This window comes from Rhizobium sp. FG96, from assembly GCF_057808655.1.
Window position 1 is genome coordinate 397,490 of sequence record NZ_JBMDIL010000002.1, and the last position, 107,370, is coordinate 504,859.

General features: G+C 63.0%; 119 protein-coding genes and 2 tRNA genes (2 of these 121 only partly in view). 62 read left to right on the forward strand and 59 right to left on the reverse strand.

The window, feature by feature from the left end; all coding sequences use genetic code 11:
• Nucleotides 1–734, reverse strand: the start of a protein-coding gene (locus ACODR6_RS05130) for a bifunctional diguanylate cyclase/phosphodiesterase (protein WP_489021535.1). Its footprint begins 2,425 nt before the window's first position; 734 of the gene's 3,159 nt are visible here — the first part of the coding sequence; it begins with the start codon at nucleotides 732–734; the stop codon falls past the left edge of the window.
• Between the two features lie 276 nt (nucleotides 735–1,010).
• On the opposite strand from ACODR6_RS05130, the gene ACODR6_RS05135 reads away from it, so the two are divergent.
• Nucleotides 1,011–1,271 carry a DUF1344 domain-containing protein gene (locus ACODR6_RS05135; protein WP_112386465.1) on the forward strand — a complete coding sequence of 87 codons (261 nt, stop codon included), beginning with the start codon at nucleotides 1,011–1,013 and terminating at the stop codon, nucleotides 1,269–1,271.
• Between the two features lie 6 nt (nucleotides 1,272–1,277).
• Here ACODR6_RS05135 and ACODR6_RS05140 read toward each other — a convergent pair whose 3' ends face one another.
• The 4 genes from ACODR6_RS05140 to ACODR6_RS05155 all read right to left on the reverse strand — a co-directional run bounded on the left by ACODR6_RS05140 (nucleotide 1,278) and on the right by ACODR6_RS05155 (nucleotide 4,738).
• Nucleotides 1,278–1,868 (reverse strand): histidine phosphatase family protein, encoded by a 591-nt coding sequence (locus tag ACODR6_RS05140; protein WP_112712935.1) that lies wholly within the window; start codon nucleotides 1,866–1,868, stop codon nucleotides 1,278–1,280.
• A 26-nt stretch (nucleotides 1,869–1,894) separates the two neighbouring features.
• Nucleotides 1,895–2,713, reverse strand: a complete 819-nt coding sequence (gene fabI / locus ACODR6_RS05145) for an enoyl-ACP reductase FabI (RefSeq protein ID WP_130278924.1) — start codon at nucleotides 2,711–2,713, stop codon at nucleotides 1,895–1,897.
• A 122-nt stretch (nucleotides 2,714–2,835) separates the two neighbouring features.
• Nucleotides 2,836–4,038, reverse strand: a complete 1,203-nt coding sequence (locus ACODR6_RS05150) for a DnaJ C-terminal domain-containing protein (RefSeq protein ID WP_489021252.1) — start codon at nucleotides 4,036–4,038, stop codon at nucleotides 2,836–2,838.
• Between the two features lie 241 nt (nucleotides 4,039–4,279).
• Nucleotides 4,280–4,738 carry an RT0821/Lpp0805 family surface protein gene (locus tag ACODR6_RS05155; RefSeq protein WP_130278922.1) on the reverse strand — a complete coding sequence of 153 codons (459 nt, stop codon included), beginning with the start codon at nucleotides 4,736–4,738 and terminating at the stop codon, nucleotides 4,280–4,282.
• Between the two features lie 66 nt (nucleotides 4,739–4,804).
• Here ACODR6_RS05155 and pdxH point away from each other — a divergent pair, with 66 nt between their 5' ends.
• Nucleotides 4,805–5,425, forward strand: a complete 621-nt coding sequence (pdxH, locus tag ACODR6_RS05160) for a pyridoxamine 5'-phosphate oxidase (protein ID WP_489021254.1) — start codon at nucleotides 4,805–4,807, stop codon at nucleotides 5,423–5,425.
• 4 nt (nucleotides 5,426–5,429) lie between these two features.
• Here the strand turns inward: pdxH and ACODR6_RS05165 are convergent, their stop codons facing one another.
• Nucleotides 5,430–6,476: a polysaccharide deacetylase family protein gene (locus tag ACODR6_RS05165; protein WP_489021256.1), complete on the reverse strand. Its 1,047-nt coding sequence runs from the start codon at nucleotides 6,474–6,476 to the stop codon at nucleotides 5,430–5,432.
• 220 nt (nucleotides 6,477–6,696) lie between these two features.
• Between ACODR6_RS05165 and ACODR6_RS05170 the strand changes: the two genes are divergently transcribed.
• On the forward strand, nucleotides 6,697–7,980 hold the full coding sequence (locus tag ACODR6_RS05170) for a D-alanyl-D-alanine carboxypeptidase family protein (protein WP_203429469.1): 1,284 nt from the start codon (nucleotides 6,697–6,699) through the stop codon (nucleotides 7,978–7,980).
• 23 nt (nucleotides 7,981–8,003) lie between these two features.
• Here ACODR6_RS05170 and ACODR6_RS05175 read toward each other — a convergent pair whose 3' ends face one another.
• A complete protein-coding gene (locus ACODR6_RS05175; protein ID WP_203429468.1) occupies nucleotides 8,004–8,984 on the reverse strand; it encodes an AraC family transcriptional regulator in 981 nt (326 codons plus the stop codon).
• Between the two features lie 126 nt (nucleotides 8,985–9,110).
• Here ACODR6_RS05175 and ACODR6_RS05180 point away from each other — a divergent pair, with 126 nt between their 5' ends.
• Entirely contained in the window at nucleotides 9,111–10,142 is a 1,032-nt protein-coding gene (locus ACODR6_RS05180) for an SDR family oxidoreductase (protein ID WP_449096373.1), read from the forward strand.
• Nucleotides 10,143–10,245: 103 nt separating this feature from the next.
• On the forward strand, nucleotides 10,246–10,545 hold the full coding sequence (locus ACODR6_RS05185) for a nucleoside triphosphate pyrophosphohydrolase family protein (protein ID WP_130278918.1): 300 nt from the start codon (nucleotides 10,246–10,248) through the stop codon (nucleotides 10,543–10,545).
• A 1-nt stretch (nucleotide 10,546) separates the two neighbouring features.
• On the opposite strand, the gene ACODR6_RS05190 is transcribed toward ACODR6_RS05185, so the two are convergent.
• The 4 genes from ACODR6_RS05190 to ACODR6_RS05205 form a co-directional block, all read right to left on the reverse strand.
• A complete protein-coding gene (locus ACODR6_RS05190) occupies nucleotides 10,547–10,936 on the reverse strand; it encodes a DUF2442 domain-containing protein (protein WP_489021258.1) in 390 nt (129 codons plus the stop codon).
• Nucleotides 10,937–10,978: 42 nt separating this feature from the next.
• The gene (locus ACODR6_RS05195) at nucleotides 10,979–11,479 is read right to left on the reverse strand and encodes a GNAT family N-acetyltransferase (RefSeq protein ID WP_489021260.1); all 501 of its coding nucleotides are present in this window, start codon (nucleotides 11,477–11,479) and stop codon (nucleotides 10,979–10,981) included.
• Between the two features lie 17 nt (nucleotides 11,480–11,496).
• Nucleotides 11,497–12,912: a metalloprotease TldD gene (gene tldD, locus ACODR6_RS05200; RefSeq protein WP_112712909.1), complete on the reverse strand. Its 1,416-nt coding sequence runs from the start codon at nucleotides 12,910–12,912 to the stop codon at nucleotides 11,497–11,499.
• 87 nt (nucleotides 12,913–12,999) lie between these two features.
• Nucleotides 13,000–13,599: an invasion associated locus B family protein gene (locus tag ACODR6_RS05205; protein ID WP_112712881.1), complete on the reverse strand. Its 600-nt coding sequence runs from the start codon at nucleotides 13,597–13,599 to the stop codon at nucleotides 13,000–13,002.
• A 340-nt stretch (nucleotides 13,600–13,939) separates the two neighbouring features.
• Between ACODR6_RS05205 and coxB the strand changes: the two genes are divergently transcribed.
• From coxB to ACODR6_RS05235, 6 genes are all read left to right on the forward strand, one after another.
• Entirely contained in the window at nucleotides 13,940–14,830 is an 891-nt protein-coding gene (gene coxB, locus ACODR6_RS05210) for a cytochrome c oxidase subunit II (protein WP_112712879.1), read from the forward strand.
• A 20-nt stretch (nucleotides 14,831–14,850) separates the two neighbouring features.
• Entirely contained in the window at nucleotides 14,851–16,548 is a 1,698-nt protein-coding gene (ctaD, locus tag ACODR6_RS05215; RefSeq protein ID WP_112712877.1) for a cytochrome c oxidase subunit I, read from the forward strand.
• Nucleotides 16,549–16,694: 146 nt separating this feature from the next.
• The gene (locus tag ACODR6_RS05220; protein WP_112712875.1) at nucleotides 16,695–17,651 is read left to right on the forward strand and encodes a heme o synthase; all 957 of its coding nucleotides are present in this window, start codon (nucleotides 16,695–16,697) and stop codon (nucleotides 17,649–17,651) included.
• The gene (locus ACODR6_RS05225) at nucleotides 17,651–17,788 is read left to right on the forward strand and encodes a hypothetical protein (protein WP_489021264.1); all 138 of its coding nucleotides are present in this window, start codon (nucleotides 17,651–17,653) and stop codon (nucleotides 17,786–17,788) included. Before ACODR6_RS05220 ends, ACODR6_RS05225 begins: the two co-directional genes overlap by 1 nt.
• A 4-nt stretch (nucleotides 17,789–17,792) precedes the next feature.
• On the forward strand, nucleotides 17,793–18,401 hold the full coding sequence (locus ACODR6_RS05230; RefSeq protein ID WP_112714332.1) for a cytochrome c oxidase assembly protein: 609 nt from the start codon (nucleotides 17,793–17,795) through the stop codon (nucleotides 18,399–18,401).
• 58 nt (nucleotides 18,402–18,459) lie between these two features.
• Nucleotides 18,460–19,338, forward strand: coding sequence for a cytochrome c oxidase subunit 3 (locus ACODR6_RS05235; protein WP_112712873.1), 879 nt, complete (start codon nucleotides 18,460–18,462; stop codon nucleotides 19,336–19,338).
• Nucleotides 19,339–19,399: 61 nt separating this feature from the next.
• Here the strand turns inward: ACODR6_RS05235 and ACODR6_RS05240 are convergent, their stop codons facing one another.
• A complete protein-coding gene (locus ACODR6_RS05240; RefSeq protein WP_112712871.1) occupies nucleotides 19,400–20,041 on the reverse strand; it encodes a chloramphenicol phosphotransferase CPT family protein in 642 nt (213 codons plus the stop codon).
• A 120-nt stretch (nucleotides 20,042–20,161) separates the two neighbouring features.
• On the opposite strand from ACODR6_RS05240, the gene ACODR6_RS05245 reads away from it, so the two are divergent.
• The 6 genes from ACODR6_RS05245 to ACODR6_RS05270 all read left to right on the forward strand — a co-directional run bounded on the left by ACODR6_RS05245 (nucleotide 20,162) and on the right by ACODR6_RS05270 (nucleotide 24,764).
• Nucleotides 20,162–20,542: a DUF983 domain-containing protein gene (locus ACODR6_RS05245; RefSeq protein ID WP_203429461.1), complete on the forward strand. Its 381-nt coding sequence runs from the start codon at nucleotides 20,162–20,164 to the stop codon at nucleotides 20,540–20,542.
• Nucleotides 20,535–21,290, forward strand: coding sequence for an SURF1 family protein (locus tag ACODR6_RS05250; RefSeq protein WP_489021268.1), 756 nt, complete (start codon nucleotides 20,535–20,537; stop codon nucleotides 21,288–21,290). Before ACODR6_RS05245 ends, ACODR6_RS05250 begins: the two co-directional genes overlap by 8 nt.
• A gap of 63 nt (nucleotides 21,291–21,353) precedes the next feature.
• Nucleotides 21,354–22,355 (forward strand): 4-hydroxy-3-methylbut-2-enyl diphosphate reductase, encoded by a 1,002-nt coding sequence (gene ispH, locus ACODR6_RS05255; RefSeq protein WP_489021270.1) that lies wholly within the window; start codon nucleotides 21,354–21,356, stop codon nucleotides 22,353–22,355.
• Between the two features lie 178 nt (nucleotides 22,356–22,533).
• Nucleotides 22,534–23,499, forward strand: coding sequence for a homoserine kinase (locus ACODR6_RS05260; protein WP_130278909.1), 966 nt, complete (start codon nucleotides 22,534–22,536; stop codon nucleotides 23,497–23,499).
• Complete coding sequence (rnhA, locus tag ACODR6_RS05265; RefSeq protein ID WP_449096380.1) at nucleotides 23,496–23,936, forward strand: ribonuclease HI; 441 nt, start codon at nucleotides 23,496–23,498, stop codon at nucleotides 23,934–23,936. Before ACODR6_RS05260 ends, rnhA begins: the two co-directional genes overlap by 4 nt.
• Before the next feature lie 24 nt (nucleotides 23,937–23,960).
• A complete protein-coding gene (locus ACODR6_RS05270; protein ID WP_489021537.1) occupies nucleotides 23,961–24,764 on the forward strand; it encodes an endonuclease/exonuclease/phosphatase family protein in 804 nt (267 codons plus the stop codon).
• Here ACODR6_RS05270 and ACODR6_RS05275 read toward each other — a convergent pair.
• Entirely contained in the window at nucleotides 24,761–26,656 is a 1,896-nt protein-coding gene (locus ACODR6_RS05275; RefSeq protein ID WP_489021273.1) for a diguanylate cyclase, read from the reverse strand. The two genes, ACODR6_RS05270 and ACODR6_RS05275, sit on opposite strands and share 4 nt — an antisense overlap.
• A 260-nt stretch (nucleotides 26,657–26,916) precedes the next feature.
• Between ACODR6_RS05275 and ACODR6_RS05280 the strand changes: the two genes are divergently transcribed.
• Nucleotides 26,917–27,288, forward strand: coding sequence for a DoxX family protein (locus ACODR6_RS05280; protein WP_489021275.1), 372 nt, complete (start codon nucleotides 26,917–26,919; stop codon nucleotides 27,286–27,288).
• A 60-nt stretch (nucleotides 27,289–27,348) separates the two neighbouring features.
• Here the strand turns inward: ACODR6_RS05280 and ACODR6_RS05285 are convergent, their stop codons facing one another.
• Complete coding sequence (locus tag ACODR6_RS05285) at nucleotides 27,349–28,791, reverse strand: FAD-binding oxidoreductase (protein ID WP_489021277.1); 1,443 nt, start codon at nucleotides 28,789–28,791, stop codon at nucleotides 27,349–27,351.
• A gap of 219 nt (nucleotides 28,792–29,010) precedes the next feature.
• On the opposite strand from ACODR6_RS05285, the gene ACODR6_RS05290 reads away from it, so the two are divergent.
• Nucleotides 29,011–29,319, forward strand: coding sequence for a Dabb family protein (locus ACODR6_RS05290; protein ID WP_203429457.1), 309 nt, complete (start codon nucleotides 29,011–29,013; stop codon nucleotides 29,317–29,319).
• Nucleotides 29,320–29,355: 36 nt separating this feature from the next.
• Here the strand turns inward: ACODR6_RS05290 and ACODR6_RS05295 are convergent, their stop codons facing one another.
• The 3 genes from ACODR6_RS05295 to ACODR6_RS05305 are packed head-to-tail and all read right to left on the reverse strand — an operon-like array spanning nucleotide 29,356 to nucleotide 31,882.
• The gene (locus tag ACODR6_RS05295) at nucleotides 29,356–30,255 is read right to left on the reverse strand and encodes a metal ABC transporter solute-binding protein, Zn/Mn family (protein ID WP_489021280.1); all 900 of its coding nucleotides are present in this window, start codon (nucleotides 30,253–30,255) and stop codon (nucleotides 29,356–29,358) included.
• A gap of 17 nt (nucleotides 30,256–30,272) precedes the next feature.
• The gene (locus ACODR6_RS05300; RefSeq protein ID WP_489021282.1) at nucleotides 30,273–31,145 is read right to left on the reverse strand and encodes a metal ABC transporter permease; all 873 of its coding nucleotides are present in this window, start codon (nucleotides 31,143–31,145) and stop codon (nucleotides 30,273–30,275) included.
• Entirely contained in the window at nucleotides 31,142–31,882 is a 741-nt protein-coding gene (locus tag ACODR6_RS05305; RefSeq protein ID WP_112714328.1) for a metal ABC transporter ATP-binding protein, read from the reverse strand. The genes ACODR6_RS05300 and ACODR6_RS05305 overlap by 4 nt, the downstream gene beginning before the upstream one ends.
• Nucleotides 31,883–32,125: 243 nt before the next feature.
• On the opposite strand from ACODR6_RS05305, the gene ACODR6_RS05310 reads away from it, so the two are divergent.
• Nucleotides 32,126–32,368 carry a type II toxin-antitoxin system ParD family antitoxin gene (locus ACODR6_RS05310; RefSeq protein WP_203429453.1) on the forward strand — a complete coding sequence of 81 codons (243 nt, stop codon included), beginning with the start codon at nucleotides 32,126–32,128 and terminating at the stop codon, nucleotides 32,366–32,368.
• A gap of 374 nt (nucleotides 32,369–32,742) precedes the next feature.
• Here ACODR6_RS05310 and ACODR6_RS05315 read toward each other — a convergent pair whose 3' ends face one another.
• Nucleotides 32,743–33,228: a peroxiredoxin gene (locus ACODR6_RS05315; protein ID WP_112712841.1), complete on the reverse strand. Its 486-nt coding sequence runs from the start codon at nucleotides 33,226–33,228 to the stop codon at nucleotides 32,743–32,745.
• 67 nt (nucleotides 33,229–33,295) lie between these two features.
• Complete coding sequence (locus tag ACODR6_RS05320; protein WP_489021285.1) at nucleotides 33,296–34,138, reverse strand: protein-disulfide reductase DsbD domain-containing protein; 843 nt, start codon at nucleotides 34,136–34,138, stop codon at nucleotides 33,296–33,298.
• A gap of 143 nt (nucleotides 34,139–34,281) precedes the next feature.
• Here ACODR6_RS05320 and ACODR6_RS05325 point away from each other — a divergent pair, with 143 nt between their 5' ends.
• The 3 genes from ACODR6_RS05325 to ACODR6_RS05335 all read left to right on the forward strand — a co-directional run bounded on the left by ACODR6_RS05325 (nucleotide 34,282) and on the right by ACODR6_RS05335 (nucleotide 36,334).
• Complete coding sequence (locus tag ACODR6_RS05325; protein ID WP_112712837.1) at nucleotides 34,282–34,887, forward strand: YqgE/AlgH family protein; 606 nt, start codon at nucleotides 34,282–34,284, stop codon at nucleotides 34,885–34,887.
• 87 nt (nucleotides 34,888–34,974) lie between these two features.
• A complete protein-coding gene (locus tag ACODR6_RS05330; protein ID WP_112712835.1) occupies nucleotides 34,975–35,166 on the forward strand; it encodes a CsbD family protein in 192 nt (63 codons plus the stop codon).
• Nucleotides 35,167–35,248: 82 nt separating this feature from the next.
• On the forward strand, nucleotides 35,249–36,334 hold the full coding sequence (locus ACODR6_RS05335; protein ID WP_203429451.1) for a zinc-binding metallopeptidase family protein: 1,086 nt from the start codon (nucleotides 35,249–35,251) through the stop codon (nucleotides 36,332–36,334).
• Here ACODR6_RS05335 and ACODR6_RS05340 read toward each other — a convergent pair whose 3' ends face one another.
• Nucleotides 36,335–36,907, reverse strand: coding sequence for a TetR/AcrR family transcriptional regulator (locus tag ACODR6_RS05340; protein WP_203430013.1), 573 nt, complete (start codon nucleotides 36,905–36,907; stop codon nucleotides 36,335–36,337).
• A 217-nt stretch (nucleotides 36,908–37,124) separates the two neighbouring features.
• Here ACODR6_RS05340 and ACODR6_RS05345 point away from each other — a divergent pair, with 217 nt between their 5' ends.
• The gene (locus ACODR6_RS05345) at nucleotides 37,125–37,520 is read left to right on the forward strand and encodes a RidA family protein (protein WP_203429450.1); all 396 of its coding nucleotides are present in this window, start codon (nucleotides 37,125–37,127) and stop codon (nucleotides 37,518–37,520) included.
• A gap of 63 nt (nucleotides 37,521–37,583) precedes the next feature.
• Here the strand turns inward: ACODR6_RS05345 and ACODR6_RS05350 are convergent, their stop codons facing one another.
• The 5 genes from ACODR6_RS05350 to thrC all read right to left on the reverse strand — a co-directional run bounded on the left by ACODR6_RS05350 (nucleotide 37,584) and on the right by thrC (nucleotide 45,229).
• Nucleotides 37,584–38,684 carry a porin gene (locus ACODR6_RS05350; protein WP_489021289.1) on the reverse strand — a complete coding sequence of 367 codons (1,101 nt, stop codon included), beginning with the start codon at nucleotides 38,682–38,684 and terminating at the stop codon, nucleotides 37,584–37,586.
• 277 nt (nucleotides 38,685–38,961) lie between these two features.
• The gene (locus ACODR6_RS05355; RefSeq protein ID WP_130278899.1) at nucleotides 38,962–41,874 is read right to left on the reverse strand and encodes a sensor domain-containing phosphodiesterase; all 2,913 of its coding nucleotides are present in this window, start codon (nucleotides 41,872–41,874) and stop codon (nucleotides 38,962–38,964) included.
• A complete protein-coding gene (locus tag ACODR6_RS05360) occupies nucleotides 41,871–42,485 on the reverse strand; it encodes a GNAT family N-acetyltransferase (RefSeq protein WP_449096387.1) in 615 nt (204 codons plus the stop codon). Before ACODR6_RS05360 ends, ACODR6_RS05355 begins: the two co-directional genes overlap by 4 nt.
• A 28-nt stretch (nucleotides 42,486–42,513) precedes the next feature.
• Nucleotides 42,514–43,812, reverse strand: a complete 1,299-nt coding sequence (locus ACODR6_RS05365) for a M16 family metallopeptidase (protein WP_489021292.1) — start codon at nucleotides 43,810–43,812, stop codon at nucleotides 42,514–42,516.
• A gap of 25 nt (nucleotides 43,813–43,837) precedes the next feature.
• On the reverse strand, nucleotides 43,838–45,229 hold the full coding sequence (gene thrC, locus ACODR6_RS05370; RefSeq protein ID WP_489021294.1) for a threonine synthase: 1,392 nt from the start codon (nucleotides 45,227–45,229) through the stop codon (nucleotides 43,838–43,840).
• 210 nt (nucleotides 45,230–45,439) lie between these two features.
• Here thrC and ACODR6_RS05375 point away from each other — a divergent pair, with 210 nt between their 5' ends.
• Nucleotides 45,440–46,135: a hypothetical protein gene (locus tag ACODR6_RS05375; protein WP_489021296.1), complete on the forward strand. Its 696-nt coding sequence runs from the start codon at nucleotides 45,440–45,442 to the stop codon at nucleotides 46,133–46,135.
• A 58-nt stretch (nucleotides 46,136–46,193) separates the two neighbouring features.
• The gene (locus ACODR6_RS05380) at nucleotides 46,194–47,111 is read left to right on the forward strand and encodes a diacylglycerol/lipid kinase family protein (RefSeq protein ID WP_130278895.1); all 918 of its coding nucleotides are present in this window, start codon (nucleotides 46,194–46,196) and stop codon (nucleotides 47,109–47,111) included.
• Here ACODR6_RS05380 and ACODR6_RS05385 read toward each other — a convergent pair whose 3' ends face one another.
• Nucleotides 47,112–47,801 carry an HAD family hydrolase gene (locus ACODR6_RS05385; RefSeq protein WP_112712813.1) on the reverse strand — a complete coding sequence of 230 codons (690 nt, stop codon included), beginning with the start codon at nucleotides 47,799–47,801 and terminating at the stop codon, nucleotides 47,112–47,114.
• Nucleotides 47,802–47,904: 103 nt separating this feature from the next.
• Nucleotides 47,905–48,588 carry an ArsR/SmtB family transcription factor gene (locus ACODR6_RS05390; RefSeq protein ID WP_489021299.1) on the reverse strand — a complete coding sequence of 228 codons (684 nt, stop codon included), beginning with the start codon at nucleotides 48,586–48,588 and terminating at the stop codon, nucleotides 47,905–47,907.
• Nucleotides 48,589–48,660: 72 nt separating this feature from the next.
• On the opposite strand from ACODR6_RS05390, the gene ACODR6_RS05395 reads away from it, so the two are divergent.
• The 4 genes from ACODR6_RS05395 to ACODR6_RS05410 all read left to right on the forward strand — a co-directional run bounded on the left by ACODR6_RS05395 (nucleotide 48,661) and on the right by ACODR6_RS05410 (nucleotide 52,198).
• Nucleotides 48,661–48,990, forward strand: coding sequence for an NIPSNAP family protein (locus tag ACODR6_RS05395; RefSeq protein WP_489021301.1), 330 nt, complete (start codon nucleotides 48,661–48,663; stop codon nucleotides 48,988–48,990).
• Complete coding sequence (locus ACODR6_RS05400; RefSeq protein ID WP_130278892.1) at nucleotides 48,987–49,343, forward strand: antibiotic biosynthesis monooxygenase family protein; 357 nt, start codon at nucleotides 48,987–48,989, stop codon at nucleotides 49,341–49,343. Before ACODR6_RS05395 ends, ACODR6_RS05400 begins: the two co-directional genes overlap by 4 nt.
• Before the next feature lie 200 nt (nucleotides 49,344–49,543).
• On the forward strand, nucleotides 49,544–50,917 hold the full coding sequence (locus ACODR6_RS05405) for a pilus assembly protein TadG-related protein (protein ID WP_489021304.1): 1,374 nt from the start codon (nucleotides 49,544–49,546) through the stop codon (nucleotides 50,915–50,917).
• Nucleotides 50,918–51,067: 150 nt separating this feature from the next.
• The gene (locus ACODR6_RS05410; RefSeq protein ID WP_112712803.1) at nucleotides 51,068–52,198 is read left to right on the forward strand and encodes a site-specific DNA-methyltransferase; all 1,131 of its coding nucleotides are present in this window, start codon (nucleotides 51,068–51,070) and stop codon (nucleotides 52,196–52,198) included.
• Nucleotides 52,199–52,308: 110 nt separating this feature from the next.
• On the opposite strand, the gene ACODR6_RS05415 is transcribed toward ACODR6_RS05410, so the two are convergent.
• The 4 genes from ACODR6_RS05415 to mutY form a co-directional block, all read right to left on the reverse strand.
• On the reverse strand, nucleotides 52,309–53,229 hold the full coding sequence (locus ACODR6_RS05415; RefSeq protein WP_489021306.1) for a hypothetical protein: 921 nt from the start codon (nucleotides 53,227–53,229) through the stop codon (nucleotides 52,309–52,311).
• A 255-nt stretch (nucleotides 53,230–53,484) separates the two neighbouring features.
• Entirely contained in the window at nucleotides 53,485–53,850 is a 366-nt protein-coding gene (locus tag ACODR6_RS05420) for a nuclear transport factor 2 family protein (protein ID WP_203429442.1), read from the reverse strand.
• A gap of 2 nt (nucleotides 53,851–53,852) precedes the next feature.
• A complete protein-coding gene (locus tag ACODR6_RS05425; RefSeq protein WP_489021309.1) occupies nucleotides 53,853–54,461 on the reverse strand; it encodes an HAD family hydrolase in 609 nt (202 codons plus the stop codon).
• A gap of 3 nt (nucleotides 54,462–54,464) precedes the next feature.
• A complete protein-coding gene (mutY, locus tag ACODR6_RS05430; RefSeq protein WP_489021540.1) occupies nucleotides 54,465–55,556 on the reverse strand; it encodes an A/G-specific adenine glycosylase in 1,092 nt (363 codons plus the stop codon).
• 96 nt (nucleotides 55,557–55,652) lie between these two features.
• Between mutY and ACODR6_RS05435 the strand changes: the two genes are divergently transcribed.
• Nucleotides 55,653–56,138, forward strand: coding sequence for a DUF721 domain-containing protein (locus ACODR6_RS05435; protein WP_112714324.1), 486 nt, complete (start codon nucleotides 55,653–55,655; stop codon nucleotides 56,136–56,138).
• Nucleotides 56,139–56,142: 4 nt separating this feature from the next.
• Here ACODR6_RS05435 and ACODR6_RS05440 read toward each other — a convergent pair whose 3' ends face one another.
• Both ACODR6_RS05440 and ACODR6_RS05445 read right to left on the reverse strand, forming a co-directional pair.
• The gene (locus ACODR6_RS05440) at nucleotides 56,143–56,562 is read right to left on the reverse strand and encodes a type II toxin-antitoxin system VapC family toxin (protein WP_489021311.1); all 420 of its coding nucleotides are present in this window, start codon (nucleotides 56,560–56,562) and stop codon (nucleotides 56,143–56,145) included.
• A complete protein-coding gene (locus tag ACODR6_RS05445) occupies nucleotides 56,559–56,810 on the reverse strand; it encodes a FitA-like ribbon-helix-helix domain-containing protein (protein WP_489021313.1) in 252 nt (83 codons plus the stop codon). The genes ACODR6_RS05440 and ACODR6_RS05445 overlap by 4 nt, the downstream gene beginning before the upstream one ends.
• Before the next feature lie 199 nt (nucleotides 56,811–57,009).
• Here ACODR6_RS05445 and ACODR6_RS05450 point away from each other — a divergent pair, with 199 nt between their 5' ends.
• The 3 genes from ACODR6_RS05450 (at nucleotide 57,010) to ppdK (ending at nucleotide 64,479) form a co-directional block, all read left to right on the forward strand.
• A complete protein-coding gene (locus tag ACODR6_RS05450; protein WP_199626362.1) occupies nucleotides 57,010–57,702 on the forward strand; it encodes a DsbA family protein in 693 nt (230 codons plus the stop codon).
• Between the two features lie 234 nt (nucleotides 57,703–57,936).
• Nucleotides 57,937–61,398 carry a chromosome segregation protein SMC gene (gene smc, locus ACODR6_RS05455; RefSeq protein ID WP_489021315.1) on the forward strand — a complete coding sequence of 1,154 codons (3,462 nt, stop codon included), beginning with the start codon at nucleotides 57,937–57,939 and terminating at the stop codon, nucleotides 61,396–61,398.
• A 414-nt stretch (nucleotides 61,399–61,812) separates the two neighbouring features.
• Entirely contained in the window at nucleotides 61,813–64,479 is a 2,667-nt protein-coding gene (gene ppdK / locus ACODR6_RS05460) for a pyruvate, phosphate dikinase (protein WP_489021317.1), read from the forward strand.
• 12 nt (nucleotides 64,480–64,491) lie between these two features.
• Here the strand turns inward: ppdK and ACODR6_RS05465 are convergent, their stop codons facing one another.
• Both ACODR6_RS05465 and ACODR6_RS05470 read right to left on the reverse strand, forming a co-directional pair.
• Nucleotides 64,492–64,767 carry a hypothetical protein gene (locus ACODR6_RS05465; RefSeq protein WP_112712789.1) on the reverse strand — a complete coding sequence of 92 codons (276 nt, stop codon included), beginning with the start codon at nucleotides 64,765–64,767 and terminating at the stop codon, nucleotides 64,492–64,494.
• A 98-nt stretch (nucleotides 64,768–64,865) separates the two neighbouring features.
• On the reverse strand, nucleotides 64,866–65,255 hold the full coding sequence (locus ACODR6_RS05470; protein ID WP_112712787.1) for a hypothetical protein: 390 nt from the start codon (nucleotides 65,253–65,255) through the stop codon (nucleotides 64,866–64,868).
• 254 nt (nucleotides 65,256–65,509) lie between these two features.
• Here ACODR6_RS05470 and ACODR6_RS05475 point away from each other — a divergent pair, with 254 nt between their 5' ends.
• Nucleotides 65,510–66,421 (forward strand): DUF1499 domain-containing protein, encoded by a 912-nt coding sequence (locus ACODR6_RS05475; RefSeq protein WP_489021320.1) that lies wholly within the window; start codon nucleotides 65,510–65,512, stop codon nucleotides 66,419–66,421.
• Here the strand turns inward: ACODR6_RS05475 and ACODR6_RS05480 are convergent.
• From ACODR6_RS05480 to ACODR6_RS05495, 4 genes are read right to left on the reverse strand one after another with little or no spacing between them, the layout of a single operon-like run.
• Nucleotides 66,418–68,103, reverse strand: a complete 1,686-nt coding sequence (locus ACODR6_RS05480; RefSeq protein WP_489021322.1) for a saccharopine dehydrogenase family protein — start codon at nucleotides 68,101–68,103, stop codon at nucleotides 66,418–66,420. The two genes, ACODR6_RS05475 and ACODR6_RS05480, sit on opposite strands and share 4 nt — an antisense overlap.
• Nucleotides 68,100–68,558, reverse strand: coding sequence for a thiol-disulfide oxidoreductase DCC family protein (locus ACODR6_RS05485; RefSeq protein ID WP_489021324.1), 459 nt, complete (start codon nucleotides 68,556–68,558; stop codon nucleotides 68,100–68,102). Before ACODR6_RS05485 ends, ACODR6_RS05480 begins: the two co-directional genes overlap by 4 nt.
• Nucleotides 68,555–69,469: an MBL fold metallo-hydrolase gene (locus ACODR6_RS05490; protein ID WP_489021327.1), complete on the reverse strand. Its 915-nt coding sequence runs from the start codon at nucleotides 69,467–69,469 to the stop codon at nucleotides 68,555–68,557. Before ACODR6_RS05490 ends, ACODR6_RS05485 begins: the two co-directional genes overlap by 4 nt.
• A 3-nt stretch (nucleotides 69,470–69,472) precedes the next feature.
• Nucleotides 69,473–69,769, reverse strand: a complete 297-nt coding sequence (locus ACODR6_RS05495; protein WP_112714318.1) for a cupin domain-containing protein — start codon at nucleotides 69,767–69,769, stop codon at nucleotides 69,473–69,475.
• Between the two features lie 147 nt (nucleotides 69,770–69,916).
• On the opposite strand from ACODR6_RS05495, the gene ACODR6_RS05500 reads away from it, so the two are divergent.
• Nucleotides 69,917–69,991, forward strand: a tRNA-Gln gene (locus ACODR6_RS05500).
• Here the strand turns inward: ACODR6_RS05500 and ACODR6_RS05505 are convergent.
• The 3 genes from ACODR6_RS05505 to ACODR6_RS05515 form a co-directional block, all read right to left on the reverse strand.
• Entirely contained in the window at nucleotides 69,992–70,249 is a 258-nt protein-coding gene (locus ACODR6_RS05505; RefSeq protein WP_199626379.1) for a BrnA antitoxin family protein, read from the reverse strand.
• The gene (locus ACODR6_RS05510) at nucleotides 70,215–70,502 is read right to left on the reverse strand and encodes a BrnT family toxin (protein ID WP_489021330.1); all 288 of its coding nucleotides are present in this window, start codon (nucleotides 70,500–70,502) and stop codon (nucleotides 70,215–70,217) included. Before ACODR6_RS05510 ends, ACODR6_RS05505 begins: the two co-directional genes overlap by 35 nt.
• A 105-nt stretch (nucleotides 70,503–70,607) precedes the next feature.
• A complete protein-coding gene (locus tag ACODR6_RS05515) occupies nucleotides 70,608–71,021 on the reverse strand; it encodes a hypothetical protein (protein WP_130278879.1) in 414 nt (137 codons plus the stop codon).
• Between the two features lie 271 nt (nucleotides 71,022–71,292).
• On the opposite strand from ACODR6_RS05515, the gene ACODR6_RS05520 reads away from it, so the two are divergent.
• From ACODR6_RS05520 to ACODR6_RS05545, 6 genes are all read left to right on the forward strand, one after another.
• Nucleotides 71,293–71,369, forward strand: a tRNA-Pro gene (locus ACODR6_RS05520).
• A gap of 57 nt (nucleotides 71,370–71,426) precedes the next feature.
• Nucleotides 71,427–71,669 carry a hypothetical protein gene (locus tag ACODR6_RS05525; protein ID WP_112712773.1) on the forward strand — a complete coding sequence of 81 codons (243 nt, stop codon included), beginning with the start codon at nucleotides 71,427–71,429 and terminating at the stop codon, nucleotides 71,667–71,669.
• A gap of 234 nt (nucleotides 71,670–71,903) precedes the next feature.
• Entirely contained in the window at nucleotides 71,904–72,938 is a 1,035-nt protein-coding gene (locus tag ACODR6_RS05530; protein WP_413711133.1) for a LacI family DNA-binding transcriptional regulator, read from the forward strand.
• Between the two features lie 78 nt (nucleotides 72,939–73,016).
• Complete coding sequence (locus ACODR6_RS05535) at nucleotides 73,017–73,331, forward strand: ArsR/SmtB family transcription factor (protein WP_130278842.1); 315 nt, start codon at nucleotides 73,017–73,019, stop codon at nucleotides 73,329–73,331.
• Nucleotides 73,328–73,687: an SRPBCC family protein gene (locus tag ACODR6_RS05540; protein WP_489021334.1), complete on the forward strand. Its 360-nt coding sequence runs from the start codon at nucleotides 73,328–73,330 to the stop codon at nucleotides 73,685–73,687. Before ACODR6_RS05535 ends, ACODR6_RS05540 begins: the two co-directional genes overlap by 4 nt.
• Nucleotides 73,688–73,732: 45 nt before the next feature.
• Nucleotides 73,733–74,344: an ATP-dependent Clp protease proteolytic subunit gene (locus ACODR6_RS05545; protein WP_489021336.1), complete on the forward strand. Its 612-nt coding sequence runs from the start codon at nucleotides 73,733–73,735 to the stop codon at nucleotides 74,342–74,344.
• Between the two features lie 96 nt (nucleotides 74,345–74,440).
• On the opposite strand, the gene cysN is transcribed toward ACODR6_RS05545, so the two are convergent.
• The 3 genes from cysN to ACODR6_RS05560 form a co-directional block, all read right to left on the reverse strand.
• Nucleotides 74,441–75,925 carry a sulfate adenylyltransferase subunit CysN gene (gene cysN / locus ACODR6_RS05550; protein ID WP_112712763.1) on the reverse strand — a complete coding sequence of 495 codons (1,485 nt, stop codon included), beginning with the start codon at nucleotides 75,923–75,925 and terminating at the stop codon, nucleotides 74,441–74,443.
• Nucleotide 75,926: 1 nt separating this feature from the next.
• Nucleotides 75,927–76,880, reverse strand: a complete 954-nt coding sequence (gene cysD / locus ACODR6_RS05555; protein ID WP_112712761.1) for a sulfate adenylyltransferase subunit CysD — start codon at nucleotides 76,878–76,880, stop codon at nucleotides 75,927–75,929.
• A gap of 127 nt (nucleotides 76,881–77,007) precedes the next feature.
• Nucleotides 77,008–77,751, reverse strand: coding sequence for a phosphoadenylyl-sulfate reductase (locus ACODR6_RS05560; protein WP_112714314.1), 744 nt, complete (start codon nucleotides 77,749–77,751; stop codon nucleotides 77,008–77,010).
• Between ACODR6_RS05560 and ACODR6_RS05565 the strand changes: the two genes are divergently transcribed.
• Both ACODR6_RS05565 and ACODR6_RS05570 read left to right on the forward strand, forming a co-directional pair.
• Nucleotides 77,750–77,965, forward strand: a complete 216-nt coding sequence (locus ACODR6_RS05565; RefSeq protein ID WP_449096405.1) for a hypothetical protein — start codon at nucleotides 77,750–77,752, stop codon at nucleotides 77,963–77,965. The two genes, ACODR6_RS05560 and ACODR6_RS05565, sit on opposite strands and share 2 nt — an antisense overlap.
• Before the next feature lie 207 nt (nucleotides 77,966–78,172).
• On the forward strand, nucleotides 78,173–78,619 hold the full coding sequence (locus ACODR6_RS05570; RefSeq protein WP_112712759.1) for an RrF2 family transcriptional regulator: 447 nt from the start codon (nucleotides 78,173–78,175) through the stop codon (nucleotides 78,617–78,619).
• Here ACODR6_RS05570 and ACODR6_RS05575 read toward each other — a convergent pair.
• Complete coding sequence (locus ACODR6_RS05575; RefSeq protein WP_489021340.1) at nucleotides 78,616–79,965, reverse strand: chloride channel protein; 1,350 nt, start codon at nucleotides 79,963–79,965, stop codon at nucleotides 78,616–78,618. The genes ACODR6_RS05570 and ACODR6_RS05575 overlap by 4 nt on opposite strands.
• A 149-nt stretch (nucleotides 79,966–80,114) precedes the next feature.
• Here ACODR6_RS05575 and ACODR6_RS05580 point away from each other — a divergent pair, with 149 nt between their 5' ends.
• The 4 genes from ACODR6_RS05580 to ACODR6_RS05595 are packed head-to-tail and all read left to right on the forward strand — an operon-like array spanning nucleotide 80,115 to nucleotide 81,615.
• Complete coding sequence (locus ACODR6_RS05580) at nucleotides 80,115–80,498, forward strand: DUF6152 family protein (RefSeq protein ID WP_112712753.1); 384 nt, start codon at nucleotides 80,115–80,117, stop codon at nucleotides 80,496–80,498.
• Between the two features lie 3 nt (nucleotides 80,499–80,501).
• Nucleotides 80,502–80,978 carry a DUF6644 family protein gene (locus ACODR6_RS05585; RefSeq protein ID WP_489021342.1) on the forward strand — a complete coding sequence of 159 codons (477 nt, stop codon included), beginning with the start codon at nucleotides 80,502–80,504 and terminating at the stop codon, nucleotides 80,976–80,978.
• Between the two features lie 59 nt (nucleotides 80,979–81,037).
• Nucleotides 81,038–81,319, forward strand: coding sequence for a YlcI/YnfO family protein (locus ACODR6_RS05590; RefSeq protein WP_112712745.1), 282 nt, complete (start codon nucleotides 81,038–81,040; stop codon nucleotides 81,317–81,319).
• A complete protein-coding gene (locus ACODR6_RS05595; RefSeq protein WP_489021345.1) occupies nucleotides 81,316–81,615 on the forward strand; it encodes a type II toxin-antitoxin system RelE/ParE family toxin in 300 nt (99 codons plus the stop codon). The genes ACODR6_RS05590 and ACODR6_RS05595 overlap by 4 nt, the downstream gene beginning before the upstream one ends.
• 8 nt (nucleotides 81,616–81,623) lie before the next feature.
• Here ACODR6_RS05595 and betA read toward each other — a convergent pair whose 3' ends face one another.
• From betA to betI, 3 genes are all read right to left on the reverse strand, one after another.
• The gene (gene betA / locus ACODR6_RS05600) at nucleotides 81,624–83,273 is read right to left on the reverse strand and encodes a choline dehydrogenase (protein ID WP_489021347.1); all 1,650 of its coding nucleotides are present in this window, start codon (nucleotides 83,271–83,273) and stop codon (nucleotides 81,624–81,626) included.
• Between the two features lie 184 nt (nucleotides 83,274–83,457).
• The gene (gene betB / locus ACODR6_RS05605) at nucleotides 83,458–84,921 is read right to left on the reverse strand and encodes a betaine-aldehyde dehydrogenase (RefSeq protein ID WP_489021349.1); all 1,464 of its coding nucleotides are present in this window, start codon (nucleotides 84,919–84,921) and stop codon (nucleotides 83,458–83,460) included.
• A gap of 2 nt (nucleotides 84,922–84,923) precedes the next feature.
• Nucleotides 84,924–85,673 (reverse strand): transcriptional regulator BetI, encoded by a 750-nt coding sequence (gene betI / locus ACODR6_RS05610; protein WP_489021351.1) that lies wholly within the window; start codon nucleotides 85,671–85,673, stop codon nucleotides 84,924–84,926.
• Nucleotides 85,674–85,816: 143 nt separating this feature from the next.
• Between betI and ACODR6_RS05615 the strand changes: the two genes are divergently transcribed.
• From ACODR6_RS05615 to ACODR6_RS05630, 4 genes are all read left to right on the forward strand, one after another.
• On the forward strand, nucleotides 85,817–86,368 hold the full coding sequence (locus ACODR6_RS05615) for an HdeD family acid-resistance protein (protein ID WP_199626394.1): 552 nt from the start codon (nucleotides 85,817–85,819) through the stop codon (nucleotides 86,366–86,368).
• A gap of 174 nt (nucleotides 86,369–86,542) precedes the next feature.
• Entirely contained in the window at nucleotides 86,543–86,785 is a 243-nt protein-coding gene (locus ACODR6_RS05620) for a ribbon-helix-helix domain-containing protein (protein ID WP_112719257.1), read from the forward strand.
• A gap of 154 nt (nucleotides 86,786–86,939) precedes the next feature.
• Complete coding sequence (locus ACODR6_RS05625; protein WP_489021354.1) at nucleotides 86,940–88,745, forward strand: GGDEF domain-containing protein; 1,806 nt, start codon at nucleotides 86,940–86,942, stop codon at nucleotides 88,743–88,745.
• A gap of 77 nt (nucleotides 88,746–88,822) precedes the next feature.
• Nucleotides 88,823–89,821 carry an NAD(P)H-quinone oxidoreductase gene (locus tag ACODR6_RS05630; RefSeq protein ID WP_489021356.1) on the forward strand — a complete coding sequence of 333 codons (999 nt, stop codon included), beginning with the start codon at nucleotides 88,823–88,825 and terminating at the stop codon, nucleotides 89,819–89,821.
• 70 nt (nucleotides 89,822–89,891) lie between these two features.
• On the opposite strand, the gene ACODR6_RS05635 is transcribed toward ACODR6_RS05630, so the two are convergent.
• Complete coding sequence (locus ACODR6_RS05635) at nucleotides 89,892–91,313, reverse strand: MFS transporter (protein ID WP_489021358.1); 1,422 nt, start codon at nucleotides 91,311–91,313, stop codon at nucleotides 89,892–89,894.
• 105 nt (nucleotides 91,314–91,418) lie between these two features.
• Between ACODR6_RS05635 and ACODR6_RS05640 the strand changes: the two genes are divergently transcribed.
• On the forward strand, nucleotides 91,419–92,036 hold the full coding sequence (locus tag ACODR6_RS05640; RefSeq protein WP_489021360.1) for a helix-turn-helix transcriptional regulator: 618 nt from the start codon (nucleotides 91,419–91,421) through the stop codon (nucleotides 92,034–92,036).
• Here ACODR6_RS05640 and ACODR6_RS05645 read toward each other — a convergent pair.
• Nucleotides 92,033–93,244, reverse strand: coding sequence for an MFS transporter (locus tag ACODR6_RS05645; protein WP_489021362.1), 1,212 nt, complete (start codon nucleotides 93,242–93,244; stop codon nucleotides 92,033–92,035). The two genes, ACODR6_RS05640 and ACODR6_RS05645, sit on opposite strands and share 4 nt — an antisense overlap.
• A gap of 162 nt (nucleotides 93,245–93,406) precedes the next feature.
• Here ACODR6_RS05645 and ACODR6_RS05650 point away from each other — a divergent pair, with 162 nt between their 5' ends.
• Entirely contained in the window at nucleotides 93,407–94,165 is a 759-nt protein-coding gene (locus tag ACODR6_RS05650) for an alpha/beta hydrolase family protein (RefSeq protein ID WP_489021364.1), read from the forward strand.
• 2 nt (nucleotides 94,166–94,167) lie between these two features.
• On the opposite strand, the gene ACODR6_RS05655 is transcribed toward ACODR6_RS05650, so the two are convergent.
• The 3 genes from ACODR6_RS05655 to ACODR6_RS05665 form a co-directional block, all read right to left on the reverse strand.
• Complete coding sequence (locus tag ACODR6_RS05655) at nucleotides 94,168–94,905, reverse strand: DUF3750 domain-containing protein (protein ID WP_489021366.1); 738 nt, start codon at nucleotides 94,903–94,905, stop codon at nucleotides 94,168–94,170.
• Nucleotides 94,906–94,974: 69 nt separating this feature from the next.
• Nucleotides 94,975–95,127, reverse strand: a complete 153-nt coding sequence (locus ACODR6_RS05660) for a hypothetical protein (protein WP_489021368.1) — start codon at nucleotides 95,125–95,127, stop codon at nucleotides 94,975–94,977.
• Nucleotides 95,128–95,294: 167 nt separating this feature from the next.
• On the reverse strand, nucleotides 95,295–95,573 hold the full coding sequence (locus ACODR6_RS05665; protein WP_489021370.1) for a hypothetical protein: 279 nt from the start codon (nucleotides 95,571–95,573) through the stop codon (nucleotides 95,295–95,297).
• Nucleotides 95,574–95,700: 127 nt separating this feature from the next.
• Here ACODR6_RS05665 and ACODR6_RS05670 point away from each other — a divergent pair, with 127 nt between their 5' ends.
• Together ACODR6_RS05670 and ACODR6_RS05675 are read left to right on the forward strand one after the other, a co-directional pair.
• The gene (locus tag ACODR6_RS05670; RefSeq protein WP_489021372.1) at nucleotides 95,701–96,705 is read left to right on the forward strand and encodes an asparaginase; all 1,005 of its coding nucleotides are present in this window, start codon (nucleotides 95,701–95,703) and stop codon (nucleotides 96,703–96,705) included.
• A 149-nt stretch (nucleotides 96,706–96,854) separates the two neighbouring features.
• Entirely contained in the window at nucleotides 96,855–97,604 is a 750-nt protein-coding gene (locus ACODR6_RS05675; RefSeq protein WP_489021374.1) for a hypothetical protein, read from the forward strand.
• Here ACODR6_RS05675 and ACODR6_RS05680 read toward each other — a convergent pair.
• Nucleotides 97,579–98,334 carry a DeoR/GlpR family DNA-binding transcription regulator gene (locus ACODR6_RS05680; protein WP_489021376.1) on the reverse strand — a complete coding sequence of 252 codons (756 nt, stop codon included), beginning with the start codon at nucleotides 98,332–98,334 and terminating at the stop codon, nucleotides 97,579–97,581. The genes ACODR6_RS05675 and ACODR6_RS05680 overlap by 26 nt on opposite strands.
• 120 nt (nucleotides 98,335–98,454) lie before the next feature.
• On the opposite strand from ACODR6_RS05680, the gene ACODR6_RS05685 reads away from it, so the two are divergent.
• Complete coding sequence (locus ACODR6_RS05685) at nucleotides 98,455–98,820, forward strand: DUF4406 domain-containing protein (protein WP_489021378.1); 366 nt, start codon at nucleotides 98,455–98,457, stop codon at nucleotides 98,818–98,820.
• A gap of 148 nt (nucleotides 98,821–98,968) precedes the next feature.
• On the forward strand, nucleotides 98,969–99,589 hold the full coding sequence (locus ACODR6_RS05690; RefSeq protein ID WP_489021380.1) for a glutathione S-transferase family protein: 621 nt from the start codon (nucleotides 98,969–98,971) through the stop codon (nucleotides 99,587–99,589).
• Here the strand turns inward: ACODR6_RS05690 and ACODR6_RS05695 are convergent.
• Both ACODR6_RS05695 and ACODR6_RS05700 read right to left on the reverse strand, forming a co-directional pair.
• Nucleotides 99,586–99,939, reverse strand: coding sequence for an MmcQ/YjbR family DNA-binding protein (locus tag ACODR6_RS05695; protein ID WP_112719243.1), 354 nt, complete (start codon nucleotides 99,937–99,939; stop codon nucleotides 99,586–99,588). The genes ACODR6_RS05690 and ACODR6_RS05695 overlap by 4 nt on opposite strands.
• 224 nt (nucleotides 99,940–100,163) lie before the next feature.
• Nucleotides 100,164–100,343 carry a hypothetical protein gene (locus ACODR6_RS05700; RefSeq protein ID WP_489021383.1) on the reverse strand — a complete coding sequence of 60 codons (180 nt, stop codon included), beginning with the start codon at nucleotides 100,341–100,343 and terminating at the stop codon, nucleotides 100,164–100,166.
• A 156-nt stretch (nucleotides 100,344–100,499) separates the two neighbouring features.
• Here ACODR6_RS05700 and ACODR6_RS05705 point away from each other — a divergent pair, with 156 nt between their 5' ends.
• Entirely contained in the window at nucleotides 100,500–101,396 is an 897-nt protein-coding gene (locus tag ACODR6_RS05705; protein ID WP_489021385.1) for a LysR substrate-binding domain-containing protein, read from the forward strand.
• On the opposite strand, the gene ACODR6_RS05710 is transcribed toward ACODR6_RS05705, so the two are convergent.
• Together ACODR6_RS05710 and ACODR6_RS05715 are read right to left on the reverse strand one after the other, a co-directional pair.
• Entirely contained in the window at nucleotides 101,397–102,056 is a 660-nt protein-coding gene (locus ACODR6_RS05710; protein ID WP_203429390.1) for a glutathione S-transferase family protein, read from the reverse strand.
• A 98-nt stretch (nucleotides 102,057–102,154) separates the two neighbouring features.
• The gene (locus tag ACODR6_RS05715) at nucleotides 102,155–103,480 is read right to left on the reverse strand and encodes a TIGR03808 family TAT-translocated repetitive protein (protein ID WP_489021387.1); all 1,326 of its coding nucleotides are present in this window, start codon (nucleotides 103,478–103,480) and stop codon (nucleotides 102,155–102,157) included.
• Nucleotides 103,481–103,720: 240 nt separating this feature from the next.
• On the opposite strand from ACODR6_RS05715, the gene ACODR6_RS05720 reads away from it, so the two are divergent.
• The 3 genes from ACODR6_RS05720 to ACODR6_RS05730 form a co-directional block, all read left to right on the forward strand.
• Nucleotides 103,721–106,003, forward strand: a complete 2,283-nt coding sequence (locus ACODR6_RS05720) for a sensor domain-containing protein (RefSeq protein ID WP_489021389.1) — start codon at nucleotides 103,721–103,723, stop codon at nucleotides 106,001–106,003.
• A 65-nt stretch (nucleotides 106,004–106,068) separates the two neighbouring features.
• Nucleotides 106,069–107,079 (forward strand): ligase-associated DNA damage response exonuclease, encoded by a 1,011-nt coding sequence (locus ACODR6_RS05725; RefSeq protein WP_489021391.1) that lies wholly within the window; start codon nucleotides 106,069–106,071, stop codon nucleotides 107,077–107,079.
• A 217-nt stretch (nucleotides 107,080–107,296) separates the two neighbouring features.
• Nucleotides 107,297–107,370 carry the 5' end (the start) of a cisplatin damage response ATP-dependent DNA ligase gene (locus tag ACODR6_RS05730; RefSeq protein WP_489021393.1) on the forward strand. It continues 1,555 nt past the right edge of the window, so only the first 74 of its 1,629 coding nucleotides appear in the window; the start codon lies at nucleotides 107,297–107,299; its stop codon lies off the right edge, out of view.

Here is a 107,370-nt window from a genome sequence, read left to right on the forward strand (position 1 = left end):
CGCAGCGGCTGCTTGTCGAAGACATCGGTATTGCCGAAGAAGGGCAGGGCGGCATCGGCCGCAGCCGTGCCGAGATCGCGCACCGCGATCGACAGGTGATCGAGATGCGGGTAGCGCTCCTGGTTCTCGCTGTTGCGCGCCGGCTTCAAGCCGGTGTTTTCATAGAACATGTCGCGGTCGATGGTGACCTCGACGGCGCCCCAGATCTTCCGCTGGCCGTTTTCCTTGACGAAGATCGGGAAGAAGATCGCAAAGGCATCCTTGCCCTCGGCCGTCTTGATCGGGCCGTAGAACCGCGCCTGCTGGTCGCCGGTATTGCGCCCGACCGACTGCATGGTCGACAGCGCCTCGCGCACGTCCTTGCCGATCCGGTCCTTGTCGGATTGTGGCGGATAGACGTTGCTGACGATGAAATTGGGGGCGACGGCGACATTGAGGAAATGCGGATTCTGGATCAGCAGCCAGTTGATCTGCCGCTCCATTTCCTCGTCATTGGTGCGCGCGCTCAGTGAAATCATGTTGGAGAGGTCACGGACGATAGTAATGTCCATGTTGATCTGCGCTGCCATGCGGGCACGGATCAGGTTAGTCTCGTTTTCGGTGCGGATCTGCAGTTCGCGCAGATGGGCGGCAGTATTGGCGCGATCAAGAGTGATGCCGACAGCGACGACCATGAAGGCGACGAAGCCGGAGACCAGCAGCGAAAGCCAGGTATTCTTGAAAATTCGCCGCAATTGCCTGTGGCCGCCCAGCCCGATAAGCAAAACAAGTTCCCCTTTGTTTAAAAGCAACTGTAGGGGGAACTTGTTAATTTACGATTGCCCGGCCTTCTATATTTCGGGTGCCGAAACAAGACAGAGTGGATGGTTAACGGCGCCTCTTGATTATTGTTAAAATGCTATTCATCAATTGGGCGGTGAAAGCCATTCTTCCGGGCAATTTTTGCCATATTCAGGGGATTATCTGTGTTTGATAAGATTTTAGCGTCGAGTGTGAAGAGGGTTGCCGCGATGCGTTTTTTTGTTGCCACGCTGTTGGCCACCGCAAGTTTCCTGTCGCCGATCAGCGGTTTTGCTGAGAGCGCGGATGTCGAGGCGACGATCAAGAAGGTCGATACCGCCAATCTCAGCCTGACGCTCGATGACGGCAAGACCTACCAGGCGCCCGAAGAGTTCAATTTCGATGGCTTGAAGGCCGGCGTGAAGGTCGTGATCTTCTATACCGAAGTCGACGGCAAGCGCGTCATCAACGATCTCGATATCGTTCAGTAAGCCGGTTCAGATCCAGCCGATCAGCCGCTCGGCAGTATCGATCTTCAAGATCCGGTCCTGCCAGATTTCTCCCTCAGCGGCCTCGTGCTTGGGAACATCGCCAATCATCTTGAAGAGACTGCGGATGACGCCGCCGTGTGTCACGCAAACCGTTGGTTTGTCAACGGAATTCAGCCAGGATGCGCTGCGCCACGACATGATCTCGTAGCTCTCCGCGTCGTCGCCCGGCGGGATGAAATCCCATTTGTTGAGGTTGCGCTCGCTGACCCGGTCGCGCTGCGTCGCCTTCAGTTCCTTGAGCGTGAAGCCTTCCCAGTCGCCGAAGGAAACCTCGACGAGACGCTCATCGGTGCGGTAGCCCCTGGGGTCGATCCCCATGGCAGTGCGCATGATTTCCATCGTCTGGCGGGTGCGGGTCAGGGGGCTCGCGACAAAGTCGAAGGCAATGCCTTCGACCTTTAGGATCTCAGCAAGATCGATGCCGTTCAGCCGCGCCTGTTCGCGGCCGATGGCGTTCAGCGGAATGTCTTTCTGGCCCTGAAGGCGGCGTTCGGCATTCCAGTCGGTCTGGCCGTGTCGGACCACATAGATAAGCACGGCATATTCCGCTTCTTGGAGTTCGATCAGTCCTTGATAACGGAAATATCCGGCGCGTCCACAGCCTTCATGCCGATGACATGGTAGCCGCTGTCGGCGTGATGGACTTCGCCGGTAACCGAACGCGACAGGTCGGACAGCATGTAGAGGCCGACGTCGCCGACCTCTTCGATGGTCACGGTACGGCGCAGCGGAGCGTTGTACTCATTCCACTTAAGGATGTAGCGGAAGTCGCCGATGCCGGATGCTGCAAGCGTCTTGATCGGGCCCGCGGAGATCGCGTTGACGCGAATGTTCTTCGGTCCGAGGTCGACGGCCAGATACTTGACGCTGGCTTCGAGAGCAGCCTTGGCAACGCCCATGACGTTGTAGTTCGGCATGACCTTCTCTGCACCGTAGTAGGTGAGGGTGAGAAGCGAGCCGCCGTCCGTCATCAGCTTCTCGGCGCGGCGAGCGACCGAGGTGAACGAGAAGACGGAGATGTTCATCGTCTTGGCGAAGTTGTCGGCCGAGGTGTCGACGTAGCGGCCGGTCAGCTCGTCCTTGTCGGAGAAGCCGATGGCGTGAACGACGAAATCGATCTTGCCCCACATCTTTTCGACATTGGCAAAAACTTCGTCGATTGTTGCTTCGTCGGAGACGTCACAGTGGCCGGCCAGAACGCCGCCGAGTTCGGCAGCCAGCGGCTCGACGCGCTTCTTCAGCGCCTCGCCCTGATATGTAAAGGCAATTTCGCCGCCCTGTGCATGAATGGCCTTCGCAATGCCCCACGCGATCGAGCGATTGTTCGCGACGCCCATGATGACGCCGCGCTTGCCTGACATGAGGCCTGTTGCTTGAGCCATATTTTGCCCCCTAATGAACCAATTGGAAATTGCCTATGGCATAGGCCGTTAATCGGTTCAAGATTGGGAGCAATCATCAACTGTTAGGGAGCGTAACAAAGGGTGCGCATGTCACGAAAATTTCACAGGAAAAGACCTTCGCGCATGCTGCGCATCAAATCCGTGACCTTATCGTCGGGTTTTTCCCACAGCATGATGCGCAGTTCGACCACCAGATCGCCCCGTCCGCTGTTGCCGTCGGGCAGTCCCTGACCCTCGATCCGGATGGTCTTGTCGGAACCCGACCAGGCCGGAACGGTAACCTTCAGCCGGCCGCCCGGGCCCTCGATCTCTGTCTCGGTGCCGAGCACGGCATTCTCGATCGTCACGGGCAGAACCGTGTGCAGGTCGAAGCCGTGCACGGTGAAGCGATGATCGGCCGCGATATGGACGCCGATCACGGCATCGCCGCGCTGCATGTTCGGCAGCTTCAGGCCCTGGCCCTTGAGGCGGATCTGCTGGCCCTCGGTCGTTCCCGGCGAAAGCGTAAAGCTTGCTTCCTGCCCTTCGCCGAGCGGCACGATGATGCGGCTGCCCTTCATCAGGTCGTCGATCGTCACGGTCGCCTGAGCGAACTGATCGGGCGCCTTTTCCGGGGCAGGGGCGGTGCCGGTGAACCGGCGCACCAGCGCATTCAGGATGCTGAACGGCTGGAGGATGCCGGCCGAAGCCGCGGCATTCGGGTCGATGGTGTCAGCGTCGGTCTTCGGCGCTTCCGTTTCGCTCTTGGCGGTCTCGGCCTCTGCCGGCTTGGGCTTTGCCTGGGCCTGAGCTTGTCCCTGTGCCTGCGATTGCGCCTGACCGGCATTGCCGGCGGTCCCGCCCGCAGCCTTGGTCTGCGTGCCGAAAATCCGGTCGACGACCTCTTCGGCGCTCTCGGCGCCTGCCGTGTTTGATGCCTTCTGCTTGGCGGCTTCCTCAGCCGCTGCCTTCGCCGCCTTCTGGGCGTTGGCGCGGGCGAGCTCCTCCATCACCCGTTCGGCATTTTCCTGCGCAGCCTTGGCGCGGGCTGCCGCCTCGCGGGCCGCCTGGCGCTGCTGCATGATGGTCTCGCCGCCGCCCATTTTCGCCTCGGCCATGCGGGCCGCGGTGTCGAAGAGGCTGCGTTTCTTCGGGTCCTTGAGGGTCTCATAGGCGCGGCCGATCTCGGCAAAACGCGCCGTTGCATTCGGGTCGCCCTGATTGTGATCGGGATGCACGGCCTTCGCCATATGGCGCCATGCTGCCTTGATCTCGTCTGCCCCTGCGTCCTTTTGGACGCCCAATACCTTATATGGATCGCGCATAGTAATCCGCCGGTGTCCGTGCGGCTGCCGTCCCTTCTGGCAGCCGAAGCCCAATATCAACTCTTTGCGCGCCATCCGGTTCAACCGGACCTCGCGCTTATGGGCTGGATCGTGCGGGAGAGTTGCTAATCACTTGTTATTTTCGCCGGGCGCTCGGCGGCTTTTGCGGCAAATGGTTATCGTTCTGCTAAGCATCGCAATGCCGCAGGCGCCGGTATTAAGCATATGTGTGGAAAACGGATCAGCTCTCGGGCTGGAAGCTCAGAAGCTGCCAGTTGCCGCCGCCGACGAGGCAGGTCTTGCCCATGAACTTGGCAATGCCGTCATAGGAATGGCGGGTGGTGCGGAACTGCCGGCAGACCTGGCCGGATTCATTGTTCTCGACGATCGTGTCGATGACGCCGGCGCTGCCGGTGGAGGCGTTTGCCCAGGCAAGCGGCTGCGCGCCGATCCGGCCGACATCGGCTGACGTCACGGCATTGCGCACGGTCATTTCATCGGAGAGCGTATCGGTGCTCGGCGGGTTCTGCGGCACGGTGCCGGTCGCAACGGACCGGTCGACCTTGGATTCGCTTAGGAAGTCAAAACCACCCGTCATGCAGCCGGAGAGCGACAGCGTCGCCACCCCGATCAGAATCAGAGAGCTGCTGCGTCGCAGGAGCCCCTTTGTATGGTGAGTTGACTTTGCTATGACTTCCACCCTGTGTCCTGTCCAGTCGCTACCAGCTGGGCATTCAACCTAAAACCCCGGGGCATTTGAGCTAATATGTCGGCAAATGAGTTAACAAGCGGTGACTTTACCCAACGCGGCGAACCATTCAAGCTTTTCGCGGAATGGCTGAAGGAAGCCGAGGCTTCGGAGGTCAACGACCCCAATGCCGTGGCATTGGCAACCGTCGACGAAGCTGGTCTTCCCAATGTCCGCATGGTTCTCCTGAAGGGATTCGATACAGCAGGCTTTGTCTTCTACACCAATTTCGAGAGCCAGAAAGGTCGCGAAATCTTGGGGCAGAAGAAGGCCGCCATGTGTTTCCATTGGAAGACGCTGCGCCGCCAGGTGCGTCTGCGTGGTCCGGTGGAGGTGGTAACCGACGAGGAGGCCGACGTCTATTTCCAATCGCGTGCGCGCGGCAGCCGCATCGGCGCCTGGGCATCGAAGCAGTCGCGTCCGCTGGAGAGCCGTTTCGCGCTGGAGAAGTCCGTCGCCGAGTACACGGCGCGCTACGCCATCGGCGAAATTCCGCGCCCGGCCTATTGGTCCGGCTTCCGCATCAAGCCTATCTCGATCGAGTTCTGGAAAGACCAGAACTTCCGCCTGCACGACCGCGTCGAGTTCCGCCGCGAGACGCCGGAAGCCGATTGGGACAAGGTACGGATGTATCCGTAACCTGTTATTTTCCCATCAGTTTCAACGGAATGCCTGAAGCCAGTGCCGAGACATAGCGCGGCTTCTGGTAGAGGCCGTTGAGCGAGAGCCGCGGAAGATAGGTCGTCCCGCCCGCCATGCCGGGCCGGATCACGCCGGGCTGCGTCGTCACCGCAGCCGTAAAGCCGAGCTCGGCCGCGATCTCCGCTTCGCGCAGCGTCGCGGCTTCGCGAGTGCCATATGGAAAGGCGATCGTCGCGGGCGTCTTGCCGGTGATCACCTTTACGTGTTCGGCCGACCGCAGCATCTCTTCCCGGGCTTCGGCCTCGCTGAGTCGCGCCAGGGCGCGGTGGCTGATCGTATGGGCGCCGAGCGCTGCCAGCGGGCTCGCCTCGATGAGATTGAGCTCGGCCTCGCTCATCACCAGATCCTCGACCAGCTCGCCCGGAGCGATGTCGTAGCGGCGCGCAAGCACGTCGAGCGAGCGCACCGCCTTCTCCTCGTCGCTCATGTGGAGAAAGGCCGCAAATCTCGCGAATGCCGCGTATTGTTCGGCGGGCGTATCGGTCTCCAGAACCTCCTCGCCACGGCCGAAGTCGAAATGCAGCCGGTCGGTGCGGCGCAGCAGCAATGTCAGCGTTTCCCACCAGATCGTATGCGTCCGCTCGGTTAAACCCTTGGCGACGAAGATGGTGAAGGGAGCCTCGTGTTTCTCGAAGATCGGATAGGCATGCACGAGGTTGTTGCGGTAGCCGTCGTCGAGCGTGAATGCGGCAAACGGCGCTTCACGGGCGGGGCCTGAGAGCAGGGCAGGGACATCGGCGAGCGCCACGAACTCGTAGCCGTCCTGCTTCAGTCTCGTCAGCGCCGCATCCAGGAATTCGGGTGTGATCTCGAGATGCGCATTCGGTTCGAAGTCATGCGCTTCGTAGGGGCGGACATGATGCAGGGTAAAGATCGCGCCGCGGCCACGCGCGCCGCGCATCAGCCGTGCGGCCGAAATCAGATGCGCCGCCTCGAGACCGGCGGTGATGGCAGCTTTCTTGGCCCGTTTTTTCCACAACCCCTGCATGTCAGCTCCGTGAAAGGTGCGGATCCTACCAATTCTGGTGTTAAACCTTGTTGAAGATTGCTTTTCCGACTGAAATCTTTACGTTTCCTTCACCACGGGTGGAAAAAACTCAGAAAACCAGTGTCCGTTGCCTCAAAGTCGCGCGAATGTGCAGGCTCTGTCACAGAACGGGACATATTTTGGCAAGGCCGCGCATGCGTGGCACCTAGAGGGGAAATCCATGAAGAGGTTGTTGGCTGCTTTGTTGAGCGTGACGCTCGCCGTGTCGGCGCCCGTCGCGGCTATGGCCGGCAGCGCGTCGTTCATCCTCGATGCCCGCACCGGCAAGGTTCTCGCTTCGGAAAATGCCGATACGTTGAATCACCCGGCATCGCTGACCAAGATGATGACCCTCTACCTGGCCTTCGAAGCGATCAATCGCGGCAAGCTCAGCTGGGACAGCCAGATCGTCATGTCGAAATATGCGGCAAGCCGCCCGCCGACCAAGCTCGGTGTGAGGCCCGGCAGCACGATCACCGTTCGCGAAGCCGTCTACGGCATGATCGTCAAGTCGGCCAATGATGCCGCGGCTGCCATGGGCGAGAAGCTCGGCGGTTCGGAAAGCAACTTCGCCCGGATGATGACCCAGAAGGCCCGCCAGCTCGGCATGAGCCGCACCACCTTCTACAATGCGTCGGGCCTGCCCGACAGCCGCCAGGTGACGACGGCGCGCGACATGTCGACCCTCGGCGTGGCGCTGATCAAGAATTTCCCGAGGGAGTACCGGATGTTCTCGGTCGCCTCCTTCAATTTCCGCGGCAAGCAGATCCGCGGTCATAACAATCTGATGTATCGCTACGAAGGCATGGACGGCATCAAAACCGGCTATACCAATGCCTCCGGCTTCAACCTCGTCAGCGCCGTGCGCGATGGCGACCGGCGCGTCGTCGGCGTTGTGCTCGGCGGCCGCACTGCGCGCGCCCGTGACGCCAAGATGGAAGCACTGCTCAACAAGTATCTCGACCGCGCCTCTGGCGGCGGCGGCCTCGTCGCCAGCATCGGCGGAAAGCAGCGCCCGGTTCCAGCCGCACCCGTGGAAGTCGCCTCCGCTGCCGATGATGCCGATCTTCCAGTTCCGGTGAATGCGCCACGCGCCCAGGGCGATGCCGAAGCCATCCCGTTTGCGCTTGGTTATAACGAAGCCGCCGTTCCGCTCGATCGTCCGTCGCCGCTGACGAAGATGGGCAAGGCCGGCAGCCTGCAGGCGTCCGCCGGTGGCTGGCAGATCCAGATTTCGGCTGCTCCGAGCGCCGAAGCCGCCCAGGCGCTGCTCGCGCAGGCAAAGACTGAAGGCGGCGCTGCCCTGAAATCCGCTTCGCCCTTCACCCAGGCCGTCGGCTCCGGCGCCAACGCCGTCTACCGCGCCCGCTTCACCGGTTTCAACAGCAAGGACGCTGCCGAAGCCGCCTGCGACGCCCTGAAGAAGCGCTCCTACGACTGCATGACGGTTGGCGGCAACGGCTGATCAGACAGACCTGAAGGCTATTCTCAGAACGCCGTCTCGCTTGCCGGGGCGGCGTTATTCGTTTGTTCGGGCACGGTCTTGTCCAGACCTGAGACGGATGCCCTATAGGCACTCGGCGACTTGCCGTTCGCCCGCTTGAAGGCATTGCTGAAGGCGCTTTCGGACGTATAGCCGAGCGAACGCGCCACCGTCGCCACAGCCGTCCTTTCATCGCGAAGCGAGCGTTCGGCGAGATGCATCCGCCAGGTCGCGAGATAGGTCAGCGGCGCAACGCCCGCCACCGTCCTGAAATGGAAGGCGAAGGACGTCCGCGACATGGCGCATGCCTTGGCGAGCTCCTCCAGATGCCATGAACGGGCCGGATCTCCATGCATCAGCCGCAAAGCCGGTGCGATCCGCGGCTCGGCCAGCGCCCGCAGCCAGCCGGCCGGCATCGGCCTGGCGGTGCCGAGATGCGAGCGCAGGATCTCGATGAACAGCAATTGTGTCAGCTGCGACGAGGCGAGTTGCGAGCCCGGCCGGCCGCTGGTGCGCTCCTCGATCAGCCGGTCCAGCAGCCATCGAAACGCCGCCGCGTGCGGGGAGGCCGCTCGCGTCAGGATCCACGGCGGCAAGATATCCGCCAGCAGCTTGCCGCGGATCGGATCGAGCATCACATGGCCGCCGATATAGCCGAAGTCGCCGCCATCGCCGACGACAGCCACAGCGTTGCGCCCGACATTGGAAAACAGGCTCATCGCATCGACGGGCTCGAGGGCGGGGTCGCTGGAAAGAACGGCGACGCGCGGCTTTGCCAGGAGGCCGACATCGCCGGTCTCGAACAGAAGCGGTTCCCGCGCCCCTTCGAGATGCACCCAGCAACTGCCCTTCACCACCGCGAAGAACTTGATCTTCTCACGCGCCGGAAAGCGGATCGACCACGGGCCGCCCGCCGTGAAGCCGCCGGTGACGACGGCTTCGGCCTTGCTGAGGGTGAGAACGTCTGAAAAGGGATCGACAGCCATTCTCGTACTGTCGCGCAAGTAACGCGCACTTTCAAGCATTCACAGTGCAAGATGCCCGACCTACTTTCACGTCATGTCAATCAGCGGCGGCGATGTCGGCCGCCGTGAAACTCCTTGAGGTATGATATGAAAGACGAAATCGTTCTCGTAACCGGCGGCACCGGCTTCATCGCGCAATACTGCATGCTGGCGCTGCTGAATGCCGGATACCGCGTGCGCACCACCGTCCGCTCGCTGGAGCGGGAAGGGGAGGTGCGCGAGCATCTGAGAACCGGCGGCGTCGAGGCCGGCGACCGGCTGTCCTTCGTCGTTGCCAATCTGACGGATGACGCCGGCTGGGCGGAAGCTGCTGCCGGCTGCACCTATGTCATGCACGGCGCCTCGCCGACGCCTTCGGGCGACCAGACCCGCGAGGAAGACTGGATCGGCCCGGCGGTTGACGGCAATCTCCGCGTCCTGCGCGCCGCTCGCGACGCCGGCGTCAAGCGCGTCGTGCTGACCTCTGCCTTCGGGGCGATCGGCGTCGGCCACAAGCCCGGCCACCGCCGCCCGTTCGACGAGACCGACTGGAGCGACCTGACCGGCGACGTCGCCCCCTATCAGAAATCCAAGACCCTCTCGGAGCGCGCCTCCTGGGATTTCATCGCCCGCGAGGGCAACGGGCTGGAGCTTGCATCGGTCAATCCGGTCGCCGTCTACGGACCGGCGCTGGGCGCTGACTTTTCCCACTCGATCCGCCTGATCTCCAACATGCTGGAAGGGCAGCCGGGCTGCCTGAACGTCAATTCCTGCTGCGTCGACGTTCGCGATGTCGCCGATCTCCATCTGCGCGCCATGATTGATCCAGCCGCGAAGGGTGAGCGCTTCCTTGCGACCTCCGGCAAGAGCATGTGGATGATCGAGGTCGCCGAGCTGCTGCGCGAACGCTTCGGCAAGGCTGCCGAAAAGGTCTCGACGCAGGTCTGGCCGGACGAACAGGTCCGCATCGCCGGCGAGACCAACGAACAGCTGAAGGGCGTCGTGCCGCTGCTGAACTACGACATGAGTGCAACGGGCGAGAAGGCCGAGCGCCTGCTCGGCTGGGCGCCGCGGCCGAAAGAGGAAGCGATCGTCGCCTCCGCCGAAAGCCTGATCCGCCTCGGCCTGCTCCGCAACTGAGCAGCAGCCCTGGCACAGACAGCGGCCGTCCCCGGCCGCTGTCTGCTATGGACATAAGTGAGGAACCACGGTTCTCCTGCATGCGTACGAAAGGAGAACGAATATGCTTGAAGACCTCGCCGACAAGTTCGAACGCGCCTCAAAAATCTACGCCGAAGCCAACGGCCTGGAACGCGATCCCGACTGGTTTCTGCTGAAGCTGCAGGAGGAAATGGGCGAACTCACCCAGGCCTGGAACCGCCTGACCGGCAGGGGCCGCGCCAAGGGCCGCAGCGCTGACGACATGAGCCGCGACCTTGCCGACGAAACCGCCGACCTCCTCGGCCACATCCTCCTCTTCGCCCACAACAACCGCCTCGATCTCGAAGCCGCGATCGAGCGCAAATGGCTGTTCAGGCCTTAGATTACTGTGTAGCCGATTTGCGAGGCCGACCGCCTTTCGCGCCATTCGCCCGCGCCGCCTCGGCTTTCGCGGCCGACGTCGCTTTGCCCGCCTGGCGCGCCATATGGGATTTGGTCCCGAATATTCCGGCGAGAAGACCGGGAACGGAGATATCGACGTCGAGCGGTTCCCAATGCAGGCCGTAACCTGCGCCAAGGATTTCGACAGCACTCAAGTCGCTATCCCCTGCATCTTCCAGCCCCTGCACGAGGCGGGGAGGGAAGGCGAAGGTGCAGCCATTGGTGAGCTCGACGATCATCCGGCCGTTGCGCGCATCGAAACGTGCGGAAAGCGCCCGCGGCTCGCTGGCCCGCGTGTTCCTGCCACGCGCCAGCGCGTCGTCGATGTCCAAATTTACTTTCATACCTGACGACAACCCAACGTGTTGGGTTTCTCAAGAAACGGCAGCGACCTTCCGCCGGTAGAACTTGCTGTCCACCGCCATCAGCGGGAAAGACCTCGGGAGGTCGTCGCGCTTGATCTCGCTGAAGCCGTTCTTTTCGTAGAAGCGGTGGGCGGCGAGGAATTTGTCCGTCGTGCCGAGGAAGATGTCGGTGATCCCCTCGGCTTCGGCATGGGCGAATAGCGCGTCGAGCAGGCGGGCGGCGACGTTGTGTTCGCGGCCGCGCACATGGGCCGCCACGAACATCTTGCGCAGCGCCGTCTGGTTGTTGCCGATGTCCTTCAGGCCGAGCGTGCCGACGATCGTGCCGTCGAGATCGGCCACCCAGAACTGACCCTTGCGGGCCTGGTAGAAGTCCGGGATGACGGCGAGATCGGGCTGGTCGTCGGCGGTGATGGCGATGCCGAATTCATCGCGCTGGATCGGCAGAATGACGGAGAAGACGCCGTCGATATCGGCGATGTCAAAGGGCCTGATCTCAATGTCGCTCATCGCCGCCTCCTGCCGCGTCAGGCTTGTGTGCCGCCGACTGTTACCTGGTCCATGCGCAGATGCGGCTGGCCGACGCCGACGGGCACCCACTGGCCGCCCTTGCCGCAATTGCCGATGCCGGTATCGAGCTTCATGTCGTTGCCGATCATCGAGACGCGCTTCATCGCATCCGGACCGTTGCCGATCAGCATGGCGCCCTTGATCGGCGCGCCGATCTTGCCGTTCTCGATCAGATAGGCCTCGGTGCAGCCGAACACGAACTTGCCCGACGTGATGTCCACCTGGCCGCCGCCGAAGGAGACGGCATAGACGCCCTTCTTGACGGACGCGATGATTTCCTCGGGCGTCTTGTCGCCGCCGAGCATATAGGTGTTGGTCATGCGCGGCATCGGCACATGCGAATAGCCCTGGCGCCGTCCATTGCCGGTCGGCGCCATGCCCATCAGCCGGGCATTCTGCCGGTCCTGCATGTAGCCGACCAGTTTGCCGTTTTCGATCAGCACGTTATAGGCCGAAGGCGTGCCTTCGTCGTCGATGGTGATCGAGCCGCGGCGGCTGTCGATCGTACCGTCGTCGACGACGGTCACGCCCGGTGCGGCAACCATCTGGCCGAGCAGGCCGGCAAAGGCCGAGGTCTTCTTCCTGTTGAAATCGCCTTCCAGCCCGTGGCCGACAGCCTCGTGCAGCATGACGCCCGGCCAGCCGGAGCCGAGCACGACATCCATCGTGCCTGCCGGCGCCTCGATCGCTTCGAGATTGACGAGCGCCTGGCGCAGTGCTTCGTCGGCGCCGGTCTGCCAGCTGCTTTCGGTGATGAAATCGCCGAAGCCGATGCGGCCGCCCTGGCCGAAGGAGCCGCTCTCCTGCCGGTCGCCTTCGCCGACGACGACGGAGATGTTGATGCGCGTCATCGGCCGGATGTCGCGGACGCGGTGTCCGTCGGCGCGCAGGATATCGACCACCTGCCAGCTGGCGGCGACCGAGGCCGTCACCTGGCGCACCTTGTCATCCTTGTTGCGCAGATAGGCGTCGATATCGGTGAGGATCTTCACCTTCTCTTCGAAGGTCGGCGTGCCGATCGGGTTCTCGTCGGTATAGAGCTTCTTGTTGGTGCCCTGGGGTGCCGCTGCATAGCTGCCGGAATAGCCGCGGGTGACGGCGCCGACGGCGTCAGCGGCGCGCTTCAGCGCCGAAACCGAAAGGTCGCCGGCATGCGCATAGCCCACCGCTTCACCCGCAACGGCGCGCAAGCCAAAACCCTGCTCGGTATTGAAGCTGCCGCCCTTCAGGCGGCCATTGTCGAACATCAGCGATTCCGCCTGCGCATGTTCGATATAGAGCTCACCGTCGTCGGAGCCGGAAAGCGCCTCGGCCACGAGCTTGCGCGTCGTCGCTTCGTCGGCATCGAAGAGCGTCAGGAGGTCGGTATTCATGATGATATGCTCCGCTTCAAAGCAGGAATGCTTTAAAGCCGATGTAGGACCGCAGGGCAGTTCGAGCAAGCCCCTATCGGGCCGACATCAGGGAAGCGCGTCGTAGCCTTCGGCAAAGCCCTTCAGGTCGACGGGAATGCCGATGCCTTCTTCCGGCGTCTGGAAGACGATGAAGGTGGCGCTGGTGCCGCTGCGGAAGGTCTTCAGGAGCTCGTCCTCGAGCACGACTTCGGCATAGCAGCCGTCGGCAAAGCAGCGGACGAAATAGGCGCGGCCGATATCCTTGCCGTCGACATTGAGGCCGAGGCCGTTCGGCAGCAGCACGCCGAGCGGGGCGAGCACGCGCAGGATCTTCGACTTGCGGTCAGCAGTCTTCAGAACGACGACCGAGAGGCCGACTTCAGGGCGGTCCTCGGCGATGACATTCTGCATCAGCGCGCATTGCTCGGCCGAAGCGCCGGCCGGCTTGTCGCAGACGACGGACCATGCGCCGTGGTTCGACTTCACCGTGCCCGGCGCCTGCGGCTGGCTCTGGCCGGGCGCTGCCTGCTGGGCCGGTGCCGGCTGCGAGGGAGCGGGCTGGGCCGGGGCAGGGGCTGCCGGCTGCTGGGCGAAAACGGGGGCTGCCGCTGCTGCTGCAAGAGTGGTGGTCAGAACAAACGACCGCACAAGGGAACGGAAACCCATGAAAACCTCTGGAATTCGAATCGGTGACGGTATTGTTGAAGGCCGTGACCGGAAATGAAAAGACCTGCCCCGTGAAAACCGGGGGACTACGGCAGAAATAGGACCTTTCCGCAATAATGTTGGAGCTTTGGATTGGCCCGCGTAAGCCTTTTCCGTATGATGGTGCAAATATTCGGTAATGTTTTGTGCCTGCTTGTGAATCGGCTTCTGGCAAAAATGCCGCATAGACAATCGCTCTGGCCTGTTGCGGTCAGTTGCAAACTGTGGTTTGAAGCGCTGAAGATGGCAAGGATTCTGCGTTCGATTTAAGGCAGGTCAAGCGCTCGAGGGAGATACTAAGGTGATTAAGAAGGCTTATGCAGCTCTGACCGCGCTGGTCTGTCTGCTTTTTGCTTCCGGCACATATGCCGATCAGCCGATGCCGTGGCAGGCAACGCTGCAGCCGGCGGCAACGCCGATTATGCGGGAAATCCGCTGGTTCGAACAATATACGCTGTGGTTCATCGTACCGATCACGCTCTTCGTTCTGGTCCTGCTCATCGTCGTCTGCTGGAAGTTCCGTGCGAGCGCCAATCCGGTGCCGTCGAAGACGAGCCATAACACCGTCATCGAAGTTATCTGGACCGTGGGGCCGGTCCTGGTTCTTCTCTTCCTCGCCGTTCCGTCGTTCAACCTGCTCACCGCGCAGCTGACGCTTCCGGAAAATCCGGATGTGACGCTGAAGGCGACCGCCACCCAGTGGCAGTGGAACTACGAATATGAAGGCACCGGCGACAATCCGCTGGCCTTCGATTCCTACCTCCTGAAGGATCCGGATCGTGCCGCTGCCGGCAAGACGGATCTCGCGACCTATCCGCGCCTGCTGGCCGTCGACAACGAAATCATCCTGCCCGTCAACAAGGTCGTTCGCGTTCTCGTGACCGCCGCTCCGACGGACGTGATCCACGCCTTCGCAATGCCGTCCTTCGGCGTCAAGATCGACGCCGTTCCGGGCCGCCTCAATGAAACCTGGTTCAAGACCGAGCGCGAAGGCCTGTTCTACGGCCAGTGTTCCGAGCTCTGCGGCAAGGACCATGCGTTCATGCCGATCGCGATCCGCGTCGTTTCCGAAGACAAGTACAAGCAGTGGCTCACGGCTGCCGCTTCCGATCTTCCCGGAGCCTACAAGGCTCTCATGGCTGCCACCGATGGTCCTGCAAAGACCGTTGATGTCGCCGAAAACGCTCAGTAATCTAGAAGGGACTCGGAAAAATGGCTGGTTCCGCCCACGATCATTCTCATGATCATCATGGCCATGACGCACATGCGCATGACGACCATCACGATCACTCGCACAAGCCGAGCTTCGTCAATCGCTGGTTCTTCTCGACGAACCACAAGGACATCGGCACGCTCTACCTGATCTTCGCGATCTTCGCCGGCATCATCGGCGGCGCGCTGTCCGTTGCCATGCGCATGGAGCTTCAGGAGCCTGGCATCCAGATCTTCCACGGTCTGGCCTCGATGGTTTACGGCTTCGAAGGCGACGCCGCGATCGACGGCGCCAAGCACATGTTCAACGTCTTCACCACCGCTCACGCCCTCATCATGATCTTCTTCATGGTCATGCCGGCGATGATCGGCGGCTTCGCCAACTGGATGGTTCCGATCATGATCGGTGCCCCTGACATGGCGTTCCCGCGTCTGAACAACATCTCCTTCTGGCTGATCGTTCCGGCCTTCCTGCTGCTCGTGCTGTCGATGTTCGTCGAAGGCCCGGCCGGTGCTTACGGCGCTGGCGGTGGCTGGACGATGTATCCGCCGCTCGCAACCGCGGGCCAGCCGGGTCCGGCCGTCGACCTCGCGATCTTCTCGCTGCACGTCGCCGGTGCCTCGTCGATCCTCGGCGCGATCAACTTCATCACCACGATCCTGAACATGCGCGCACCGGGCATGACGCTGCACAAGATGCCGCTCTTCGCCTGGGCTGTTCTGATCACGGCCTTCCTGCTGCTGCTCTCGCTGCCGGTTCTGGCTGGCGCCATCACCATGGTGCTGACCGACCGTAACTTCGGTACGACCTTCTTCGCGCCGGAAGGCGGCGGTGACCCGATCCTCTACCAGCACCTGTTCTGGTTCTTCGGTCACCCGGAAGTGTACATCCTGATCCTGCCGGGCTTCGGCATCGTCAGCCACATCATCTCGACCTTCTCGCGCAAGCCGATCTTCGGTTACCTCGGCATGGCCTACGCCATGGTCGCCATCGGTGCCGTCGGCTTCGTCGTCTGGGCCCACCACATGTACACGGTCGGCCTGTCGCTCGATGCACAGCGCTACTTCGTCTTCGCGACGATGGTCATCGCCGTTCCGACGGGCGTGAAGATCTTCTCCTGGATCGCAACGATGTGGGGCGGCTCGATCGAGTTCCGCACGCCGATGGTCTGGGCGATCGGCTTCATCTTCCTGTTCACGGTCGGTGGCGTCACCGGCGTTCAGCTGGCAAATGCCGGTCTCGACCGCTCGCTGCATGACACTTACTACGTCGTGGCTCACTTCCACTACGTTCTGTCGCTCGGCGCCGTCTTCGCCATCTTCGCTGCCTGGTACTACTGGTTCCCGAAGATGAGCGGCTACATGTACAACGAGTTCCTCGGCAAGCTGCACTTCTGGGTCATGTTCATCGGCGTCAACCTGGTGTTCTTCCCGCAGCACTTCCTCGGTCTCGCAGGCATGCCGCGCCGTTACATCGACTATCCGGATGCGTTTGCCGGCTGGAACTACGTTTCCTCGATCGGCTCCTACATCTCGGCCTTTGCCGTGCTGATCTTCCTCTACGGTGTCTTCGAAGCCTTCGCCAAGAAGCGCCTCGCTGGCGACAATCCGTGGGGTGAGGGTGCAACGACCCTGGAATGGCAGCTGCCTTCGCCGCCGCCGTACCACCAGTGGGAACAGCTCCCGCGCATCAAGTAAGATGCTCCAAATTCCGGGCGCCGCATTCCGATGCGGCGTCCGGCCTTAACGCATGACGCGGTAGGGCATGCGGAAAAACAAGAGGCCAGAGCGCATACAGCCGATCTGAAGGATCGCAACGCGCTTGAGCCGAGCAGGACGGAATAATGACGGTCATCGACAATCACGAGGCACTTGCAGAGGAAGGCGAACTCCGCCTTTCGGAAGCGGGCGCGCGCGATTATTTCGAGCTTCTGAAGCCGCGCGTCATGTCGCTCGTGGTCTTCACGGCTTTTGCCGGCCTGGTGCTGGCCCCTGGTCAAATCAATCCCGTTCTCGGCCTGATCTCGATCCTCTGCATTGCCGTCGGCGCTGGCGCGTCGGGTGCGCTCAACATGTGGTATGACGCCGATATCGACGCTGTCATGACCCGCACGGCGCAGCGCCCGATCCCCGCAGGCCGCATTCAGCCCAAGGAAGCGCTGGCCTTCGGCCTGGTGCTCTCGGGCTTCTCGGTGACGATCCTCGGCCTCGCCGTCAACTGGCTGTCGGCCGGCATCCTCGCCTTCACGATTTTCTTCTACGCGATCGTCTATACGATGTGGCTGAAGCGCTCGACGCCGCAGAACATCGTCATTGGCGGCGCTGCCGGTGCCTTCCCGCCGATGATCGGCTGGGCATGCGTGACCAACTCGGTCACCATCGAAAGCACCGTGCTGTTCCTCATCATCTTCCTCTGGACGCCCGCACATTTCTGGGCTCTCGCGCTCTTCAAGATGCGCGATTACGAAGCCGTCGGCGTCCCGATGCTCCCGAACGTCTCGGGTGAGCGCACCACCAAGCACCAGATCGTCGCCTATGCGGTGCTGACCGCCATCTGCGGCGTCATCCCGTCGCTGCTCGGCTTTGCGAGCTTCGGCTACGGTCTTGTCGCGACGCTGCTCGGCACCGTCTTCATAAGCTGTTCCATCGCCGTCTGGCGCATGCCGGATGGCGATGAAAAGATGATCCCGGCCAAGAAGCTCTTCGCTTTCTCGATCTTCTATCTCTTCGCGATCTTCTCCGCGCTGATGTTCGACCGGCTGGCATCGATCCTGGTCTTCCATGCAGGAGGTATCATCTGATGGAAACCGTGAAGCTGACCGAAGCGCAGCGCAAGTCGCGCCGGAACCGCAACGTGGCGCTCGGCGTCGTTCTCGCCGGTCTCTGCGTTCTGTTCTACCTGATCACCATCGTGAAATTCCTGGGACATGGAGGCTGAGCCGATGAGCGACACCGCCAACGCACCGAAGAAGCCGGGCCGCAACAACGGCGCTGTCGTCTTCATGTGCCTGAGCTTCGTCGTCGGCATGGGCGCGATGAGCTACGCAGCCGTTCCGCTCTATCGCATGTTCTGCCAGATCACCGGCTACAACGGCACGACGCAGCGCGTCGAGCAGGCCTCGACCGAGATCCTCGACCGCAAGATGCGCGTCACCTTCGACGCCAACGTCGCTCCGGGTCTCTTCTGGGAGTTCAAGCCGGTCCAGCGCGAAGTCAATCCGCGCATCGGCGAGACGATCCAGGTGAATTTCATCGCCGAGAATCGCTCGAACGAAACCCAGCGCGGCCAGGCCGTGTTCAACGTCACGCCGGGCGAAGCCGGGGCCTATTTCAACAAGGTCCAGTGCTTCTGCTTCAACGAGACTGACCTGAAGCCGGGCGAAAAGCTTGAAATGCCGGTGGTGTTCTACATCGATCCGGAAATTACCAAGGCCGTGGAGTCGAAGGACATTCACACGGTCACGCTATCCTATACGTTCTACCCGAAAGAGGGACCGAAGCCGCTGGCTTCGAATGAGGGTGGAGCGGAGAAGGTTGAAAAGAAACTTTGATTGAGGTTCGTTTCCGGCTATGCCGGGGGCGAGCGAGGAAGAGATCCGGGGATTAGAGATGGCCGACGCGCATCAAAAGAATCACGACTACCATATTATCGATCCGAGCCCGTGGCCGCTGCTCGCCTCGATCGGCGCCTTCATCATCACCTTCGGTGGCGTCGGCTACATGCGCTATCTGAACGGCGGCTCGCTGCACCTCTTCGGTGTCGAGTGGGCTCATCCGTGGCTGTTCTTCATCGGCCTCGCGCTGATCCTCTACGTCATGTACGGCTGGTGGGCCGATACCGTGAAGGAAGCCCATGAGGGCGCCCACACGCGCGTCGTCTCGCTGCACCTGCGCTACGGCATGATCATGTTCATCGCTTCGGAAGTGATGTTCTTCGTTGCCTGGTTCTGGGCCTATTTCGACGCCAGCCTCTATCCGCACGAAGCGATCCAGGCCTCGCGCCTTGCCTTCACCGGTGGTCAGTGGCCGCCGAAGGGCATCGAAGTCCTCGATCCCTGGCACTTGCCGATCTATAACACCGTCATCCTGCTCCTCTCGGGCACGACGGTTACCTGGGCACACCATGCTCTGCTGCACAACGACCGCAAGGGCCTCATCCAGGGCCTGACGCTGACCGTACTGCTCGGCATCCTGTTCTCCTTCGTCCAGGCCTACGAATACGCCCACGCTCCGTTCGCCTTCAAGGCATCGATCTACGGCGCGACCTTCTTCATGGCGACCGGCTTCCACGGCTTCCACGTTCTGATCGGCACGATCTTCCTGCTGGTCTGCCTGGTGCGCGCTATCCGCGGCGACTTCACGCCGAAGCAGCATTTCGGCTTCGAAGCGGCTGCCTGGTACTGGCACTTCGTCGACGTCGTCTGGCTGTTCCTGTTCTTCTCCATCTACATCTGGGGTGGATGGGGTGCACCGGTCGCTCACGGCTGATCCGGTTCACACGGACAATAGAAAAGGCGGGTGCCATCGGCGCCCGCCTTTTTCTTTGTCCTCACCGCGCCCCGGCGATCCGCTCGAAGGCGGAAGGGTCGGGTATCCCGATATCGAGTTGTTGGCGGATCGCCTCGGCGCATTCATAGGGCGTCAGGAGCGAGGTATCGACTTCGAGATCGTAGATGCCGGGCTTGTGCACCTCGTCCTGCCAGCGCCTGACAGCATCCGGCACCGCGATCTCGGCGCTTGCTCTCGCATAGAGTTCCTCACGGCCCGGCTCGTCGATCTCCCGCCGCTTCATGATCACCTCCAGCGGGCAGCGCACGCCGACGAACAGCACCGGGAAACCATCGAGCCGGCGGGCGCAATCGGCCAAAATCCCGAGCGGCTGCGAATAGGCGTCGTGATGGCCGAGATCGGCCACGACATTGATCCCGAGCCCGGCATGGATGGCGATCGATTCGTAGAGCGCGGCATAGAAGAACGGCACGAACTCCTCAAGATCCGGCCGCTCGCCGCCCGGCCGCAGCCCGATGCCCGGCAGATATTGCGACGGCGTCATCGCATTGTAGTTGTCGACGCCGAAATTGAGCCACGGCCCGTCGAATTGCTGCTGGATGGCGCGCGCGATCGTCGTCTTGCCGCTGCGCGGCGCCCCGTTGAGAATGACGATCTGGGCTGCGGTGCTGTCGGTGCTCATGTCTCTTCTTTTCTGATTGGCCCGAATCGCTGAGGCGAAATCGCGCAGGTATTTCCCTTCGTCCTGCGGATACTTTATGGGAGAGTTAAGGCGGCTTTAGGTGACGCCACGGGAATCCACATGCAAGAAGACACCGCTCTCTTTCCTCCGGTCGACCCGGTCAAGACAGGCATCAAGGGCTGCTGCCCGCGCTGCGGCAATGGCAAGCTGTTCGACGGCCTGCTGTCGCTGAAGCCGCGCTGCGCCGCCTGCGGCCTGGATTATGCCTTTGCCGATTCGGGCGATGGTCCTGCCGTCTTCGTCATCCTGCTTGTCGGCTTCGTCGTCATTGGCAGCGTGCTCTGGCTCGAGGTCAATTACGCGCCGCCGATCTGGCTGCACATCCTGCTCTTCGGCCCGCTGACGATCATCCTGTCGCTGCTGACGCTGCGCTGGTGCAAAGGCATCCTGATCGCCATGCAATACCGCCACAATGCCCGTGAAGGACGCCTGAGTGACTGACATGAATATCCCGGCCGCGCGCCGCAAGCTGCCGGTCTTCACCGGTATCGCGGTGCTGATCGCGCTCGCCATTCTCATTTCCCTCGGCACCTGGCAGGTCGAGCGCCTCTATTGGAAGGAGGGCCTGCTCGCCGATATCGCCGCGCGCCGCAATGCCGCTCCAGTGCAGCTTGCCGATATCGAACAGATGCTCTCTTCCGGCACCGATATCGAATATCGCCCGGTCACCGTCACCGGCCGCTACGTCAACAACAAGGAGCGCCACTTCCTCGCCACCTGGCGCGGGGAGGCGGGCTTCTACGTCTATACGCCGCTCGAGCTTGCCGATGGCCGCTACCTCTTCGTCAATCGCGGCTTCGTTCCCTATGAGAATAAGGAGCCGGAAATGCGCATGCAGGGCCAGCTGACCGGCCAGCAGAGCGTCACCGGCCTCGCCCGCAACCGTCTCCCCGGCAAGCCCTCCTGGGTGGTGCCTGACAACGACATCGCCAAGAACATCTTCTACTGGAAGGATATCGACGCGATGGGATCGAGCGACGGCTTCGATGCCTCGAAGGTCGTGCCCTTCTTCATTGATGCGGATTCGACCCCGAACCCGAAGGGCTTCCCGATCGGCGGCGTCACCGAGATCGACCTGCCTAACAACCACCTGGAATACGCCTTCACTTGGTACGGACTGGCCGCCGTGCTGGTCGGCATCGTCGGCGTCTCCTGGTTCCGCGGCCGCCGCGGCGCTCCCGCGCAATAGTATTGCTTCAATTCGTCCCCATATTGGGCTAGACACCCGGGACGACGGACATCGGACTTGAACATGAATATCGCAGCGAAACCTCCTCTGACGATCAGGCTTTGCGGGCCGCGCGGCTTCTGTGCCGGCGTCGACCGCGCCATTCAGATCGTCGTTCTGGCGCTGAAATCCTACGGCGCCCCGGTCTATGTCCGCCACGAGATCGTGCATAACCGCTATGTCGTCGAGGGCCTGGAAGCCAAGGGTGCCGTCTTCGTCGAGGAGCTCAACGAGATCCCGGAAGAACACCGCGCCCAGCCGGTCGTCTTCTCGGCGCATGGCGTGCCGAAGTCGGTTCCCGAGGATGCCAACAGCCGCAACCTCTTCTATCTCGACGCCACATGCCCGCTGGTCTCCAAGGTCCACAAGCAGGCGATGCGCCACAACCGCCTCGGTCGCCACGTCGTGCTGATCGGCCATGCCGGCCACCCGGAAGTCATCGGCACGATGGGCCAGCTGCCGGAAGGCTCGGTCTCGCTGATCGAGACCGTCGAGGACGCCGATACCTATCAGCCGGTCGACCCTGACAATCTCGGCTACGTGACGCAGACGACGCTCTCGGTCGACGATACCGCCGGCGTCATCGCCCGCCTTGAACACCGCTTCCCGAACCTGACGGCGCCGGCCGCAGACAGCATCTGCTATGCCACGACCAACCGCCAGGAAGTCGTCAAGCAGGCCGCACCCGGCTGCGATCTCTTCATCATCGTCGGTGCCCCGAACTCGTCCAATTCCAAGCGCCTCGTCGAAGTGGCGCTGAGGGCCGGGGCGACGAAGTCGATCCTCGTGCAGCGCGCCTCCGAACTGAACTGGGACGAGATCGGCCAGATCTCGACGCTCGGCCTCTCCGCCGGCGCGTCGGCCCCCGAGGTCATCGTCAACGAGATCATCGAAGCCTTTCGCGCCCGTTTCGCAGCCCAGGTGGAGCTTGCCGAGACTGTGCAGGAAAACGAACACTTCCTCGTCAACCGCGAGCTCCGCAACATCGAGCTGACCGCGGCGGATATGGCTTTCGTGAACGGCTAGCGCGGCGTTGCGGGGGCACTTGCCTCTGTGCTGCCGCGCGCTCCAAGATGATTTGTTTGGGGAAAGCTCCACCGCAGGCCGATCTCCCCCCTTGTGGGGGAGATATCAGGCAGGGCAGAGGGGGGTATCCCGCGCCCTGAAGGCTTCCACTCTATCGAACCGACCGTGAGACCGCACCTTGGCCGTTTACACCGATATCTCCGAAGACGATCTGAAGTGGTTCCTGACGGAATATGAGACCGGCGAGCTGCTCTCCTACAAGGGCATTGCCGAGGGCGTCGAGAACTCGAATTTCCTGCTGCACACCTCGAAGGATCCGCTGATCCTGACGCTCTATGAAAAGCGCGTCGAGAAATCCGATCTGCCGTTCTTTCTCGGGCTGATGCATCACCTGGCCGCCCGCGGCCTGTCCTGCCCGCTGCCGCTGCCGCGTAGGGATGGCGCGCTGCTTGGGCGCCTGTCCGATCGTCCGGCCGCGCTGATCTCCTTCCTCGAAGGCATGTGGCTGCGCAAGCCCGAGGCGAAGCACTGCCGCGAAGTCGGCAAGGCGCTGGCGCAGATGCATATCGCCGGTGAAGGCTTCGAGCTGAAGCGTCCCAATGCGCTTTCGATCGATGGCTGGAAGACGCTGTGGGAGAAGTCCGAAGCCCGCGCCGACGAGGTCGAGAAGGGCATGTCGGACGAGGTTCGGGCCGAAATGGATTTCCTCTCGGCCCACTGGCCGAAAGACCTGCCTTCAGGCGTCATTCATGCCGATCTCTTCCCCGATAACGTCTTCTTCCTCGGCGATACGCTCTCCGGCCTCATCGATTTCTACTTCGCCTGCAACGACCTGCTCGCCTACGACGTCTCGATCTGCCTGAACGCCTGGTGCTTCGAAAAGGACGGCGCCTATAACATCACCAAGGGCACGGCCTTCCTCGACGCCTACCAGAGTGTGCGCCCGCTGAGCGAAGCCGAACGCACGGCTCTTCCGATCCTGGCGCGCGGCTCGGCGCTGCGCTTCTTCCTGACCCGCCTCTACGACTGGCTGACGACGCCTGAGGGCGCCATGGTCACCAAGAAGGACCCGCTCGAATATCTGCGCAAGCTGCGCTTCCACCGACAGATCAAGTCGGCGGCCGAATACGGGCTTTCGGCATGAAGCACGTCGAGATTTTCACCGATGGTGCCTGCTCCGGCAATCCCGGCCCTGGCGGCTGGGGGGCGATCCTGCGCTATGGCGAGGTCGAGAAGGAACTCTCGGGCGGCGAAGCCGAGACCACCAACAACCGTATGGAACTGCTGGCGGCAATCTCGGCTCTCTCGGCGCTGAACAGCCCCTGCGAAGTCGATCTCCACACTGACAGCAAATATGTCATGGACGGCATCTCCAAGTGGATCTTCGGCTGGAAGAAGAACGGCTGGAAGACCGCCGACAAGAAGCCGGTGAAGAATGGCGAGCTCTGGCAGGCGCTCGACGCTGCCAATCAGCGCCACAAGGTCAAGTGGCACTGGGTCAAGGGCCATGCCGGCCATCCGGAAAACGAACGCGCCGATGAACTGGCGCGCATGGGCATGGCACCCTACAAAAAGAAGTAGGCAGGCAAAGCGGGGGAGGCGGCACTGCGGATCATTTCTCTGAACGCCTGGGGCGGCAAGATCCATCAGCCGCTGGTCGATTACCTCGCCGGCGCCAGGGCCGATATTCTCTGCCTGCAGGAAGTCACCCGCTCCGTCGGCGTCACGAGCGGCTGGCTGGAATATCGCGACGGCAGCCACATACTGCCGCAGCGCGCCAATCTGTTCGACGAGGTGAAGGCTGTGCTGCCGGAGCATGACGGCATTTTCGCTCCCGCCTCGCGCGGTGAGCTTCTGGATGGCGAGACAGCCGTTCCCTCCGAATTCGGCCTCGCCACCTTCGTCCACCGCTCGCTCGCCATCTCCGGCCAGGCGATGGATTTCGTCCACGGCGCCTTCTCGCCTGATGGTTACGGCGCCCATCCGCGCCCGCGCAACGCGCAGGTTTTGCGCCTCTTCGACTACGCCTCAGGCCGCCCGCTCGTCGTTGCCCAGCTGCATGGCCTGCGCGACATGGCCGGCAAGGGCGATACACCGGCCAGAATGACCCAGGCCGAGGCGCTGGTCTCGTTGATCGGGCGTATCCGCAAGCAGGATGAACCGCTCGTCGTCTGCGGCGATTTCAACGTGCTGCCCGATAGCGCCACCTTCGAAATCTTGGGCCAGCTCGGCCTCACCGAGCTCGTCACATCAGGCGGCTTTGCGGGAACGCGCACCTCGCTCTATCCGAAGGACGGGCGCTTTGCCGATTACATGCTGGTCTCGCCGGGCGTAAGCGTTACTCGCTTCGAGGTCGTCAGGGAGCCCGAAGTTTCCGATCACTGCGCTCTGCTCTTGGATATCGCCTAGCCGTTTGCCGTCCGCGCACTGGCCGGCGATTCCCAGATCGAGATTCGGTCGCGTCCATTGCGCTTGGCGTCGTAAAGCGCCTCGTCGGCATGCTGCATGAACTCGGCAGGCGTCGTCGCGCGGGCACGGCTCTGCTTGACGGCAATGCCGGCGCTCGCCGTCACCCGTCCGAATTCGCTGCCGGTATGCGGCAGGTTCAGCGCATGCAGCGCATCGCGGAACTGTTCGGCAACACGGGACGCATCCGCCTCGTCGGCCTCGGGCATCAGCACGACGAATTCCTCGCCGCCGAAGCGGGCAACGATATCGGTATCGCGCCGGGCTGCCTTGCGCAGGCAGTCGGTAACAGCCTTCAGGCATTCGTCGCCGGCCAGGTGCCCGTAGGTGTCGTTATAGGCCTTGAAGCGGTCGACATCGATCATCAGCAGGCTGAGCGGCGTGCGCTCGCGAACACTGCGGGCGAGCGCCAGCGCCAGAGCTTCGTCGAAGGCGCGGCGGTTGACGATGCCGGTCAGGCCGTCAGTCTCGGCAAGGCTCTTCATCCGGTCGGCAACGGCGCGCAGCGAATGCTCGGCCTGCTTCATCGCGGTGACGTCGGAGACGACGACCAGCGCCATGCCATCGGCGGTCATGCGGGTGCGGAGACTCAGCCAGCGGCCATCATAGAGGTCGATTTCCTCGTCCTTGTCGCGATGCAGGTCGCGTGCTGCGGTCTCGATCCACTCTTCGTCGATCTCGGCCGGAAAGCTGCGGCGCTCCTGCGTTTCGACCGCCTTGCGCAGGATGTCGCGAATGTTGAAGCCGGCAACGCGCACCACGCCGGAAAGCGGGAAGAGATGCGCATATTGCGGGTTGGCGTAAACGAGGTCGCCCTTCGGATCGTACATCGCAAAGCCATCGGACATGCCGGACATCGCGTGCGACAGCATGTTGCGGTTCGCGCGCAGCTCGCGCTCGATGCTGCGCTCCTCGGTAATGTCGCGGGTGACGCCCGCAAGGCCGATGACGATACCGTCGCGGTCGCGCAGCGGCACTTTCGAGGTGCGGAACCAGTGCTCCTTGTCGCCCTGCTGCAGCGGCTCGATCTTGTTGATCAGCGCTTCGCCGCTGCGCATCAGCGCCTGCTCCTCGGCAAACAAGACTTCGGCGCGGCGCTGGGTGGCGATGTGGAAATCCGTGGCGCCCACCATCGCTTCCGGAGAAGTGAAATGATGATGCTCGGCGACATTGCGGTTGACGACGACGAAGACGCTGTCGCGGTTCTTCACATACTGGAAATCCGGCGTCTGCGTCAGCGCTGCGGTCAAGAGATCGCGGTCCAGTGCCATATGCTCGAACTGCAGGAGCAGCGCACCGGCAACGACGATCGCGCCGAAATTCAGCACGACAGCAGGCACGCCGACCAGCTGCAACGCCATGGTGCTGATCTGCGCCGGCAGGACCAGCATCGTCGCCAGCAGCGTGACGGAAACCAGCGCGCCGAGAATGAACGTATCGGCAAGCCTCGCCTTGCGGCGCTTCTGCAGCACCCGCAGCGTGAGCGACACCGCGCCGACGCAGGCAATGCTGATCATTCCGTCAAGCGCGCCGGCGCCACCCATCTGCAGGCGGAAGGCGACGGCCAGCGGGATCGTCAGGATGGCGGAGGGCGCGCCGCCGAACAGCGCGGAGATGGCGACCAGCGAATAGCGCAGGTCTATGAAGACGCCATTGCTGAGCGGCACGGACATCATCATCGACGCCATCGTCCCGGCGCCCATCACCGCGCCGAAGGCAAGCTTCGTCTGCAGGTCGGTCATCAGCCGGAATCGGAAATAGATGTGAGCCCAGATCGAGATCACAAGTGCAACGATGGCAAGATTGCCGATCAGTATTTGCCAGGTTGTATTCATGCAGTACTAATGAACCCAGACGCGCCAATCCCCGCATTTGTAAGGCTTTTTCCTTTAAGCGGGTTTAATTGAATGGAGATTGCGCAAGAAAATCCTGCGCCGGATTTGAGCGTTTGCACCAGCGTCGTTCCAATCGGACACATCCACAAACCGATCACCTTCGTATCAACGTCTGTGAAGCGCGATGCGAGGATTGAATGGCCGTGCACATTGGGATGTGGTTTGAACCATCCCTGGAATCGAGATTTTGGTGGCGGCTTGTGTTGTCGGCGATCTACCTGACCGTCGGCATCTTTCACATGCTGCTACCGGGTCCGTTTCTCAGGATCATGCCGGCTATGGTGCCGTTTCCGGCTGCTGTTGTTTTCATCACCGGCGCATGCGAGGTGGCAGCCGCCGCCGGGCTGCTTTCGTCGCCCTTTCGCGCCGCCGCAGGGATTGGGCTCGCCGCCTATGCGGTCTGCGTCTATCCCGCCCATATCAAGCATGCGATCGACGGATTGTCGGCGGTCGACGCCAGTACCTATGCCTGGCTCTATCATGTGCCGCGGCTGGCCTTTCAACCGGTTTTTGTCTGGTGGGCGCTCTATGCGGGCGGCGTCATCGACTGGCCGTTCCCGCAAGCCCGTTAGCCGGCCGGCGGAGCGCATCCGCCGGCCTGTTCATGGCAAGCCGCCTGAGCCAGCGCGCCGTCAGCTTGCCGCCCGCATCTCCGGCAGTGGCTTGACGTTCTGGTTCATGCGGAACAGGTTTTCCGGGTCGTAGTGCCGCTTGATCTCGGCCAGCCGCCGGTAGTTCTTGCCATAGGCCTTCTCCACCCGGTCCGCCTCGTCCTCGGGCATGAAGTTGATATAGGCCGTGCCGATCGCATGCGGCTTGGTGGCTTCGAACAGCCCTCGCGCCCAGGCGATCCCTTTCTGATCCATGGCTTTATCGCGCCAGCGCCCATGGACGTTCATGACGAAATGCGAGCTGCGCTGCGGGAAAGCCGTCGCCTCGCCGGCGATCCGGCCGGCGGCACCTCCGACATGGCCGACGAAGATTTCGCATTCCGGCCCTGGCAGCTTGCGCACTGCATCGAGCAGCACGGCAATCGCCTGGTCGGAGAGCGCCGCGAAATCCTGGCTCTTCCAGTAGTTTCGGGCGCCGGGCGTGAGCAGCGGGTCGAAGGCCTGCTGCCAGGCGGCGAAGGGCACCGGCCCCACGACATCGGCGATCGGCTTGCCGATCCCGCGAAGCTCCGCCGTTGCTGCCTGTCCAGCGGTGAGATCACCGCAATAGCACATGGCGAGCACCAGGACTTCCTTGCCGTGCCATTCGGCGGGCAGGAAGGGCAGGGGCGGCGCCTGGCGCATCACCGCCCAGCAAGTCAGCTCGTCCGGCGCCTTCTCGAGTGCGGCGCGATACTGCTTCAGCACCATCTCGGCATCGGCAAAGGGATGAACGACGAGGCCCGCGAGCACATTGCCGGGCAGATCGTGCAGGCGGAATTCGAAGGAGGTCACGACGCCGAAATTGCCGCCGCCACCGCGCAGCGCCCAGAAGAGATCGGGATCTTCCTTCTCGCTGACCCGCCTCAGCCTGCCGTCAGCGGTGACGACATCCATCGAGATCAGGTTGTCGAGCGTCAGCCCGTATTTGCGCGTCGTCCAGCCGAAGCCGCCGCCGAGCGTCAGGCCGGCAATGCCCGTCGTCGAGTTGATGCCGGTCGGCAGAACCATGCCGAAAGCCTGCGTTTCCGCATCGACATCGGCAAGCGTGGCACCGGGCTCCACCCGCATGCGCCGCGTCGCCGGATCGACCCAGACGGATCGCATCGCCGAGAGATCGATCATCACGCCGCCATCGCAGACGGCATTGCCGGCAATGTTGTGGCCGCCGCCGCGCACCGCGAGCAGCAGGTGATTGTCATGGGCGAAGCGGACAGCCTTGATGACGTCGCTGGCGCCGGCGCAGCGCACGATCATCCCCGGCTTGCGATCGATCATCGCATTCCAGATCGTCCGGGCTTCGTCGTAGTCGCTATCCGCCTTGGTGATCAGCCGTCCGCGCAACCCCGCCGCAAGGGCCTCGATCGCATCGGCGCGCATGACTTTATGGCCCTTCTGCAGGGTCGTGAGGTTCATATCATCCATGATGGTCCTCCCTACGATGGGAGCCCCCGTCCCATCGGGGCGGCATTTTGCGCCTGCGCAAACGCATCCACAAGCTATCGCTAATAAATGTATCCGGGGATGGAAAGCGTGCGGCACCTTGCCCGCGATGCGGGATTTAAACCGGACCCGCCATTTCTGGCGGGCTTGCCCTCGGTGTCATTCCCACTATGCTGCCGCGCAGAAACTGGGAGGCACCATATGATCCTGCATTGCGTATTTCTGCGGCTGAAGGCCGCCATGACCGGCGAAGAGAAGCAGGCACTGTTCGGCTCGGTCGTTGCGCTGCAGCAGGTCATTCCGGGGATCATCGACATCAAGCATGGCCCGAACGTCTCGCCGGAAGGCTTGCATGGCGGCTTCGTCGAAGGCTTCGTGGTCACCTTCGAGAGCCCGGAAGCGCGTGACGCCTATCTCATCCACCCTGAACATGTCGCGGTCGGCGAGAAGATCGTCGAATCCGTCGATGGCGGCCTCGGCGGCCTCCTGGTCTTCGACCTCAACGTCTGAGGAAAAGGCCGCGGATCGCTCCGCGGCCGTCCGTACTCAGCTCGACTTTGCCATCGCCGCGGCGATCTGGTCGACATTGTAGCGGAACATCTTCTCATAGGTCGGCGCCGGTCCCTTGGCGTCCGAGAGCGATTCCACATAGAGCTTGCCGCCGGGCTTTGCGCCTGTTGCCTTCGCCACCTGCTTGACGAGGCGCGGGTCGTTCGAGTTTTCGAAGAAGTAAGTCTTCACGTTCTCGGCCTTGATCTGCTCGATCAGCTTGGCGACGTCGGCAGCCGAGGCTTCGCTCTCGGTGGAAACGCCGAGCGGCGCCAGGAAGCTCACCTGATACTCGCGGCCGAAATAGCCGAAGGCGTCGTGGCTGGTCAGCACCTTGCGGCGATCGTCGGCGACTTTGTCGAATTTCGAATGCGCATAGGCATCGAGCTCGTCGAGCGTCTTCGTGTAGCGGTCGGCATTGGTCTTGAAGGCGGCGGCATCGGCCGGATCGGCAGCCGAGAGCGCCTTCTCGATATTCACCACCCAGACCTTGACGTTGACCGGGCTGTTCCAGACATGCGGATCGGTCACGGTCTTGCCGTCCTCTTCCATCGTCCGCGTGTTGATGCCTTCGGAAGCCGTGACCGGCGTGCCCTTGTAGCCGGAAGCGGTGATCAGCCGGTCCATCCAGCCTTCCAGGCCTTCGCCGCTGACGAAGGTCACCTGCGCCGCCTTCAGGTGCTTGGCATCGGCAGGCGAGGGCTCGAATTCATGGGGGTCGCCGTTCGGGCCGACGAGGCTGGTGACGCTGACATGATCGCCGCCGACCTGCTTGACGACATCGGCAAGCACGGTGAAGGAGGCGACGACCTTGAGCGTCTCGGCAGAAGCCGGGATCGCCGAGGCGGCAAGCAGCGCCGGCAGGGCGGCGGATAGAAGCAGGGTACGTGATAGCATGGTCAGTCTCCTTGGATTCAGCCCTTGAGCTGGGGGCGGGGGAAGAGGCGCCGGGCGATGCCCGATGGCGCAAAGAGGATCGAAAGCGTGTAGAGGCTCGCCGCCGTCATGATGATCGTCGGTCCGGAGGCGAGCTCGAGATGGTAGGAGGCGATCAGGCCGAGATAGCCGGACGCCGTGGCGCTGAGGACGGAGATCACCATCATCTGCGGCAGGCTGCGCGACCAGAGCTGGGCAATCGCCGCCGGCAGCATCATCAGGCCGACGGCCATCAGCGTGCCGAGCGCCTGGAAGCTGGCCACCAGATTGAGCACGACGAGCAGCAGGAACAGGAAGTGATAAAGCGGTCCACGGCCGCCGACGGCGCGCAGATAGCCGGGATCGAAACATTCGGTGACCAGCGGCCGGTAGATCACCGCCAGCGCCAGCAGCGTGATCGAGGCGATCGTGCCGATCTGGGTGAGCGCCGGCGTATCGATCGCCAGGATGGTGCCGAACAGCACATGCAGCAGATCGATATTCGAGCCCCGCAGCGAGACGATCAGCACCCCGAGCGCCAATGATGCAAGGTAGAAACTGGCAAAGCTCGCATCCTCCTGCAGCACGGTCATGCGGCTGACGACGCCGGAGAGCAGTGCCACCGAGAGACCGGCAACCAGCCCGCCAATACCCATCGCCGTCAGCGACAGCGAGCCGGCGACGAGATAGCCGATCGCGGCCCCCGGCAGCACCGCATGGCTCATCGCATCGCCCATCAGGCTCATCCGCCGCAGCATCAGGAAGACGCCGATCGGCCCGGATCCGAGCCCGAGGCAGAGGCAGGCGACGAGCGCCCGGCGCATGAAGCCGTAATCGGCGAAGGGTGCCAGAAAGATATCGTAGGCGGTCATGCGGCAGGCTCGCAGATGGCGGCTTCCTCGTCCCAGCGCTCGGCCATCGCCCGCGCCGTCATCAGGTTTGCCGCCGACATCACTTCGGCTGTCGGCCCCCAGCCGATCAGCTCGCGGGCAATCAGCATCGTCTCGGGAAAATGCGCCCGCACCTGTTCGAAATCGTGCAGCACCGCAATCACCGTGCGCCCGTCGCCATGCCAGCGGGCGACGATATCGAGAAGGTCGCGCGTGGTGCGCGCATCGATCGCCGTAAAGGGCTCGTCGAGCAGGATTACCCGGGCATCCTGCAGCAGCAGCCGCGCGAACAGCACCCGCTGGAACTGCCCGGCCGACAGCGAGCCGATATGCCTGTTGTCGAAACCATCGAGCCCGACCGCCGAAAGCGCCTCCAGCGCCTTCAGCCGCTCGGCCTCCGAAACGCGCCCGAACGCACCCGCCTGCCGCCATGCGCCGAGCATCACGGTATCGAGAACCGAGATCGGAAACCGCCGGTTTATATCGGCCGCCTGCGGCAGATAGCCGAAATCAAGCCGCGCCAGCCGATGCCGGATCATCCCGGCCGCCGGTCTCAGCTCTCCCACCAGGGCCTTCAAAAGCGTCGACTTCCCCGCCCCATTCGGCCCCGCAATCGCCGTCAGGCTACCCTCGCGGATGCTGCCGGAGACATGATGCACCGCCGGATGCCGGTCATAGGTAACGGTGACATTCTCAAGCTCGATCAGGGGAACACTCACGGCAACACCGCCGCCCAATAGATCGCCAGCCAGAGAGAGGAGATCAGCAACAACACGAAACCGGCGCGCGCAAAGGCGGATTGCCGGAGCAGATTGGGGAGGGGGCGAGGCATTGCAGGCTTTCTAAAATGTAATAACATTACTGTTATGTTGTAACGTTTATGGCAAAAGCGGGGCGGGTGCAAGCGGGGTGGATGCGGTGCCTACGACTTTCCGGTAACCTGTGGGCAAGGGAGTGTCGCCATGAAGGTTTCGATCGAAAAGCAGTGGGAGGATTTTGTCGAGAAATTGGTAGCGCGGGGGCGCTATCGCTCACCTGAAGAGGTCGTCACCACAGGATTGAGCCTCGTCGCGCAGCGGGAGGCGCGGCTGAAAAAGCTGCGCGATATCATTGATGCTTCCATCGCGACCGGTGGCGACGTCAGCGACGACGAGCTGGGTGCTGCGTTGGCAGCGCGGATAGCTGGCCTAAAAACTCAACGCTAGCTAGGATACTCGGTCCTCTCCTCCCTCACTCCTGTGCTTGTCACAGGAATTCAGTCGCCGCGCGTCTGCGCGGCGGGAGAAGTCTTTTCGGCGCAAGGAGTTGGGCCGGCTCTGTGAAGAGCACAGAGATGGGGAAGACCTGTACTCGCGGCCCCCTCATCCGCCCTTCGGGCACCTTCTCCCCGCGGGGGAGAAGGGAGCACCGCGGCTGCCTCTCGCGCCAACATCCCTCTCCCCAGCGGGGAGAGGGCAGGGTGAGGGGCTCCGGGCGCGGTGTATGGTTTCGCCCGCCGCTCAGGCGCGCCCCGGCCGCAGTCTTCGAAACACACCCTCCCAAAACAAAAGCGGCGAACCTCAGTCCGCCGCCCCAATCCTCAAAGCTGCTCGATCATCGCAGCTGCACCCGAAACCGTTGCCTGGCCCGGGCTTTCCTCGACGTTGAGCGACTTCACGACGCCGTCTTCGACGAGCATCGAGTAGCGTTTGGAGCGGACGCCGAGGCCGCCGGCGGAGAGGTCGGCTTCGAGGCCGAGCGCCTTGGTGAAGCCGGCGTCCCAGTCGGCCAGGAAGTGGATCTTGCCGGCGCCGCCGGACTGCTGTGCCCAGGCGCTCATCACGTGCCAGTCGTTGACGGCGACGACGGCGATGTCATCGACGCCCTTGCCGAGAATGGTGTCGCGGTTTTCAAGATAGCCCGGCAGGTGGTTCAGCGTGCAGGTGGGAGTGAAGGCGCCGGGAACGGCGAAGAGTACGACGCGCTTGCCCTTGAACAGCTGCTCGGTCGAGATCTCGACCGGGCCGTCGGCGGTCTTTTCCTTGAAGGTGGCGGCCGGAAGCTTGTCGCCGATTGCGATGCTCATGAAACTCTCCTCGTTGAGATGATGAAGCGGCAGATGCCGCAGGGTCGGTGGGGACTATAGGAGCCGGTCACTCAAAGGCAAGCGGTGTCTCCATGGCGCGGCCGCCGTCGATGACGAGCGCATGCCAGGTCTTGCCCTTGAGCGCATAGTTGCGCGGCAATTTGCCGATCGCGACCGAGGTCGAGAAGGTCTTGCCGTCGCGCTTGCTCATCAGCTGCTTGGTGAAGACATAGCCGTTCGGCCCGGTGACAATCACCTGCGGCGCCGTGTCGCCGCCGCCGGGTAGGGCGACCTCCAGCCACAGCTCCTTCGTGTCGGCGGACATCTTGTGCGACACCACCTGGAAGCCGGACGAGGCCTCTTCGGGAAGGGCTTTCTCCGCCTGTTCCAGCAACGCCTCTTCCTCCGGGCGCGACTGCTTTGCGTCCGAAAGCGGCAGCTCGAAAGCCGCCTGGAAGGGCACGCAGAGCTCCTTGCAGATGCCGATGAAGGCGGTGGCCTTGATCGTCCCGGGCGCTCCCTGACCGTCCGCCTTAAAGGTCAGCGGCAGCACGACAGGGGCGTCGTAGCCGATGTCGTCGACCTTGCCGTCATTGATATGCTTCGGCACCGGATAGCGGATATCCTTCAGCGCCACGCCGCTTTCGGGCGCCACGGTGATCTGCGGCGGAATACCACTGCTGCCGGGCTCGCGCCAATAGGTGATCCAGCCGGGTTTCGGCTCGATCTGCAGGCCGCCATGGATCGTTCCGTCGCGCTCCGGCGGCAGCGCAATCAGCCGCATCCGGCCGCCCTCGTTATCCACCCAGTCGCTCATTTCCGCCTGTGCGGCGGCAGCCAGGCTGAGAAGGGCTGCGGCAGAAAGACCGAGGCCGCGGATGATCCGGCGCGTAAAAGAAATAATCTTCATGGAACAAAGGTTTATCGAAAAGTGCTACAGGCTGCCATATGAGGAGTGATTCTAATTCTTCATTTTCGGTTGATTGATTTGTGACATTGCCCCATGTTTCCTGTGTCGGGGCCTTTTCACGCGGTCTGGCAGCAGGAGGAATTATGTCCTTATCGACGCTGAAGAACAGACGGGAACGCGGCTTTTTCGACGGGCAGTTCCTGATTGCCATGCCCGGCATGGAAGACAGAAATTTTGCGCGCACGGTGGTCTATATCTGCGCGCATTCCGATGCCGGAGCCATGGGCTTCGTCATCAATCGCCCGCAGAGCCTGACCTTTACCGACGTCCTCCTGCATCTCGAAATGATCAAGGACAGCGATTCCATCGTTCTTCCCGATCACGCCCGCGACTTCCCGATCCAGACCGGCGGCCCGGTCGAGAGCGGCCGCGGCTTCGTGCTGCATTCCGATGATTATCTGAGCGATTCCAGCATCCCCGTCAGCGACGATATCTGCCTGACGGCGACGCTCGATATCGTCCGCGCCATCTCCAAGGGCGGCGGTCCCAAGCGCGCCACCATGCTGCTCGGCTATTCCTCCTGGGGTGCCGGCCAGCTGGAAACCGAAGTCGGCAACAATGGCTGGCTGACCTGCGCTGCCAACGAAGCACTGATCTTCGATCGCAGCCTCGACGACAAATACGAGCGAGCTCTGGCGGGCATGGGCGTCACTGCGGCGATGCTCTCTGCTGAAGCTGGCCACGCCTGACTTTCTTCGGAACGAATTCAGATAGCTGACGTTAGTCCTTCCGCAAGCCAGGGCAAGGTCGCCCCGGCGCGATAGGAGGCATCTGATATGGGTAGCACCAGCGACAAGATTTCCGGCAAGACCAACGAGATTGCAGGCAAGGCAAAGCAGGCCGCCGGCAAGGTGACCGGCGACCGCAGCATGCAGGCCAAGGGCGCAGTCCAGGAAGGCAAGGGCAAGGCCCAGGTCGCGGCAGGCAAGGCCAAGGACAAGCTGAAGGACGCCGTCGACCGGATGTAAGCATCCTTCCATTTCCATGACACATGCCTGTTGCGCAGCGGCGCGGCAGGCATTTTTCGTCCGTTCGTGCCGGGGTGCTTCCATGAGACTTTTCGCCTGCGACAACTGTGATCAGGTCGTCCATTTCGACAATCGCCAATGCGTGCGCTGCAATCATCGCCTGGGCTTCCTGCCCGAGGATGTGGCAATGCACGCGCTAGAGCCGCGCGATGACGTGGCCTGGCAGCTGGTCGCGAGGCCGCAGAGGGCGGTGCGCTTCTGCGCCAATGCCGCTCTCGATATCTGCAACTGGCTGACCTCGGCCGATGATCCCAATCCTTTCTGCATCGCCTGCCGGCATAACCGGCTGGTGCCCAACACAAATACGCAGGACGGCATCGACCGCTGGCGCCGCATCAGTCAGGCGCAGCGCCATCTCTTCTATTCGCTGCTGCGCTGGCACTTGCCGCATCCCGACCGCGAGGAAGATCCGCAGGGCGGGCTGGTCTTCGACTTCCTGGAGGACGTGGTGCAGAACGACGGCAATGTCGTGCCCGCCATGACCGGCCACGAGGAGGGGCTGATCGCCATCCGCGCCGCCGAGGCCGACGACGTGACGCGCGAGCTGGCGCGCAACGCCATGGACGAGCCCTACCGCACGCTGCTCGGCCACTTCCGCCACGAGACCGGGCATTTCATCTGGAACAAGTTGGTGCGTGACCGCAATGGCTTCGATGCCTTCCGCGCGGTCTTCGGCGACGAGCGCCAGGATTATGGCGTCGCCCTTCAGAACCACTATGCCAATGGCGCGCCGCTCGGCTGGCAGGAGAGCTTCATCAGCGCCTATGCCGCCTCCCATCCCTGGGAGGATTTCGCCGAGTGCTTCGCCCACTACCTGCATATCGTCGATACGCTGGAGACGGCGCGCGCCTTTGGCATCGCCATCGATCCGCGCGGTCACGAGGAGATGGCGGCGGAAGTCGATTTTCAGCCTTACAGGGCCAAGGATGCCGAACAGCTCGCCAGCGCCTGGATCCCGCTCAGCGTCGCCATCAATGCCATCCAGCGCAGCATGGGCCAGCCGGATTCCTATCCTTTCGTGCTCTCGCCGCCCGTCATCGCCAAGCTCGACTATGTGCACGCCCTGATCCAGGGCGCCAACATGGAGTGGCAGCGCGCGGCGGCCTGATCAGGCGGGCGTCTTCAGTAGGCCGCTTGCGAGCTGCTTGAACGCTTCGACGGCCTTCGCGAAGACCTCGGCGGAATCCTTTTCCGCGGCGATCCACAGCGCCGCATTCAGCGCCGCGCCGTTATAGAGGCGGGCGGCAGCTTCCGCATCGACAGGTTTGACCGTGCCTTCATTGATCAGCGCCTGGATCGTCGCCGCCGTCGTCGTCAGGCAGGCGTTCTGGCTCGGCCATTGCGAGGGATCGCCGAGAACGGCGGGACCGTCGAGCAGCATGATGCGCTGGATCTCCGGCTCGAGCGCCATCTCGATATAGGCGATCCCCTCGGCCAGAAAGCCCTCCCAGCGCGTCGGTGCCTGTTTCTGCGCAGCGCACATCCGCACCAGCATTTCCGCATCGATCTGGTCGATCACCGCCTGCAGCAGACCCTTTTTGTCGCCGAAATTATGATAGAGCGCGCCGCGCGTCAGTCCGGCCTCGGCGGTGAAATCATCCATCGAGGATGCGGCGTAACCCTTTGTCGCAAAAGCCTTCCGGCCCGCCTGGATAAGCTTGGCCCGGGTCTCTTCCATCATTTCCGCGCGGCGTTTTCCAACCACGGCACTCTCCTGAAATCGAACATACGTCTCGTATGCATATTGACATACGAGACGTATGCAAACATATACGCATACGGAGCGTATATCAAAATCGCTGCCACTTGTTAAGTGCGGACCTCACCACAGATCACGGTGCAAGGCCGGGCAGGCGCGTGTCTGCCCGCGGGGTCCGCTTTGTCATCAGGAGTTAGACATGACCAAACGCGAAGCAATCTTTCCGGCTGACCGCCACGCCCTCTACACCGCGCACCGCTATTCCGCGGCGGTGCGTTCAGGTGACCTGCTGTTCGTCTCCGGCCAGGTCGGCAGCCGCGCCGACGGTTCGCCGGAGCCGGATTATGAGCGGCAGGTGACGCTCGCCTTCGAAAACCTCAATGCCGTGCTGAAAGCTGCCGGCGCGACGTTCGAGGACGTCATCGACGTCACCAGCTTCCACACCGATCCGCAAAACCAGTTCGAGACCTTCATGGCGATCCGCGAGACCTTTCTCGGCGAAGCGCCTTATCCCACCTGGACCGCCGTCGGCGTCAACTGGCTGGCCGGCTTCGATTTCGAGATCAAGGTGATCGCGCGGGTGCCGCAGGCCTGAATGCACAAAAGCAAAAGACCCGGCCTTGCGCCGGGTCTTTCTTTCACTGTGAAGCAAGCGCTCTCAGAAGTCGCGTTCCAGGCGCACGAAGCCTTCGACGTAATGCGAGTCGTCGGTGCCCGGGAAGTCGTGGTTCTCGGCGACATAGGTGGCTGCGGTGTGCAGGGTCAGGTTGTCTACGATCTTGTAATCGAGCGTCGCACCGGCACGCCACATGTTGCCGCCGTGGTACTCGTCGTCGGCCTCACGAATTCGGCCGGCATATTGCACTTCCGGCGTGAAGGTGAACTTGTCGTTGATCTTCAGCGCATATTGCGCGATCACCGCCCATTCGCTGGCCTCGTAATATGTGTTCGGACCGCTCGAATAGAGACCGGCAAGTTCAAACAGGCCGGGGCCGATTTCGGCACCGATGCGTGCTGTTACCGAGCCTTCCTGGGCATCTGCGTCGTAGCCGCCATAAACCTGCCAGGTGAAGCCTCCGGCCTTGCCACCGACCATGGCGTCGATGCCGAGACCGTTATTGTCGTTGTCGAAGTTGGAGCCGAGATCTTCAAATGACAGACCGGCATTGAAGCTGTCGCTGTCATATTCGTAGCGGATCGCGTTCCACTTGGTGTCGATACCGGTCATCAGGTCGGATTCACCGGAGAAGTCGTTATCCCACCAGCTCGCGAAGCGGCCGGCACGGAATCCGGCGAGATCGATATAAGCCTCGTCGATAAACATCGAGTCTTCGGTACCGAAAGCAGAGTTACCTGCACCGACGAACTCCGCACCCGATGAGCCGAAGGGGCCGCCCGAGAAGCGGTTCGCTTCGAGCACGATGCGGCTGGTCAGCGTGCCGTATTCGGTATCGCTCTTGGCGTCGAACGAGACGTGGGCACGGGTGTGGGTTTCCCAGTCCTCACCGCCACCGCCACCCGGGCCGTTGTTGTCATAACCATCACCGGCGCCGAAGCCGACTTCGAAGCGCAGATAGCCGCCGATCTTCAGGCAGGTCTCGGTGCCCGGTATGTAGAAGTAGCCTGTTCCGTACGCGTCGCAGACGCGGACATATTCCACGGGTTCCGGCTCGGCCGCGACGATGGCGTCGGCAGCCTGGGCGCCGGAAACTGCTGCGAACGCAGCAGCGGAGCCGAGAAGAAGGCTCTTGATGTTCATGCTTGTCTCCGTTTCAGAGCCTGCCTTGCGGTTGGCTCGCATGTGGCGCGAGGCGTGCGGTGCCGCGAGGGGGACGCCGGAGAGGGAACGCGCCGATTGTCAACGGAAACAGTAAGACCGCGCGGAGCGGGTCTCGTCAATTATATGCTAAACGCACACGTATAAAAAAGTGGCAAAGCGCCTTAAACGTGACGCCTTTGCCACATCGTTCTGTCGCAATTTGCAACCAGAGGAAATTGTATCGCCGGACGAATTCCCGCGAAAAGATACTCTCGGCTCAAGCCCGCTTCGTCAGCGGAAAGCGTTCCTTCAGCAGCCGCAGAACCGATTCCGACGGCATCGGCGGGCCGAAGAGGTAGCTCTGGCCGTAGCTGCAGCCCATCTTCGCCAGCTCGATCGCATCCTCGTTGGATTCGATCCCCTCGGCCACCACCTTCATGTCGAGTTCGCGGGCCATGTTGATGACCGAGCGCAGGATGGTCGCCTTCTTGTCGCTGTCGTCGCGCACCAGCGCCTTGTCGAGCTTGATCGTATCGAACGGGAAGCGCGTGAGATAAGAGAGGGAGGAGTAGCCGGTGCCGAAGTCGTCGAGCGCCAGGCCGAGACCGGCTTCCTTGAGCTTCTGCAGCACGAGGCGCGCCTGTTCCGGGTTCTCCATCACCATCGATTCCGTCAGCTCCAGCTTCAGGCGCGAGGGTTCGCAATGCGTCTTGGCAAGCACCGAGCGCACGTCGTCATAGAGTTCGTTGTTGAGCAGCTGGACGCTGGAGAGATTGATCGAAACGAAGATCGGCAATTCGCCGGTCTGGTTTTGCCAGCCCATCAGGTCGTTGGTCGCCTGCTCGAGCGCGAAGAGGCCGAGCGGGCCGATAATGTCGGAAGCCTCGGCGATCGGGATGAATTCCGATGGCGGGATATTGCCGCGCTTCGGATGTTCCCAGCGCATCAGCGCCTCGAAACCGGCGATCTCGACATTCTCCAGCCCGGCGATCGGCTGATAGACCATCGACAGCTCCTTGCGCTCGATGGCGCGGCGCAGGTCGGATTCCAGCTGCAGACGGTCGGCGCCGAAATCGCGGAAGGCGGGGCGGAACGGCTCGACGCGATTGCCGCCGGCGCGCTTTGCGCGATACATCGCAAGCTCGGCATCGCTCAGCATGCCCGATGCGTTTTCCTGCTGGTCCACCCAGGAGGCGAGGCCGATCGAAGCGGTCAGGATGATCTCGCGGTTCGAGAAGTTGATCGGCACCATGATCGCCTTGCTGATCGCATCGGCAAAATCGGCAATCTTCGCCGGATCGCGTTCCGAGACCAGGATCAGGCCGAACTGGTCGCCGGCAAGGCGCGCCAGCGTATCCTGCTGCTTCAAGAGGCGGCGAAGGCGGCGCGTCAACGCGATCAGGATGTTGTCGCCGGCAGCAACGCCGAGCGCGTCGTTGACCAGCTTGTAGCGGTCGATATCGATCACCATTACCGTCGGCCGCAGCGTCTCGCCGGAAGGCGCCAGCGCCAGAACGGATTGCAGGCGGTCGAGGAAGAGCTGGCGGTTCGGCAGGCCGGTCAGGTTGTCGTGCAGCGCGTCATGGAGCAGCCGCTCGACGGAGTTCTTCTGTTCCGTGACATCGACGATCGTGCCGACGCAGCGGATGATCTCGCCGTTCGAGCCGAGCACCGGCCGGGCACGGATCAACAGCCAATGGAAATGGCCGTCCTCGGCGCGGATGCGGAATTCGTGGTTCAGGCGCCCGCGGCGATGCTCGAGCAGAACGTCGAGCGTGGCGCGGAAGCGGTCGCGATCATCAGGATGCAGCCGCGGCAGCCAGTTGCGCGCCGCGCCATGCATGGTGCCCGGCGAAAGCCCGAGCTTGACGGACACATCGGGGATGGTGACGACGCGGTCGCGCGCCACATCCCAATCCCAGACCATGTCGCCGGAGCCAGTGAGTGCGAGGGACTGCCGCTCCAGATCGGAGAACAGTCCCTGCTGGAATGCGCCGCCCGCAAAGGCGTGCTGCATGACGGTGAAGCCGATCAAAAGCACGATCAGAACGAGACCGCCGCCGAGCGCCGGCTGGATGATGTCGTTGTCGAGCCGGCCGGTGATCGTCAGCCACGCCCCGAAGATCCAGACGAGGATCAGCGCCCAGGCAGGTACGAGCAGGATCGCGCGGTCATAGCGGTTGAGGCCGAGATAGACGATCAGCACCAGGCCCATCGTCGCCGTCAGCGCGAAGGACAGGCGGGCGATACCGGCGGCGATCGACGGATCGTAGATCGCCACGCCGAAGAGCAGGGCGAGACCGAGCACCCAGGCAAGCGTCGCGTAGCCGAGATGCGTGTGCCATCGGTTGAGGTTCAGATAGGTGAACAGGAAGATCACGAAACTCGAGGCCAGCGCCACTTCCGCGCAGGCGCGCCATATTCGCTGGTCCGCCGAAGCGATGCTGATCAGTTTCCCGAGGAAGCCGAAATCGACGCAGATATAGCCGAGCACCGCCCAGGCGAGTGCGGCCGTCGCCGGCAGCATCGAGGTTCCCTTGACGACGAACAGGATCGTCAGGAACACCGCCAGCAGACCGGCAATGCCGAGCACGATGCCGCGATAGAGCGTGAAGGCGTTGATCGTGTCCTTGTAGGCGTCGGGTTCCCAGAGATAGATCTGCGGCAGATCGGGGCTGGTGAGCTCGGCGACGAAGGTGATGACGGCGCCCGGGTTCAGCGTGATGCGGAAGACGTCGGCCTCGTCGCTCGGCTGCCGGTCGAGCGCAAAGCCCTCGCTCGGCGTGATTGCCATGATGCGCTGCGAGCCGAGATCCGGCCAGAAAAGCTTGGAATTGACGAGGCGGAAATGCGGGGCGACGATGACGCGCTCCAGCTGCTCTTCCGAAACGTTGGCAAGTGCGAATACCGCCCAGTCGCCCTGGTGGTTGTCCGAGCTGGCACGTACCTCAATACGCCGCCGGATACCATCGGCACCGGCTGCGGTGGAAACCTGGAAGGCTTCCCCCTGGTTGGCATAGATTTCAGTGGTCTTGGTCAGGTCGAGCGCCGTGTCGTCACGCGAAATCTTGACCGGTTCAGCCGCATGCGCGGTGCCTGCAGCCAGCGCAAGCACCGACAGGAAGAAGGCTGCGATCACCGCGATCAATCGGCCGGACGGTGATGTGTGCAGCATGCGGTTCGTGGTCATCGGCTGTCGGTTTTCCTGCCTGTATCCGCGTCGGTGGCGAGCAGTGAAAACATCACATGATCATGCCACTGACCGTTTATTTTCAAGTATCCGCGCAGATAGCCTTCCCGCTGAAACCCGGCTTTTTCAAGCAGGCGAATGCTCCGTGCGTTGTCTGGAATACAGGCAGCTTCGATACGGTGCAACTCAAGCCCTGCGAAGATATAGGGTATAACCAACTGAAGTGCGGCGAACATATGGCCCTGGCCGGCGTGCTTCTCGCCCATCCAGTAGCCGATCATGCAGCTTTGCGCCGCCCCGCGGCGGATGTAGCCGATGGTGATGCCGCCGAGCAGTTCCATCTCGGGCTTGGAAAACAGGAAGAGCGGGATCGCCTGTCCGGAAGCATATTCCTGCTTGCCGCGAATGACGCGGGCGCGGAAGGCGCCCTCCGTCAGTTCGTCACGCCGCCAGGTCGGCTCCCAGGGTTCCAGGAACCGGCGGCTGTCCGAGCGCAGCCTGTGCCACTGGTTGAAGTCCTGATAGCGGGGCAGCCGCAGGGCATAGCGGCTGTTTTCCAGCTCGACTGCTTCCGGCTGCCGCGACAGGAACCGAAAAACCGATTTGGGCATCGATCACTCCCGGCGGGCTGAAAGCGGTCTAGCGGCTTGCTTGCTTGGACTGCGGCACCGTGGCGGAAAGCGATGCGGCGATGTCTTCCATCGGGGCAAGCTGCTCCAGCGGGCCGATCGCCGAAAGCGTCGGAACGGTGTCGAAGAACAGCCGGCCGGCGAGGTCGGTGAGGCGCTCGACGGTGATGCCTTCCAGCCGTTCCATCATCTCCTGGTTGGAGATCGGGCGGCCGTAAAGCATCATCTGGCGGGCGATCTGACCGGCGCGGGCGGCCGGGCTTTCCTGGCCCATGAGAAGCTGGGCGCGGATCTGGGCGCGGGCGCGCTCGATTTCCTTCTGCTCGATCGACGAGGCCGACTTGTGCAGCTCGTCGATGATGACGGGCACCAGCTCCGGCAGGTTCTCGCCGCCGGTCGCGGCATGGATGCCGAAGATGCCGGTATCGGAAAAGCCCCAGTGGAAGGCATAGATCGAGTAGCAGAGGCCGCGGATTTCGCGCACTTCCTGGAACAGGCGGGAGGACATGCCGCCGCCGAGGATATTGGCGAGGATCTGCGAACAGTAGAAGTCGCGGGCGTGATAGGCCTTGCCCTCGAAGCCGAGCAGGATCTGCGCGTCCATCAGGTCGCGCGTCTCGCGCACGTTGCCGCCGATATAGCGGGCGGGCTCCATGACGGGCGGGGCGCTCGGCGAGGTCGGCAGGCTGGCGAAGCGCTGCTCCACCATCTTCACGAATTCGTCGTGCTTTACGGCACCGGCTGCGACGACGAACATGCGGTCCGTCGTGTAGTTGCGGCTGAGATAGGCGCGAATCTGCTGCGGCGAGAAGGAGACGACGGTCTCCGGCGTGCCGAGGATCGGCCGGCCGAGCGTCTGGTCGCGATAGGCGGTCTCCGAGAACTTGTCGAAGACCACGTCGTCGGGCGTGTCGTTGGCGGCGTTGATTTCCTGCAGGATGACCTGCTTTTCGCGCTCCAGCTCATCTTCCTCGAAAGCCGATTCCGTCAGGATGTCGGCGAGGATATCGATGGCGAGCGGTACGTGATCCTTGAGGACACGGGCGTAATAGGAGGTGGTTTCGGTCGATGTCGCGGCGTTCACTTCGCCGCCGACATCCTCGATTTCTTCGGCGATATCGCGCGCCGAGCGGCGTGCGGTTCCCTTGAAAGCCATGTGTTCGAGCAGGTGGGCGATGCCATGCTCGTCTTCCGTCTCGTTGCGCGAACCTGATTTGATCCAGACCCCGAGCGCGGCACTTTCAAGGTGCGGCATGGTTTGGGTCACTACTGTCAGCCCGGATTTGAGCCGGGTGCACTCAACTGTCATTGGCTATCTTTCTGCGCCTGCCGAATTACGTCCGGGCATGCTTGCCGATAAAGCTTTCAACGGCCTTAAGTTCCGGATCGATGACTTGGAAGCGCTCCTCCTTAAGCATCAGATCAGCAAGCCACGTCGGGAGCGCCGGGTCAATACCGGAGGCGGATTTTACGGCCGCCGGGAACTTAGCCGGGTGGGCTGTCGCCAGCGTCACCATCGGCGTGTTCGGCTTCTCGTGCTTGGCCGCAACAAAGACGCCGATCGCCGAATGCGGATCGAGCAGATAGCCGGTTTCGGCATGCGTCTGCTTGATCGTCTGGGCCACCTGCTTCTCGCTGGCGCGGCCGGCGCGGAAGTCCTTCTTGATGGCGGCAAGCGCCTTCGAGGAGATCTCGAAACCGTTCGACTGCTTCAGGCTGTCCATTGCATGGCGCACCTTCGAGGCGTCGCGGTCATAAGCTTCGAACAGCAGGCGTTCGAAGTTCGACGAAATCTGGATATCCATCGACGGAGAGGTGGTCGCCTTGACCTCCTTCATGTCGTAGCGGCCGGTCTTCATCGTCCGCGCCAGGATGTCGTTTTCGTTGGTGGCGATGACCAGCTTGCCGATCGGCAGGCCCATCTTCTTGGCGGCGTAACCGGCGAAGATATCCCCGAAATTCCCCGTCGGTACGGTGAACGAAATCTTTCGGTCCGGACCGCCGAGCGCAACCGCGGTCGTGAAGTAATAGACGATCTGGGCCATGATGCGCGCCCAGTTGATCGAGTTGACGCCGGACAGCTTCACCTTGTCGCGGAAGGCGCCGTCGTTGAACATCGCCTTCACGAGGTTCTGGCAGTCGTCAAAATTGCCGTTGACGGCAAGCGCATGCACGTTCGGCGAGGTCGAGGTGGTCATCTGGCGCTGCTGCACCGGCGAGACCTTGCCATGCGGAAAGAGGATGAAGATGTCGGTGCGCTCGCGGCCCGCGAAAGCGTCGATCGCGGCACCGCCGGTATCGCCCGAGGTGGCGCCGACGATGGTGGCGCGCTCGCCGCGCTTCTCCAGCGCATAGTCCATCAGCCGTGCGAGCAGCTGCATCGCCACGTCCTTGAAGGCGAGCGTCGTGCCGTGGAAGAGCTCCATGACGAAGCTGTTCGGGCCGGTCTGCACCAGCGGCGCGATTGCCGGGTGGCGGAAGGTGCCATAGGCCTCGTCGATCATGGCGCGGAACGTGTCGGCCGGGATTTCGCCATTGGTGAAGGGCGAGAGAATCGTGAACGCGATTTCCTGATAGCTCTTGCCGCGCAGCGCCCGGATGTCCTTCTTGGAGAAGTGCGGCCATTCACGCGGAACATAGAGACCGCCGTCGCGGGCAAGACCCGTCAGAAGCGCATCGCAAAAGCCGAGGGAAGGGGCTTCGCCGCGGGTCGAGATATAGTCCACGTTCTTCATCCTTGACGTTATGGCCGGAGGAAATCCGGAGAAGGAAAGCAAGCCCCCGGAATGATGCGGGCTGAAATGTGCATCAAAACGGTGCTTACCCAATCGATTTTTCTTTGCGCCGCTGATATAGACCATCGCAAACTGTGACGAAAGGCCTTGCAAACGCGACTTCGGGCCTGCCAAAAAACTTTGTAAGAGGGTGGAATAATCATGTTCGGCAAAGTCTCCCGTCTCATCGTTTCAGCATCGTTGGCCGCTCTTCTCGCAAGCTGCAATTCCCTTGGAATGGGCGGCGACAGCAAGCCGGCAGAGACCCCGGCGCAGCCGAGCGGCAATGCCCAGATCATGCCGATGGCGCCGCAGAACCCGTCTTCCAACGACCCCTCGATCGGCACCGCCACCAACGCTTCCGGCAATGTCCAGCGCGTCGTTCAGGGTGCCTGCCCACAGATTTACATGCGTGATCAGGACGCGATCTTCCGCACCTATGCCAAGGGCGGCAAGAAGCCTGTCGTCAACAGCGCCGCCGGCCAGCAGGATACGCAGCCGACCGACCAGATCGTCTATCAGGCCTCCTTCGCCGATTACACGCGCCAGTGCACGCTGAACGACCAGAACCTGACGATGACCATCGTCGCGCAGATTCGCGTTCTCGCCGGTCCGGCCGGCGGTTCCGGCACTGTGTCGCTGCCGATCCGCATCAGCGCCGTCGATAGCCAGGGTGCGATCAACAGCGAAACCGTGCCCTTCACCGCGCAGATCCCGCCTGGCCAGACCTCGACGCAGGTTCTCTTCCGCCACGACGGCTTCAAGCTGCCGGTCGGCTCGGGCGCGCTGGTGCGCGTCAATATCGGCTTCGATCAGGGCAACGCCCCGAAGACCAAGAAGAAAGCCAAGAGCTCGTAAAGCGCCGCTTGTTTCGGCCCTCCCGTCATGCTTCTGTCATGGCGGGAGAGATTAGATCGTGAAAATCGGTATCGTTCTCAATCCGGCGTCCGGAAGGCGGGGCAGGCGGCTGTTCTGGTCCGCGTTGCGGCGTGCGCTCGAGGCACGCTCGGCCGATATCAGCCTGCGTGAGACCAAGGGTTTCGGCGATGCCGAGAGGCATGGACGCGAGCTTGCCGAAGACGGCTGCGACCTGGTGCTCGCCGTCGGCGGCGATGGCACGGTCGGCGAGGTCGCCGGCGGTATCCTCCGCTCGCATCGCCCGGGCGCCGTCTTCTCCTTCATCCCGACAGGCACCGGCTGCGATTTCGCCCGTAACTTCAAGATCCCGCGTGAACCCGCCAGGATCGCCGAGCATCTTGTCACCGCACCGGTCCGCTCTGTCGATGCCGGTTTGCTCACCTGCGAGACCGAAGACGGCCTGACCTGCACCCGGCACTTCATCAATATCGCGAGCTTCGGCGTCTCCGGCGAGATCGTCCGCGCCGTCAACGAGGCGCGCCGCGGCCGCAAGCTGCCAGGGCGGATGGTGTTCTTCTATCACAGCCTCCGGGAGATCCTGCGCTACAAGCCGCTCAGCATCCGCCTGCGCCTCGATGGCGAGGATGTCTATGACGGTCCGGTCACCGCTGTCGCGATCGCCAACGGCGCCTGGTTCGGTGGCGGCATGAAGGTGGCGCCGGAGGCTGATGTCGCCGACGGCGTCTTCGATGTGGTGATCATCAAGGGGGCAGCGCGGCTCAAGGTGCTGACGCTGATGAACAGCATCTATAGCGGCCGTCACGTGAAAAGCCCGCTGGTCAGCACCCACCGGGCCCGGCTCGTCGAGGTCTGGCCGGCCGGTGAGGCCGCATCCATCGACAGCGATGGCGAGGCGCCGGGCCATATCCCGGCGCGTTTCGAGGTGCTGCCCGGGGCAGTCAACCTCCTCGTCTGATCAGAGCACGCCTTCCCATTCGGAAAGTGCTGCAACGACCCCCGGCAGATCGCTCATCCGCGAAATCACCGTTTCGGCGCCGGCATCGGTCAGATGATCGGCATGCGAGGGATAGCTGTGCGAAGCGCCGGTAAAGCCGATGACCCGCATGCCGGCACTGCGCGCCGCATGGACGCCGTGGATCGAATCCTCGACGACGACGGTGCGCGACGGCGAAACGCCGAGCTTCTCCGCGCCATGCAGGAAGATATCCGGCTTCGGCTTGACGCGATCCGGTCCAAGATCCTTGGCCGAGAAGATATGCGGCGCAAACAGCGGCTTGAGGCCGACCTTGCCGAGCATCATGTCGAGACGGTGGGAGCTGGAATTGGAGCAGATGCAGCGCTTCAGCGGCAGCTTCGAAACCGCAGCCTCGACACCGGCGATCGCCTGCACTTCGCTTTCGAGCTTCAGGTCGAGCAGCTTCTCGGATTTGTCGAGCAGCGAGGCGGAAAGCGGAATGCTCGCTTCCTTCTCGACCTGCAGCAGGATGTTCTTCCAGGTCATGCCGGCAAAACGCTCGGCCATTTCCTCGGGGCTGATCGGATAACCGGCTTCGGTCAGAAGCCCGGACTCGACTTGCGCCGCAATGATTTCGGAATCGACCAGAACGCCGTCGCAGTCGAAGATAATAAGGTCGAAGCCTTGCATATTCTTCCAGCCTTGTTTGGGGACGCCGCCGTTTACACGATGGAACGGAAAATCTCAACGGGCAGGGCGGCATGGCTGCGATGCGCGCTGTGGGCGGCTGTGTTTAGTCCGCCGGAAACAGCTGCAGGAACTGCCGCTCGCCTTCCGGAGAGAAGATCACCGAGCGGCTCTCCGCCGTTCGCCGCGCCCAGCCCTTGTCGAAGAAATTCGAAAGCAGCGCCTTGCCGAGGCCGCCAGCCAGATGCGCGCGCCGCTCGCTCCAGTCGAGGCAGGAGCGGCAGAGCGGCCGCCGCGACGATTTCAGGCCGTGCAGGTCGATGCCGATGCACTTGAAGCGGTCTTCGCCCTTCTCGGTCACCACCAAGCCGTCGCCGATGGCATTGATGGCGCCCGAGGCGATCAGGCTGTCCAGCATCCGCACGCCGTAGTCGCCGGCCAGATGATCATAGCAGATGCGCGCCTTGCGTAGCGCCGGTTCCTTCGGTCCCGGCTGATGCCGAAGATGCCCGCGCCCGGCCGCAAAGCCCATGATGCTTTCCAGCAGTTTGCCGACCGCGTCGTCGGCCAGCGCGAAATAGCGATGCCGCCCCTGCTTGCGCTGCGCTAGCAGGCCACCGGCTTCGAGCTTGGAAAGATGCGTGCTCGCCGTCTGCAGCGTGATGCCGCCGGCCGCGGCAAGCTCCGTCGCCGTCAGCGCCTTGCCGCCCATCAGCGCCGTCAGCATGTTGGCGCGGGCGGGATCGCCGATGAGCGAGCCGATCTGTGCGATGTCTGGTCCTTCTTTCATAGTTCGATCGTAACCGAAGCATGCCGGTGCCGCAACATGGCAAAACTCTTCTCACAACAACAGGAGAAAGACATGCTCACCTGCTTCATCCGCTACGAGATCGACCCGTTCAAGAAGGAGGCCTTCGCCGAATATGCCCGCAACTGGGGCCAGGCCATCCCGAGGAACGGCGCCGATCTGATCGGCTATTTCGCCCCGCACGAGGGCTCGCTGACGACGGCTTACGGCGTCTACAATATCGAGAGCCTGGCCGCCTACGAGGCCTATCGTGCCAAGCTCGCCGCCCATCCTCTCGGCCGCCAGAACTACGAATTTGCCAAACGCGAGCGCTTCATCCTGAAGGAAGACCGCATCTTCCTGAAGAATGTCTCCGCTCCCCATGCCGAGCTGGTGCTGCCATGATCGCCGTCATTTTCGAAGTCGTGCCCTTCATGGGCGAGCGCCACAAGTATCTCGATCTCGCCGGGGAGCTGCGCGGCGAACTCGAAAGCATGGATGGCTTCATCTCCATCGAGCGCTTCGAGAGCCTGACCATGCGCGGCAAGATCCTCTCGCTGTCCTTCTGGCGCGACGAAGAGGCGGTCAAGAACTGGCGCAACCGTGAGGCCCACCGCAACGCCCAGGCCGCCGGCCGCAACGGCGTCTTCGCCGATTATCGCCTGCGCATCGGCCATATCGTGCGCGACTACGGCATGTTCGAACGGGACGAGGCGCCCGAGGACAGCCGCAAGGTTCACGACGCAGCGGGCGCCTGAAACCGATATCAACGAGGGCGTGCCGGTAGTTCTGCCGGCATTCCATTGCTGGTAGAATAGAACTTGGATATCACTATCATCTAAAGTATATAAAGTACTATTTTACTGTCACGAAGCCGTGAAAGCGCTTCCATGCTTACGGTATATTATCGAATTTCCCGCATAACGGATTTATATTTTAGATCCGAGGCATATTCCTAATGCGTGTTTTTCGTCCCTTTCTCAAGGACCGGCGCGGCAATTTCGGCGTGATGACAGCAATCCTCATGGTGCCGCTCCTGGGCGCCGCTGGCATCGCCGTCGACTATAGCAACGAAAGCGAAATGCACACCGAGCTGATGGAAGCCGCGGATGCCGCCGCCCTCGGCGCGATCGCTCCCGATACTGCCGGGTACAAGGCCGTCCAGGCTATGACCGGCGATGGCGAGATCACCGTGGCCGAGGCGGACGCCAGGGACATGTTCATGGCGCAGCGCTCCAGCGGCCTCAGCGAGTCGCTCTCCGACCTGCCGCTCAACATCACGATCAAGGTCGCTAAGGCAAGCGGCGTCGTCACCTCGACCGTCAATTTCAGTGTCGATGCGCCGACCACCTTCATGAAGGTTCTTGGCGTCGACACGATGACCGTCGCAGGCACGGCCACGGCGACGAGCGGCGGCATGTCGAGCGCCAGCTACACGGATTTCTATCTGCTGCTCGACAACACGCCCTCGATGGGTATCGGCGCGACACAGGCCGATATCGACGCACTGGTGAAGGCGACCGCCAATTCCCCGGATGCCGCCGGCCGCAACTGTGCCTTCGCCTGCCACATGGTCTGGGGCAGCGGCGTCGAAAACACCGACAGCGATTACATCATCGCCCGCGCCAACGACATCACGCTGCGCATCGACGTGGTCACTGATGCCGTCAAGGGTCTGATGGACGATGCCGCCGAGGAAACGCAGCCGAACCAGTACCGCTTCGCCGCCTACACCTTCGGCGCGGCAGCCTCCGAAACCGCGCCCTATTACAGCATCTCGCGCATCGCCAGCCTGACCGGCGATCTCTCGACGATGCGCAACGCCATCGGCCAGATCAGCCTGATGACGACGCAGCACCACCAGTTCAACGAGGATGCACTGACGAGCTTCGATACGGCGCTGACCAGCATCGGCAAGGAGATCAAGACCGATGGCGGCACCGGCGCCAGCACCGGCGACCGCCAGGAAGTCGTCTTCTTCGTCACCGACGGCATGGGCGACAGCCGCAAGGACAGCTGCACCGGCGGCTCCTGGTGGTCCAATCCCGACCGCTGCCTGCAGCCAATCGATCCCAAGCTCTGTTCGGCCCTGAAAGACCGCGGCATCAAGGTGGCGGTGCTCTACACCACCTACCTGCCGATCCCTACTGATCCGATCTGGAACCAGGCGATCAACCCCGTCTTCGCCAAGAATATTGGCCCCAATCTGAAAGCCTGCGCCACCGAGGGATTGTTTTTCGAGGTGAAGCCGACCGATGACATGGCCGCCTCGATGTCGGCCTTGTTCAGCAAGGCGGCGAGTGCCACGAGCGGCCTCAGGCTGACGAATTGAGGGGAGGCGGGCCGGGTGCCCGCCTTCTTCGTTTTATGCGTGTATCTTTTGAATAATTTCCCGAAATCGTTCACCGCTTCAGGCTTTGGTAACCAAACTGGGTAACCATAACGATCAGTAAAAAGCGTAAGTGTATGAGCGAGTATCATAATGGCGTCTGTCTTTCCGCTTGCCGATCTGAAGGCCTCCGCAAAATCGGATTCCTGGATCGACACGATCATCAAGGGTGATTGTGTCGCTGCCCTCGAGGCCCTGCCGACCAATTCCGTCGATGTGATTTTCGCCGACCCGCCGTATAACCTCCAGCTCGGCGGCACGCTGCACCGTCCCGACCAGTCGCTGGTCGATGCCGTCGACGACGAGTGGGATCAGTTCGCCTCCTTCGAAGCCTATGATGCCTTCACGCGCGCCTGGCTGCTCGCCTGCCGCCGCGTCCTGAAGCCGACGGGCACGATCTGGGTCATCGGCTCCTATCACAACATCTTCCGCGTCGGCGCCACGCTGCAGGATCTCAATTTCTGGATCCTCAACGATATCGTCTGGCGCAAGACCAACCCGATGCCGAACTTCAAGGGCCGCCGTTTCCAGAACGCCCATGAAACGATGATCTGGGCGAGCCCGGATGCCAAGGCCAAGGGCTACACCTTCAATTACGATGCGATGAAGGCCGCCAATGACGACGTGCAGATGCGCTCGGACTGGCTGTTCCCGATCTGCAGCGGCGGCGAGCGCCTGAAGGGCGACGACGGCAAGAAGGTCCACCCGACCCAGAAGCCGGAAGCGCTGCTCGCCCGCGTCATCATGGCCTCCTCGAAGCCGGGCGACGTCATCCTCGATCCGTTCTTCGGCTCGGGCACCACGGGTGCCGTTGCCAAGCGCCTCGGCCGCCACTTTGTCGGCATCGAGCGCGAGCAGGATTATATCGATGCGGCATCCGCCCGCATCGCCGCCGTCGAGCCGCTTGGCAAGGCGGAACTGACTGTCATGACCGGCAAGAAGCAGGAAGTGCGCGTTGCCTTCAACGTTCTCGTCGAAAGTGGCCTGATCAAGCCCGGCCAGGTGCTGCACGACGCCCGCCGCCGCTACAGCGCGATCGTCCGCGCCGACGGCACCGTGGCCTCCGGCGGTGACGCCGGCTCCATTCATCGTCTGGGCGCAAAGGTCCAGGGTCTTGATGCATGCAACGGATGGACCTTCTGGCATTACGAAGACGGGCAGACCCTGCGCCCGATCGACGATCTCCGGTCCGTCATCCGCAGTGATCTGGCAAAGGCGGAATAGCGTAAGCCTTTACCGGTCGAGACTACCTTCTTCCGGTTTTTGTACCTCCAGTTACGGAAGAAGGCCCATGGCGCCCGGGGATCAACACCCCGGGCGTCTTCTTTTCTGGCTTACCGCTGCAGCAGCGCCTGACGCTCCTCGTCGTCGTCCCGCTGGCGTCCGCCGATCGCAGCTGAGACGCTGGCGATGAAGGCGCCGACGAGCAGCGACATCGCACCGATCAGGGCAACGCCCGACGCCGTCTTGCGCGCCGTATCGGCCGCCTTCTGCGCCGCCGCCTTGGCGTCGTCGATGCGCTTCAGAACGCCATCGACACGGGTTTTCGCATCGGCTTCCGAAAGCCCGGTCCTCGTAGCGACCACCTGGTCGAGATAGGCGCGGTCGTCGGCAGAAATCTCGCCTTGTGCCGCGCCATTGATCAGCACGCGGGAGATCTCAGCGCTGACGGCTTCATTGCTCTGGTTCTGCGGCGCGCTGCGGCCATCGGCCGGGCGCAGCAGGGCATCCGTGAAATACGACGTCGAGAAGCCGCCGGTACTGTCCGAGTTCGAGGCTACAGCTGCTGCTCCGGCACCGCCTACCGCGGCCGTGGCACCAACCGCGGTCGCCGTCGCGCTGGCTCCGGCACTGGCAAGAGACGATATCGCGGAGCCGAGCAGGCCGACGACGATGAGCGTTGCCAGCGCCCAGGCAAGGAAGCCATGCGCCGTGTCGCGAAAAAACACCTCGTAGGTGTGAACGCCCACCCATTTGGATCTCAGGCGGCCGGTAATGTAGCCGCCAAGCGCCGACGATGCCCATTGCACGACGATCAGCCAGACGGCCGCCGTCGCGCCGATGGTCGCCAGCGAACTGCTACCGCCGGCAAACGGCGAAATCATCGTCAGCCCCAGTCCGGAGCCGATCAGCATGAAGATCAGGGTGATCGCCGTGGCGGCCAGCGTGCCGGCGAGGATCGGTCCCCAGCTGACGGCCGAGGACGAGGATTCCTGCGGAGCGCCGGTGACGACGCTCGATAGGGGTTGCGACATCGTGATCCCCCTAGTGCCAGAACAGAAGGATGATCAGGATCAGCGGAATCGGAACCCCGAGAAACCAAAGCAATATACCTCTACCCATCCTAGTCCTCCTGCCGGCCATGCCGGGCTGCTGATTGATGCATGCCGCAATCTGTGCGGCTGGGATCAAAACAGCGGGAAACCGAGAATGTTCCTGAAGTCTTTGAGTTGGTTGCAACATTTGCAGGGATTGTTGCAGAAAGGGCGGTCGCGGTGCCGCCCTGCCGGTTAGAAGGCCTGGTAGTCGGTGACCTGCACGTGGGTCACATGGCCGTCCTCGTCGAAGGTGATCGTCTCCTCGCCCTCGCGGATCAGCGGCTTGCCGGTGCCGCTATGCGTGGCCCGGACGGACCAGACTGCGCGGCCGGCGCGGGGCGAGACTTTTTCGACCAGCGTATCGATTGCCGTCTGGTCCGGGTAATCGTCGAAATATTTGCGGAAGGCCGCCATGATCTCGCCGCGCCCGGCAAGACTGCCGACGCCGTTGGAGACGTAGGTCGCATCTTCGGCGAAGTAGTTCTCGATGGTTTCGAAATCCAGCGCGTTGATGGCGCCGTGGAAGAGCTTGATTTCCTCGACAGGATCGAACGCCATGATCAGACCCTCACGCCGAGTGCGGTCAGATCGGCGCGCAGCTTGTCGGCGCCGGTGAAATGCACCGCCTGCCATCCAGCCTGCTTGGCGCCGTCGACATTGGCGACGGTATCGTCGATGAACACGGTGGTTGCCGGATCGAGGCCGAAGCTGTTCGCATGCATCTCGTAGATCGCCACATCCGGCTTGATCAGCTTCACATCGCCCGAAACGGTGACGCCGCGCGTCTTCGTCAGGAATGGGTAACGCACCTGCGCCTCGCGGAACGTATCGGAGGCGAAGTTGGTCAGCATCGTCACGTCGTGCCCGCCCGCGATCAGCTCTTCCATGACTACGACGCTGTCTTCATAGGCATGCGGCACCATCTCGTGCCAATATCTGCGGAAATGGCGGATCTGCTCTTCGCGCTCGGGATGCGCCTCGATCAGCAGCGCTTCGGCCTCTTCCCAGGTGCGGCCGCGGTCCTGCTCGATGTTCCAGTCATGGGTGCAGACATTGTCGAAAAACCACTTGCGCTCTCCGGCATCGGGGATCAGCCGCTGGTAGGGCAGGCTGGGATCATAGTGGATGAGCACTTTGCCGATATCGAAGACAATATGATTGATGGGCATCTATCATTCCTTGGCTGATTTGAACGCGAGAGGAATAGCCGCTGCGATCGCTTTTTTCATGATGGTCGGCAGCGCCTGGGCTTCAAGATTTGTAACTGGCTCCCACCATCCGTCATTGATTTCAATGGGATCGGCAATGGCGACGCGGTAGATGGAGAGCCGCAGCTCGAAATGCGTGAAGACATGGGTGACCGTTCCCGACGCCTGCCAGTCGGCCGCAAAAGGTGCCGCATCCGTCCCGGTCGCCCCGTCGATCCGCGCCGTCCATCCTGTTGTCGGCACTTCCGTCATACCGCCGAGCAGGCCGCTTTCGATGCGCCGCCGCAGCAGGATCTCGCCTTCCGCGGTCACCGCGATGAAGGCTGCCCCAACGCGCACCGGCTTCTCCTTCTTCGCCGCCTTGACCGGAAATTTCTCGGGATCGTGCAGTCTCAGCGCCTCGCACGCATCCCTGAACGGACAGAGCGAACAGGCAGGCCGCTTCGGCGTACAGATCGTCGCCCCGAGATCCATCATCGCCTGCGCGAAATCGCCCGGCCGGTCGGCAGGCGTCAGCAGCGCCACCTTCTGCTTCATCAGCGGCTTGCCGGCGGGAAGGGGGGTGGCGATCGCATAGAGGCGGGAGATCACCCGCTCGACATTGCCATCCATCACCGCCGCTTGCCGGTTGAAGGCGATGGCGGCGACAGCCGCCGCCGTATAGTCGCCGATACCAGGAAGCGATTTCAGCCCTTCCTCGGTATCGGGAAAGATACCGGCATGACCGGCCGCGACAGCCTCGGCACATTTCTTCAGATTGCGCGCGCGGGCGTAGTATCCAAGTCCCGCCCAGGCCGCCATCACGTCCTCGCTCGGCGCCGCCGCCAGATCCTTCACCGTCGGCCAGCGCGCCAGGAAATTGGCGAAGTAGGGTTTGACCGCCTGCACCGTCGTCTGCTGCAGCATCACTTCGGAGAGCCAGACGCGATAGGGATCGGCCTTGATGCCGCGCGCCGCCATCGGCGGCGAGACGCGCCAGGGCAGGTCGCGATGGTGCCGGTCGTACCAGTCGAGCAGGTCTTTTGCGCTTGGCGCGATGAGTGTCGTGGAAGTCATCATTTACCGGAGTGCGGGGAGTGGCCTATAATTGGCGAAGCATTGCCGCCCGATCAAGGCAGCAACGCCAATTGGCGGCGGCATCAGAAGGTTTCGATGAGTTATCCACGCAAAGGTGAAAAGCAGATCTCCGAGCTGGCGAACGGGCTGATCGATCCCGTGCTCGCCAAGCGCGCCGGTATCAACACCGCGCTCCTCGGCTCATGGGACGAAATCGCCGGCGAGGACTTTGCCGATTGCACCCGCCCCGAAAAGATCGCCTGGGCCCGCGGCAGCGAAGATGGCACCTACAAGCCCGGCGTCCTGACGATCGCCTGCGAAGGCGCACGCGCCCTGTTCCTCACCCACGCGCAAGGCGAACTCATCCAGCGCATCAACAGCTTCTTCGGCTTCTCCGCCGTCCACCAGATCCGTATCGTCCAGAAACCGGTCTCCCAAGCCAGCAAACGCTCCCGCACCCCGCCACCGCTGAAAGGTGAGGCAGCCCGCAAGCTCGAAGGCATGATGGAAGGCATCGAGGGCGACAAGCTGCGCGAGGCGGTGAAGCGGCTGGGCACAGCGGTGCTGGGGAAGCGGCGGTAAAGCCCTAGCTTTCCCACGGATTGATGATCGGCACCCCGGCCGCCTCGAAAGGCGCCACGTCCCGCGTCGCGACGGTAAAGCCGCGTGTTCTGGCGATTGCCGCAATCTGGCCATCGGCCATGGAGATGACGCGGCCTGCGCTGCGTGCTCTTCCGATCAGCGGCGCAAATTCCCTTGCTGCCGGTTCATCGAAGGGCAGTACCCGATCCTCGAACAAGCGCGCCATCAACTCAACAAGCTTCTGATGAAGCCCTGCCTTTCTGCGGCCATCGGGAAGAACCTCGATACCGGACAGCAATTCGGCAAGATTGACCGACGTGAGATAAAGTGTTTCCGCCGCTTGATCGTCCAGCCAGGCGAGCACCTTCGGATCGGCATCGGGCTTCATCGGCTCCGAAATCACGTTGGTGTCGAGAATGATCATTCGAAGTCCGCGGCATCGACAGGTGTCTGATCGCGTTCGAAGATCAGATCCGCATCGCCGATCTCCTTGGCGAAGGCGGCTAATTCCGAACCGATCTTCAGCCGCCCGGATGGCCTGACGGCCTCTTCGAGAATACTGCGAATTTCGGCCTCGGTACTTCGGCCATTCTTCGCCGCCCGCTGCTTCAATGCGCGGTGCGTTTCTCCGGGCAGGTTACGAACCACAATAGCGGACATCTTCGCCTCCATATCGCACTCATGATATCATTTTACTATAAATGATATCAACGCCAATTTTCCCCGCCAATCGCGCTAGATGAAGAACAATTCATCCTATAGCCTTTGCAAGGTCACAATTCTTTGAAGAAAGTTGGCCAAGCGTGCCTTGTTCGCGGCCATTGGCCGTTATATCGCAGATGCAGCCGCCACTTTTGTTTATGGGGAACCCATGCAGCTTTCTGAAATGCAACTGACGAAGCGCCAGCTCATGAGCGGTGTCGCCGCAGCGACCGCGACGCTCGCGCTCTCCACCGCGGCCCATGCAGCGGTTGAAATGCCGCAGCCGGAAGGCGATGTCGATATGGAAGCGGTGCTGAAGCCCGGCGAGCTGCCGGAAATGGCACTCGGCCCGGAAGATGCGAAGGTCAAGATCGTCGAATACATGTCGATGACCTGCCCGCATTGCGCCCACTTCCACAACACCACCTTCGACGAGATCAAGAAGAAGTATGTCGAAACGGGCAAGGTCCGTTTCATCATCCGCGAGTTCCCCTTCGATCCGGCCGCCGCCGCCGCCTTCATGCTGGCGCGCTGCAACGCCTCTGACCCGACGAAGCTCAGCACGCCGGAACAGTATTTCCCGATGGTCTCCATGCTCTTCAAGCAGCAGGAAACCTGGGCTGCCGCCGACGATCGCCGCGCCGCACTTCTGCAGATGTCCAAACTCGCTGGATTTAGTGAGGATAGCTTTACGAAGTGCTTGACGAACCAGAAGCTTCTGGATGAAGTGAACGCGACCCGGGAAAGGGGCTCCAAGGAGTTCGGTGTCAACGCCACGCCGACTTTCCTGATCAACGGCAAGCGTTACGCTGGGGACATGACGGTTGACTCCATGTCGGCACTTATCGACAGCCTGCTCTGAACCGTACCGTTTTGATCTGACGGGCGGCGGCGAAAGCCGCGCGCCCGTCTTTTATTACGCGTTTTCCCTTCTCCCCCGCGAGGAGAAGGTGCCCGAAGGGCGGATGAGGGGGCCACGGAGCGCAAGCTTCAAGGTGTCCCTACGCCGTTCTTCGATAGGGACCTCTCGTGTGCGGCCCCCTCATCCGGCTCTTCGAGCCACCTTCTCCCCGAGGGGAGAAGGGGAGAATACGGCATGAAGTTCAACAAGCTCCGCCTTGTCGGCTTCAAATCCTTCGTAGAACCGACTGAATTCATCATCGAGCGCGGCCTCACGGGCGTCGTCGGGCCGAATGGCTGCGGCAAGTCCAATCTTGTCGAGGCGCTCCGCTGGGTGATGGGCGAGAATTCCTACAAGAACATGCGCGCATCCGGCATGGATGACGTCATCTTCTCCGGCTCCGGCAACCGCCCGGCGCGCAACACCGCCGAAGTCGCCCTCTACCTCGACAATGGCGAGCGCACCGCGCCTGCCGCCTTCAACGACAGCGACGAAATCCAGGTCACCCGCCGCATCGAGCGCGAGCAGGGCTCGATCTACCGCATCAACGGCAAGGAAAGCCGCGCCAAGGATGTGCAGCTGCTGTTTGCCGATGCCTCGACCGGCGCCCGCTCGCCGTCGATGGTCGGCCAGGGGCGCATCGGCGAGCTGATCTCCGCCAAGCCGCAGGCCCGCCGCCAGCTGCTGGAAGAAGCGGCTGGCATTTCTGGTCTCCATTCCCGCCGCCACGAAGCCGAGCTTCGCCTGCGCGCCGCCGAAAGCAATCTCGAGCGCCTCGACGACGTCACCTCGCAGCTCGAAAGCCAGATCGAGAGCCTGAAGCGTCAGGCACGTCAGGCAAACCGCTTCAAGACGCTGTCTGCCGATATCCGCGCCCGCGAGGCGATGCTGCTGCATATCCGCTGGGTGCAGGCCAAGGAAGCCGAAGCCGAGGCCGACAGCGCGCTGAACCAGGCCACCGTCGTCGTCGCCGAGAAAGCGCAGATCCAGATGGAGGCGGCGAAGTCTCAGGGCATCGCCAGCCTCAAGCTGCCGGAGCTGCGCGATGCCGAGGCGCGCGCTGCCGCCGCCCTGCAGCGCCTGCAGATCGCCAAGACGCAGCTGGAAGAGGATGCCAACCGCATCCTGCGCCGCCGCGACGAGCTGACCCGCCGCCTGACGCAGCTTGCCGAGGACATCCGCCGCGAAGAGCGTCTTGTCTCGGACAATGCCGAAATCCTCGCGCGCCTCGATGCCGAAGAGGCCGATATCACCGAGATCCTCGCAGACTCCGGCCGCCACGCCGATGAGCTTCGCGAAGCCTTCGAGGAAGCCGCCGCCAAGCTGTCGGACAGCGAGCGCATCTTCACCGCGCTGACCGCCGAGCGCGCCGAAGCTGCCGCCGGCCGCAACCAGCTGGAACGCGCCATCCGCGATCTCGCCGATCGCAAGATGCGCCTCGAGCGCCAGATGGACGAGGCAAACCGCGAACTCTCCGCCATCGAGGAAAAGGTCTCGGCGCTTCCCGATCCCGAGGAGAAGCGCGCGATGGTCGAGGCGGGCGAGATCGCCGTTGCCGAGGCCGAAGCTGCGATCCAGGCGGTCGAACAGGCGCTCGCCGAAGCCCGCCGCACCGAGGCGCTTTCGCGTGCCCCGGTCGATGAAGCCCGCGCCAAGCTTAATGGTCTGGAGACCGAAGCCCGCACCATCCAGCGCATGCTGGCTGCCGGTGCCGCCGCAGGCGAGTTCCCGCCGGTTGCCGAAGAGCTGCGCGTCGACCGCGGTTTCGAGACGGCGCTTGGTGCCGCACTCGGCGACGATCTGGAATCGCCGCTTGATCCGAAGGCGCCGGCCCACTGGTCCGAAAACGGCGATGGCGCCGCTGACCCCGCATTGCCCGCGGGCGCCGCGCCGCTCCTGAACCATGTCCGCGCGCCCGCCGCCCTGACGCGCCGCCTGAAGCAGATCGGCCTCGTTGTCGAAGCCGATGCCCGCCGCCTCGTGCGCGATCTGAAGCCCGGCCAGCGCCTGGTCACCAAGGAAGGCGCCGTTTATCGCTGGGATGGCCATGTCACCGGCGCCGATGCGCCGAGCGCCGCCGCCCTCCGCCTTGCCCAGAAGAACCGCCTTGCGGAACTGGAGAACGAAGTCTCGCTCGCCCGCGATGTTCTGGCCGAAGCCGAGGAGCGGCTTGCCGCTGCTGCCGAAGGCATTCGCGGCGAGGAGCGCCGCCTCAACGATGCTCGCGACATGAGCCGCCTGTCGGCCCGTCATCTCGCCGAAGCGCGTGATGCGCTTGCCGCCGCCGAGCGCGCCTCCGGCGATCTCGTGCGCCGCCGCGATGTCGTTGCCGAGGCCGTCAGCCAGCTGCAGTCGCAGCAGGAAGACCTCTCGATCCAGGAAGAGAATGCCCGCATCGAGCTGGAAGACGCGCCCGATCTGACGGCGATCGACGAGCGGCTGCGCCTGCAGCAGGTCGAAGTCGCGACCGATCGTGGCCTTGCTGCCGAAGCCCGCGCCCGCCACGAAAGCCTGAACCGCGAAAACGACGCCCGCCAGCGCCGCATCGTGGCGATCGGCCAGGAGCGCGAAACCTGGCGGCAGCGCGCCGCCAGCGCCGAAGACCATATCGCAACGCTCCGCGACCGCGAGGAAGAAGCCCGCGACGAAGCCGCCGAGCTGGAAATGGCGCCGGATGAATTCGACGACAAGCGCCGGGCGCTGCTGAGCGAGCTGCAGAAGGCCGACGAATCCCGCCGCAACGCCGCCGATCTGCTTGCCGCAGCCGAGCTCGTCCAGCGCGATGCCGACCACAAGGCCGCCACCGCGCTGTCGGAACTCGCCGAAAGCCGCGAGCGCCGCGGCCGCGCCGAAGAGCGTCTCGTCTCCGCCCGCGAAAAACGGCAGGAGAGCGAAGGCCGCATCCGCGAGGCGCTGAACGTCGCCCCGCACGAAGCCTTCCGCCTCACCGGCCTTCAGCCGATGCAGGCAATTCCGGATCCGCGCGAAGTCGAGCGTGATCTCGAGCGCCTGAAGATGGAGCGCGAGCGTCTCGGCGCCGTCAACCTGCGGGCCGAGGAAGAGCAGAAAGAGCTCAGCGAAAAACTCGAAGCGCTGATCAAGGAGCGCGACGACGTCATCGACGCCATCCGCAAGCTGCGCGGCGCGATCCAGAGCCTGAACCGCGAAGGCCGCGAGCGGCTGATCGCCGCTTTCGACGTGGTCAACGGCCAGTTCCAGCGCCTCTTCACCCACCTTTTCGGCGGCGGCACTGCCGAGCTGCAACTGATCGAATCCGACGATCCCCTCGAAGCCGGCCTCGAAATCCTGGCGCGACCGCCCGGCAAGAAGCCTCAGACCATGACGCTGCTCTCCGGCGGCGAGCAGGCGCTGACCGCCATGGCGCTGATCTTTGCGGTGTTCCTCACCAACCCGGCGCCGATCTGCGTGCTGGACGAAGTGGACGCGCCGCTCGACGATCACAATGTCGAGCGCTATTGCAACCTGATGGATGAGATGGCCGCTTCGACGGAAACGCGATTCGTGATCATCACTCACAATCCGATCACCATGGCCCGCATGAATCGCCTATTTGGTGTGACGATGGCAGAGCAGGGCGTCTCACAGCTTGTATCCGTCGACCTTCAGACGGCCGAACGTCTGCGCGAAACCGCTTGAAAACAATAGCTTTTCAAGAAAACCCCAAAAAAGTACGGGTCTGGCGGAAACCTTAACCCAATTGGGTGATGCTTTCAGCTTGCTTTTGCATTAGAAGTTGTCCTAGCGAATAAAGAGATTGCTGAAAAGTGAGCTCCGTCGCGCATGTTGGATACTGCTAGACGGTCCGGGACGAGGGCAAAAACCGGGCTTGATGGCATAGGTGGACCCCCCGTCCAGTTTTCCTGGCTGGACGGAAATAAGGCTTTGCGGGACCGTTGTTGCAGTCCCGCAAAGCTTTTTTTATGCGCTTCCCTCATTAAAACGGTTTGATGTCCCGCATTCATTGTGCGGTGCAACATTTTGCCGTATTTGTCGATTTTCATTTCCGGACCAAGGGATTAAGGTGGTCCCGGAGAATGAGACGGGGGGAAGATGTCCAAGCTGGTCTATACGTTCGGAAACGGGCAGGCGGAAGGCCGTGCGCGCGACCGGGACGTTCTGGGAGGCAAGGGCGCCAATCTTGCCGAAATGTGCGCGCTGGGACTTCCCGTTCCGCCCGGCCTGACGATCGTCGCCGATGCCTGCACCACCTATTACAAGAATGGCCGCACGCTCGAAGACGCCCTGAAGGAGCAGATCCGCAGCGGCCTCGAAGGAATCGAGAAGGCGACCGGCCGCCGCTTCGGCGATACCGCCCATCCGCTTCTCCTCTCCGTCCGTTCCGGCGCCCGCGTCTCGATGCCGGGCATGATGGATACGGTGCTCAATCTCGGCCTCAACGACGAGACGGTGCAGGCGCTCGGCCACGATGCCGGCGACGCGCGCTTTGCCTGGGATAGCTACCGCCGCTTCATCCAGATGTATGCCGATGTCGTCATGGGCCTCGATAACGAGGTCTTCGAGGAAATCCTCGAGGACGAGAAGGCAAGGCTCGGCCACGAATATGATACCGAGCTGACTGCCGCCGAATGGCAGCATATCGTCACGCTCTACAAGGATATCATCGAAGAAGAGCTCGGCGAAGCCTTCCCGCAGGAGCCGGAAGTCCAGCTCTGGGGCGCCGTCGGCGCCGTTTTCGCCAGCTGGATGAGCGCGCGCGCCGTCACCTACCGCATGCTCCACAATATTCCGGAAGTCTGGGGCACGGCGATCAACATCCAGGCGATGGTCTTCGGCAATCTCGGCAATGCCTCGGCAACCGGCGTCGCTTTCACCCGCAATCCCTCGACCGGCGAAAAGTCCTTCTATGGCGAGTTCCTGGTCAATGCCCAGGGCGAGGATGTCGTCGCCGGTATCCGCACGCCGCAGAGTATCACGGAGGAGGGGCGGCTGAATTCCGGTTCGGAGCGCCCGTCGCTCGAAAAGCTGATGCCCGAGGCCTTTGCCGAGCTCACCCGCATCTGTTCGGAGCTCGAAGCACATTACCGCGACATGCAGGACATCGAGTTCACCATCGAGCGCGGCAAGCTCTGGATGCTGCAGACCCGCTCCGGCAAGCGCTCCACCCGCGCCGCCATGCGGATCGCCGTCGATATGGTCGATGAGCGGCTGATCACCGAAGAGGAAGCGGTGCTGCGCATCGAGCCCTCGACGCTCGACCAGCTTCTGCACCCGACCATTGATCCGCGCGTCCAGCGCCAGGTGATCGGCAGTGGCCTGCCGGCGTCTCCGGGAGCGGCGACCGGCGCCATCGTCTTCACTGCCGAAGAGGCGGTTGCGGCGGAGGAGGAGGGGCGCAAGGTCATCCTGCTGCGCGTCGAGACCAGCCCGGAAGATATCCATGGCATGCACGCCGCCGAAGGCATTCTCACCACCCGCGGCGGCATGACCAGCCACGCCGCCGTCGTCGCCCGCGGCATGGGCATCCCCTGCGTCGTCGGCGCCGGCACGATGCGTATCGATCTGCGCAACGAACGCCTGATCGGCGTCGGCGTCACGCTGAAGAAGGGCGATATCATCACCATCGATGGCTCTGCCGGCCAGGTGCTGAAGGGCGAAGTGCCGATGATCCAGCCGGAACTCTCCGGCGATTTCGGCCGCATCATGGGCTGGGCGGATCGCGTCCGCCGCATGACCGTGCGCACCAATGCCGATACGCCGGCCGATGCCCGCGCCGCCCGTTCCTTCGGTGCCGAAGGCATCGGCCTTTGCCGCACCGAGCACATGTTCTTCGAGGGCGACCGCATCCATGTGATGCGCGAGATGATCCTGGCGGAAGACGAAAAGGGCCGCCGCGCCTCGCTCGACAAGCTGCTGCCGATGCAGCGGCTGGATTTCACCAGCCTGTTCAACGTCATGCACGGCCTGCCGGTTACCATCCGCCTGCTCGATCCGCCGCTCCACGAATTCCTGCCGAAGTCGGATGAGGAAATCGCCGATGTGGCGGCGGCCATGGGCATGGAGCCTCATGCCCTGCGCCAGCGCGTCGATGCGCTGCACGAGTTCAACCCGATGCTCGGCCATCGCGGCTGCCGCCTGGCGATCTCCTATCCTGAAATCGTCGAGATGCAGGCCCGCGCCATCTTCGAGGCCGCGGTCGCCGCCGCCCACGAAACCGGTGCCGCCGTCGTCCCCGAGATCATGGTGCCGTTGGTCGGCCTGCGCTCCGAACTCGATTACGTCAAGGAACGCATCGATACGATCGCCAAGGCGGTCATGGCCGAAGCCGACATGAAGATCGATTATCTCGTCGGCACGATGATCGAGCTGCCGCGCGCGGCCCTGCGCGCCCATACGATCGCTGAGGCCGCCGAATTCTTCTCCTTCGGCACCAACGACCTGACGCAGACCACTTTCGGCATCTCGCGCGACGACGCCTCGGCCTTCATCCCCACTTACCAGCGCAAGGGCATCATCGAGCATGACCCCTTCATCTCGCTGGATTTCGATGGCGTCGGCGAGCTGATCAGCATTGCCGCCGAGCGCGGCAGGCGCACCCGCAACGACATGAAGCTCGGCATTTGCGGTGAACATGGCGGTGATCCCGCCTCGATCCATTTCTGCGAAAGGATCGGCCTCGACTACGTCTCCTGCTCGCCCTTCCGCGTGCCGATCGCACGGCTGGCGGCAGCGCAGGCCGCCATCAACGGCGGCCACTGAGGCAGGTCAATTCTAGCGGCGGTAATAGTAGCGCGGGTAGTAACGCGGCCCGGCCATGAAGTCGTCGAAGTTCTCGTCCGCCTGGATGCGGAAGGCGCGGGCATCGGCCCGGCGGTCGAGATCGATGCGCTGCAGACAGGTGGCGAAACCGTTGGTGCCCGGCTTGAAACCGTAGCTCAGGCACTGCCGCTCATCGGCCGCGCGCCGCTCTTCAGGCGTCATCGTCTGGCAGGCCGAAAGGCCGATCGCCAGGGCAGCGAGCGTGAGTGAGAGGGCGGAAAGACGCATGGTACAGTCTCCGGTGCGTGAAACGGTCGTCCGGACATGAGGCGATTTGCGAGCCCGCGTCAACACCGCATCAACAGCCTGAGACAACGCGGCTGCAGTCAGATTCGTTCCAGCACTTCGATGAAGGCATCGGCAAAGCGCACCAGATGGACGGTATCCTCGTCGGGCGCCTGCATCCGGATCTCGACGCCGTCACGGTCGAGCACGGCGAGCACCACCCGCATGTCGTCGCTCGATGTCGGAACCCGCAGCACCGCGATGCGGCGGCAGTCCTCGATCAGGCCGGCTGCAGGCAGGTCGAAAAGGAACTCTCCGCCAGCCTTTCCGGCAGCGGTGCGCACGGCTTCGCAGAAACCTGCTTCGCCGCCATTATAGCCTTCCAGCGAGAGCTCCAGTTCAAGAAGCTCCATCGGCAGGAAGGGTTCTGATGAATCGACGGCACCGAGCGCCGGCGATTGCTGTCTTTCGGTCATTTCCGGTGAAAGCATGGCTCTTCTCCTGAAACGCGCATGCTTTTGCCTTAAGCATGCTTCAAACCTCCCGGTAGCATGAAAGCCCGCCAGAATGGCCATTTTACGGCATATCAGATGTCGCTCATAAATGCCATCTCCGCCTTTCGGTGGATTGGCGGCGCTGACGAGAGACAACAGTTTCAAAAACTAGGCGAATCTTGCCATAAACAAGGTGTGGGTGCTTCGCGTGTCCGCGACGGGCGTGTGCCCGCGTATAACCGGTAAGTTTGATGGCCATCCGTTTCGACCGCCCCGTTTCCAGTTCGGCCCGCTTCGCGCGGCGCTTCGGAGCGTTTGCGCTGGTCCTCTGGGTGGCCGTGCTCGCCGCCCATCGCTTCGGCGGCCTCGCCACGCCCTACATGGTGCTGCTCGTTCTCGTCGCCACCGGATGTGCTGCGCTCGCCGTGCTGCTGGCGCTCGTCGGCCTGAGAAGCCTGTGGCTGACAGGCGCCGAAGGCGGCCTCGACGCGCTGAAGGCGATCATCTTTGCCGCGGCACCATTGGCTTTCGGCGGTCTCGCCGTCGAGCGCTACTTCACGCTGCCTGAGATCTACGATGTCTCCACCGATCTCGTCTCGGCGCCGGAATGGCTTTCCCAGCCGCATGCCGACCAGATCTGGATGAAGCGCAGCCCCGAAGTAACTGGCGCCGACCGCGAAAAGCAGCTGGAAGCCTATCCCGAACTGACGGGCCGCCGCTACGAAGGCGCCATTGACCGCGTTCTGGAAGCCGTCAAGAAAGTCGCCCGCCAGAATGGCATCGTCATCACCAAGACCAGCGATGCCAGTGATCCCGGCCGCGATCTCGAAGACGTGCCCGCCAAGCCGCCGGCACCCGGCGCCGGTGATGCCGTGGCCGAAGCGCCCGATCAGGTGCCGGTGCCGACCCCGCGCCCCTATGACGACGATGTTGCCAAGCTGATCCGCGGCGCCAATGGCGTCACCCTGCAGGGCGAGGACAAGACCCTCATTCTCGGCCTGCGCTTCGATGTCATCATCCGCCTGCGCGAAGAGGCCGAGACCACCTTCGTCGATATCCGCGTCGCCTCGCGCTACGGCCCGCACGATCTCGGCTTCAGTGCCGCCCTCGCCGACCAGTTCCTGGAAGCGCTGGATTCAGAGCTCCTCGGCATCGCTGGCTAATCGGGCATCAGCCAGCCGGTATAGCGCACGATCAGCCCGGTCAGCGGTCCGCCGATCTCCACATGGAAATGAAAGCGCCCATCGCGCTCCTCCTCGAACGTATCGCCATCCGGTGCGAGAAACAGCGGTAGAGTTACGCCGAATATCTGCCATCCCCGGGTCACCAGGCGCATCCGCCCGCTCTCGGGCACGAGCGCGATATAGACACGGACCGGCCCGAACTCTTCCGCCAACAGATGCGCATGCCGCCCGGTGCCCTCAAGCTGGCGGCTCAAGAACCGCCGCCCGCCGAAATCGCGCAGCCATGTCTCCCGCCCGTCTTCGACGGTGAAAGTAACGTTGACGCGAATATCCTCCGCCGCCCTGGGAAAGCCGATCACCGCGGCCACCATCGAAGCAAGCAACCCCTTGCCCCGCTCCACCCGCGCCCGGCCGGACACGCGGTATTCGCCGCCGCTGACGGAATGCATCGCCGCGACAGCCGGCGGCAATGCAGCCCAGGCATCGCCCAGCACCCGCCGATAAAGCGGCAGATCGCGATCGCCAGCGCGATGCCGCCGTATCCCGGTCCGGATCGCCAGCGGCCGGAATGCCGCCTCGAATGCCGATAGCGGCACTTCGCCGATCGCCGGCCGCGCCCCGGAGCCCGGCCGCTGGCCATCCGCAAGCGCCCGCAGCAGCGCCGCCGCGCCGGTCACCGGAATGAACGGCCCATCATCGCCCTCGGCGATCAGATGCCAATCGGCCCGATAGTCCCCACCATCAAGCCCCTTGCCCTCGACCGATACGAACATGCCGCCGCGATGTTCGCCAAAGGCAAGACGGCGGCTCGCGGCATGGATGAACGCGGCAAACGGCGAAAGCGACGGCAGCAGCCCGAAACGCACCATCCGCGCCGCCAGCCGCAGCAGCGATTGCAGCCAGCGCGGCTCCGTTCCCGCGCCGGTGAACGCGGTCTTCAGCCCCGGAAAGCGCATCGGCAGCAGCGCAAGATCCGGCGCATCCGCCAGCAGAAAATCCCGCGCACGCAACGGCACGGCCCCAGGCGGCGCGATCACCATCCGCCTGAAATCTACAAGGCCAACGCCATCCTGCACCCGCCCGTCCTTCGTCATCGGCACAGGCTTCCCGGCATAGCTAGCAATCGCTTTGATGACATTGAGCCCGATGCCGGCACGCGGGGAGGGCGCAATGCCCGCACTGACGCCGGTGACCTCACTGAATTCGGCGGCAAGCATTTCCGCTGCCGCGAAGGAGAGCGCCGGAAAGCTGCTGAGCCCCGACAGCACGAAGACATCGCGGTCCCGAGCCGCCGCATCGAGGGCGCCGATCCCGGCAACGAAGGCCCGGCTGTCGGCCAGATCGAGATAGGAGATGCCGAGCGCGATCGCCGCTTCCGCCACCCGGTAACGATCCTCTCCCATCGCCTGAAACGGGCCGGATGCATCGACGACGACCGATGGCATCAGCGCCGTCAGCTGTGGGATCAGCTCCGCATCGCGATCAAACCGCGTGCCCTCAGCCTGACCGCCGAGCTCCGCCGCAAATCCACGAGCCTTCTCTAGCGACCGGCCCCCGATGATCAGGCGAAAGCGCGGATCGTCTTTCAGCAGCCGCGCCAATCGGCTGCCGAAGGTGCCGTAACCGCCTATGATGAGCACGCGAAGCCCGCTGCTTGTCATCCCAGAAAACGGCTCCTCACTTCGGCCGTCGGCACGAAACAGCTGCTGCTGCGCCCGGCGATCCGCAGCCGGTTGCGGGCGATGAATTCGTAGAGCCGGTCGGCAAGCGCCCGCGGCAGGACGCGGAAGACGGTGACGAGCGACCAGGGAAAGCCGAGCCCGGCAATCATCCGGATCGAGCCGTCGGACTTGAAATGCGCGACGCCCCTGTCGATGAAGATGTTGGTCTCGTAATCGCGGCTGTCCAGCCCGTAGTGCCGATAGAGCGCCTCGCCGAGCGGCGATTGCGCCGTCAGAAACCGGTAGCGCCGGGCTTTGTCGTGCTTCAGTGCAAACTTCACCCAGCCGGAGCAGAAGATGCATTCGCCGTCGAAGATGATCAGCGGCTGATCATCGGGAAAGGCGGGAACGCCGGCATCACTGCGAAAGCTGTAGGCATCCCTCGGCCCGCTCATTTGACCACCCAGTAATCGCCTGTCAGCGACGGCGGGCCGTTGGTCTCCACCTTGCCGCGCTCGACGAGATCCTCGATATGCGCCAGCACCGAAAGCGCCGCCGCCCCATGGAGCCGCGGATCGGTATCGCGGTAGATCGCCTTCACCATGTCGGCGATCTTCCGGTCTCCCGTCTTGATCCGCTCCAGAACCGCCCGCTCGCGCATACGCCGGTGCGTCTTCAGCGCTCTTAGAAAGGTCAGCGGGTGTTTCACCGGGCCGCCGTGGCCGGGCAACAGCAGATGGTCGCGCCGGGCAATCAGCGTGTCGAGCGAAGCCATGTAATCGGCCATCGATCCGTCCGGTGGCGCAACGATCGAGGTCGCCCATGCCATTACGTGATCGCCGGACAACAGGATGTCGCTACCCTCGAGAGCAAAAGCCAGGTGATTGGCCGCATGCCCGGGCGTCGCGATCGCCCTGAGAACAAAGCCGTCACCTTCGATCACGTCGCCATCGGCGAGCGGAATATCCGGCACGAAACCCATGTCGGAACTCTCCGAGAAGGGATTGACCTCTCCCGCATGAAGCGGCCGCGAGGCCCGGTGCGGCCCTTCGCCGGCGGTCGGCGCGCCGGTCGCCGCCTTCAGCCGCGCCGCAAGCGGCGAGTGGTCGCGATGCGTATGGGTGATCAGGATATGCGAGACGCGCCGTTGGCCGAGCGCAGCCATCAGCGCCTCGAAATGCGCATCGTTCTCCGGCCCCGGATCGACCACGGCAACGGTATCGCCCGCGCCGACGATATAGCTGTTGGTGCCGTGAAAGGTGAAAGGGCTCGGATTGTTGGCCGTCAGCCGCTGGATGCCGGGCGCAACGGCAACGGGCGTGCCATAGGCCGGGTCGAAACTCAGGTCGAATCGCGGGCTCGGCATGATCTACTTGTATTCGATCTCGATGAAGGACATCGGCTGATCGCCGGCATTGACGACATTATGCTCGGTACCCGCCTCGCGCCGGTAGGCGGCACCCTTGGCAATATCCACCCGGCGGCTTTCCGCCCCTTCCTCGATCAGAAAGGCGCAATCCGTCATCGGCACCACGACATAGCCGTATCCATGCGTGTGCACCCCGGTATCGGCCCCCGGCTCGAAGTCCCAGCGGGTGATGCGCACCACGGCATCGTCAAGCAGCAGCGTCGCAAGGGCAGGCGGGCGGGCACGGTACTGGCTCATGGCAACTCCGGCAGGCATTCATATCTCGCCCGAAGACCTACCACGCCTGCCGCCCGCGCGCACAGAAATATGCTGGCCCGCCGAACTTAGTGATTGTGACGCGCCACCACCTTTGCTAATCAGGCCTCGCTTCCGCAAAAGCTCTGGTGGGGCGTCGCCAAGCGGTAAGGCACCGGTTTTTGGTACCGGCATTCCCAGGTTCGAATCCTGGCGCCCCAGCCACTATCTCTTCAGCGTCTTCGCATAAGATTCCAGCACCGCGTTCATGCGCGTCTGGTAGCCTTTGCCGAGCGCTTTGTAAGCATCGAGCACCGATTTCTTGACGCGGATCGTCACCGGTTGCGTGCGATCCGGTCCGGCGAGCTCCGCCTTCTCCCAAAAGGCATCATCCAGCTCCGGAATGTCGCTGAAGTCGATATCCTCGTCGGGCATCGCAGCCAGTTCTTCAGCGCTCAGTTCTTTTTTGTATTTCGTCGCCATATCGTTTCCTTTCGGACCGGCTTGCCGCCCGCGCGGAGATCAGGCGCGTGACGCCGTTCCGGTCGGTATGCACCACCGTCAGCACGGTAAGCTCGCCGACCTTGCCGATGCTGATGTCCCGGACTTCGCCATAGTCAAAGCGCCGATCCCGGACGGTAAAGATGAAGCCATCGAAAATCCGGCAGGCGGTGTCGAAGCTGACACCGTGCTTTTCGATATTCAGCCGGTTCTTCTCATCGTCCCATTCAAACATGTCTAAAGAATGTTATGACAATTTGTATGTACACGCAATCCGATGCCACAAACGAAAACAGGCGGCCTCTCGGCCGCCTGCATCAAACCCGATCGCTGATCCCGATCAGCCTGCCGGCTGGGCCGGGGCCAGGAATTCGGCGCAGTAGGACTTGCCGCTTTCGCCGGGCATGTCGTTGACCGTGCGGATGCTGCGGATCGTGTAGTCGGAGTTGGTGGTGATTTCGGCCTGGCAGCGCAGGTACATGGTGCGGGCCGGTGCCGTCTGCTTGCCGCGCTTGCCGTTGTCGCCTTCGGCATATTTCGCCGGAACGCGCACGGTCTTGTAGCCGCCCTTCCAGGTGTAGACGACGGAGGAGCCGTTTTCGGCGTCGCTCAGCGGCGGGCCGTAGGCAGCAAAGAACTTTCCGGCCGACTGGCCGTTCCAGCGTGCGGAAACGGGATCGCCGGCAGAAGGAATGGTCGTGCAGCCGGCAAGCGCAATAGCGAGCCCGGCCGCGGCAAAGGTGCGGAGTTTCATATGTATCGTCCCTGAATTGTCGCGCATTCGACGGCGGGAATCGCTATGTCCGAGCGGTTTCCGCTTGTCCCGGAAAGCGCTTTAGCGCGGAACCCGGCAAAAGAAAATTGCCCTTCATTCGCATTTGCGAAATTTGCGGCCGGTGTGGCTTTTTGTTGCAGTTCATGGCGTCCCAAGCGGCCATTCGCGAGCCTCGAAAAAATGCGTCAGTTTTTTGAAATTTGGCGCTTGCGCAATAAGATGGGCCGTTCTATAGAGGCGCCGCTGGTCACGGAGTGTAGCGCAGTCTGGTAGCGCACCACGTTCGGGACGTGGGGGTCGCAAGTTCGAATCTTGCCACTCCGACCAGCCGAAAACCCCGCTCCGGCGGGGTTTTTTCTTTTATGGCTTTGCGAGTGCATCCTCATGGACATGGACGGCGAGAAGACGGTCGAGACGATCAGCGAGCGGGCCTGTATCGACAGCAACGGTCTGCCGGTCAGGCTCTATGAGCGCCGCCATCTGATCGTGACGCAGACGGCAGCCGGTGTGCGCCGCTATCCAGGCGCGCGGTTCTGGTGCACCGCCGAAGGCGATGCCGTCAGGTTGATCGACAGTTCGATGTTCGAAGTGGTCGAAAGCGGCGAGCTGCTGGTCGCCATGGAGTGAGCGCTGCGGCCGCTCCATCATCTCCAAACTGTCTATTTTTAGAGAATCTAGACAGTTTCCCACGGCTGGTGATCCAATCCCGCGCCGCGAGCGTATCTAAAAGCGCTGCAAACGCAGCCCCTTGCTTAGCCTTTCGTCGCAAAAGCAAAAGGGTTAGTGGACTCTAATTTAATTTCTCTTCACAAAGGCATCTGCGAGTCGAAGGGGGAGGGGGTCGCAGCGTGTAATGCCGGAATGGGGAATGAAGTGCCGGGTAGGGAAAGCAAGCGCTCAGCGCATGTCAGATTGAGCGATGTCGCAAAGAAGGTGGGCGTCAGTCCCATCACCATCTCCCGGGCACTGCGCAATCCGGAGATCGTTTCCGAAGATCTGCGTCAGCTCATCCTGCGCACCGTAGATGAGATGGGCTATGTCCCGAACCTCGCGGCCCGCGCGCTCGCCAGCCGTCATAGCGGCGTCGTCGGCGTCATTACGCCGGCCCTCCATCAGCACTCCTTTACCGATATCATGAGCGGCATCGAGGATCGCCTGCGGGCGACGGACCTGCGCGTCCAATATGCCAATACGCTCTATGATCCCGACCAGGAAATGAACCAGCTGAAATCCTTCCTGGCGCAGAAGCCGGCCGGCATCATCGTTGCCGGTGCGGAATATTACGATGCGCTGGCGCCGCTTTTGAGCGCCGCTGCCTGCCCCGTTGCCCATATCGTCGATTCCAGCCAGAAGGCCGAGGGCCTGGTCGCCGCCGTCGATCACTATGCGGCGGGTGCTGCCGCCACCCGCATGCTGCTGTCGAAGAACTACCGCCGCATCGCCTTCGTCGGCTGCCGCCGCGATACCCGCCCGCGCCGCCGTTTCGATGGATATGCCGATGTCATGCGCGAAGCCGGCTGTTTCGACGAGGCACTGGTCGCAAGCCAGGTGGGTGCAATCGGCATCGGCGCCGGACGCGAGCTCTTCAGCAAGCTGGTGGAGGTCGCGCCGGATGTCGACGCGGTCTTCTGCCAGAGCGACGACCTCGCCGTCGGCGCGCTTCTCGAATGCTGGACACGCGGCCTGCGCGTCCCCGAGGATATCGGCATCTGCGGCTTCAACGATCTCGATTACGCGATCCATTGCGAACCGGCGCTGACGACGGTCAGCATCCCGCGCTACGATATCGGCCACCGCGTCGCCGATATGCTGCTGAAGGCTGTCCGCGAGGAAGAGCCGTACGAAGCCCATGTCGATTTCGGCTTCAAGATCGTCGAGCGCGGCTCCACCCGCTAGACGCTATCTCCATAACACCGCCAGAAACCTGCCGCGAAATCGCTTGCGAATCGCATAAGTGCGTGCTTATGTGTTTGCATGATAGAGAACGATTTCTTCCGGGCTTTGGCAGACCCGACCCGCCGCGCGATCTTTGAAAAGCTGGCGGCAGGCAGCATGAACGCCAGCGCCTTGCGCGAGGGCATGGAGATCAGCCAGCCGGCGATGTCGCAGCACCTCGCGGTTCTGCGCAGCGCAAGGCTCGTCAGGGAAGAGCGGCAGGGGCGGTTCGTGATCTACGAGGTCGATCCCGATGGGCTGGCTCTCATCGCCCAGTGGCTGGCGAAATACCGCGCCTACTGGCCGGACCGTATCGCAGCACTCAAAGTCTTGCTGAAGGACATGGATCAATGAGCGAAGCGCAGGTGAGCGAGCAGGAGAGCGGCATCGAGCTGGAGTTCGACCTCGGCGATCCGCCACAAAAGGTCTGGCGCGCCGTCACCATTCGCGAACTTAGGGAAAGGTGGTTGCCGAAGGAATCCTTGGCCGATCCCGATGCGATATCGGTCACCCCCGGTGAGCAGGTTCGCTACAGGCTGCGCGACGACACGCCGCCTTTCCTTGAAAGTATCGTGACCTTCACGCTCACCCCGAATGCCGATGGCGGCACGTGCCTGCGGATCGTCCACGAGCTCACGGACGCGAGGCTCGATGAAATGACCAGAGCGCCGGCAAACAGCAACAGCCCGCTGCTCATGCTCGCCGCCTGACGGCGAGCCTTCCCCCCTCAAAATCTGAAAGCCTGGAGGTCGCCGATGCGCGAAGCGATGCAACTCGTCCCTATGGTCGTCGAACAGTCCAGCCGCGGGGAGCGATCCTTTGATATCTTCTCCCGGCTGCTGCGCGAGCGGATCATCTTCCTCAATGGCGAGGTCAACGATACCGTCTCGGCGCTCGTCTGCGCGCAACTGTTGTTTCTGGAAGCGGAAAACCCCAGAAAGCCGATCCATCTCTATATCAATTCGCCGGGCGGCGTCGTGACCAGCGGCCTAGCCATGTACGACACCATGCATTACATCCGTGCCCCCGTGCATACGCTGTGCATGGGCACCGCCCGGTCGATGGGCTCGTTCCTGCTGATGTCCGGCCAGCCGGGCGAACGCACGGCGCTTCCTAATGCCAGCATCCACATTCACCAGCCGCTGGGCGGATTCCAGGGGCAGGCGTCGGATATGCTGATCCATGCGGAGGAAATGCAGAAGACCAAGCACCGCATGACACGGCTTTACGCCGAACATTGCGGGCGTTCCTACGAAGACTTCGAGCGCGCGATGGATCGCGACCGCTTCATGACGGCGGAGGAGGCGCTGGAATGGGGTCTTATCGACCGCATCCTGAAGGTTCGGGAAGACACGGGCGAACTATAGGCCGCGCTTCAGAAATCTCATGTCTGAGAAACGCTCTCGATGACCGGCCAAAACAATGGCCGGTCATCGCAGGTCTTATCCGTTCCGGAATGCCGCTCAGATATCGCTGGCGGCATTCTTCCAGAGATCGGCGGCTTCTGCGGCGGTCATCCGCTGCACATGTGCTTCGTCTCTGCGGCTGGCGAAGAGCTCGCTTGCCATGATCTGCTCGGCGAGATCGGCCGGCAGCGAGAGGATGACGCGGGCGTCGCCGCCGTGCAGGCCGCTGACGTCGCTGCGCTTGCCGCTCACCATGCCGCCGGCAACCGTGTTGTTGGTCTCCGGATCGATCAGGATGAACGAGCCCGATGCGCGGTTCTGCTCATAGGGGTCGAAGATCGCCGTTTCGTCGAATACCAGGCGGACCTTGCCGATGGCGTTCATGTAGAGGCGGTCGGCCGGAGCCCAGGCGCCGGACTTCAGTTCCAGCTGCGCGATCGGCTGCACCTGGACACGCTGGCGGCGGCTGCCGCTCTTCAGCCAGTAGCGCTTGCCGGCTTCGATGCCCTCGGGCTGCAGCGCCACGATCTGGGCGTCGAAGTTGATGCCGGTCTGCGGCTGTGCGTCGATCGAGACGATCATGTCGCCGCGGGCAACATCGACCTGGCGGTCGAGAACCAGCGTGATTGCGTCGCCGGTCACGGCGGCATTGCGCACCAGGTCGAAGGTGACGATCTTGGAGACATTGGCGACCATGCCCGACGGCAGGATCATGACGCTGTCACCCGGCTTGACCGAGCCACCGGCAACCGTGCCCTGATAGCCGCGGAAGCTTTCGCCCGGGCGCGACACGCGCTGGACCGAAAGGCGGAAGCCGGTCGACTGTCCCGAGCGCACGCTGGCGAGCTCCAGCGTCTCGACCAGCGTCGGGCCGTTATACCAGGGCATCGCTGCCTGGCCGGAATAGACGACATTCTCGCCCTTCAGCGCCGACATCGGGATCGCGGTGATCTGCTTGACGCCGAGTGACAGCGCGAATTCCTTGAATTCGTGGGTGATCTTGTCGAAGCCGGCGCGATCGTAATTCGTCAGGTCGATCTTGTTGACCGCCAGCACGAACTGCTTGATGCCCATCAGCGAGGCGATCGTCGCGTGGCGGCGCGTCTGCTCGAGAATGCCGGCACGGGCATCGACCAGCAGAATGGCGAGATCGGCGGTCGAGGCGCCGGTCGCCATGTTGCGGGTATACTGCTCGTGGCCGGGCGTATCGGCAACGATGAAGGAGCGCTTGTCGGTCGAGAAGTAGCGATAGGCGACATCGATGGTGATGCCCTGTTCGCGCTCGGCCTGCAGGCCGTCGAGCAGCAGGGCGAAGTCGGGCAGGCCGAGATCGTTCTGCTTGCCGGTGGAATCGCGCTGCAGGGTCGCTGCCTGGTCTTCCTTGACTGCCTTGGTATCCCAGAGCAGGCGGCCGATCAGCGTCGACTTTCCGTCATCGACGGAACCGCAGGTGATGAGGCGCAACGGCCGCGTGTCGCGCAGGGCCGCAACGGGCTCTGCTGCGGGCTGGGCAACGGCGTTGGCGAGGTTTGCTGCGGTCATCTCAGAAATATCCTTCACGCTTCTTCTTTTCCATGGAGCCGGACTGGTCACGGTCGATGGCGCGGCCCTGGCGCTCGGAAACCGTAGCGATTTCCAGCTCCGCGATGATCTCTTCAAGACTGGTGGCGTTCGAGCGGATGGCGCCCGTCAGCGGGAAGCAGCCGAGCGTGCGGAAGCGGATGTAATCCTCCTGCTTCGTTTCGCCGGGCAACAGCTCCAGACGCGGATCGGTCGCATCGATCATCATGCCGTCGCGCTCGACGAAGGGGCGCTTCGCAGCGAAATAGAGCGGCACGATCGGAATGTTCTCGGCCTGGATGTAGCGCCAGATATCGACCTCGGTCCAGTTCGACAGCGGGAAGGCGCGAACGCTTTCGCCCTGGCGGATCTGACCGTTATAGATGTTCCAGAGCTCCGGGCGCTGGTTGCGCGGATCCCAGCGATGGTCGGGCGTGCGGAACGAGTAGATGCGTTCCTTGGCGCGGCTGGCTTCCTCGTCGCGGCGCGCGCCGCCGAAGGCAGCGTCGAACTTGCCGGCGTCGAGCGCATTGCGCAGCGCTTCGGTCTTCATGATGTCGGTATAGCGGGCCGAGCCGTAGGTGAACGGCGTGATGTTTTCGGCCGCACCGCGCGGATTGATATGCTCGATCAGGTCGAGATCGTATTCCTTCACGATCTTGTCGCGGAAGGTGATCATCTCGGCGAACTTCCAGCCGGTATTGACATGCAGCAGCGGGAAGGGGACGCGGCCCGGATAGAACGCCTTGCGCGCCAGATGCAGCAGGACGGAACTATCCTTGCCGATCGAGTAGAGCATGACGGGACGTTCGAATTCGGCAGCGACCTCACGGAAGATGTGGATCGCTTCGTTCTCAAGTGCCTTCAGGTGCGGATCGAGCGGCGGCTTGCTGCTCTGGGGATTGCTGAGTTCCGTATCCTTGCGGGTATCGGGCATTTCCTACTCCAGACTTCTCAATTCGTGTGCAGAGATGCCTCTGCGTGATCTTGTTTCGTGGCCTCACCGGCGTTGCACCGTGTGGCCCGAAAGGGCCGGATGAGGGGGCTCCGGGCGTTGCCCTCGCTTACTGAGCAGCCGGGATCGCCGACGCCTCTTCAGCAACATGCAGGCCGCATTCGCGCTTTTCGTCCTGTTCCCACCACCAGCGGCCGGCGCGCTCGGGTTCGCCGGGCTTGATGGCGCGGGTGCAGGGCTCGCAGCCGATCGAGGGATAGCCGCGCGCATGCAGCGGGTTCACCGGCACGCTGTTGTCGGCGACATAGGCCTTGATCACGTCGATATCCCAGTCGGCCAGCGGGTTGACCTTCAGCAGATGGCGCTCGGCGTCATATTCGGCAAAGGGCGTGTCGGCGCGGTTGTTGGACTGACCGCGGCGCAGACCGGTGATCCAGATGGTTGCCCCATTGAGTGCGCGCGCAAGCGGCTTCAGCTTGCGCACGCCACAACAGGCATGCCTGGCTTCGACGCTTTCGTAGAAACCGTTCAGGCCATACTTCGCCGCATAGGCGTCGATATCGGCCTGTTCGGGCTCGTAGCGAGAAATCTTGATGTCGTACTGGCTCTCGGTCTCGTCGATCAGCGCCAGCGTCTCGGGAAAGAGCCGTCCGGTCTGCAGCGTCACGACGTCGATGGGCAGACGGTGATTGCCGATCTCGGCGGTGATCACCTGGTCTTCGATGCCGAGCGACGTCGTGAAGACGGCGCGGCCGCCGAGACCGGCGACAAAGGCCAGCCTTCCGGCAAGGTCGAGAGACGCGAGCTTGGCATTCAGCGCCTCGGCCTCTTCGATTGTATGGATAACAGTCATGGCAATCCTGTCCTCGATGTTGGCCGGAGTATCGCAGCTGGAGGAGGGATCGGACAGAAAAAGGGATTTCGAAAGCAGCATAAGCAGGAGCAAATATCTCTCCGAAGCTGCCGCAATGCAGAAAAGCAGCCGCCCCGGCGATGAAAGCCGGCGGGCAGCGCTAATGTCTAGTGATTTAGTAGAGTTACACGCCGCCTGTCAATTCGAAATCTGAAGTGATGCGCTGAAAGATGCGGAAGACGCAATTTTGACGTAGAATTAAGCCCATTGGCCAAGCTTGAAAAACAGGGCCAAAATGCTTGTATCTCAAGGCTTTTGCCGGCGCGTTCAAATTCCGTTCATGCTGGTTGTGCAATAGGGGTGCAGGTAAGCTTGAAAAGCGGCGGGGCTCACGGGCCGCTGGTGTGTGTGACGGTCTAAAATGATTACGCAGAAGGCAAAATATGCGCTCCGTGCGCTCACGGTTTTGGCGGAAGCCGATGCCGACGAACCGGTGATGATCTCGGATATTGCTGCACAGCAGAAGATCCCGAAGAAATTCCTCGAGCAGATCCTTCTCGACCTCAAGCATCAGGGCATCGTCGTCAGCCGCCGCGGCAAGGCGGGCGGCTATCTGCTGCTGAAGCCCGCCGACATGATCACCTTCGGCGAAATCCTGCGCATCATCGACGGCCCCATCGCGCCGCTTCCCTGCCTGTCGATCACCGCCTACCGCAAATGCGATGACTGCGACGGCGAACAGAACTGCGAAATCCGCCACGTCTTCGCCAAGGTCGCCGACGCAACCCGCAAGGTGCTGTTCTCGACGACGATCGCCGACGCCGTCGCCCCCGCAAAGGGCGCCGTCGTGACGCGGATGCTCGCCTAGCCTGCCACCTCTTCCTTCTCGATCGCCCGCCGCGCCCGGATGGCTGCGGCGATGAAGACGCGCGACAGGCCGTGATAGAGCGGCTCGCGCGACAGGATGCGCGACGTTACGTAGCCGATCATCGAGACGGCCATGATCGGGATGACGGCCTGGTGGTCTCCGGTCATTTCGAGAATGATGACGAAGGCGGTCATCGGCGCCTGCACGACGCCGGAGAAATATCCGGCCATGCCGAGGATGGCGGCGAGCGCGACACTGGTGCCGAGCAGCGAGCCGACCGTGCTGCCGAAACCGGCGCCGACGGCAAGCGATGGCGCGAAGATGCCGCCCGGAATCCCTGAAATCATCGACAGGAAGCTCGCGGCCAGTTTCTCGACAAAGAAGAGGAGCGGCAGCGCGTGACCTTCCACGGCACCGCGCGCCTGCTCGTAGCCGGTGCCGAAGGTCGTCCCGCCGGAGAGGATGCCGATCACGGCGATGGCGAGACCGCAGATACCGGCGACCGCCAGCATGCGCTTCAGCGGCTGGGGTTGCGCCCAGCGGCGGATCTTCTGGCCGAAATGCAGGGCAAAGCCGCTGAAGGCAGCGCCGAGCGCCCCGCCGCCGATGCCGCAGACGAGCACAAGGCCCCAGTCGCGCAATTGCGTCGGCGCGACGGAGGCTTCGCCGAAATAGTTGTAGCTTCCCGCAAGCCCCAGCGCCGCAAGGCCGGAGAGGATGACCGCAGTGAGCACCAGCCCGTTCGCCCGCGACTCATAGGTGCGGCTCATCTCCTCGATGGCAAAGACGATACCGGCGAGCGGCGTGTTGAAGGCCGCTGCGATGCCCGCCGCCGACCCCGCCAGGATCAGCCCGCGCGCCTGCGCCATACCGCCGAAGCGGGCAACCGCCAGCATGATCGACGCGCCGACCTGCACCGTCGGCCCCTCGCGGCCGATCGAGGCGCCGGAAAACAGCCCGAGCACCGTCAGCACGATCTTGCCGAAGGCGATCCTGAGCGACAAGAGCCGCGTCCGGTCCTCCTCGTCGCGCAGATGCCGGGCGGCGATCGCCTGCGGAATGCCGCTGCCCTGCGAATTCGGAAACAACGTTGCTGCCAGATAGGCCGACAGCATGAAGACGAAGGGTGTCAGGACGAGCGGCAGCAGGAAGGCCCATTCGCCCGAGGATGTCAGTCCGGTAAAGGCCTTCTGCGCCAGATCGGCCAGCTTGGCAAAGCCGACGCTGATCACCCCGATCGCCAGCGCCCCGCACCAGAAAACCAGCCGCGGCCGCCAGAGCGAGAAGGATCCCCATATGACGCGGGAACGGCGGAGCAGCTTTGAATTGCGATAGGAGGAGGGCATGGGGAACTCTGGCACGTGATGGGGGCATCCCCTTCTAGTCCCAATCGCCGGCAAAGATCACCCCTTGTTTCAACATTTGGTGAAATACCTTCCCAAGCCTGCCCGCCGCGCCACTTGCCCCTTGCCGCAACAGGGTAGGGAGAAGCGACATGCGCATATCCATGATCAGGAAATCGATCGCCGCCGCAGCACTCGCCGCAGTCTTCGCAACAGGCGCCGCAGCCCATCACGGCTGGTCCTGGGCGGAGGCCGAGCAGATGGAACTGACGGGCACGATCCAGCAGATTTCGATGGGCGGCCCGCATCCGTCGCTCGACGTTGCCGCGGCCGATGGCGTCTGGCGGGTCGAGCTCGGCAATCCACGCCAGACGGAACGCTCCGGCTTCGTCGAGGGCTCAGCGAAGAATGGTGACGCCATCGTCGCCCTCGGCAACCGCTCGCAGGACGCCAGCGAGAAGCGCCTGAAGGCGGTGCGCATCACAGTCTCAGGCAAGCGCTACGACATCTATCCCGAACGCATCCAGACGAACTGACGGATGACCGCAGACCTCTTCGAATGGATCGCCGCAGCGCCGCCGGCAGTCACCCTCCGGCGCTCGACGCTGCTCTACATCGTCGTGAACGCCGCCCACATCCTGTCGATCGGCCTACTGATCGGCGCCATCCTGCCGCTTGATCTCAGGCTCATGGGCTGGTTCCAGTCCGTCCCGCTCGCTGTCATCGGCCCCTTCCTCTCCACCGCCGCTGCCACCGGCCTCGTCCTCGCCATCCTCACCGGCGCACTCCTCGCCAGCGTCCGCCCGGCCGAGTATGCCGAAAACCCCGCCTTCCTCGCCAAGCTTTCGATCATCGCCCTCGGCATCCTCAACGCCATCCTCATCCATACAGGGAAGGGTTGGCGCCACACGCTCGCCGACGAGATCGCCCCACCCCGCATCCGATACGCCGCCGGCATCTCCTTCTGCGCCTGGATTGCGAGTCTCCTCGCGGGACGATGGATCGGTTTCCTCTAGTTGATTCTGAACTTGAAGTTCGGCATCATGCATCGCAATTGCAACGCATGGAGCGCACCATGAAAACCGCAACCCTGCCATCCCTTCGCGTCGATCCCGAATTGCGCGCTGCCGCCGAGAGCGTGCTGAAGGAAGGGGAGACCCTTTCGGCGCTGATGGAAGACTCGCTGCGGCGTCAGGTTCACTATCGTAAGACGCAGGCGGAGTTCATCGCGCGGGGGCTGGCGTCGCTGGCGGAAGCCGAGCGGACGGGCATCTATCACAGTGCTGAAGACGTGATGGCCATGTTGAAGGCCAAGCTTGATGCCGCCAAGGCAAAGCGCGCGGCCGGGCAGGAATGAGCTATCAGCTTCGCTTCACCGACGAGGCGCTGGAAGACCTCTACCGCCTCTACGATTATCTCATCGCCTACGACCTCGACCTCGCAGACCGCGCCTATGATGCCATCATGAAGGCGCTGGTCGTGCTTGAGGAATTCCCATTCTCGTGCCGCAAGGCGAGTGCGGAGAATACGCTGATGCGCGAATTGCTGGTGCCCTTTGGCTCCTCGGGATATGTGGTTCTCTTCCACATCGACGGGAGCCAGGCCGTCACCATCGCCGCCATCCGCCACCAACGCGAAGACGACTACCACTAAGCTCCCGATTACCGGTCGCTCACCGCCCAGCGCGGGTTGACCCACGGCTCCTGATTGGACCGTGGCAGTGGCTGCTTGCCGAGAATATGGTCGGCCGCCTTCTCGCCGGTCATGATCGACGGGCCGTTGAGGTTGCCGTAGGTCACATGCGGGAAGATCGAGCTATCGGCGACGCGCAGGTTGTCGACGCCGATGACGCGGGTTTCCGGGTCGACGACGGCCATGGGGTCGTTGCTAGCGCCCATCTTGCAGGTGCCGCAGGGGTGGTAGGCGCTTTCCAGGTGCTCTCGCAGGAAGGCGTCGATCTCGTCGTCGCTCTGCACTTTTTCGCCCGGCTGGATTTCCGGCCCGCGATACTGGTCGAAGGCCTGCTGGCCGAAGATCTCGCGGGTGAGGCGCACGCAGTGGCGGAACTTCTCCCAATCCTCCGGATGGCTCATATAGTTGAAGCGGATGACCGGATCGGCCTTCGGGTCGGACGAGCGCAGCGTGACATTGCCGCGCGACTTCGAGAGATTGTAGCCGACATGCACCTGGAAGCCATGGCTCTTGGCCGCCGCCTTGCCGTCATAGCTGATGGCCACAGGCAGGAAGTGATACTGGATATCCGGCTGCTTGATCCCCGGCGCCGAGCGCAGGAAGGCGCAGGCCTCGAACTGGTTCGAGGTGCCGAGGCCCGACTTGGTGAACATCCACTGCGCCCCGGCGACCCCCTGCCAGAACCACGGCAGCCAGGAATAGAGCGACACCGGCTTGGTAGAGACCTGCTGGAAATAGAATTCCATATGGTCCTGAAGATTGGCGCCGACGCCCGGCCGGTCGACCTTTACCTCGATGCCCATCTCCTGCAGATGCGCGCCCGGGCCGATGCCGGAGAGCATCAGCAGCTTCGGCGAGTTGAAGGAGGAGGCCGAGACGATCACCTCGCGGTTCGCCTTGATAACCTCGACGCTGCTGCCGCGCTCGATTTCGACGCCGACGGCCCGGCCGTTCTCGATGACCACCTTGCGGGCGAGACCATAGACGATCGAGACGTTCGGCCGCTTCAGCGCCGGCTTCAGATAGGCCGATGCCGCAGACCAGCGGCGGCCGCCGAAGATCGTCTGCTCCATCAGTCCGAAGCCTTCCTGCTTCGAGCCGTTGTAATCCTCCGTCGTCTCGAAACCCGCCTGCTTGCCGGCCTCGACGAAGGCCTGGAACAGCGGGTTGCGGAAGACGCCGCGCTGCACATGCAGCGGCCCATCGGTGCCGCGCCAGCCTTCCTCGCCGCCATGGCTGTGTTCCATGCGCTTGAAATAGGGCAACACGTCGGAATAGGCCCAGCCCTGCGCCCCGAGTTCTTCCCAGCGGTTATAATCCTCGGCGTGGCCGCGAACATAGACCATGCCGTTGATCGACGACGAACCGCCGATCACCTTGCCACGCGGCGCGGTGATCTGCCGGTTGTTGAGATTGGGCTCGGGCTCGGAGAGATAGCCCCAGTTATAGCGCTTCATGCTCATCGGCCAGGCAAGCGCTGCCGGCATCTGGATGAACGGCCCGAAATCCGACCCGCCGGCCTCGATGACGATGACGGTATTCTTGCCGTCTTCGGAGAGACGGTAGGCAAGGGCGGAGCCCGCCGAGCCGGAGCCGATGATGACGAAATCTGCTTGCATGGGTCTCTCTTCTAGGTTCGTCCGGGCGGCCCCCTCATCCGGCTGCCGCCACCTTCTCCCCGAGGGGAGAAGAGATGTGCCGCGCGGCCTCGTGTTCCCTTCTCCCCTCGGGGAGAAGGTGCCCGAAGGGCGGATGAGGGGGCTGCACGGCAAAGCGGAAGAGGGGTTCTCTTATCTCAAAGTCTCAATAAGGCGCCTGCACCGGCCCCATGCCGACATAGACGGTCTTCAGTTCGGAATAGTGCTCCAGCGCCGCTGCCGAGTTTTCGCGGCCGAAGCCGGATTGTTTGGAGCCGCCGAAGGGGATTTCGACCGGGCAGAGATTGTAGGTGTTGATCCACAACGTGCCGGCTTCCAGCAGATCGACGACGCGGTGGGCGCGGGTCATGTCGGCGGTGAACACGCCGCCCGAGAGGCCGAATTCGGTGGCGTTGGCCCGGCCGATAACCTCGGCCTCGTCGTCGAAATCGAGCACGCACATGACAGGACCGAAGATCTCTTCGCGGGCGATGGTCATCTCGTCGGTCACATCGGCAAACACGGTCGGCTGCACGTAGTAGCCTTCACCCGCCACATTGTTCGGAATGCCGCCGCCGGCGAGCAGCGTCGCGCCCTCGGCCTTGCCCTTCTCGATATACTCGAGAACCTTCTGGCGCTGCGCCCAGGAAACCATTGGGCCGATCTGCGTTGCCTCGTCCATCGGATCGCCGATCACCATCGCCTCGGTGCGGCTCTTCAGCCGCTTCAGGAATTCGCCCTTGATCTTCTTCTGCACGAAGACGCGCGTGCCGTTCGAGCAGACTTGTCCCGTCGAGTAGAAATTGCCGAGCATCGCGCCGCCGATGGCGCTGTCGATGTCGGCGTCGTCGAAGACGATCAGCGGCGACTTGCCGCCGAGCTCCATCGTCACATGCTTCAGGTGGCTGGCGGCCGCAGCCGCAACGCGGCGGCCCGTCGGCACCGATCCCGTCAGCGAAACCTTGGCGACGTCAGGATGGTTGACGAGCAGCGGCCCGGTCTCGCGATCGCCCTGGATGACGTTGTAGAGCCCCTTCGGCAGGCCGGCCTCATGCAGGATTTCGGCGATCTTCAGGGCGCCGAGCGGCGTATTCTCGGAGGGCTTGAAAACCATGGCATTGCCGGCGATGAGCGCCGGCGCGCCCTTCCAGCAGGCGATCTGCTGCGGATAGTTCCAGGCGCCGATGCCGACGCAGACGCCGAGCGGCACGCGCTTGGTATAGGCAAAGTCGCCGCCGAGCGGGATGTAGGAACCGTTCAGCGCCGTCGCCGCGATGCCGCCGAAGAATTCGAAGCTGTCGGCGCCCGAGGTCGGGTCGGCGACGATGGTTTCCTGGATCGGCTTGCCGGTATCGAGTGTCTCGAGCTCGGAGAGTTCGCGGTTGCGCTCGCGCATGATCTCGGCCGCCCGCTTCAGGATGCGGCCGCGCGCCGTCGGGCTCATCGCCGCCCATTCCGGCTGGGCGCGCTTGGCCGCCGCGATCGCCCTCTCGACGATCGCGGGCGTTGCCGCATGCAGCCGGGCGATCACTTCGCCGGTTGCCGGATAGATGCTCTCGATCACGCTGCCCGCGTCATCCTCGACATACTCGCCGTCGATGAAATGCGATGCTTTCGGCTGGGCTTTCATGGTCAATTATCCTTGGATGGCTTGTGTTCGTCGTCCCTTCTCCCCTCGGGGAGAAGGTGGCCCGCAGGGCCGGATGAGGGGGCTGCCTTCTCGGCCTTGCGGCCGTTCGCTCCTGCGTCGCTCACCCCCTCATCTGTCCTTCGGACATCTTCTCCCCGCTGGGGAGAAGGGGGAGCCGTAGCAAGCAGCGCGTTCACATAATCCTCCGTCAGCCCGATCGAAGCCTCGATACTGATCGGTGCCGATTTCAGACTTTGGCGGATATAGAGCCCGTCGATCATCGCCGCAGCGCCCTCGGCGATGCGTTCTGCGGCATCGGCGGGGCAAAGCGCCTTCAGGTTGGCGAGCAGGTTGGAGCGCAGGCGGCGCGCATAGATGACGAGGAAGCGGCGGGTCTCTTCCGAGCTCTGCGCTTCGGCATAGAAGGCGAGCCATGCGGCGATCGTTTCAGGCGCGAACTGGTCGGCCTGGAAGCTGACGCGGATGACGGCCGAAAGCTTTTCGCGCGGCGTAGGCGCCGCCTTCAGCGCTGTCACCGCGTCGTCGCGCAACTGGCGTAGAAGCGAGCGCACCGTCTCGATCAGCAGCTGTTCCTTGCTGCCGAAGTAGTGGTGGGCAAGCGCGGGGGACACACCGGCCTTACGGGCGATTTCGGACATGGTGACGGTCAGCGAGCCGTGATCGCCGATCACCCGCAGCGCAGCATCCACAAGCGCCTTGCGGCGCACCGGCTCCATTCCGACCTTCGGCATGACGTCCAACTTTTCTCGAAGTTGCGGTCACCTTATTTTTGATTGACTGACCAATCAATAAAAATCTTGCGAAGGCTTGATGAAGGTCAAGTCTTTCCGGATGGGGATCGTGCAACATATCTCCCGCTCACAGGAGGTGTGTCATGGCAAGCGTCTTGGGAATGCCGTCTTCGTCCCTGCATTCGAAATGGATCTGGTTCGCCGGTCTCGGCGTGCTGCTGATGATCTGCGGCGTCATCGCCTTCGCAAACATCTTCGTCGCCACCGTCGCGTCGGTCTACTATGTCGGCATGCTGATGCTGGCGGGCGGCATCGTCTATCTCGCCCATGCCTTTCAGGTGCGGGGCTGGGATCACATCCTCTTCTGGGTGCTGAGCGGTCTTCTCTATGTCTTGGCCGGGCTCTTCGCCTTCATGAACCCGATCCTGGCGTCCGCGGCGCTGACGCTGTTTCTCGCCGTGGCGCTGGTTATCGCCGGCGTCTTCCGCGTCTGGGTCGGCCGGCGCATGAAGCCGGCCAAGGGTTGGGGCTGGATCGTCGCGAGCGGCGTGGTCACCGCGCTCGCAGGTTTCGTCATCGCGCTCGGCTGGCCGGTCAACAGCCTCTGGATCCTCGGTCTCTTCCTCGCCGCCGACCTCCTGCTGCAGGGCTCCACCATGCTCGCTTTCGGCCTCGCGCTACGCCGCAGTTTATGACCGTAATCCACAGGCCCGATCACGGATTATTTCTTTTTTTGACAAGCATATGACGTGAGACTAAAATTCAGGAATACCAAGGCACCGGCGATGTACCGCCGGACAACACGCCAAGAATGGTCATGCGTCCCCCGTTGGGCAGGTTCTGCCCGGCAAAACGAAGGGAGGAATTTCATGCCGATGGTCACAGTCTCGATCTCACCGGTACAAGCAGCAGGCATTCGCGATGCCGTCGATAGCGGCGGTTATGCATCGAGCAGCGAAGTGGTCCGCGAGGCGCTCCGCCTCTGGGATGCCGCCCGCAAGCTCGGCGAATACAAGGACGATATTCTCGATGGCGAAAGCCATGCCAGGAGCGGCCGCTGCGTGGCCGACATGTTCGCCGATCATGAAGCCGTGCGCCGCCGCTCGGCCTAGTCAAGCGATTGATAAAATAAGAAAAATCTGAATTGCTCTGCAGGCGCCTCGGGCGCCTGCAGCTTTCACAAAAGTTTCACATTGGGGAAAGGGTTCGTTGACCCTTCTCCTCCATCTTCGCTGCGAAATAGAAGACTTCACAGTGGAGAATGGCATGTCTCTGACTGCCGCCGTCGCGCCCGGCGTCGTTCGTCGCTATGCCAGCGATCAGATCGTGACGCTTGCTAAGCTCGTCGTAGAAAACGCCTTCCAGCCGATCGTCGAAGCCGGAACCGGAACGGTATTCGGCTATGAATCGCTCATGCGCGGGCAGGAGCGCATCGGCTTCGATTCCCCGGTCGAAATCCTCGATGAGGCCTATCGCTCCAATCAGCTTCTTCCGCTCGAGCAGATGGTCGCCAGCCGCGCGCTGGCAAAGTTCGCGACGCTCGGCAACTACGCGACATCGACGCTCTTCCTCAATCTCGACGTCCGCCTGATCCCGCATGGCGACCGGCTGATCGAGAACCTGCTGCAGCAGCTGAAGGCCGCAAACCTGCCGCCATCATCCGTCTGCTTCGAATTTTCCGAGCGCTTCGACAATACCAGCGTGCCGGAATTCGAGGCGCTGGTCTCCAAGCTGCGCCGCACCGGCTTCAAGCTGGCGATCGACGATTTCGGCGTTGGCCACGGCGAGATGAAGCTGCTTTGCGACTATGCCGTCGACTATCTGAAGATCGACCGCCACTTCGTCGCCGATATCGACACCAAGCCGCGCAAGCGCCATCTCCTGAAGAACATCGTCAACATCGCCCATGTTCTCGGCACCCGTGTCATCGCCGAGGGCATCGAGACCGAGGCCGAGTTCCTGGCGTGCCGCGAATATGGCGTCGATCTCGTCCAGGGCTGGTTCATCGCCCGCCCGACCACGCATATTTCCGAGCTCGTCCCGGCCTTTCCGCATCTGCAGGAACTCGGGCAGAACAAGCGCAACACCCAGTCGCTCGACGAAATCCTGATCCGCAAGCAGATCGAGCTGCTACCGACGGTGTTCGAGAACGACAGCATCGATACGGTGTTCGAGCTCTTCCGCCGCAACCCGCGGCAGGGCTTCTTCCCGGTGCTGAACGCCAATGGCGAGCCGCGCGGCATCATCCACGAACATCACCTGAAGCAGTATATCTACCACCCCTTCGGCCGCGATCTGCTGAAGAACAAGATCTATGAGCGGCCGATCTCCGAATTCGTCGAGATCGCCCCGATCGTCAGCCTCGACAGCGATGCCGAGCGGCTGATGTCGATCTTCGCCAATATGGAAGGCAGCAACTGCCTGATCCTGACGGACAATATGCGCTATGCCGGCGTCGTCTCCGCCGCAGCGCTGATCAAGGTCATCAACGAAAAGCAGCTGAAGATCGCCCAGGACCAGAACCCGCTGACGGGCCTGCCGGGTAATCACGCGATCCGCGATTTCATGCGCCAGTCCGGCCGCGATGGCGATGGCGTTCGCCACTTCTGCTATTGCGACTTCGACAATTTCAAGCCGTTTAACGATGCCTATGGCTTCCATCTCGGCGACCACGCGATCTCGCTGTTTGCCGCGCTGATGCGCCGCTATTTCTTCGCCGAGCGGCATTTCCTCGGCCATGTCGGCGGTGACGATTTCTTCATCGGCGTCGTCGGCTGGACGCAGGCGGAACTCAGCGAAATCCTCGACCGGTTGATCAGCGATTTCCACGAGGATGTGCTCGATCTCTATTCCGAGCACGACCGCGCCAAGGGCAGTATCCGCGGCCATGACCGTTCCGGCGCCGAGGCGCTGTTCCCGCTGATGCGCTGCTCCATCGGCGTTCTCGAGCTGCCGGATGGCCTCGTCATCGACGATATCAACCGCGTCGGCACCGAGATCGCTCACGTCAAGGCGGCGGCCAAGGAAAGCCTCGACGGTCTCGTCTTCCATCTCCTGGGCGAGGCGAATTGACGCCTTTGCTACTTCTCGCCTTTTCAAGCATCCGGCGCTGAATTATCTCCTGTGCTTTCGGAATGAGGAGACCGGATATGCCCCTGCCGTCGACCATGCGTTTCGTCGATCTGCCAAGCTTCGGCGCGCCCGATGCGATGAAGATCGCAAACGGACCGCTGCCGGTTCCGGGCGAGGGCCAGATTCTGGTGAAGACCGAAGCCGTCGGCGTCAACCGGCCCGATGTCGCGCAGCGCCAGGGCGCCTATCCGCCGCCGAAGGACGCCAGCCCCATTCTCGGCCTCGAACTCTCCGGCGAAGTCGTAGCGATCGGCCCCGGCGTCACCGGCTACACGATCGGTGACAAGGTCTGCGGCCTCGCCAATGGCGGCGCCTATGCCGAATATTGCCTGCTGCCGGCAGGCCAGGCGCTGCCTTTCCCGAAGGGCTACGATGCCGTCAAGGCTGCCGCGCTGCCGGAAACCTTCTTCACTGTCTGGGCCAATCTCTTCCAGATGGCCGGATTGACCGAAGGCGAAAGCGTGTTGATCCACGGTGGCTCCAGCGGCATCGGCACGACGGCGATCCAGCTCGCCAAGGCTTTTGGCGCTACCGTTTACGCGACCGCCGGTTCGGCCGACAAATGCGACGCCTGCGTCAAGCTCGGCGCGGCGAAAGCGATCAACTACAAGACGGAGGACTTCGCCGAGGTCATCAAGGCGGAAACCGCGGGGCAGGGCGTCGATGTCGTGCTCGACATGATCGGTGCGGCCTATTTCGAGAAGAACATCGCCTCGCTCGCCAAGGACGGCTGCCTGTCGATCATCGCCTTCCTCGGCGGCTCGATGGCCGAAAAGGTCAATCTCACGCCGATCATGGTCAAGCGGCTGACGGTGACGGGCTCGACCATGCGCCCGCGCACCGCAGAAGAAAAACGCGCCATCCGCGACGATCTCCTCTCGCAGGTCTGGCCACTGCTCGAGGCGGGAAGCGTCTCACCCGTCATCGACAAAGTCTATGCCTTCGAAGACGTCGTCGAGGCGCACCGCCGCATGGAAACCAGCACCCATATCGGCAAGATCATGCTGAAGCTCTAAGCTTGGCCGACTCCCACCGCCGTCATGCTCGGGCCTGTCCCGAGCATCTGCAACCGTCGAAGGTGGGACTTCAGACCCTCTCGTCCCGCAGCGACAGCGCCGCAACCACCGTCACGATCCCCGGCAGGGCCATGGCCGCATAGAGCCAGTGCGCCGCCGAGATATTGCCCTCGACCCCGCCGGGATGGACCAGTCCGGTGCTGTTGGCGATGACGCCGGCGATCGCGGCGCCGAAGGCGCTGCCGAGCGACTGCACGGTGGAGATCGCCGCGGACGCCTTGTCCTGTTCGGAATTCTGCACCAGCTGCAGCACCTTGGTGACGAGATGCGCCCATCCCAGCCCGACGCCGAAGCCCATCATCAGCATGGCGAAGGCCGCCGGTGCGAGGATCAGGATATCGGCCGCATGGTTTTCCCGCGCCAGAAGCAGCGCGAGCGCCGCCGTCGAGAGAGCCTCGATCACGCATCCGGCGATAATCGCCTTGATGGCCGCGGGTCCGCGCAGATTGCCGCTGAAGAAGGCGGCGAAGGTCCAGCCGAGCGCCACCAGCGCAGTCAGGTAGCCGGAGATCAGCGGCGTGACGCCATGCAGGACCTGCAGGAAATAAGGAATGTAGATATCGCTGGTCAGCACCACGAGCAGCGTGAACATGGTGAGATAGACGCGGGCGACCGGCTTGACGAGCGTCACCGCCCCCGTCGGCAGCAGCCGCGTCCTGCCCCGCCGCTCGATCACCAGCATCAGCGCGATCGCAATCACCGAGAGCCCCACGAGCAGCGCCTTGCCGCCCGCATGCTCCAGCGTTCCGGCGATGCTGACGAGAAGCACGGCGCCGATCAGCAGCATGATCTGCAGGAAGGGGATTTTGCTCTCCGCGCGGTCGTCCCGGGCCTTCGGCAGCAGCCAGGGCGCAAGCACCGCCATCAGCACGCCGAGCGGCACGAGAATGATGAAGGCATGGCGCCAGTTGCTGCCATCGGCAAACAACCCGCCGGCGCTGGGGCCAAGCAGCGTCGCAACGCCCCAGATCGCCGCATAGAGCGTCGAGGCCTTGGGCCAGAGATGTTCGGGAAAGGCAAAGCGAACGAAGGCATAGGCAAGCGCCGCCAGAATGCCGGCGCCGAAACCCTGCACCGCGCGCCCTGCAAGCACCACTTCCATGGCGGGTGCTGCCGCGCAGATCAGGCTGCCGCCGCCGAAGAGCACGGCGCCGAACACATAGGCGATCCGAAGACCCATGCCGCGCGGCCGCATGGCAACCGAGATCGACCCGAGAACCGCAGCCGCCACATAGAGCGTCGTCACCCAGGAGAGCAGCGGCAATCCGCCGATATCGCGCACGATCGACGGCGCGATCGTCGCCATGATGTAGCTCTCGACGGCGTAGAGCGTCACGCCGCCGCCGAGCATCAGCGTTGCCGGAAGCAGGCCTGGAGTGAAGAGCTGGAAGACGGAAGATTTCGGGGCGGCGCCCTGGTCGATGCTGGTCATGCCTGTATGCCTTGATGTTTTCCCTGACGGATATTATTTTCCAATTTATAAGTTGGAAAATTGCATGCTTGTGTTATTAAAACAAGTGTAAGCTTGGAAAAATAAATGCGCCAATCGCCTGCCAACCGTATCCTGCTTCTGCTGAAGACCGAAGGCCCGCAACTGGGCGCCGATGTCGGCCGCCATCTCGGTATCTCCGCCGAAGCCGCCCGCCAGCAGCTGACGAAGCTGGCGGAAGAGGGGTTTGCCGAACCCGTGACGGAGCAGGGTGCCGGCCGCGGCCGCCCCAAGCAGCTCTGGCAGCTGACCGCGGCAGGCCATCAGACTTTCCCCGACGGCCATGCCGAACTCACCGCCGGCCTGCTCTCGATCATCACCGCAGAGCTCGGCCCCGCCGCCCTCGACGCCGTCATCTCCGCCCGAGAAACGGAAATCCTTGCCCGCTACCGGCAGGACGTCTCGGCCGCCGCACTTTCCGAGCGCGTCAGACAGCTCGCCGCGATCAGAAGCCGCGAGGGCTACATGGCCGATTACTGGCAGGAGGAGGATGGCACCTTCATGCTCGTCGAAAACCATTGCCCGATCTGCGCCGCCGCCAGCGTCTGCGCCGGTTTTTGCCGCTCGGAGATCGAGACCTTCCGCAGCGTGCTCGGCGCTGATGTCGAGCGCTCCGAACATATCCTGCTCGGCGCCCGCCGCTGCGCCTACCGGATCAGCGCCTAAGCCGCGCTCAGCTGCCGCTTGCTGCTTTCGAGGAACAGCAGGAAGCCGATTGCGCCCAGACCGGCGAAGGCCGCGATCTGCGCCGTTCCCGAATAATCCGTCAGCGTCGTGCCGATCGCGAAGATCGTCGCCGCCACGCCGTTGCTGATGAAGACGCTGACCGAGATCAGCGAACTACCGAGCCCCGGCCGGTCGGCGATCAGATCCTGCAGATAGGTGATGGGAACGCTGAGGATCGCCGCCGCCCCGCAGGCATTGATTCCCACCAGCGCATAGATGTGCCACGGCGCCGAGGCAAAGCCCGCAAGCGTCAGGTAGAGGCAGTAGATCAGGCTGCCGACGGCGAGGATATGCACGTTGCGGAAGCGCTTCTGCAGCGTCCCCCACATCATCATGAACGGCATTTCCAGAAAGGCCGTCAGCCCCGCCATGAAGCCGACATCGACGACGGTACCTCCCGCCGGGTGGGTGATGATCAGCGGCGACAGCATGGTGTTCAGCCGCTGCAATCCGAGCAGCAGCGACATGGCGATGATCCGCTTCAGGATATAGGGCTGCAGGATGCGCTTCAGCGACGGCAGGAAACCCGGCGCATCCGAGAGCGGCCCGGAAGATTTCGGCGTCTTTCCGGCAAAGAAGAAATAGAGAAGGAAGCAGGTGAGGCTCGCCGCACCGGCAATTCCGTAGGCCGGCGTCATCGACTGCGCGGTCGCCAGATAAAGCCCGATCACCCCCGGCGCCAGCGCCCAGGATCCCGAATAGAGCGCCCGCACCGTCGACGAGATCGACCCCGCCAAACCCCGGTCCATCCGGTTGGTGGTGGCGCGGATGCTGGCAAACAGGATCGAATAGGTCGAGTTGCTCATCGGGATCAGCAGCAGCACGCAGAGAACGAAGACCGGCGCCGTGTGAAAGATGAAGACCGAGCCGAAGCCCACCATGCCGCAGACCGAGAGCATCAGCACCAGCGGCCGCCTGTCGGCCATACGGTCCGACCAGATCCCCAGCGTCAGGCTGGTCGCGACATTCGCAAGCGCCGAGAAGAACACCAGCGCCGAATAGGCGCCGTCGCTCATGCCGAGCTCGTTGATGCCGATGATCGACTGATAGGGCAGCGTCGAGGCATAGGTGAAGGCGAGCGCAACCAGCGTGATCGCCGGAATGCGGATTTTCGGTTCGCGGATGATGACGGAGAAGGCAGATGGCATGGACGTGATTCCCGATGCGCTAGCTGTAGTCCCGCCGGGCGCGATCGGAAAACGATAGTTTGTGATGGGGATGTCAATTCGTGTGATGCAGTGCGACGGCGCGTGATTGCCGACTCGCGAAAGCGACGCTACTTTTGCGCGCACTCATCAAGCGGAGCCTTCATGCTCAGGATAACGCGGCATCTGATCGACCGGGGAGACGGGGCAACCGTCGAGCTCATCCAGGCGCAACCGGCAAATCCGGTGCCGAAAGGCGCGCTGCTTTTCGTCCACGGCAATCAGGGCGGCAGCCTGATCGGCGCCAGCGAAGCCGCCGATTCCGGCATGCTCGCCCGCTTCTCGTCGAGACTGGATATCACGGCGGCCGCCGTCTCCCAGCCGGGTTTCGGCGCGTCGGACGGCCCTCCCGATTTCTGCGGCCCGAAGACCCAGCAGGCAATCATTGCCGCCCTGTCATTTCTCCGCCAGCAACCCACCGTCGATCCACATCGCATCGTGCTCTACGGCCACAGCCGCGGTGCCGTCGCATCGGCCATGGCCGCAGCCCAAGTCGATGATCTGCGGGCCATCATCCTCTCCAGCGGCGTCTATGATTTGAAAGCCGCTTTTGACACCGCATGGCCGGGTCTGCGTCAGGCGATCGAGCGCGAAGCCGGCCTATCGGAAGACGCCTTCCGCGCCCGCTCGGCGCTCCATCACGCCCGCAAATTCCAGGCGGAAACATTGCTGCTGCACGGAAGGCATGACGACCGCGCCTCCGTTGCACAGGCCGAGATGTTCTCCGAGGCGCTGTCAGACGCGGGTGTTCCGGTCGAGCTCCGCATCTTCGATTGCGGCCACAACATCCCGTCGGATCATTCGCGAGATGTCCTGCGCGCCTTCCTGGGGCAGGTGTTCAATCCCGTCGCCACGCTGCACTGAGATCAGATCCCCACCCGCCCGAATGCCGGGATCTTCACGCCCGGATTGGCGATATCCACGCCCGCGACCAGCCCCATGAAATGCACCTCGAAGCCGCTGCGCGCCCCAGCGGCAAAGCCGATCAGGCCGTAGAGCGTCGCATGCATGTCGCGGCCATCGGGGTCGATCTCGAAGAAACGGCCGTCGGTCAGGAAATCGCGCCCGACGGCATCGGGCGGCAGCACGGCGCCGAGTTCGGGCACGGTTCGTAGCACATGGGCGACGAAGCTGTTGGAGTTCGGCCCGGGATAGATTCGGTAATCACCCGTCGCCGCATAGGGATAGGACTGGATCGCCGCCTCGACCCTGGGGATCAACGCCTGCGCCTCCTGCCCCTTCAGCGCTCGCACGATATGCGGCGTGTTCGAATACCAGTAGGCATCCGGCTGATAGTTGTTGCGGCGGATCGGCGAGCCCCAGCCGACCTTGTCATAGCGGTTATAGGCCGTGTCTCCCGCACCCTTGGTAACGATCCAGGAATGGCTGGCAACCGCGCCTTTCATGCCGCCCGTCGAGGCGGAGAGAATGTAGATCGCCGCCTCGCCATCGGCATCCGGCTTCGGCAAAACACCCGCCGATGTCCACTTCGCCTCACGCCAGCTCTGCGGCCGCTCCTTCAGCGCCCACCACCCGGCAGCCGCGATCGCCGGCAGCAGATAGATGACCGCGATTGCCAGAAACAGCCTCTTGAAAAACCGCATGAACGACAAAGCCCCTCAACCAGCGCCGATAGGATGATATTCCCGACCATGATGGCGCAATTGCGCCCGTCATGAGGCATCGGGCGGGCGTTTGATTTCGGTGAGGTTCAGCGGATATCGCCGCGCGCTGTAGACCCGCAGGATCCAGATGATGCCGCCGCGCTGTGTATCGGGAATGATGAAGCCGTAGCGGGGCTCGATCAGCTCGCGAATGTCAGGCATGGCGGTCGGGCGCCTGCATCCGGATGGTCGGTCAGCTTGCGGATGCAGCGGGAAAGGGCGGCCGCAACGCTTCTGTGTCCTTGCGGGCTGCGTGGGCCAAGCCACTGCTTGAGGTCGTCGAGATTTGCGAGCGCTTGGCGGCTGAAGCGAAGCTCCATGCCGGGAAATCAGCGGACGGGACGAAGGGCCGGGCGCGGAAGCTCGCGTTCCGTGCCCCAGCTGTCGAGCCATTTCAGGACCTCGTCTCCGTCATGGCCGCCATCGCCGATGCCATCAAGAGCCTCCTGCATGTCCTGCTGCCAGCGTGCCGTGTTGGCGATATAGCTCTCCACCGCCTCGGTCACGAGTTCGGCCTGCGAACGGCCGGTGCTGGCTGCAAGCAAGGCGACCTTGCTCTCCAGCTCTTCCGGCAGTTCGACGGCAATCCGGTGTTGTGGTTTCGGCATCGGAAATTCCTTGTTGCAGGGACGCTACCACAGCGCCGGGCCGCTTGCAGCATGGTTTTGACTGAGCGGTTGGCAAGGCTCCGGCAAATGGCTATTGCTCTCGAAACACCAGCCGCAGGAATCCCCCATGTCCAATCCCGTCACCGTCGAAGTCACCCGTGGTTCGCTCGTCGAAAGCCGTCATCGCGGCATGGTGGTCGCCGTCGATGGGGACGGCAAGGTGGTGTTCTCGCTGGGCGATGCCGATGCTGCGGTGTTTCCGCGCTCGGCCTGCAAGGCGATGCAGGCGCTGCCGCTGGTGGAAAGCGGCGCGGCGGATGCCTATGGCTTCGGCAACAGCGAATTGTCGCTCGCCTGTTCCTCGCATTACGGCGAGGATGCGCATGTCGCGCTCGCCGCCTCGATGCTGGCGCGCGCCGGGCGTGACGAGCGCGCGCTCGAATGCGGCACGCACTGGTCTGGAAACCAGGCGACCCTGATCCATCAAGCCCGGACGATCGACAAGCCGAATGCGCTCCATAACAATTGCTCCGGCAAGCATTCCGGCTTCGTCTGCACCTGCGTCCATCAGGGCATCGATACCAAGGGCTATGTCGGCTACGACCATCCGCTGCAGCGCGAAATCCGCGGCACGATGGAAAGCCTGACGGGCGCCGTTCTCGCCCATGACAATTGCGGGGTCGACGGCTGCGCCATCCCGACCTATGCCGTACCGCTGAAGCGCCTGGCGCATGGCTTTGCTAGGATGACGACCGGCAAAGGCCTCGAGCCGCTACGCGCCCGCGCCTCGAAGCGGTTGATGGAAGCCTGTATGGCCGAGCCCTTCTATGTCTCCGGCACCGGCGGCACCTGCACGGCGCTGATGCAGATCGCCCCCGGCAAGATCTTTGCCAAGACCGGTGCCGAAGGCGTCTTCTGCGCCACGCTTCCGGAGCAGGGGATTGCCGTCGCACTGAAATGCGAAGACGGCACGACGCGCGCCGCCGAAGCCATGGTTGCCGCCACACTCGCCCGCTTTTTCGAAAAGGGCGGCGAAACGCATGCGGCATTGATGGCGCTCGCCACCCGTCCGATCCACAATCGCAATGGCGCAGTGGTGGGCGAGGTGCGCGCCACGGCTGCGTTTTACTAACGACTCGTACCGTTGCGGCACATAAGCTTTACAAAAATCAGCAAACACTAATATGGATTAAACCAATTCCGGCGGCTGCGCGTGCGGCCGCCGGAATTTGTCCTACAATGGCGCGAGGTTCCACTCCTTCTATGCCATGAGGGCAGGGTATGTTTGCAGGCCGCTATCTCTGGTGGATGCTGATCGCAGTCGCGGTCTTCCTGTTCTTTTCGATGTGTTTCGATTACGTCACCTGGGCGATCGTCGCCATGTCCGGCTGCGCCGAGGTGGCCGGGTCCTGCGGGCCGATCGTGCTCACCATGTCGGGCGCGATGAAGCCGGCCGGCATGGGGCTGGCGAGCCTGATCATGGTGGTCTGCACCGTGGCGCGGCTGCGCTATCTCAAGGCCGGATGGGCCTGGGCCGCCGTGGCGCTGCTCTGGTTCTATGCCTCGGCGGGTTTCCCGGGCATCCTCGCGGCCGGCTGGACCGGTATGCTGCGGCCGGAAATGGTCGCCGAAAGCCTGCCTGCGGCGTTCCTGTTCATCAATGTCCTCTGTGCCTATCTGGCAATCCCGTTTGAGGAAGGGCGCACCGTGCCTTTCGGCGAATGGCTCTGGCTCAAGGGGCTGCTCTGGTTCTGCGCCGCCTATGGCGCGCTGACGGCACTGGCGCAAACGCCGGGCTTCGCCGCTGCGCCCGCCCGCCTGATCGGCATGCCCTGGATTGCATCCTCGATCGCCGGACTGCAGGCGCCGCTGGAAAATGCCCTTGATCTCGGAACCGGCAGCATGATGCCCGCCTATACGGTGCTCGGCCTCTTCGCCGCCGGCCTGGCCGCAACGCTGCTGCCGCAGGATCTGGCGCTGTTGCGTGAGCGCCTGATCGAACCCTTCATGCCACGAGGATCGCGCCGTTGAGCACCCGGTAGGGAGAAAGCCGCGTCTCCGCAATCCCCTCCGGCACGATCAGCCCGGAAACCTCACTGACGCCGAGAACCGGGCAGGGCGAGGCGAGGTCGAGCTTCTCCTCGGTCAGCAGCACATAGGTCTCGACCGAACAGCGGGCGATATGCCGCTTGATCGCCGCCTCCTCGAAATCCCCCGTCGACAGCCCGTGAACCGGGTGCGCGGCGGTAACGCCGAGGAAGAAGATGTCGGGCCTCAGCTGCGAGATCGCGCTCATCGCCGCCGCACCCGTCGCCACCATCGAATGCTTGTAGAGCCGCCCGCCTGTCAGGATCACTTCGGCGGTCGGATGATGCTCCAGCTCGGCGGCGATCGTCGGGCTGTGGGTGGCAACGGTGAAGGCGATGTCGCGCGGCAGCCGCCGGGCGATCTCCGCCGTCGTCGTGCCGCCGTCGAGAAAGATCAGCTGCCCCGCCTTCACCATTCCCGCTGCCAGCGTGCCCAGCCGCTGCTTGGCATCTGACGCGACGGCGCGGCGCGCGGAAAAATCAGGCAGATCCGGCGAGAGCGGAAGCGCCCCGCCATGTACGCGCTTCAGCAAGCCCTCGGCCGCCATCTCCCTGAGGTCGCGGCGGATCGTATCCTCCGACAGCGAGAAATCTTCGGCAACGCGCTTGGCCACCACCTGGCCGTCGCGGCGCAGGATGTCGAGGATCAGGGATTTGCGTTGTGTGGTCAGCATGGTCCTGCACGGAAATTTACGATACCTCACGATATTGCCTGAAATGACTCGACAAGCAAGTAATTTCGCGCATTATCGTGCGATCCCGTGCATGAGGCCGGGAGTTGTGGAGTTTTGATCATGTTGATTTTGATTGCCGGTCCCTACCGGTCTGGCACGGGTGACGACCCGGCGAAGATGGCTGCCAACCTGAAGCGGCTGGAAGAGCCGTCCTACGCGCTGTTCCGGGCAGGCCATGTGCCGATGATCGGCGAATGGGTGGCGCTGCCGGTCTGGAATGCCGCGGGCGGTCAGACGATCGGCGACGCCCTGCACGAGGAAATCTTCTACCCCGTCGCCCACCGCCTGCTGGAACTCTGCGAGGGCGTGCTGCGCCTGCCGGGCGACTCCAAGGGCGCCGACAACGACGTCCGCATCGCCCGCGAACGCGGCATCCCGGTCTGGCACCGGCTTGAGGATGTGCCGGGGTGTGCGGTGGCGGCGTAAGTGCTCGCACAGCTCCCTCATCTCTGTGCCCTTCGGGCTATGCCCACGGGATGTTACAGAGATGAGGGAGCGTCGGGGCTGCGTCCGATTTCCTCATGGCAGCCGCTCCGCCGCCACGCTATACATCTCCCAAAACAGGGAGACGATCATGCTGACATTGTATTTCGCCCAGGGAACATGCGCGCTCGCGAGCCTGATCGCGCTGGAGGAGGCGGGTCTCCCCTACGAGCCGAAGAAGCTCAGCATCAAGGACAACGAGCAGCGTGCGGCCGACTATCTGGCGATCAATCCGAAGGGCCGCGTCCCCGCGCTGGTCACCGATCGCGGCGTGCTGACGGAAACCATCGCCATCCTCGCCTATATCGCCCAGACCGTGCCGCAGGCAAAGCTCGCGCCGCTCGATGATCCCTTCGAATTCGCCCGCCTGCAGGCCTTCAACAGCTACCTCTCCTCCACCGTCCATGTGAACCACGCCCATAGTCGCCGCGGCGCCCGCTGGGCCAATGATCCCGCCGCGATCGCCGACATGAGCGCCAAGGTGCCGCAGACCATGGGCGAGAGTTTTGAGATGATCGAGAACAAGATGTTCGCCGGCCCCTGGGTCATGGGCGAGCAGTATACCGTGGCCGACTGCTACCTCTTCACCATGACCAAGTGGCTCCCCGGCGACGGTGTCGACATGGCCCGCTTTCCGAAGGTTTCCGCGCACTACGCCCGCATGCTGGACCGCCCGGCCGTCAAGGCGGCGCTGGCGAAAGACCAGGCCTAGGCCCGGTAGGTCGCCGCCAGCTTCTTCGGCGCCCGGAACAGCCAGGCATTGACGAGCCGCCCGCGCAGCTCGTCATCGCCGATCGCCGCCGCCCTGACCGGCAGCGACGGCCAGCCCTTGTAATGATCCGTCTGGAAATAGATCTCCGGCGCCATCTCGATCAGCTGCTCCTTGTCCGGAATGGCGATCGACAGCACCAGCGTCTCGTTGTTCTTCACCGAAACAAACGCCTTGCCGCCAACCTTCAGCGCCGGATTGCCATAGGTCGTGCTCTGCTCGACGCCGGGCAACCCGGCCTCCTCGGCAAGCCGGATCAGGCGGGCGAAGATGCTGTCCATTGTTTCGGGCATGGCGTTGTTCTCCCTCATTTCGGCGTGGGAGAGTCTATCACGGTGAATGCATCTCGCGGACCGATAACTTGGCGACCGCGGCCCCCTCATCCGACCCTTCGGGCCACCTTCTCCCCGCTGGGGAGAAGGGAACTCGAGGGTACCTCTTGCGCCAACGTTCCCCTCTCCCCACCGGGGAGAGGGTAGGGTGAGGGGGCTCCGGGTGAGAGCGCCACCGTGTCAGCTCACGCGCACCGCGCCAGTCGCGCGACCTCGAACCGCGTCGGCTTCGGCTTCGGAAAACCCAGCGGCAGATCGGCGATCTCCCGTTGCGACATCGCCGCGATCTCGCAATGCGCCAGCGGATCATTAGGCGCCACCGGAGCCGAAACCAGTTCATTCCAGAAAAACTTCAGAAGCGACATGGCGATCCTCGCTTTCTTCGCAAAATGGAACGGCAACGCGGAAGCGCCAAGCGCCGCCCGTGCAGAAGGTTCCGATCGATCTTGATGCCTGAAATATCGCGCTCCCCTCACTCGTTTTCAATTGAGATTACGCGGCGCCCACTATAGAAAACCTATATGCGAAACCTGAACTCCGTCCATCTGAACGGCCTGCGGGCGCTGGAAGCGGTTGGCCGTCTCGGCTCGCTGCAGCTGGCGGCCGATGAACTCGGTGTCTCGGTCGGCGCCGTCAGCCAGCAGGTCATCAAGGCCGAGGCGCAGCTGGAGCGGGCGATCTTCGAGCGTACGCCGAAGGGCATGGTGGTCACCGAAGCCGGGGCGGCGGTTCTGGCGGCGCTGAGCGAGGGCATGGCGCGTCTCTCGGAAGCCGTGTCGATGGCGCAGAAGAAGGATGAGACGACGCTGACGATTTCGGTGGCGCCGGTCTTTGCGGCGCGCTGGCTGGTCTATCGGCTCGATCGTTTTGCCGAGCATTTCCCCGATATCAATCTGCGCATCGATGCCACGACCAGGCTCGTCAATCCGGCGGCCTCCGATGTCGATCTCGGCATCCGCGTCGGCAGCGGCCAGTGGCCGGGCGTCAGGGCGGAGCTGCTGTTGCAGCAGGAGGTCTTTCCCGTCTGCGCGCCGCGCGTCGCCGAAGGGCTCCGGGAGCCGCGGGATATCCTGAAACTCCCCGCCATCATCGACGGCAAGGCGATGTTTTCATGGGAAGTCTGGATGCGCGAGGCCGGCCTGTCGGGCTCGACGCTGACGACGCGGCATGTGTTCAACGACGCCTCGCTCTGTCTCGATGCGGCGATCGCCGGGCAGGGGGTGATGCTCGCCTGGCAGACGCTGGCGGGTTATTCGCTGCAGGCCGGCCAGCTCGTGGCGCCCTTCGGCATCCGCGCCAGAACCGGCTTCGGCCATTATTTCATCACCGCGGAAGGCACGCGCGAGCCGAAGAAGGTCCGCGCGTTCAAGGAGTGGATCCGTTTCGAGATGAAGGAAACGGAAGCGCTGTTTGCCTGATCAGCTGGGCTCGGCGGCGCGGCCGGCTTGCATCTTCAGGTAAGCCGGGCGCGACTGGCAGCGCTTGATCCAGGCGTCGATATGCGGCCGTGCGGTAAACAGCGCTTCTTCCGTCTGCGCGTAACGCAGCACTTCCGCGATGTTGAGGTCGGCGGCGGTGAAGCGGTCGGTGGCGATCCATTCATTCCTGGACAGATGCTGCTCCAGCACGTCGAGCGGCCGTTTCAGCTGGCGGGCGGCAACGGCGATCACCGACTTGCCGCCTTCGGTATTCTCAAGCCCATTGTCATAGGTCTTGACGATCTGGATCGTCTGCACTTCGACTTCCGATGTTGCCCAGATCGACCACATGCTGATCAGCGCCTCTTCCTGCAGCGTCCTCGGCGCCAGCGCCCCGCCATGCTTCTTGGCGAGATACTGGGTGATCGCCAGCGACTCGTGCATGACGAACCCGTCGTCTTCGATGCTCGGGATCATCGCCATCGGATTGACGTCGAGGAACTCGGGCGAGCGCGTGTGGAGCGGCGTGCCGGCCGCAGCCGGATCGGCGATCCGGAAGACCTGCAGAACCGGGACATATTCGAACGGAATGCCGAGCTCCTCGGCCATCCAGTAGACGCGCGAGGCGCGGGAGCGGTAAACGCCGTAGATCTTCAGCATGTCGGTATCCCCTCTGGTTTCGCGCGGACCCTATAAACGCCGCTGCCTGCGGAAAAGTGGCTGTGGCTGATGGACCGATGAAAGCTTTTGATATGTCGTCAGATGATGCGGTTTCGCTCGATCTGCAGATGCGGAAAGGCCTCCGCGCCCGCCTTCGCGAGCTCGCCGGTCTGCCTCTTCTCCCAGGCATAGCCGAAGACCGCGCCATCCTTCATCGCCTCGAAGACATTGTCTGCAATGATCGCGGTTCCCGCCCCGTCGGCAACCGAAACGGCGCAGCCGACGGCCGATTGCCGGATGACGTTTCCGGTGACCACAAGATTGCGCAGATAGGGACCCCAGCCGAGCTGCAGCGCCCAGTAAGGCGCGCCTTCGATGACGTTGCCGGAGATCACCGTATCGGCTTCCGCGGCAATGCCGGTGCCGAAGGCGACGTCGGGCTTGTAGGGTCCGTTGAGCTTCAGATTGCGCACGACGTTGCCGGTTATGCTGACGAGACGGCCGCCCTCGTTGAAATTGGCAATCGAGATGCCGTTCGCGGCACCGTCGACGAGGTTTCCGGAGACCACAGCGCCCTGAAACGCAAATTCGACATAGATCGCCGTCTCGCCGGAGCGCAGGCATTGATTGGCGCTGATCTGCACGTTGTCGCCGGAATTGGCGCGGATGGCGGTGAAGGCGCAGTCGGAAATGTGGTTGTTGGCAATCATCACGCCGCCGGCGCGGAACACGTTGATGCCGTTGCCGTTTTCACCGGTTCCGCCGTCATCGGCGCGAATGCGGGTGATGCGGTTTCCGGTGACGACGCTGTTGTCCTCGCCCTTCTCCGAGCGGTGCACCAGGATGCCGCCATTGCCGCAGTCGGCCACGGTGTTGCCGTCGATCGTCAGTCCCGCCGAATTGACGGCGAAGATGCCCGCCTGTCCGGCGCCGGAAAAGCGCGAGCGCTCCACCCGCCCGGCACAGCGCTCCAGCCTCAGGCCGTGCTTGGTGCCGCCGCGGATCTCGCAATTGTCGATCGAGAGTGCGCCGATCCCCGTCAGCTGCAGAAGCCCGCCGTTCAGATCCTCCGCCGTGCCGCCGCCGCTTTCGATCGTGATGCCAGAAAGCTCGATCCGCCGCGCCCCTTCGGCAGAGTTCAGCGGCCCGGTATGGACGATGCGCGACGCGCCGGGAACGCCGGTGATCCTGATACGGTCGGGCAGCACGAGATTGGTCGCCCTGTAGGTTCCGGGCGGCAGGTAAAGCGGCGTATCGCTGCCGGCCGCCGTGTCGATCATCGCCTGCAGGTCGCTCTTCTTCATGCTGGAGGCATCGAGCGCGCCGCGCAGCGCCGGCGGCTTGCTGGCCGAAAGGGCAGGGCGCGCAAAGGGGAGGGCCGCCGCCGTAGCAAGCAGTGCAAGTATAGCCCGGCGTTCAACCATGCGGCATCCTCTGGTTGCTATGGAACACATAGCTATTTCGGAACAAATGGATGTTTGTTTTTGGCACGAAAACCTTGCCCGTCAGTAACCGCAGGGCGCAAACGCAAACTCTTGTAGATGATTATTTGGCGCCCTTTCACCTTTCCATTTAAGCAAGCCGAAGGGAATGCGCATTAGCCTATTCGCAATTTCTATTGTCACTTTTACAGCGTACGGCCTGGGCCGGTTGGGAGCGTCGTCATGAACGAAATGAGTGCCAAACAATGGCAGTCTGACGGCGATCTTGCAGAAGAAACCAAGCGTCTCGTTGTCGCTACCGAAGCGATGATGGCCGCCAACGCGCATCAGTCCGACGGCATCGAGAACGTTCGCCTCAAGGCGATCGTCCACGCGCTTCCCGATTTCCTCTACGTCAAGGATCGTGACAGCCGCTTCGTCTTCGCCAATGCCGTCGTCGCCCGCAGCCACAATTTCGAGAATGCCGCCGATATTGCCGGCAAGCGCGACTTCGATCTCTTCGAATTCGAGATGGCGCGGCGCTATTTCGATATCGAGCAGGAGATCATGTCGACGGGCGTTCCGGCGCTCGACATGGAAGAGATTATCCCGATGCCCGGCCGCAAGCCGATGTGCCGGCTGACCTCGAAGATCCCGCTGCGCAACGATCGCGGCGAGGTGGTCGGCCTCATCGGCGTCTCCAGAGACATTACCGAGCGCAAGCGCCAGGAAGACCTGCGCCGCGGCCAGTCGGCGCTCCTTGAAATGATCGCCCGCAACGAACCGCTGGAAATGATCCTCGAGGCGCTCGTTTTGCTCATCGAGGCCGAGCTGGATGGCGTCACCGGTTCCGTCCTGCTGCTCGACCGCGACGGCACCCGGCTTCATCATGGCGCCGCCCCGAACATGCCGAGCGCCTATAGCCGCATGATCGATGGCATCCCGATCGGCCCCAAGGTCGGTTCCTGCGGCACCGCCGCCTGGCGCGGCAAGACCGTCATCGTCTCGGATGTGCTCTCCGACCCGCTCTGGGAGGATTTCCGTGGCGTCGCCGCCGAATTCGGCTTCCGCTCCTGCTGGTCGGCGCCGGTCCTGACCTCGCAAAACAACGTGCTCGGCACCTTCGCGCTCTATTCCGATACGGTGCGCGAACCCAGTGAGCACGAGCGCGAAATGGTCGCCGTCGCCACCCATATCGCTGGCATTGCCATCGAGCGCAAACGCGTCGACGACCGCATCTATTTCATGGCCCATCACGATGACCTGACGGGCCTGCCGAACCGCGCCTTCCTGAAGGAGCGCATGGCAAAAACCCTGTTCCAGGCCGGCCGAAACAACCGCAAGGTCACCGTCGCCTATATCGACCTCGACAATTTCAAGGACATCAACGACAGCCACGGCCATGCCGCGGGCGACGAGGTCCTGAAGGAGATCGCCGCGCGCATGGTCAATTGCGTGCGCGCTTCCGACATGGTCGTCCGTCTCGGCGGCGATGAGTTCCTCGTCGTCCTCGTCCATCAGTCCAGCCACGATGCCGGCATCCAGCGCCGCCTTCGCGAGCTGCAGAAGGCGCTGACCCGGCCGGTTATCCTCGATGGGACGGAGTTCCCGGTCACCAGCAGCATCGGCGTCGCCGCCTTCCCCGCGGGCGGCAACACGCCGGAAGAGCTGATCGCCAATGCCGATCAGGCCATGTACCGGGCCAAGGAACTCGGCCGCAACAGGCTGCAATATCACAATCGCCAGCGCGACTACTGCGTCGATATCCCGCTGACCGAGGAAGAGGAACTGCGCCAGGCAATCGTCGCCGATCACCTCTGCCTGCATTACCAGCCGCAGGTCGCCGTCGTCTCCGGCCGCCTGACCGGCCTGGAGGCTCTGGTGCGCTGGAACCATCCGCAACGCGGCATGATCCCGCCCGGCAATTTCATTCCGCTTGCCGAAGAGAGCGGCCTCATCATCCCGCTCGGTCTCTGGGTGCTGAACGAAGCCTGCCGCCAGGCGCGCGAATGGCAGGATCGCGGCCTGAAGCCCGTGACCGTCGCCGTCAACGTGTCCGCCAAGCAGTTCGCCGACCCGGATTTCGCCGGCCACGTCCACGAAGCGCTGGAGCGCCACCGCCTCGATCCGCGCTGGCTGGAGCTGGAGCTCACTGAAAGCACCGTCATGCAGGACGTCGACAAGGCGATCGGCATCATGGGCCGCCTGCACCGGCTCGGCGTGCGCCTGTCGATCGACGATTTCGGCGCCGGCTATTCCAGCCTCGCGGCGCTGAAGACCTTCCCCTTCGACCGGCTGAAGATGGACCGCTCGCTGGTCGAGGCGCTCCCCGGCGACAAGACCGCCGTCGCCATCGCCTCAGCCGTCATCTCGCTCGCCCAGACCCTGCAGCTCACCGTCGTCGCCGAAGGCGTCGAGAGCGACGCCCAGCTGGAATTCCTGCGCTGGGCAAAATGCGAAGAGGCCCAGGGCTTCCGCTTTGCCAAGCCGCTGCCGCCGGGCGACGTGGTGCGCATGTTCAAGTAGCCGGGCGGCGCAATTTCCGCCCGCTACTGGCGCTTCGCAGCGATGCCGCTATCTTCCCTCGGATGATGCGACCCGACGCCCTGCTTTATCCCGCCCCCGAAGGGCTCTTCTGCCCGGAGGGCGGGTTCTATATCGATCCCGTCAGGCCGGTCGACCGGGCGCTCGTCACCCACGGACATTCCGATCATGCGCGCCCCGGCCATCGCCATGTGCTGGCAACGCGCCAGACGCTCGATATCATGCGGCTGCGCTACGGCGAGGATTTTGCCGGCAGCGAACAGGCCGCCGCCTTCGGCGAGGAAATCTCCGTCAACGGCGTCAAGGTGAGCTTCCATCCGGCCGGTCACGTCCTCGGCTCGGCGCAGATCGCGGTCGAGAAGAACGGTACGCGCATCGTTGCCTCCGGCGATTACAAGCGCCGCCCGGACCCGACCTGCGCCGCCTACGAACCGGTACCCTGCGACGTCTTCATCACCGAGGCGACCTTCGGCCTGCCGGTCTTCCACCACCCGGACCCGATGGACGAGATCGGCAAGGTCTTCGCGTCGCTGCGCCAGTTTCCCGAGCGCACCCACCTGATCGGCGCCTATGCGCTCGGCAAGGCCCAGCGCGTCATCCGCCTGCTGCGCGATGCCGGTTACGACAAGCCGATCTATATCCACGGCGCCATGGAGCGGCTCTGCGATTACTATCAGGGGCAGGGGATCGATCTCGGAGAGTTGCTGCCCGCCACTGTCGAAGGCCGCGACAAATCCGCCTTCAAGGGCGCCATCGTCGTCGGCCCCTCATCGGCCTTCGCCGACCGCTGGGCCCGCCGCTTCCACGAACCACTCCCCGCCTTCGCCTCCGGCTGGATGATGGTGCGCCAGCGCGCCAAACAGAACGGCGTCGAGCTGCCGCTGGTCATCTCCGACCATTGCGACTGGCCGGAACTGACCGAAACGATCACCGAACTGCACCCAGCGGAAGTCTGGGTGACGCATGGCCGCGAGGAGGCGCTGGTGCGCTGGTGCGAGCTGCAGGGTGTGAAAGCCAAACCGCTGCATCTGGTGGGCTATGAGGATGAGGGGGATTGATGGAGCTCATGTCCGTCGGCCATCGTGCCCCGCCAGCCCCCCTCTGCCCTGCCGGGCATCTCCCCCACAGGTGGGGAGATTGGGTGGGCGCACCCGCTCGCTCCAATCTGAATTGTTTGGGGAGACCCTCACCACGAGTCGATCTCCCCCCTTGTGGGGGAGATGTCCGGCAGGACAGAGGGGGGTACCCCACCCAGAGTTGCGGCGGCCCCCACCCATGAAACCCTTCGCCGACCTCCTCGACCGTCTCGTCCTCACCCCCTCGCGAAACGGCAAGCTCAAGCTCCTCAC

Bases quoted from the DNA above. Each gene is read 5' to 3' on its own strand.
- ACODR6_RS05135 (WP_112386465.1), top strand. From the start codon at position 1,011: ATGCGTTTTTTTGTTGCCACGCTGTTGGCCACCGCAAGTTTCCTGTCG.
- fabI (WP_130278924.1), bottom strand. From the start codon at position 2,713: ATGGCTCAAGCAACAGGCCTCATGTCAGGCAAGCGCGGCGTCATCATG.
- ACODR6_RS05150 (WP_489021252.1), bottom strand. From the start codon at position 4,038: ATGCGCGATCCATATAAGGTATTGGGCGTCCAAAAGGACGCAGGGGCA.
- pdxH (WP_489021254.1), top strand. From the start codon at position 4,805: ATGTCGGCAAATGAGTTAACAAGCGGTGACTTTACCCAACGCGGCGAA.
- ACODR6_RS05165 (WP_489021256.1), bottom strand. From the start codon at position 6,476: ATGCAGGGGTTGTGGAAAAAACGGGCCAAGAAAGCTGCCATCACCGCC.
- ACODR6_RS05170 (WP_203429469.1), top strand. From the start codon at position 6,697: ATGAAGAGGTTGTTGGCTGCTTTGTTGAGCGTGACGCTCGCCGTGTCG.
- ACODR6_RS05175 (WP_203429468.1), bottom strand. From the start codon at position 8,984: ATGGCTGTCGATCCCTTTTCAGACGTTCTCACCCTCAGCAAGGCCGAA.
- ACODR6_RS05180 (WP_449096373.1), top strand. From the start codon at position 9,111: ATGAAAGACGAAATCGTTCTCGTAACCGGCGGCACCGGCTTCATCGCG.
- ACODR6_RS05185 (WP_130278918.1), top strand. From the start codon at position 10,246: ATGCTTGAAGACCTCGCCGACAAGTTCGAACGCGCCTCAAAAATCTAC.
- ACODR6_RS05195 (WP_489021260.1), bottom strand. From the start codon at position 11,479: ATGAGCGACATTGAGATCAGGCCCTTTGACATCGCCGATATCGACGGC.
- tldD (WP_112712909.1), bottom strand. From the start codon at position 12,912: ATGAATACCGACCTCCTGACGCTCTTCGATGCCGACGAAGCGACGACG.
- ACODR6_RS05205 (WP_112712881.1), bottom strand. From the start codon at position 13,599: ATGGGTTTCCGTTCCCTTGTGCGGTCGTTTGTTCTGACCACCACTCTT.
- ctaD (WP_112712877.1), top strand. From the start codon at position 14,851: ATGGCTGGTTCCGCCCACGATCATTCTCATGATCATCATGGCCATGAC.
- ACODR6_RS05220 (WP_112712875.1), top strand. From the start codon at position 16,695: ATGACGGTCATCGACAATCACGAGGCACTTGCAGAGGAAGGCGAACTC.
- ACODR6_RS05225 (WP_489021264.1), top strand. From the start codon at position 17,651: ATGGAAACCGTGAAGCTGACCGAAGCGCAGCGCAAGTCGCGCCGGAAC.
- ACODR6_RS05230 (WP_112714332.1), top strand. From the start codon at position 17,793: ATGAGCGACACCGCCAACGCACCGAAGAAGCCGGGCCGCAACAACGGC.
- ACODR6_RS05235 (WP_112712873.1), top strand. From the start codon at position 18,460: ATGGCCGACGCGCATCAAAAGAATCACGACTACCATATTATCGATCCG.
- ACODR6_RS05240 (WP_112712871.1), bottom strand. From the start codon at position 20,041: ATGAGCACCGACAGCACCGCAGCCCAGATCGTCATTCTCAACGGGGCG.
- ACODR6_RS05245 (WP_203429461.1), top strand. From the start codon at position 20,162: ATGCAAGAAGACACCGCTCTCTTTCCTCCGGTCGACCCGGTCAAGACA.
- ispH (WP_489021270.1), top strand. From the start codon at position 21,354: ATGAATATCGCAGCGAAACCTCCTCTGACGATCAGGCTTTGCGGGCCG.
- rnhA (WP_449096380.1), top strand. From the start codon at position 23,496: ATGAAGCACGTCGAGATTTTCACCGATGGTGCCTGCTCCGGCAATCCC.
- ACODR6_RS05275 (WP_489021273.1), bottom strand. From the start codon at position 26,656: ATGAATACAACCTGGCAAATACTGATCGGCAATCTTGCCATCGTTGCA.
- ACODR6_RS05285 (WP_489021277.1), bottom strand. From the start codon at position 28,791: ATGGATGATATGAACCTCACGACCCTGCAGAAGGGCCATAAAGTCATG.
- ACODR6_RS05290 (WP_203429457.1), top strand. From the start codon at position 29,011: ATGATCCTGCATTGCGTATTTCTGCGGCTGAAGGCCGCCATGACCGGC.
- ACODR6_RS05295 (WP_489021280.1), bottom strand. From the start codon at position 30,255: ATGCTATCACGTACCCTGCTTCTATCCGCCGCCCTGCCGGCGCTGCTT.
- ACODR6_RS05300 (WP_489021282.1), bottom strand. From the start codon at position 31,145: ATGACCGCCTACGATATCTTTCTGGCACCCTTCGCCGATTACGGCTTC.
- ACODR6_RS05310 (WP_203429453.1), top strand. From the start codon at position 32,126: ATGAAGGTTTCGATCGAAAAGCAGTGGGAGGATTTTGTCGAGAAATTG.
- ACODR6_RS05315 (WP_112712841.1), bottom strand. From the start codon at position 33,228: ATGAGCATCGCAATCGGCGACAAGCTTCCGGCCGCCACCTTCAAGGAA.
- ACODR6_RS05320 (WP_489021285.1), bottom strand. From the start codon at position 34,138: ATGAAGATTATTTCTTTTACGCGCCGGATCATCCGCGGCCTCGGTCTT.
- ACODR6_RS05325 (WP_112712837.1), top strand. From the start codon at position 34,282: ATGTCCTTATCGACGCTGAAGAACAGACGGGAACGCGGCTTTTTCGAC.
- ACODR6_RS05330 (WP_112712835.1), top strand. From the start codon at position 34,975: ATGGGTAGCACCAGCGACAAGATTTCCGGCAAGACCAACGAGATTGCA.
- ACODR6_RS05335 (WP_203429451.1), top strand. From the start codon at position 35,249: ATGAGACTTTTCGCCTGCGACAACTGTGATCAGGTCGTCCATTTCGAC.
- ACODR6_RS05340 (WP_203430013.1), bottom strand. From the start codon at position 36,907: ATGATGGAAGAGACCCGGGCCAAGCTTATCCAGGCGGGCCGGAAGGCT.
- ACODR6_RS05345 (WP_203429450.1), top strand. From the start codon at position 37,125: ATGACCAAACGCGAAGCAATCTTTCCGGCTGACCGCCACGCCCTCTAC.
- ACODR6_RS05350 (WP_489021289.1), bottom strand. From the start codon at position 38,684: ATGAACATCAAGAGCCTTCTTCTCGGCTCCGCTGCTGCGTTCGCAGCA.
- ACODR6_RS05355 (WP_130278899.1), bottom strand. From the start codon at position 41,874: ATGACCACGAACCGCATGCTGCACACATCACCGTCCGGCCGATTGATC.
- ACODR6_RS05360 (WP_449096387.1), bottom strand. From the start codon at position 42,485: ATGCCCAAATCGGTTTTTCGGTTCCTGTCGCGGCAGCCGGAAGCAGTC.
- ACODR6_RS05365 (WP_489021292.1), bottom strand. From the start codon at position 43,812: ATGACAGTTGAGTGCACCCGGCTCAAATCCGGGCTGACAGTAGTGACC.
- ACODR6_RS05375 (WP_489021296.1), top strand. From the start codon at position 45,440: ATGTTCGGCAAAGTCTCCCGTCTCATCGTTTCAGCATCGTTGGCCGCT.
- ACODR6_RS05385 (WP_112712813.1), bottom strand. From the start codon at position 47,801: ATGCAAGGCTTCGACCTTATTATCTTCGACTGCGACGGCGTTCTGGTC.
- ACODR6_RS05390 (WP_489021299.1), bottom strand. From the start codon at position 48,588: ATGAAAGAAGGACCAGACATCGCACAGATCGGCTCGCTCATCGGCGAT.
- ACODR6_RS05395 (WP_489021301.1), top strand. From the start codon at position 48,661: ATGCTCACCTGCTTCATCCGCTACGAGATCGACCCGTTCAAGAAGGAG.
- ACODR6_RS05400 (WP_130278892.1), top strand. From the start codon at position 48,987: ATGATCGCCGTCATTTTCGAAGTCGTGCCCTTCATGGGCGAGCGCCAC.
- ACODR6_RS05405 (WP_489021304.1), top strand. From the start codon at position 49,544: ATGCGTGTTTTTCGTCCCTTTCTCAAGGACCGGCGCGGCAATTTCGGC.
- ACODR6_RS05410 (WP_112712803.1), top strand. From the start codon at position 51,068: ATGGCGTCTGTCTTTCCGCTTGCCGATCTGAAGGCCTCCGCAAAATCG.
- ACODR6_RS05415 (WP_489021306.1), bottom strand. From the start codon at position 53,229: ATGTCGCAACCCCTATCGAGCGTCGTCACCGGCGCTCCGCAGGAATCC.
- ACODR6_RS05420 (WP_203429442.1), bottom strand. From the start codon at position 53,850: ATGGCGTTCGATCCTGTCGAGGAAATCAAGCTCTTCCACGGCGCCATC.
- ACODR6_RS05425 (WP_489021309.1), bottom strand. From the start codon at position 54,461: ATGCCCATCAATCATATTGTCTTCGATATCGGCAAAGTGCTCATCCAC.
- mutY (WP_489021540.1), bottom strand. From the start codon at position 55,556: ATGACTTCCACGACACTCATCGCGCCAAGCGCAAAAGACCTGCTCGAC.
- ACODR6_RS05435 (WP_112714324.1), top strand. From the start codon at position 55,653: ATGAGTTATCCACGCAAAGGTGAAAAGCAGATCTCCGAGCTGGCGAAC.
- ACODR6_RS05440 (WP_489021311.1), bottom strand. From the start codon at position 56,562: ATGATCATTCTCGACACCAACGTGATTTCGGAGCCGATGAAGCCCGAT.
- ACODR6_RS05445 (WP_489021313.1), bottom strand. From the start codon at position 56,810: ATGGAGGCGAAGATGTCCGCTATTGTGGTTCGTAACCTGCCCGGAGAA.
- ACODR6_RS05450 (WP_199626362.1), top strand. From the start codon at position 57,010: ATGCAGCTTTCTGAAATGCAACTGACGAAGCGCCAGCTCATGAGCGGT.
- smc (WP_489021315.1), top strand. From the start codon at position 57,937: ATGAAGTTCAACAAGCTCCGCCTTGTCGGCTTCAAATCCTTCGTAGAA.
- ppdK (WP_489021317.1), top strand. From the start codon at position 61,813: ATGTCCAAGCTGGTCTATACGTTCGGAAACGGGCAGGCGGAAGGCCGT.
- ACODR6_RS05465 (WP_112712789.1), bottom strand. From the start codon at position 64,767: ATGCGTCTTTCCGCCCTCTCACTCACGCTCGCTGCCCTGGCGATCGGC.
- ACODR6_RS05470 (WP_112712787.1), bottom strand. From the start codon at position 65,255: ATGCTTTCACCGGAAATGACCGAAAGACAGCAATCGCCGGCGCTCGGT.
- ACODR6_RS05475 (WP_489021320.1), top strand. From the start codon at position 65,510: ATGGCCATCCGTTTCGACCGCCCCGTTTCCAGTTCGGCCCGCTTCGCG.
- ACODR6_RS05480 (WP_489021322.1), bottom strand. From the start codon at position 68,103: ATGACAAGCAGCGGGCTTCGCGTGCTCATCATAGGCGGTTACGGCACC.
- ACODR6_RS05485 (WP_489021324.1), bottom strand. From the start codon at position 68,558: ATGAGCGGGCCGAGGGATGCCTACAGCTTTCGCAGTGATGCCGGCGTT.
- ACODR6_RS05490 (WP_489021327.1), bottom strand. From the start codon at position 69,469: ATGCCGAGCCCGCGATTCGACCTGAGTTTCGACCCGGCCTATGGCACG.
- ACODR6_RS05495 (WP_112714318.1), bottom strand. From the start codon at position 69,769: ATGAGCCAGTACCGTGCCCGCCCGCCTGCCCTTGCGACGCTGCTGCTT.
- ACODR6_RS05505 (WP_199626379.1), bottom strand. From the start codon at position 70,249: ATGGCGACGAAATACAAAAAAGAACTGAGCGCTGAAGAACTGGCTGCG.
- ACODR6_RS05510 (WP_489021330.1), bottom strand. From the start codon at position 70,502: ATGTTTGAATGGGACGATGAGAAGAACCGGCTGAATATCGAAAAGCAC.
- ACODR6_RS05515 (WP_130278879.1), bottom strand. From the start codon at position 71,021: ATGAAACTCCGCACCTTTGCCGCGGCCGGGCTCGCTATTGCGCTTGCC.
- ACODR6_RS05525 (WP_112712773.1), top strand. From the start codon at position 71,427: ATGGACATGGACGGCGAGAAGACGGTCGAGACGATCAGCGAGCGGGCC.
- ACODR6_RS05530 (WP_413711133.1), top strand. From the start codon at position 71,904: ATGGGGAATGAAGTGCCGGGTAGGGAAAGCAAGCGCTCAGCGCATGTC.
- ACODR6_RS05535 (WP_130278842.1), top strand. From the start codon at position 73,017: ATGATAGAGAACGATTTCTTCCGGGCTTTGGCAGACCCGACCCGCCGC.
- ACODR6_RS05540 (WP_489021334.1), top strand. From the start codon at position 73,328: ATGAGCGAAGCGCAGGTGAGCGAGCAGGAGAGCGGCATCGAGCTGGAG.
- ACODR6_RS05545 (WP_489021336.1), top strand. From the start codon at position 73,733: ATGCGCGAAGCGATGCAACTCGTCCCTATGGTCGTCGAACAGTCCAGC.
- cysN (WP_112712763.1), bottom strand. From the start codon at position 75,925: ATGACCGCAGCAAACCTCGCCAACGCCGTTGCCCAGCCCGCAGCAGAG.
- cysD (WP_112712761.1), bottom strand. From the start codon at position 76,880: ATGCCCGATACCCGCAAGGATACGGAACTCAGCAATCCCCAGAGCAGC.
- ACODR6_RS05565 (WP_449096405.1), top strand. From the start codon at position 77,750: ATGGCAATCCTGTCCTCGATGTTGGCCGGAGTATCGCAGCTGGAGGAG.
- ACODR6_RS05560 (WP_112714314.1), bottom strand. From the start codon at position 77,751: ATGACTGTTATCCATACAATCGAAGAGGCCGAGGCGCTGAATGCCAAG.
- ACODR6_RS05570 (WP_112712759.1), top strand. From the start codon at position 78,173: ATGATTACGCAGAAGGCAAAATATGCGCTCCGTGCGCTCACGGTTTTG.
- ACODR6_RS05575 (WP_489021340.1), bottom strand. From the start codon at position 79,965: ATGCCCTCCTCCTATCGCAATTCAAAGCTGCTCCGCCGTTCCCGCGTC.
- ACODR6_RS05580 (WP_112712753.1), top strand. From the start codon at position 80,115: ATGCGCATATCCATGATCAGGAAATCGATCGCCGCCGCAGCACTCGCC.
- ACODR6_RS05585 (WP_489021342.1), top strand. From the start codon at position 80,502: ATGACCGCAGACCTCTTCGAATGGATCGCCGCAGCGCCGCCGGCAGTC.
- ACODR6_RS05590 (WP_112712745.1), top strand. From the start codon at position 81,038: ATGAAAACCGCAACCCTGCCATCCCTTCGCGTCGATCCCGAATTGCGC.
- ACODR6_RS05595 (WP_489021345.1), top strand. From the start codon at position 81,316: ATGAGCTATCAGCTTCGCTTCACCGACGAGGCGCTGGAAGACCTCTAC.
- betA (WP_489021347.1), bottom strand. From the start codon at position 83,273: ATGCAAGCAGATTTCGTCATCATCGGCTCCGGCTCGGCGGGCTCCGCC.
- betB (WP_489021349.1), bottom strand. From the start codon at position 84,921: ATGAAAGCCCAGCCGAAAGCATCGCATTTCATCGACGGCGAGTATGTC.
- betI (WP_489021351.1), bottom strand. From the start codon at position 85,673: ATGCCGAAGGTCGGAATGGAGCCGGTGCGCCGCAAGGCGCTTGTGGAT.
- ACODR6_RS05615 (WP_199626394.1), top strand. From the start codon at position 85,817: ATGGCAAGCGTCTTGGGAATGCCGTCTTCGTCCCTGCATTCGAAATGG.
- ACODR6_RS05620 (WP_112719257.1), top strand. From the start codon at position 86,543: ATGCCGATGGTCACAGTCTCGATCTCACCGGTACAAGCAGCAGGCATT.
- ACODR6_RS05625 (WP_489021354.1), top strand. From the start codon at position 86,940: ATGTCTCTGACTGCCGCCGTCGCGCCCGGCGTCGTTCGTCGCTATGCC.
- ACODR6_RS05630 (WP_489021356.1), top strand. From the start codon at position 88,823: ATGCCCCTGCCGTCGACCATGCGTTTCGTCGATCTGCCAAGCTTCGGC.
- ACODR6_RS05635 (WP_489021358.1), bottom strand. From the start codon at position 91,313: ATGACCAGCATCGACCAGGGCGCCGCCCCGAAATCTTCCGTCTTCCAG.
- ACODR6_RS05640 (WP_489021360.1), top strand. From the start codon at position 91,419: ATGCGCCAATCGCCTGCCAACCGTATCCTGCTTCTGCTGAAGACCGAA.
- ACODR6_RS05645 (WP_489021362.1), bottom strand. From the start codon at position 93,244: ATGCCATCTGCCTTCTCCGTCATCATCCGCGAACCGAAAATCCGCATT.
- ACODR6_RS05650 (WP_489021364.1), top strand. From the start codon at position 93,407: ATGCTCAGGATAACGCGGCATCTGATCGACCGGGGAGACGGGGCAACC.
- ACODR6_RS05655 (WP_489021366.1), bottom strand. From the start codon at position 94,905: ATGCGGTTTTTCAAGAGGCTGTTTCTGGCAATCGCGGTCATCTATCTG.
- ACODR6_RS05660 (WP_489021368.1), bottom strand. From the start codon at position 95,127: ATGCCTGACATTCGCGAGCTGATCGAGCCCCGCTACGGCTTCATCATT.
- ACODR6_RS05665 (WP_489021370.1), bottom strand. From the start codon at position 95,573: ATGCCGAAACCACAACACCGGATTGCCGTCGAACTGCCGGAAGAGCTG.
- ACODR6_RS05670 (WP_489021372.1), top strand. From the start codon at position 95,701: ATGTCCAATCCCGTCACCGTCGAAGTCACCCGTGGTTCGCTCGTCGAA.
- ACODR6_RS05675 (WP_489021374.1), top strand. From the start codon at position 96,855: ATGTTTGCAGGCCGCTATCTCTGGTGGATGCTGATCGCAGTCGCGGTC.
- ACODR6_RS05680 (WP_489021376.1), bottom strand. From the start codon at position 98,334: ATGCTGACCACACAACGCAAATCCCTGATCCTCGACATCCTGCGCCGC.
- ACODR6_RS05685 (WP_489021378.1), top strand. From the start codon at position 98,455: ATGTTGATTTTGATTGCCGGTCCCTACCGGTCTGGCACGGGTGACGAC.
- ACODR6_RS05690 (WP_489021380.1), top strand. From the start codon at position 98,969: ATGCTGACATTGTATTTCGCCCAGGGAACATGCGCGCTCGCGAGCCTG.
- ACODR6_RS05695 (WP_112719243.1), bottom strand. From the start codon at position 99,939: ATGCCCGAAACAATGGACAGCATCTTCGCCCGCCTGATCCGGCTTGCC.
- ACODR6_RS05700 (WP_489021383.1), bottom strand. From the start codon at position 100,343: ATGTCGCTTCTGAAGTTTTTCTGGAATGAACTGGTTTCGGCTCCGGTG.
- ACODR6_RS05705 (WP_489021385.1), top strand. From the start codon at position 100,500: ATGCGAAACCTGAACTCCGTCCATCTGAACGGCCTGCGGGCGCTGGAA.
- ACODR6_RS05710 (WP_203429390.1), bottom strand. From the start codon at position 102,056: ATGCTGAAGATCTACGGCGTTTACCGCTCCCGCGCCTCGCGCGTCTAC.
- ACODR6_RS05715 (WP_489021387.1), bottom strand. From the start codon at position 103,480: ATGGTTGAACGCCGGGCTATACTTGCACTGCTTGCTACGGCGGCGGCC.
- ACODR6_RS05720 (WP_489021389.1), top strand. From the start codon at position 103,721: ATGAACGAAATGAGTGCCAAACAATGGCAGTCTGACGGCGATCTTGCA.
- ACODR6_RS05725 (WP_489021391.1), top strand. From the start codon at position 106,069: ATGCGACCCGACGCCCTGCTTTATCCCGCCCCCGAAGGGCTCTTCTGC.